Source organism: Riemerella columbina (genome assembly GCF_030517065.1).
Taxonomy (GTDB): Bacteria; Bacteroidota; Bacteroidia; order Flavobacteriales; family Weeksellaceae; genus Riemerella; species Riemerella columbina_A.
Genome location: NZ_CP103950.1, coordinates 288,358 through 403,700, shown reverse-complemented (window position 1 = coordinate 403,700; position 115,343 = coordinate 288,358). Strand labels below are relative to the sequence as shown.

108 protein-coding genes, 3 tRNA genes and 1 pseudogene (2 of these 112 only partly in view) are annotated in these 115,343 nt (G+C 41.7%); 44 read left to right on the top strand and 68 right to left on the bottom strand.

Annotation, left to right across the window (positions count from 1 at the left end; genetic code table 11):
* Window positions 1–687, top strand: partial view of a citrulline utilization hydrolase CtlX gene (gene ctlX, locus NYR17_RS01840; protein ID WP_302505995.1) — the 3' portion only. The gene continues 234 nt to the left of window position 1, outside the view; the window shows 687 of its 921 coding nt (coding positions 235–921); its start codon lies beyond the left edge, outside the window; its stop codon occupies window positions 685–687.
* A gap of 74 nt (window positions 688–761) precedes the next feature.
* Here ctlX and NYR17_RS01835 read toward each other — a convergent pair whose 3' ends face one another.
* The 3 genes from NYR17_RS01835 to NYR17_RS01825 form a co-directional block, all read right to left on the bottom strand.
* A complete protein-coding gene (locus NYR17_RS01835; RefSeq protein ID WP_367997959.1) occupies window positions 762–1,457 on the bottom strand; it encodes a response regulator transcription factor in 696 nt (231 codons plus the stop codon).
* On the bottom strand, window positions 1,454–2,365 hold the full coding sequence (locus tag NYR17_RS01830) for a sensor histidine kinase (protein ID WP_302505994.1): 912 nt from the start codon (window positions 2,363–2,365) through the stop codon (window positions 1,454–1,456). The genes NYR17_RS01835 and NYR17_RS01830 overlap by 4 nt, the downstream gene beginning before the upstream one ends.
* Window positions 2,366–2,431: 66 nt before the next feature.
* Window positions 2,432–2,764: a hypothetical protein gene (locus tag NYR17_RS01825; RefSeq protein WP_302505993.1), complete on the bottom strand. Its 333-nt coding sequence runs from the start codon at window positions 2,762–2,764 to the stop codon at window positions 2,432–2,434.
* Between the two features lie 115 nt (window positions 2,765–2,879).
* Here NYR17_RS01825 and NYR17_RS01820 point away from each other — a divergent pair, with 115 nt between their 5' ends.
* Entirely contained in the window at window positions 2,880–4,847 is a 1,968-nt protein-coding gene (locus tag NYR17_RS01820) for an outer membrane beta-barrel family protein (protein WP_302505992.1), read from the top strand.
* Between the two features lie 314 nt (window positions 4,848–5,161).
* Window positions 5,162–6,439 carry an ectonucleotide pyrophosphatase/phosphodiesterase gene (locus tag NYR17_RS01815; RefSeq protein ID WP_302505991.1) on the top strand — a complete coding sequence of 426 codons (1,278 nt, stop codon included), beginning with the start codon at window positions 5,162–5,164 and terminating at the stop codon, window positions 6,437–6,439.
* Window positions 6,440–6,442: 3 nt separating this feature from the next.
* Here NYR17_RS01815 and NYR17_RS01810 read toward each other — a convergent pair whose 3' ends face one another.
* The gene (locus NYR17_RS01810) at window positions 6,443–7,204 is read right to left on the bottom strand and encodes an amidohydrolase (RefSeq protein ID WP_302505990.1); all 762 of its coding nucleotides are present in this window, start codon (window positions 7,202–7,204) and stop codon (window positions 6,443–6,445) included.
* An 83-nt stretch (window positions 7,205–7,287) separates the two neighbouring features.
* Between NYR17_RS01810 and NYR17_RS01805 the strand changes: the two genes are divergently transcribed.
* The 3 genes from NYR17_RS01805 to NYR17_RS01795 all read left to right on the top strand — a co-directional run bounded on the left by NYR17_RS01805 (window position 7,288) and on the right by NYR17_RS01795 (window position 9,301).
* Window positions 7,288–7,716 (top strand): DUF6646 family protein, encoded by a 429-nt coding sequence (locus tag NYR17_RS01805; RefSeq protein WP_302505989.1) that lies wholly within the window; start codon window positions 7,288–7,290, stop codon window positions 7,714–7,716.
* A gap of 109 nt (window positions 7,717–7,825) precedes the next feature.
* Window positions 7,826–9,157, top strand: coding sequence for an RIP metalloprotease RseP (gene rseP / locus NYR17_RS01800; protein WP_302505988.1), 1,332 nt, complete (start codon window positions 7,826–7,828; stop codon window positions 9,155–9,157).
* Between the two features lie 70 nt (window positions 9,158–9,227).
* A tRNA-Asn gene (locus tag NYR17_RS01795) sits at window positions 9,228–9,301 on the top strand.
* A gap of 128 nt (window positions 9,302–9,429) precedes the next feature.
* On the opposite strand, the gene NYR17_RS01790 is transcribed toward NYR17_RS01795, so the two are convergent.
* Window positions 9,430–10,155, bottom strand: a complete 726-nt coding sequence (locus NYR17_RS01790; RefSeq protein ID WP_302505987.1) for a CPBP family intramembrane glutamic endopeptidase — start codon at window positions 10,153–10,155, stop codon at window positions 9,430–9,432.
* A gap of 418 nt (window positions 10,156–10,573) precedes the next feature.
* Window positions 10,574–11,803, bottom strand: a complete 1,230-nt coding sequence (locus NYR17_RS01785) for a low temperature requirement protein A (RefSeq protein ID WP_302505986.1) — start codon at window positions 11,801–11,803, stop codon at window positions 10,574–10,576.
* A gap of 245 nt (window positions 11,804–12,048) precedes the next feature.
* On the opposite strand from NYR17_RS01785, the gene NYR17_RS01780 reads away from it, so the two are divergent.
* Genes NYR17_RS01780 through NYR17_RS01765 form a run of 4 tightly spaced genes read left to right on the top strand, consistent with a single transcriptional unit; the run spans window position 12,049 to window position 15,413 of the window.
* Complete coding sequence (locus NYR17_RS01780) at window positions 12,049–12,765, top strand: polyprenol monophosphomannose synthase (RefSeq protein WP_302505985.1); 717 nt, start codon at window positions 12,049–12,051, stop codon at window positions 12,763–12,765.
* Entirely contained in the window at window positions 12,762–13,160 is a 399-nt protein-coding gene (locus NYR17_RS01775; RefSeq protein ID WP_302505984.1) for a DUF4296 domain-containing protein, read from the top strand. The genes NYR17_RS01780 and NYR17_RS01775 overlap by 4 nt, the downstream gene beginning before the upstream one ends.
* A 6-nt stretch (window positions 13,161–13,166) precedes the next feature.
* Window positions 13,167–14,300, top strand: coding sequence for a tRNA guanosine(34) transglycosylase Tgt (tgt, locus tag NYR17_RS01770; RefSeq protein ID WP_302505983.1), 1,134 nt, complete (start codon window positions 13,167–13,169; stop codon window positions 14,298–14,300).
* An 18-nt stretch (window positions 14,301–14,318) separates the two neighbouring features.
* Window positions 14,319–15,413, top strand: a complete 1,095-nt coding sequence (locus NYR17_RS01765; RefSeq protein ID WP_302505982.1) for an LptF/LptG family permease — start codon at window positions 14,319–14,321, stop codon at window positions 15,411–15,413.
* A 6-nt stretch (window positions 15,414–15,419) separates the two neighbouring features.
* On the opposite strand, the gene NYR17_RS01760 is transcribed toward NYR17_RS01765, so the two are convergent.
* Both NYR17_RS01760 and NYR17_RS01755 read right to left on the bottom strand, forming a co-directional pair.
* Window positions 15,420–15,821, bottom strand: a complete 402-nt coding sequence (locus NYR17_RS01760; RefSeq protein WP_302505981.1) for a thiol-disulfide oxidoreductase DCC family protein — start codon at window positions 15,819–15,821, stop codon at window positions 15,420–15,422.
* A complete protein-coding gene (locus NYR17_RS01755; RefSeq protein ID WP_302505980.1) occupies window positions 15,821–16,303 on the bottom strand; it encodes a heme-binding domain-containing protein in 483 nt (160 codons plus the stop codon). The genes NYR17_RS01760 and NYR17_RS01755 overlap by 1 nt, the downstream gene beginning before the upstream one ends.
* 196 nt (window positions 16,304–16,499) lie before the next feature.
* On the opposite strand from NYR17_RS01755, the gene pth reads away from it, so the two are divergent.
* The gene (pth, locus tag NYR17_RS01750; RefSeq protein WP_302505979.1) at window positions 16,500–17,063 is read left to right on the top strand and encodes an aminoacyl-tRNA hydrolase; all 564 of its coding nucleotides are present in this window, start codon (window positions 16,500–16,502) and stop codon (window positions 17,061–17,063) included.
* Between the two features lie 2 nt (window positions 17,064–17,065).
* Here the strand turns inward: pth and NYR17_RS01745 are convergent, their stop codons facing one another.
* The 6 genes from NYR17_RS01745 to NYR17_RS01720 form a co-directional block, all read right to left on the bottom strand.
* Window positions 17,066–17,419, bottom strand: a complete 354-nt coding sequence (locus tag NYR17_RS01745) for a hypothetical protein (RefSeq protein WP_302505978.1) — start codon at window positions 17,417–17,419, stop codon at window positions 17,066–17,068.
* Window positions 17,413–18,201, bottom strand: coding sequence for a hypothetical protein (locus NYR17_RS01740; RefSeq protein ID WP_302505977.1), 789 nt, complete (start codon window positions 18,199–18,201; stop codon window positions 17,413–17,415). The genes NYR17_RS01745 and NYR17_RS01740 overlap by 7 nt, the downstream gene beginning before the upstream one ends.
* On the bottom strand, window positions 18,191–19,045 hold the full coding sequence (locus NYR17_RS01735; protein WP_302505976.1) for a phosphatase PAP2 family protein: 855 nt from the start codon (window positions 19,043–19,045) through the stop codon (window positions 18,191–18,193). Before NYR17_RS01735 ends, NYR17_RS01740 begins: the two co-directional genes overlap by 11 nt.
* Window positions 19,046–19,222: 177 nt before the next feature.
* A complete protein-coding gene (locus NYR17_RS01730; protein ID WP_302505975.1) occupies window positions 19,223–19,912 on the bottom strand; it encodes a response regulator transcription factor in 690 nt (229 codons plus the stop codon).
* Between the two features lie 13 nt (window positions 19,913–19,925).
* Window positions 19,926–21,440 (bottom strand): sensor histidine kinase, encoded by a 1,515-nt coding sequence (locus tag NYR17_RS01725; protein ID WP_302505974.1) that lies wholly within the window; start codon window positions 21,438–21,440, stop codon window positions 19,926–19,928.
* Window positions 21,441–21,662: 222 nt separating this feature from the next.
* Complete coding sequence (locus NYR17_RS01720; RefSeq protein WP_302505973.1) at window positions 21,663–22,010, bottom strand: hypothetical protein; 348 nt, start codon at window positions 22,008–22,010, stop codon at window positions 21,663–21,665.
* A gap of 129 nt (window positions 22,011–22,139) precedes the next feature.
* Between NYR17_RS01720 and NYR17_RS01715 the strand changes: the two genes are divergently transcribed.
* Together NYR17_RS01715 and NYR17_RS01710 are read left to right on the top strand one after the other, a co-directional pair.
* Window positions 22,140–24,002 (top strand): M1 family metallopeptidase, encoded by a 1,863-nt coding sequence (locus NYR17_RS01715; RefSeq protein WP_302505972.1) that lies wholly within the window; start codon window positions 22,140–22,142, stop codon window positions 24,000–24,002.
* Between the two features lie 33 nt (window positions 24,003–24,035).
* Window positions 24,036–24,800, top strand: a complete 765-nt coding sequence (locus NYR17_RS01710; protein WP_302505971.1) for a type III pantothenate kinase — start codon at window positions 24,036–24,038, stop codon at window positions 24,798–24,800.
* 52 nt (window positions 24,801–24,852) lie between these two features.
* Here NYR17_RS01710 and murB read toward each other — a convergent pair whose 3' ends face one another.
* A complete protein-coding gene (gene murB, locus NYR17_RS01705; RefSeq protein ID WP_302505970.1) occupies window positions 24,853–25,878 on the bottom strand; it encodes a UDP-N-acetylmuramate dehydrogenase in 1,026 nt (341 codons plus the stop codon).
* A 33-nt stretch (window positions 25,879–25,911) separates the two neighbouring features.
* Entirely contained in the window at window positions 25,912–27,108 is a 1,197-nt protein-coding gene (locus tag NYR17_RS01700; RefSeq protein WP_302505969.1) for a pyridoxal phosphate-dependent aminotransferase, read from the bottom strand.
* A gap of 228 nt (window positions 27,109–27,336) precedes the next feature.
* Between NYR17_RS01700 and NYR17_RS01695 the strand changes: the two genes are divergently transcribed.
* Window positions 27,337–27,831, top strand: a complete 495-nt coding sequence (locus NYR17_RS01695) for a hypothetical protein (protein ID WP_302505968.1) — start codon at window positions 27,337–27,339, stop codon at window positions 27,829–27,831.
* A gap of 269 nt (window positions 27,832–28,100) precedes the next feature.
* Here the strand turns inward: NYR17_RS01695 and der are convergent, their stop codons facing one another.
* The 16 genes from der to rsfS all read right to left on the bottom strand — a co-directional run bounded on the left by der (window position 28,101) and on the right by rsfS (window position 47,697).
* Entirely contained in the window at window positions 28,101–29,408 is a 1,308-nt protein-coding gene (der, locus tag NYR17_RS01690; RefSeq protein ID WP_302505967.1) for a ribosome biogenesis GTPase Der, read from the bottom strand.
* Between the two features lie 144 nt (window positions 29,409–29,552).
* Window positions 29,553–34,070 carry a T9SS type B sorting domain-containing protein gene (locus tag NYR17_RS01685; RefSeq protein WP_302505966.1) on the bottom strand — a complete coding sequence of 1,506 codons (4,518 nt, stop codon included), beginning with the start codon at window positions 34,068–34,070 and terminating at the stop codon, window positions 29,553–29,555.
* A 68-nt stretch (window positions 34,071–34,138) separates the two neighbouring features.
* Window positions 34,139–34,813: a hypothetical protein gene (locus tag NYR17_RS01680; RefSeq protein ID WP_302505965.1), complete on the bottom strand. Its 675-nt coding sequence runs from the start codon at window positions 34,811–34,813 to the stop codon at window positions 34,139–34,141.
* Window positions 34,806–35,663 (bottom strand): dTDP-4-dehydrorhamnose reductase, encoded by an 858-nt coding sequence (gene rfbD, locus NYR17_RS01675; RefSeq protein ID WP_302505964.1) that lies wholly within the window; start codon window positions 35,661–35,663, stop codon window positions 34,806–34,808. The genes NYR17_RS01680 and rfbD overlap by 8 nt, the downstream gene beginning before the upstream one ends.
* 12 nt (window positions 35,664–35,675) lie before the next feature.
* Window positions 35,676–36,158: an acyl-CoA thioesterase gene (locus NYR17_RS01670; RefSeq protein ID WP_302505963.1), complete on the bottom strand. Its 483-nt coding sequence runs from the start codon at window positions 36,156–36,158 to the stop codon at window positions 35,676–35,678.
* 76 nt (window positions 36,159–36,234) lie between these two features.
* The gene (locus tag NYR17_RS01665; RefSeq protein WP_302505962.1) at window positions 36,235–36,735 is read right to left on the bottom strand and encodes an OmpH family outer membrane protein; all 501 of its coding nucleotides are present in this window, start codon (window positions 36,733–36,735) and stop codon (window positions 36,235–36,237) included.
* 55 nt (window positions 36,736–36,790) lie between these two features.
* The gene (locus NYR17_RS01660) at window positions 36,791–37,318 is read right to left on the bottom strand and encodes an OmpH family outer membrane protein (RefSeq protein WP_302505961.1); all 528 of its coding nucleotides are present in this window, start codon (window positions 37,316–37,318) and stop codon (window positions 36,791–36,793) included.
* Window positions 37,319–37,342: 24 nt separating this feature from the next.
* Complete coding sequence (gene bamA, locus NYR17_RS01655) at window positions 37,343–39,889, bottom strand: outer membrane protein assembly factor BamA (protein ID WP_302505960.1); 2,547 nt, start codon at window positions 39,887–39,889, stop codon at window positions 37,343–37,345.
* A gap of 20 nt (window positions 39,890–39,909) precedes the next feature.
* Entirely contained in the window at window positions 39,910–40,656 is a 747-nt protein-coding gene (locus NYR17_RS01650) for an isoprenyl transferase (RefSeq protein ID WP_302505959.1), read from the bottom strand.
* A gap of 7 nt (window positions 40,657–40,663) precedes the next feature.
* Window positions 40,664–41,542, bottom strand: a complete 879-nt coding sequence (locus NYR17_RS01645) for a DUF6089 family protein (RefSeq protein ID WP_302505958.1) — start codon at window positions 41,540–41,542, stop codon at window positions 40,664–40,666.
* 98 nt (window positions 41,543–41,640) lie between these two features.
* On the bottom strand, window positions 41,641–42,948 hold the full coding sequence (locus tag NYR17_RS01640) for a TIGR00341 family protein (protein ID WP_302505957.1): 1,308 nt from the start codon (window positions 42,946–42,948) through the stop codon (window positions 41,641–41,643).
* Window positions 42,949–42,952: 4 nt separating this feature from the next.
* Window positions 42,953–43,606 carry a phosphatidylserine decarboxylase family protein gene (locus NYR17_RS01635; protein WP_302505956.1) on the bottom strand — a complete coding sequence of 218 codons (654 nt, stop codon included), beginning with the start codon at window positions 43,604–43,606 and terminating at the stop codon, window positions 42,953–42,955.
* A gap of 48 nt (window positions 43,607–43,654) precedes the next feature.
* Window positions 43,655–44,533, bottom strand: a complete 879-nt coding sequence (locus NYR17_RS01630) for a phosphatidate cytidylyltransferase (RefSeq protein WP_302505955.1) — start codon at window positions 44,531–44,533, stop codon at window positions 43,655–43,657.
* 11 nt (window positions 44,534–44,544) lie between these two features.
* Window positions 44,545–45,141, bottom strand: coding sequence for an LUD domain-containing protein (locus NYR17_RS01625; protein WP_302505954.1), 597 nt, complete (start codon window positions 45,139–45,141; stop codon window positions 44,545–44,547).
* A 131-nt stretch (window positions 45,142–45,272) separates the two neighbouring features.
* Window positions 45,273–47,303, bottom strand: a complete 2,031-nt coding sequence (gene ftsH, locus NYR17_RS01620) for an ATP-dependent zinc metalloprotease FtsH (protein ID WP_302505953.1) — start codon at window positions 47,301–47,303, stop codon at window positions 45,273–45,275.
* Window positions 47,304–47,331: 28 nt separating this feature from the next.
* Window positions 47,332–47,697 (bottom strand): ribosome silencing factor, encoded by a 366-nt coding sequence (gene rsfS, locus NYR17_RS01615; RefSeq protein WP_302505952.1) that lies wholly within the window; start codon window positions 47,695–47,697, stop codon window positions 47,332–47,334.
* Between the two features lie 78 nt (window positions 47,698–47,775).
* Between rsfS and NYR17_RS01610 the strand changes: the two genes are divergently transcribed.
* The 6 genes from NYR17_RS01610 to NYR17_RS01585 all read left to right on the top strand — a co-directional run bounded on the left by NYR17_RS01610 (window position 47,776) and on the right by NYR17_RS01585 (window position 52,933).
* Window positions 47,776–48,489, top strand: a complete 714-nt coding sequence (locus NYR17_RS01610; RefSeq protein ID WP_302505951.1) for a biotin--[acetyl-CoA-carboxylase] ligase — start codon at window positions 47,776–47,778, stop codon at window positions 48,487–48,489.
* Between the two features lie 106 nt (window positions 48,490–48,595).
* Window positions 48,596–49,228 (top strand): DUF4290 domain-containing protein, encoded by a 633-nt coding sequence (locus NYR17_RS01605; protein WP_302505950.1) that lies wholly within the window; start codon window positions 48,596–48,598, stop codon window positions 49,226–49,228.
* 3 nt (window positions 49,229–49,231) lie between these two features.
* Window positions 49,232–50,539, top strand: coding sequence for a UDP-N-acetylglucosamine 1-carboxyvinyltransferase (gene murA / locus NYR17_RS01600; protein WP_302505949.1), 1,308 nt, complete (start codon window positions 49,232–49,234; stop codon window positions 50,537–50,539).
* A gap of 1 nt (window position 50,540) precedes the next feature.
* Window positions 50,541–51,452 carry a cation diffusion facilitator family transporter gene (locus NYR17_RS01595; RefSeq protein WP_302505948.1) on the top strand — a complete coding sequence of 304 codons (912 nt, stop codon included), beginning with the start codon at window positions 50,541–50,543 and terminating at the stop codon, window positions 51,450–51,452.
* A 9-nt stretch (window positions 51,453–51,461) separates the two neighbouring features.
* Window positions 51,462–52,367 (top strand): tRNA (adenosine(37)-N6)-dimethylallyltransferase MiaA, encoded by a 906-nt coding sequence (miaA, locus tag NYR17_RS01590; RefSeq protein ID WP_302505947.1) that lies wholly within the window; start codon window positions 51,462–51,464, stop codon window positions 52,365–52,367.
* A 2-nt stretch (window positions 52,368–52,369) separates the two neighbouring features.
* Entirely contained in the window at window positions 52,370–52,933 is a 564-nt protein-coding gene (locus NYR17_RS01585; protein WP_302505946.1) for a thioredoxin family protein, read from the top strand.
* A gap of 96 nt (window positions 52,934–53,029) precedes the next feature.
* Here NYR17_RS01585 and NYR17_RS01580 read toward each other — a convergent pair whose 3' ends face one another.
* Window positions 53,030–53,671 carry an MBL fold metallo-hydrolase gene (locus NYR17_RS01580; protein WP_302505945.1) on the bottom strand — a complete coding sequence of 214 codons (642 nt, stop codon included), beginning with the start codon at window positions 53,669–53,671 and terminating at the stop codon, window positions 53,030–53,032.
* Window positions 53,672–53,819: 148 nt separating this feature from the next.
* Here NYR17_RS01580 and NYR17_RS01575 point away from each other — a divergent pair, with 148 nt between their 5' ends.
* Entirely contained in the window at window positions 53,820–56,009 is a 2,190-nt protein-coding gene (locus NYR17_RS01575) for a TonB-dependent siderophore receptor (RefSeq protein WP_302505944.1), read from the top strand.
* A 183-nt stretch (window positions 56,010–56,192) separates the two neighbouring features.
* Here NYR17_RS01575 and NYR17_RS01570 read toward each other — a convergent pair whose 3' ends face one another.
* From NYR17_RS01570 to bcp, 4 genes are all read right to left on the bottom strand, one after another.
* Entirely contained in the window at window positions 56,193–57,911 is a 1,719-nt protein-coding gene (locus NYR17_RS01570) for a hypothetical protein (protein ID WP_302505943.1), read from the bottom strand.
* 12 nt (window positions 57,912–57,923) lie between these two features.
* Window positions 57,924–59,090: an ATP-binding cassette domain-containing protein gene (locus NYR17_RS01565; protein WP_302505942.1), complete on the bottom strand. Its 1,167-nt coding sequence runs from the start codon at window positions 59,088–59,090 to the stop codon at window positions 57,924–57,926.
* Between the two features lie 229 nt (window positions 59,091–59,319).
* Window positions 59,320–61,434 carry a prolyl oligopeptidase family serine peptidase gene (locus NYR17_RS01560; RefSeq protein WP_302505941.1) on the bottom strand — a complete coding sequence of 705 codons (2,115 nt, stop codon included), beginning with the start codon at window positions 61,432–61,434 and terminating at the stop codon, window positions 59,320–59,322.
* An 8-nt stretch (window positions 61,435–61,442) separates the two neighbouring features.
* Window positions 61,443–61,901: a thioredoxin-dependent thiol peroxidase gene (gene bcp, locus NYR17_RS01555; RefSeq protein WP_302505940.1), complete on the bottom strand. Its 459-nt coding sequence runs from the start codon at window positions 61,899–61,901 to the stop codon at window positions 61,443–61,445.
* A gap of 31 nt (window positions 61,902–61,932) precedes the next feature.
* Here bcp and nth point away from each other — a divergent pair, with 31 nt between their 5' ends.
* Window positions 61,933–62,553, top strand: a complete 621-nt coding sequence (nth, locus tag NYR17_RS01550) for an endonuclease III (protein ID WP_302505939.1) — start codon at window positions 61,933–61,935, stop codon at window positions 62,551–62,553.
* Window positions 62,554–62,761: 208 nt separating this feature from the next.
* On the opposite strand, the pseudogene NYR17_RS01545 reads toward nth, so the two are convergent.
* From NYR17_RS01545 to NYR17_RS01520, 6 genes and pseudogenes are all read right to left on the bottom strand, one after another.
* Window positions 62,762–64,182: pseudogene (locus NYR17_RS01545) on the bottom strand (Gfo/Idh/MocA family protein).
* 495 nt (window positions 64,183–64,677) lie between these two features.
* Window positions 64,678–64,752: transfer RNA gene (locus NYR17_RS01540), tRNA-Val, on the bottom strand.
* 5 nt (window positions 64,753–64,757) lie between these two features.
* Window positions 64,758–64,835, bottom strand: a tRNA-Val gene (locus NYR17_RS01535).
* 37 nt (window positions 64,836–64,872) lie between these two features.
* Window positions 64,873–66,120: a bifunctional folylpolyglutamate synthase/dihydrofolate synthase gene (locus NYR17_RS01530; protein WP_302506964.1), complete on the bottom strand. Its 1,248-nt coding sequence runs from the start codon at window positions 66,118–66,120 to the stop codon at window positions 64,873–64,875.
* Between the two features lie 13 nt (window positions 66,121–66,133).
* On the bottom strand, window positions 66,134–66,484 hold the full coding sequence (locus NYR17_RS01525; protein WP_302505938.1) for a DUF4870 domain-containing protein: 351 nt from the start codon (window positions 66,482–66,484) through the stop codon (window positions 66,134–66,136).
* Window positions 66,485–66,518: 34 nt separating this feature from the next.
* Window positions 66,519–66,947 carry a hypothetical protein gene (locus tag NYR17_RS01520; protein WP_302505937.1) on the bottom strand — a complete coding sequence of 143 codons (429 nt, stop codon included), beginning with the start codon at window positions 66,945–66,947 and terminating at the stop codon, window positions 66,519–66,521.
* A 138-nt stretch (window positions 66,948–67,085) separates the two neighbouring features.
* Between NYR17_RS01520 and NYR17_RS01515 the strand changes: the two genes are divergently transcribed.
* From NYR17_RS01515 to NYR17_RS01500, 4 genes are all read left to right on the top strand, one after another.
* Window positions 67,086–69,218 (top strand): S46 family peptidase, encoded by a 2,133-nt coding sequence (locus NYR17_RS01515; RefSeq protein WP_302505936.1) that lies wholly within the window; start codon window positions 67,086–67,088, stop codon window positions 69,216–69,218.
* Window positions 69,219–69,412: 194 nt separating this feature from the next.
* Window positions 69,413–71,536 carry a SurA N-terminal domain-containing protein gene (locus NYR17_RS01510; protein WP_302505935.1) on the top strand — a complete coding sequence of 708 codons (2,124 nt, stop codon included), beginning with the start codon at window positions 69,413–69,415 and terminating at the stop codon, window positions 71,534–71,536.
* A gap of 105 nt (window positions 71,537–71,641) precedes the next feature.
* Window positions 71,642–72,580: an MlaD family protein gene (locus tag NYR17_RS01505; RefSeq protein ID WP_302505934.1), complete on the top strand. Its 939-nt coding sequence runs from the start codon at window positions 71,642–71,644 to the stop codon at window positions 72,578–72,580.
* A 19-nt stretch (window positions 72,581–72,599) separates the two neighbouring features.
* Window positions 72,600–73,937 carry a (Fe-S)-binding protein gene (locus tag NYR17_RS01500; protein ID WP_302505933.1) on the top strand — a complete coding sequence of 446 codons (1,338 nt, stop codon included), beginning with the start codon at window positions 72,600–72,602 and terminating at the stop codon, window positions 73,935–73,937.
* 45 nt (window positions 73,938–73,982) lie between these two features.
* On the opposite strand, the gene NYR17_RS01495 is transcribed toward NYR17_RS01500, so the two are convergent.
* Window positions 73,983–74,810: a GLPGLI family protein gene (locus tag NYR17_RS01495; protein ID WP_302505932.1), complete on the bottom strand. Its 828-nt coding sequence runs from the start codon at window positions 74,808–74,810 to the stop codon at window positions 73,983–73,985.
* Window positions 74,811–74,923: 113 nt separating this feature from the next.
* Here NYR17_RS01495 and NYR17_RS01490 point away from each other — a divergent pair, with 113 nt between their 5' ends.
* From NYR17_RS01490 to serS, 6 genes are read left to right on the top strand one after another with little or no spacing between them, the layout of a single operon-like run.
* Complete coding sequence (locus tag NYR17_RS01490; RefSeq protein ID WP_302505931.1) at window positions 74,924–75,703, top strand: (Fe-S)-binding protein; 780 nt, start codon at window positions 74,924–74,926, stop codon at window positions 75,701–75,703.
* A gap of 41 nt (window positions 75,704–75,744) precedes the next feature.
* A complete protein-coding gene (locus NYR17_RS01485; RefSeq protein WP_302505930.1) occupies window positions 75,745–76,236 on the top strand; it encodes a hypothetical protein in 492 nt (163 codons plus the stop codon).
* A gap of 18 nt (window positions 76,237–76,254) precedes the next feature.
* A complete protein-coding gene (locus NYR17_RS01480) occupies window positions 76,255–77,391 on the top strand; it encodes a glycosyltransferase (protein WP_302505929.1) in 1,137 nt (378 codons plus the stop codon).
* Window positions 77,388–78,614 (top strand): oligosaccharide flippase family protein, encoded by a 1,227-nt coding sequence (locus tag NYR17_RS01475; protein ID WP_302505928.1) that lies wholly within the window; start codon window positions 77,388–77,390, stop codon window positions 78,612–78,614. Before NYR17_RS01480 ends, NYR17_RS01475 begins: the two co-directional genes overlap by 4 nt.
* 14 nt (window positions 78,615–78,628) lie before the next feature.
* Window positions 78,629–79,132 (top strand): hypothetical protein, encoded by a 504-nt coding sequence (locus NYR17_RS01470; protein ID WP_302505927.1) that lies wholly within the window; start codon window positions 78,629–78,631, stop codon window positions 79,130–79,132.
* A 40-nt stretch (window positions 79,133–79,172) separates the two neighbouring features.
* Entirely contained in the window at window positions 79,173–80,444 is a 1,272-nt protein-coding gene (gene serS / locus NYR17_RS01465; RefSeq protein WP_302505926.1) for a serine--tRNA ligase, read from the top strand.
* A gap of 85 nt (window positions 80,445–80,529) precedes the next feature.
* Here the strand turns inward: serS and NYR17_RS01460 are convergent, their stop codons facing one another.
* The 5 genes from NYR17_RS01460 to NYR17_RS01440 form a co-directional block, all read right to left on the bottom strand.
* The gene (locus NYR17_RS01460; protein WP_302505925.1) at window positions 80,530–82,278 is read right to left on the bottom strand and encodes an outer membrane beta-barrel protein; all 1,749 of its coding nucleotides are present in this window, start codon (window positions 82,276–82,278) and stop codon (window positions 80,530–80,532) included.
* A 334-nt stretch (window positions 82,279–82,612) separates the two neighbouring features.
* Window positions 82,613–83,542: a helix-turn-helix transcriptional regulator gene (locus NYR17_RS01455; protein ID WP_302505924.1), complete on the bottom strand. Its 930-nt coding sequence runs from the start codon at window positions 83,540–83,542 to the stop codon at window positions 82,613–82,615.
* A 175-nt stretch (window positions 83,543–83,717) separates the two neighbouring features.
* On the bottom strand, window positions 83,718–84,056 hold the full coding sequence (locus NYR17_RS01450; RefSeq protein WP_302505923.1) for a cyclic-phosphate processing receiver domain-containing protein: 339 nt from the start codon (window positions 84,054–84,056) through the stop codon (window positions 83,718–83,720).
* Window positions 84,053–84,772: an RNA ligase family protein gene (locus NYR17_RS01445; protein ID WP_302505922.1), complete on the bottom strand. Its 720-nt coding sequence runs from the start codon at window positions 84,770–84,772 to the stop codon at window positions 84,053–84,055. Before NYR17_RS01445 ends, NYR17_RS01450 begins: the two co-directional genes overlap by 4 nt.
* A 24-nt stretch (window positions 84,773–84,796) precedes the next feature.
* The gene (locus tag NYR17_RS01440; protein WP_302505921.1) at window positions 84,797–85,285 is read right to left on the bottom strand and encodes an RNA methyltransferase; all 489 of its coding nucleotides are present in this window, start codon (window positions 85,283–85,285) and stop codon (window positions 84,797–84,799) included.
* Between the two features lie 110 nt (window positions 85,286–85,395).
* On the opposite strand from NYR17_RS01440, the gene NYR17_RS01435 reads away from it, so the two are divergent.
* On the top strand, window positions 85,396–86,022 hold the full coding sequence (locus NYR17_RS01435; protein WP_302505920.1) for a uracil-DNA glycosylase: 627 nt from the start codon (window positions 85,396–85,398) through the stop codon (window positions 86,020–86,022).
* Window positions 86,023–86,127: 105 nt separating this feature from the next.
* On the opposite strand, the gene NYR17_RS01430 is transcribed toward NYR17_RS01435, so the two are convergent.
* From NYR17_RS01430 to NYR17_RS01420, 3 genes are read right to left on the bottom strand one after another with little or no spacing between them, the layout of a single operon-like run.
* Window positions 86,128–87,582, bottom strand: coding sequence for a GTPase domain-containing protein (locus tag NYR17_RS01430; protein ID WP_302505919.1), 1,455 nt, complete (start codon window positions 87,580–87,582; stop codon window positions 86,128–86,130).
* Entirely contained in the window at window positions 87,560–88,681 is a 1,122-nt protein-coding gene (locus tag NYR17_RS01425) for a GTPase (protein WP_302505918.1), read from the bottom strand. Before NYR17_RS01425 ends, NYR17_RS01430 begins: the two co-directional genes overlap by 23 nt.
* A 25-nt stretch (window positions 88,682–88,706) precedes the next feature.
* Window positions 88,707–88,919 carry a peptidase gene (locus tag NYR17_RS01420; protein ID WP_302505917.1) on the bottom strand — a complete coding sequence of 71 codons (213 nt, stop codon included), beginning with the start codon at window positions 88,917–88,919 and terminating at the stop codon, window positions 88,707–88,709.
* Window positions 88,920–89,457: 538 nt separating this feature from the next.
* Here NYR17_RS01420 and miaB point away from each other — a divergent pair.
* The 5 genes from miaB to NYR17_RS01395 are packed head-to-tail and all read left to right on the top strand — an operon-like array spanning window position 89,458 to window position 94,948.
* Window positions 89,458–90,891, top strand: coding sequence for a tRNA (N6-isopentenyl adenosine(37)-C2)-methylthiotransferase MiaB (miaB, locus tag NYR17_RS01415; protein WP_302505916.1), 1,434 nt, complete (start codon window positions 89,458–89,460; stop codon window positions 90,889–90,891).
* A gap of 44 nt (window positions 90,892–90,935) precedes the next feature.
* The gene (locus NYR17_RS01410; RefSeq protein WP_302505915.1) at window positions 90,936–92,210 is read left to right on the top strand and encodes a sigma-54 interaction domain-containing protein; all 1,275 of its coding nucleotides are present in this window, start codon (window positions 90,936–90,938) and stop codon (window positions 92,208–92,210) included.
* 25 nt (window positions 92,211–92,235) lie between these two features.
* The gene (locus NYR17_RS01405; RefSeq protein WP_302505914.1) at window positions 92,236–92,889 is read left to right on the top strand and encodes a hypothetical protein; all 654 of its coding nucleotides are present in this window, start codon (window positions 92,236–92,238) and stop codon (window positions 92,887–92,889) included.
* Between the two features lie 10 nt (window positions 92,890–92,899).
* Window positions 92,900–93,427, top strand: coding sequence for an LptE family protein (gene lptE, locus NYR17_RS01400; protein WP_302505913.1), 528 nt, complete (start codon window positions 92,900–92,902; stop codon window positions 93,425–93,427).
* Between the two features lie 3 nt (window positions 93,428–93,430).
* Complete coding sequence (locus tag NYR17_RS01395; RefSeq protein WP_302505912.1) at window positions 93,431–94,948, top strand: hypothetical protein; 1,518 nt, start codon at window positions 93,431–93,433, stop codon at window positions 94,946–94,948.
* A 1-nt stretch (window position 94,949) separates the two neighbouring features.
* On the opposite strand, the gene rnpA is transcribed toward NYR17_RS01395, so the two are convergent.
* Genes rnpA through NYR17_RS01375 form a run of 4 tightly spaced genes read right to left on the bottom strand, consistent with a single transcriptional unit; the run spans window position 94,950 to window position 97,778 of the window.
* The gene (gene rnpA, locus NYR17_RS01390) at window positions 94,950–95,303 is read right to left on the bottom strand and encodes a ribonuclease P protein component (RefSeq protein ID WP_302505911.1); all 354 of its coding nucleotides are present in this window, start codon (window positions 95,301–95,303) and stop codon (window positions 94,950–94,952) included.
* Window positions 95,303–96,025, bottom strand: a complete 723-nt coding sequence (locus tag NYR17_RS01385) for a tRNA threonylcarbamoyladenosine dehydratase (RefSeq protein WP_302505910.1) — start codon at window positions 96,023–96,025, stop codon at window positions 95,303–95,305. The genes rnpA and NYR17_RS01385 overlap by 1 nt, the downstream gene beginning before the upstream one ends.
* Window positions 96,022–96,648 carry a TatD family hydrolase gene (locus tag NYR17_RS01380; protein WP_302505909.1) on the bottom strand — a complete coding sequence of 209 codons (627 nt, stop codon included), beginning with the start codon at window positions 96,646–96,648 and terminating at the stop codon, window positions 96,022–96,024. The genes NYR17_RS01385 and NYR17_RS01380 overlap by 4 nt, the downstream gene beginning before the upstream one ends.
* The gene (locus NYR17_RS01375) at window positions 96,645–97,778 is read right to left on the bottom strand and encodes a DUF3078 domain-containing protein (RefSeq protein ID WP_302505908.1); all 1,134 of its coding nucleotides are present in this window, start codon (window positions 97,776–97,778) and stop codon (window positions 96,645–96,647) included. The genes NYR17_RS01380 and NYR17_RS01375 overlap by 4 nt, the downstream gene beginning before the upstream one ends.
* A 166-nt stretch (window positions 97,779–97,944) precedes the next feature.
* Here NYR17_RS01375 and NYR17_RS01370 point away from each other — a divergent pair, with 166 nt between their 5' ends.
* On the top strand, window positions 97,945–98,667 hold the full coding sequence (locus tag NYR17_RS01370) for a rhomboid family intramembrane serine protease (protein ID WP_438826605.1): 723 nt from the start codon (window positions 97,945–97,947) through the stop codon (window positions 98,665–98,667).
* A gap of 80 nt (window positions 98,668–98,747) precedes the next feature.
* Here NYR17_RS01370 and NYR17_RS01365 read toward each other — a convergent pair whose 3' ends face one another.
* The 5 genes from NYR17_RS01365 to mnmA all read right to left on the bottom strand — a co-directional run bounded on the left by NYR17_RS01365 (window position 98,748) and on the right by mnmA (window position 103,351).
* On the bottom strand, window positions 98,748–99,218 hold the full coding sequence (locus NYR17_RS01365) for a YdeI/OmpD-associated family protein (RefSeq protein ID WP_302505907.1): 471 nt from the start codon (window positions 99,216–99,218) through the stop codon (window positions 98,748–98,750).
* Window positions 99,199–99,933, bottom strand: a complete 735-nt coding sequence (locus NYR17_RS01360) for a DNA alkylation repair protein (protein ID WP_302505906.1) — start codon at window positions 99,931–99,933, stop codon at window positions 99,199–99,201. Before NYR17_RS01360 ends, NYR17_RS01365 begins: the two co-directional genes overlap by 20 nt.
* 43 nt (window positions 99,934–99,976) lie before the next feature.
* A complete protein-coding gene (locus NYR17_RS01355; RefSeq protein WP_302505905.1) occupies window positions 99,977–100,798 on the bottom strand; it encodes a GLPGLI family protein in 822 nt (273 codons plus the stop codon).
* A gap of 57 nt (window positions 100,799–100,855) precedes the next feature.
* Window positions 100,856–102,070, bottom strand: a complete 1,215-nt coding sequence (gene hflX / locus NYR17_RS01350) for a GTPase HflX (protein ID WP_302505904.1) — start codon at window positions 102,068–102,070, stop codon at window positions 100,856–100,858.
* Between the two features lie 93 nt (window positions 102,071–102,163).
* Window positions 102,164–103,351, bottom strand: a complete 1,188-nt coding sequence (gene mnmA, locus NYR17_RS01345) for a tRNA 2-thiouridine(34) synthase MnmA (protein WP_302505903.1) — start codon at window positions 103,349–103,351, stop codon at window positions 102,164–102,166.
* Window positions 103,352–103,474: 123 nt separating this feature from the next.
* Here mnmA and NYR17_RS01340 point away from each other — a divergent pair, with 123 nt between their 5' ends.
* From NYR17_RS01340 to feoB, 5 genes are all read left to right on the top strand, one after another.
* The gene (locus NYR17_RS01340) at window positions 103,475–103,987 is read left to right on the top strand and encodes a hypothetical protein (RefSeq protein ID WP_302505902.1); all 513 of its coding nucleotides are present in this window, start codon (window positions 103,475–103,477) and stop codon (window positions 103,985–103,987) included.
* A 241-nt stretch (window positions 103,988–104,228) separates the two neighbouring features.
* Entirely contained in the window at window positions 104,229–104,729 is a 501-nt protein-coding gene (locus NYR17_RS01335) for a hypothetical protein (protein WP_302505901.1), read from the top strand.
* A 555-nt stretch (window positions 104,730–105,284) separates the two neighbouring features.
* The gene (locus NYR17_RS01330; protein WP_302505900.1) at window positions 105,285–105,797 is read left to right on the top strand and encodes a hypothetical protein; all 513 of its coding nucleotides are present in this window, start codon (window positions 105,285–105,287) and stop codon (window positions 105,795–105,797) included.
* Between the two features lie 158 nt (window positions 105,798–105,955).
* Window positions 105,956–106,249: a FeoA family protein gene (locus NYR17_RS01325; protein ID WP_302505899.1), complete on the top strand. Its 294-nt coding sequence runs from the start codon at window positions 105,956–105,958 to the stop codon at window positions 106,247–106,249.
* Window positions 106,246–108,285: a ferrous iron transport protein B gene (gene feoB / locus NYR17_RS01320; protein WP_302505898.1), complete on the top strand. Its 2,040-nt coding sequence runs from the start codon at window positions 106,246–106,248 to the stop codon at window positions 108,283–108,285. Before NYR17_RS01325 ends, feoB begins: the two co-directional genes overlap by 4 nt.
* Window positions 108,286–108,493: 208 nt before the next feature.
* Here feoB and lysA read toward each other — a convergent pair whose 3' ends face one another.
* The 7 genes from lysA to NYR17_RS01285 all read right to left on the bottom strand — a co-directional run.
* Entirely contained in the window at window positions 108,494–109,693 is a 1,200-nt protein-coding gene (lysA, locus tag NYR17_RS01315; protein WP_302505897.1) for a diaminopimelate decarboxylase, read from the bottom strand.
* Between the two features lie 52 nt (window positions 109,694–109,745).
* Window positions 109,746–110,648, bottom strand: coding sequence for a DUF4835 family protein (locus tag NYR17_RS01310; RefSeq protein WP_302505896.1), 903 nt, complete (start codon window positions 110,646–110,648; stop codon window positions 109,746–109,748).
* Between the two features lie 54 nt (window positions 110,649–110,702).
* Window positions 110,703–111,119 (bottom strand): RapZ C-terminal domain-containing protein, encoded by a 417-nt coding sequence (locus NYR17_RS01305; RefSeq protein WP_302506961.1) that lies wholly within the window; start codon window positions 111,117–111,119, stop codon window positions 110,703–110,705.
* A gap of 13 nt (window positions 111,120–111,132) precedes the next feature.
* The gene (gene prfA, locus NYR17_RS01300; protein ID WP_302505895.1) at window positions 111,133–112,218 is read right to left on the bottom strand and encodes a peptide chain release factor 1; all 1,086 of its coding nucleotides are present in this window, start codon (window positions 112,216–112,218) and stop codon (window positions 111,133–111,135) included.
* 152 nt (window positions 112,219–112,370) lie between these two features.
* Window positions 112,371–114,632 carry an inorganic phosphate transporter gene (locus NYR17_RS01295; RefSeq protein WP_302505894.1) on the bottom strand — a complete coding sequence of 754 codons (2,262 nt, stop codon included), beginning with the start codon at window positions 114,630–114,632 and terminating at the stop codon, window positions 112,371–112,373.
* A 183-nt stretch (window positions 114,633–114,815) separates the two neighbouring features.
* Window positions 114,816–115,088 (bottom strand): hypothetical protein, encoded by a 273-nt coding sequence (locus NYR17_RS01290; RefSeq protein ID WP_302505893.1) that lies wholly within the window; start codon window positions 115,086–115,088, stop codon window positions 114,816–114,818.
* A 99-nt stretch (window positions 115,089–115,187) separates the two neighbouring features.
* Window positions 115,188–115,343: the end of a fumarate hydratase gene (locus NYR17_RS01285; protein WP_302505892.1), read on the bottom strand. The gene runs 1,452 nt beyond the window's last position; the window shows 156 of its 1,608 coding nt (coding positions 1,453–1,608); its start codon lies beyond the right edge, outside the window; it ends in the stop codon at window positions 115,188–115,190.

Sequence of the window (115,343 nt, the reverse complement as noted above, 5' to 3'; positions counted from 1 at the left end):
GTTAGTTTTGGGGCTGATGGTACCGTGGTGCTCTACCCTATGTATGCTCCTAACCGCCGTGATGAACGCCGAATGGACATCATAGAAGATTTAAAAAATCAAGGCTTCCAAGTGAAGGAATTGGTTGACCTTACCGCTGCCGAGCAAGACCAAAAGTTTTTAGAAGGTACAGGCAGTATGATTTTTGACCACGAGCATCGCATAGCTTATGGTTCCTTATCTTTAAGATTAGATGAAGGACTTTTCCGTGAATTTTGCGAGAAATTCAACTATACGCCAGTGGTTTTCCACTCCTTCCAAACTGCAGGAAACGAAAGGTTGCCTATCTACCATACCAATGTGATGATGTGCGTAGCCGACCGCTTTGCTGTGATTTGTTTAGATTGTATTGATGATGTTCAAGATCGTCAAAATGTGGTGGAAAGCCTCAAAAATACAGGAAAAGACATCATAGAAATTTCCGAATCGCAGATGCAAAATTTTGCAGGCAATATGCTCCAGGTGCGCAACCAAGAGGGCAAAACTTTCTTGGTGATGAGCCAAAGTGCATACCAATCACTCACCGCTGAGCAAATTGCACGCATAGAGCAATATTCCGAAATTCTCTATGCCGACCTCCATACCATAGAAACCAATGGCGGCGGCAGTGCCAGATGTATGCTGGCAGAGGTCTTTTTGCCAAGATAAAAGGAAATAGAAATAAAAGAACCTCCTCTGGCGCAGCACTTCGTGCTGCGCCAGAGTTTTTTTACTCCAACTTTTCACCCCACCTCATCCAGAGGAAAATCCACCTGATAGCCTACCCCACGCACAGAGCGAATCTCCACGGTGGGTTCTTCGTGGAAATATTTACGCAACCGACTGATGAACACATCTAAACTCCGTGCCGAGAAATAATCTACCTCATCCCAAAACTGCGCTAAAATACTCTCCTTCGTGACCAAAGTATGGTTATGCCGCAGCAAAAACATCAAAATTTCTAACTCCTTTTGGGTGAGCCGTTGCACTTGGTTAGCGCTTTTGAGTTGGTGGCTTTCTCTGCAAAGTTCATAGCGCCCTATACGAACAGAAGACATCGGCAGGCGCTGCGTTCTTTTTAGAATATTTTTTAACCTTAGCACCAGCTCTTCGGGTTCGCAGGGCTTGGCGAGGTAGTCTTCGGCGCCTATTTTCAACCCTGTTAGGCGGTCTATTTTCTGATTTTTAGCCGTAAGGAACAAAAAAGGAAAATCGGGAAAGCGCTCAAGAATATTTTTTGCCAAACTAAACCCATCGAGGTCGGGCATCATCACATCTAAAATGCCAATATCAAACTGCCAATTGGCAAAATAATTTGCCACCAGCGTGGGCTGCGGTACCCAAACGACCTCAAAGCCGCTCAACTCCAAATATTGTTTGAGAATCATTCCAAAATCCTCATCATCTTCCACTAAAAGAATTCTGTTACACATCATCATAGGTTGATTTTAAATGTGGTACCAACTTTCGGAACGCTCTCTACCACCACGCTTCCGCCGTACTTTTCTACGATTTGTTTCACAATATAAAGCCCTACGCCTAAACCTTTGGTGACGTGCAAATTTCCCGTAGAAATACGATAAAATTTATCAAATATCTTGGCTTGCTCGTGAGGCGCTATACCGATGCCATCATCTTTTATTTTGATATTTAAAGCATTTTTCGCTGTGGTTTTCAGTTGCACCTCTATATGCTGACCGCCGTATTTTAGGGCATTATCCAAAATATTGGAGAGCAAAGTTTCCACTTCATTTTGCGTGATTGCAGGCAGATGAGTAACCGCAATATCCCAATGCAACGCCAGCGATGTATGGGCTTTTTTAAAGTCTTCCAACCAAAGCGTGGTCGCCACCACCGAAAATGGCTGTTGTGCGCTTTCCTCCTCGTGGAGCTGATGGAGTAAGGTTTCCAGCCTGCCCACTTGCCGATAGAGCAAATCTAAATTGGTGGTATTTTCTGGGTTGGTATTCATCAAATTTTTAATACCAAATTTAAGCGTAGCCACAGGGGTTTTAAACTCGTGGGAGATGGTATCCACTTGGTCGTGGAGCGCGGCGGCTTCTTCGGCTTGGCGTTCTAAATTTTTGATTGTAAGATAAAAAACGAGCAACACCGCCACCAATATCAGCAAGGAAACCGTCAAAAGCGGCAACATCTTAAAGAGCAAAACATCATTCAAATTAAATATTTGATATTCTATTTTGGTACGGGCAATGATGTGGAGGTTGTAATCCTCATGAGGTTGCTCATCATTAGTAGAGGTCTGGTTGATATTCCACACCCCTGAGGATAGTTCACGCCCTGCCGTTACGGGTCTTTGGGTTTCATAAAATACCAATAGAGGCATTGGCACCGCTTGCTCCCGCTCTGGTCATTCTAAGGTATAGGTTTTCTTAACACCTACTTCTATCCCTTAGTTTTCAAATACTTTCTTAAGCCACGCCTCCAATGCTGGGCGAATGCTGTTTTTCTGAGTTTCAAAATACCGCATAAACGCTGAAAAGTCTATGCGCTCCTCTGGTTTTTGGTTTTTATGAATGAACAATTCCACCATTTCATTACTATTGAAATTGAGCCCAAAAATCCCAGAATCTCGCTCCATATTTTTAAGCAGTTGTGCCACTTCTCTCTGGGTTTCGGATTTCTTAAGTTGCCACACATGGTAAATCAGATAGCCCTGCACCGAAATGAGCGCGCCAAACAATAGCGCAAACCAAATGAAATAAAGTCTATACCGAGGTTTCATATCAGCAAAGATAAGGCTTCGGTTTTACATCTTTGATAGATTAACCCTTCATTAACCTTTCATTAACCCAAATCCCGAAGCTCACCGCCTACCTTTGTCTCAAAATAAAAGCCTTATGATCTTAAGAATTTCAACCTTATGTTTCTTCATTTTCGCCTTAGGACGAGCGCAACAAAAGGATAGCATCATCAAAACCGACAGTATTGCTCAGGTGGTCTTCACCAAGAAAAGCCCTGTGCTCAAAAGAAAAATAGACCGCTTAGAATTTAAAGTAGAAAACTCTAACCTTTCGGCGCTTAATGCGTGGGAGATTTTAAAGAAAACCCCGAGTGTGAGCATTCTTGGGCAGAGTATCCGCATTAAAGGCAGCACCAGCCACATCATCACCATTAATGATAAAAAAGTAACGATGAGCGATGATGAACTCCAAACTTTTTTAGAAAATATCCAAGGCGATGACCTTAAAGCGATAGAAATCATCACCAATCCCCCAGCGCGCTACGAGGCTTCTGGCACTACCGTGATCAATTTTAAAATCAAAACAGTGACTTCTCTTGGCTACCGCGGCAGGCTCAATGCCCAATACACGCAAGCGACTTATGGCAGAGGCAACTTTGGCGGCTATCAACAATGGAAAAATAAGCAATGGACGCTGCAAAGTGGCTATCAGTTCTCCGCTGGGCACTACTACCGAGAGAATTTAGATGTGGTCCATTATACAGAAAATAACGAAACTTGGGAAAGCGTGATGAACCGCAAAGAGACCAATGCTGGTCAGCATTCTTTTTTCCTCAATACAGATTATGCCAAAGACAGCCTCACCAGTTTTAGTCTAAATTACCGCTATCTTACCAGCCTCCGCAGCTATGGGGTGTACGATGTGCCGACTTCTATTTATCAAAATGGGCAACTCGCCTCTTCTTACAGAACGGTGAACACCCACGAAAAAAAGTACCAAAGCCATAATCTTAGCACTCAGATGGAGCATCAGTTCAAAAATGGTTGGCGCCTGTCTTGGCTAAATTATTGGAGCAGCAAGCACAGCCAACCGTGGAGCCACATCTATACGGAACTCAATTTTAAAAACCAACCGCCTGCCGAAACGGAATTTCGCACCCAAGACAACGCCCGCATTAACCTCTATGCCACGCAAATAGATACTGAACTAAAAACAGGAAAATGGCAGATAGAAACTGGGAGCAAATACAGCTATATTACCGCCCATATGCAGTTAGATTTTTGGGAGAAACAACAGAATGATCTCCAAATTTCGGCGGATAAAAGCAATGATTTTAAATACCACGAACACAACTTTGCTGCCTATATTTCTGCCACTCACGATTGGGAGCAATGGCAAATTAAAACAGGACTTCGTGCGGAATATACGGGCATCAATAGTTGGTCTATGCCCCAGCAACGGAATCATCAAAACCAATACTGGAGCTTGTTTCCGACCTTTTATATCCAATATACCACCGCTGGTAACCATCAGTTAGGATTGTCCTACGGCAAGAGGATTGAGCGGCCACCTTATCAATACCTCAACCCTGCGAAATCTTACTACAACTTGTTTTCTTATTTTCAAGGCGACCCTAACCTCAAAGCAATGCTGGCACACCAACTGAGCCTTACCTATACGCATAAAAATTGGAATGTAGAAGCCTACTACCGCAAGAAAACATCACCTTTTATGGAAATCGCTTTTCAAATTCCAGCATCTAAAATGATGGTCTACCGCTATATGAACATTGAAAAAGAGCAAGCGGCGGGCATAGACCTGAGTAAAAGTTGGCAAGTGGCTTCCTTTTGGGACCTCAACCTCTACACTTCTGGCGAATATGTGGAAAATCATTTCTTCGGGTTAGACCAACAGATTTACCTTAATAAAGGGTTCTATGTTTTCGCACAGATGTCGCACGCCTTCAAGTTAGACCGCACAACCGACTGGAATTTGGAAGTGGGTGGGCACTATATTTCTGGCGGTATTCAAGGTAGTTTTTCCTTTTCGCCATCTGCCAATGTCTACCTGTTGATGAGTCGTAAATTTCGGAACAAAAAAACTGGAAATCAGCCTCTTCTGTGATGATCTCTTCCGAACCAACAAAAACAAACTCAGCACCCAATATGCCAACCAAAATAATTATTTCTGGGACTATCAAGACACGCAAAAACTCACCCTAAAACTCATCTACAACTTCGGAAACACCCAACTAAAATCTGCGAAAAAGATTAAGGATACAGAAGAAAAAGAGCGAATGTAAGAGGAAATTAGTTATCACCATTAAGGCTAATAATGATCATTCTCAAAAAAGGAAATACCGTTGAAATATCATATGATAAAAACGGCTTACTCTTCTTATTTTTCTTATTTTTGTTGGCTCAATCTATGATGTTTTTATGATGAAAAGATATTTTTTAATTCTCGTTAGCTTTTTGGTGGTGTTTTCTTGTGAAAGTCGCCACAATAATCAAAACACAGCCACCAACACGCCCCCGCCAAAGGAATCTGCCTATGTGGTTCTTGTTTCTTTCGATGGATTTAGGTATGATTATGCGCAGAAGTACCAACTCAAAAATTTCCTCGCTATGGCGAAAGAAGGCACCTCTGCAACGGCGATGCTCCCCAGCTTTCCGAGTAAAACTTTTCCCAACCATTATAGCATTGTCACGGGGATGTACCCTGGTCACCACGGCTTGGTGGACAATCGGTTTTATGACCGCCAACGCGATGCTTACTATAGCATCAGCGACCGTCCCAAAGTAGAAGATCCTTACTATTACGGTGGCACACCACTTTGGCAATTGTTAGAAAAGCAAGGCATCAAAACCGCTTCTTATTTTTTTGTAGGCTCAGAAACGCCAATCCAAGGGATATTGCCCTCTTATTATTATAAATACAATGAAAAAATCCCCAATGAAAACCGAATAGAGCGCGTAGTCCAGTGGTTAAATTTCCCAGAAAAAGACAGACCGAAATTCATCTCGCTTTATTTCTCATTGGTAGATACGGAAGGGCATCACTCGGGACCGAACTCACCAGCACTTGAAAAAACGGTAAAAGAAGCCGATAGACTTTTAGGGTTGCTCAACGAAAAACTCAAAGCCATCCCATTGCCCATCACCACTATCGTAGTTTCTGACCACGGTATGGCGGAGATGGATTCTCAGCCCGAACACCTGATTTTCATTGATGATAAATTGGCGTCTATTAAAGATAAAATCCGCTATGTGAACAACGGAATGCATACGCATATTTACCTTAAAGACAGTACCAACAAGGCTCAAATTGCGCAATATCTCAACCAAAGTTTTAAAAATACGCCCGTTCAAGTTTATAAAAAAGAGGATACGCCCGAGCAATGGCACTACCGAAACAGCCCAAGAATTGGCGATATTTTATTGGTGACCCAAGCGCCTTATTATATGTTGCCGAGCGCTAATCATCCCGTAGCAAAGAAAACCCAGCCTTGGGGCACACACGGCTACGACCCTTATACCACGCCAGATATGGGCGCTATATTCTACGCAACAGGACCTCGCATCAAAGTGAATTATCAAATTCCAGCGTTTGAAAATGTGAATGTCTATCCGTTCATTTGTTACCTTTTAGGGGTAGAGCCGCCAAGCACCATTGATGGCAAAGCGAGCGTGCTCCAACCGATATTAAAAAAGTAACTTTTATATTTTAAGGGTAAACGCATCGGCATCTCCCAAGAAAGGAAACTGCGCTCTATGCCGCTGTAGAATAGCCTTATCGATAGAAGCTGAAACCAAGGTTCCATTTTGCTCCGAAACCAAACGCCCATCAGGCGCATAGGCATAAGTGCTTTCTGGGTAATGCAGTCCATTACCATCAGTGCCAATTCTATTCACGCCAAAAACATAGGCTTGGTTTTCTATGGCTCTGGCTTTAAGGAGGTGTTGCCACGCTTCTATCCTTTGCCGAGGCCAATTGGAGAGGTACAAGGCGACATCATAATCATTTTGGTTTCGGCTAAAAACAGGAAACCGAAGGTCGTAGCAAATTTGCAACAAAAACCGAACGCCCTGATAATCCACCACCACACGCTCTTTGCCAGCGGTATAAATTTGATCTTCGCCAGAGTAAGAAAACAAATGCCGTTTGTCGTACTGCACATAACGGCGGTCGGGCATCACAAAAAAACATCGGTTATAAAATTGATGATTTTCCTTTATCGACACACTTCCGCAAAGCGCCGCTTGCTTCGCTTCTGCCCAATTTTGCATCCATTGGAGCGTTTCGTTATGAGAGTCCGCAATAGCCTCTGCATCCATACAAAACCCCGTGGTAAACATTTCTGGCAATAGGTATAAATCGGCAGTGGTCTCTTGCAAAAGCGCCTCTATTTGCTGTCGGTTGGCGTGGGGATTTTTCCACTGTATATCAAGGTTTAAAGCCAAAATTTTAAAATCAAGCATAATTTTTAATCTTCAATAGCGTTAATTATCAAATAAAGCCCTTATCTTTGAGGCTTAATTTTAAACAAAAATAAAGAAATATCATGAAAAAAACGATTTTAGTAATGGCGATGGTGCTTTTAGCACAGTTGAGTTTTGCACAAGCTTGGAACGGCAAGGGCGACCAAAAAGTACAGATAGGACTCTCCGCATGGGGCTATGGCTCAGGGCTTTCTGGCACTTATGACTATGGCGTTTCTAATGCTATTTCCATAGGCGCTGGGGCTCATTTTTACTTCTCTAAGAACCAAAATGAAGGCTTTTTCCTCTTCGGGCGTGGTAATTACCACTTGCAAGATGTTCTTAATTTGCCTGATGAGTGGGACATTTATCCAGGGTTAGATTTGGGGGTTTTGGGCAATACTTTCGGCTTGGGTGCTCATATTGGGGTAAGGTATTTCTTCACACCGAAAATTGGGGCTTTTGCAGAGATTGGCAACAATGGTGGCATTGGGCTGTCCATCAATTTATAAAAAATGATCATATCATCTATATTAAGGCTTCATTTTTACGAAGCCTTTTTTATTGCATTTCATTTTAGTTTCTTACCTTTGCATCAATTTTTATTTAATTTTATAATAAATGATACTATTTAATCAGATATTTCAGTTTGTACTCTGCATTTCTTTTTTAGTTATATTGCACGAATTGGGGCACTTTATCCCCGCTAAACTCTTCAAAACCAAAGTAGAAAAATTTTACCTTTTCTTTGATCCGTGGTTCTCTTTGGTAAAGAAAAAAATTGGCGAAACCGAATACGGCATCGGTTGGTTACCCTTTGGGGGCTATGTGAAAATTGCAGGTATGGTGGACGAAAGTATGGACACCGAGCAACTCAAAAAGCCTGCTCAGCCTTGGGAATTTCGCGCTAAACCAGCGTGGCAAAGGCTAATCATTATGTTGGGCGGTGTAACGGTTAACTTCTTTTTGGCGTGGCTGATTTACTCTGGGCTCAGTTTTTTTAATGGCGAAACTTACCACGACAACGCCAAGTTTGAAAACGGCATCTACGCCACCAGCGCTGCACAAAAAATGGGGCTTAAAACGGGCGACAAAATCATTGCGATAGATGGTCAACCTGCCGAACGCATGGAGAACACGCTCATCAACCTACTTTTTGCCAACCAAGCCACAGTCATTCGTGATGGCAAAGAGGTAACCTTTCCAATTCAAGAAGATGGCGTTGCCGAAGTTATCAAATCCAACGAGGCGAATATCTACTTTTCGCCACGCTATACGCCCGTGGTAGATGAGGTTTTACCCAAATCAGAAGCGCAGGCGGCAGGACTTCAGAAAGGTGATAATATCATCGCGGTTAATCAGCATAAAATCAATGCCGTAGATGAATTTATTTCTATTCTTTCTCAAAATAAAAACCAAAATATCACCATAGACATCACCAGAAATGGCACGCCTATGAGCCTTAATGCCCATGTGAATGCGGAGGGCAAATTAGGGTTTTCCTTCTCTCCTCAAAATTTAATCAAGGCACTTGATGAGTCTTTGGTAACGAAGCATTACAGCTTTCTACAAGCCATTCCGAGAGGTTTTGAGCGTACCATCAATGCTTTGGTTATGCAGGTGAAGCAGTTTAAAATCATCTTCAACCAAAAAACACAAGGCTACAAAAAAGTATCTGGACCAATTGGAATTATTAAAATGATGCCAGAGCAAATCAACTGGGAAGCGCTTTTGAGCTTTACAGCGATGTTTTCGGTATGGTTGGCATTCCTCAACCTATTGCCTATCCCAGGGTTAGATGGCGGGCATGTGATGTTCACGCTTTGGGAGATGATTACGGGCAAGCCTGTACCTCAAAAAGTCTTAGAAAATGCCCAGATGATTGGGGTGATTTTCCTTATGGGACTGATGCTACTCATCATTGGTGGGGATATTTTCAAACTTTTTAAATAATTTTTCTCAAAAAATTTGGTTGGTATTAAAAAAAGTTTCTATATTTGCACCACGAAAAACGAAGGAACCTTCCTCCTTAGCTCAGTTGGTTAGAGCATCTGACTGTTAATCAGAGGGTCGCTGGTTCGAGCCCAGCAGGAGGAGCAAAAAACGACTTACAGCAATGTAGGTCTTTTTTTATTTTAGAGGATACGATAACAGACTTTTGGAAGTCTTATTTTTTTGGACATTTCGTTTTGGAAAAATGGATATTTCGTTTTGGGGATTATACCTCACTTCATCATCATCAAAAGAGTGCCCAGAAAATTGCTCAGATTATGAGAGGCGATGGCGAGGAGCAAACTTCGGCTTTTCACCGTAACCCAACCCCAAAGATAGCCTGCAAATGCGGTTTGCAGAAAATAAATAGCATTAAAATCCACCTTGTACGAACTTTTAAGCGTTAAGCCGTGCATCAACCCGAAAAGAACCGCCGCCAGCATCACGCTGGGGTTTCCTAAAAAAGAAATTTTATCCTTCAGCGAGCTCATCAGTAGCCTCAACAAAATCCCTCGGAAGAGCATTTCTTCATCAAGCCCTGGCAATAAGAACTGAAATGCCAAGGTTTCCGCATCAAAATCCGAAGATCCGAGGAGAAACCAAACCACCGCAGAGAGCACCACTACCGCTGTGGCGACCATTAGAGCGGGTTTAAAGTTCTTTTGATCTTGGCGCCAAGTGAAAAAATCATTCGTGCGAAAGTATTTTCTCAGCCCAAAATACAACAAAACGCAACAACCTATGCCCCAAATCTTGCCGTCCCAATTCCAACGGCTTTTTACAAAATCAAAATTGGGATGAAGTTTAGGCAACACCAAAGCCACCTGATACAGCACATAACTCAGCGCCACCCACCCTATCCGCTGCAAATTCAATCGGTTCTTTTCTTTCAGGAAAAAGTACGCCAACAGCACAATCACCACCACTTGCAACAAGGCTTCCAGTATATATTTTGTCATATTTTTGAGGGTTTAGTTTGTCTTCGCAAGATACTAATATCTTCATAAAATAGTTGGTTTTTAGGGGAAATTTCAAATAAAATCAGAGAATCAATTCATTTTTGATTAAAATTATCTTAAGGATATAAATTTTTATGTGGGGGAAATAATTTTCTATCTTGAAAAAACAATTTTATACATCAAAAACATAATTTTCTATCTTGGAGAAATAATTTTCTATCTTGAAAAAACGATTTTCCATCTCAAAAAAGTCATTTTCTATATAGAAAAAACCACTTTTCATATGCAAATGGCTTCCCTCTAACGGAATGAGCCTCCCTCCTATCTGAACGACTTTATTTATCTCCACGAAAAAACGCCACCTCATCTTTGATCAGGTGGCGTTTTGTATTTTCAATACTGATGACAAGCAAGGAAATTAGCGTTTCTTAATCGTGCGTTCGCAGCTTTCCCAGTTGCAGAGCTGGATATAGGCGATGATGCCCAGTACGGTGATGCCCAAGGAGACCATCATCGGCAAACGGAAATACACCAAGACCGCAGGCAAGGCACTTACCAAGAGTCCGAGCCAAAGTGCCATTCGGTTGGTTTGGGAATTCTCGGTCGTCGTGATTTTTAATAGGCTGATGCTCACTAAATAAACGCCCAAGGTGATGGACAAAACGACCATCGCAAAAAGGCGGGAGACAGGATGCTCTATGTGCGTGCTACTGGGCAGATAGTATTGCTGTGCAGCATCGGCAACCAGCTCCAACGCACTGCCCACCGCTGCCAACGAGGCAAACACGAAATAATGCGCATACCCAAAGAGGAAACCCACGCGACGGGTGCGGTTTCGCTCCAAAATCTTCGCCCAAGGAATGTCAAAATAAATCCACCAAAGGGCAAAAATCAAGCCCGATGCGCTCACGCCAAGTGGCAGAATCACCTTGCCCCAGCTCACTTCATCGCTGATGAGATTGCCAATGGTATTCGCCGTGCCTAATAAGCCCTCGCCCAGTACGATGATGGTGAGGAGACCGTAGCGTTCGGCAATGTGGTGGGGGTGCCAAGTGGTGCTTAGGCGATTTCCTTCGGCGATGACAGGCACGGACATTTCCGCCAAGATTAGTAGCGGTATCATCCAAGATTTGTCATCATATGCCATCGGCAGGAGGTACCACAGCGTCCAGCCCACCTGTGCCAAGCCCACACCCCACGCATAGCGGTAGTTTACTTTCTTATCCACCGCCGACTCTCGTGCTGCCCGCAGCCAGTGAATGACCATCGCCACCCGCATAATGATATAGCCAATGATGCCCGCCGTAAAGCTGGGATTGGTGGCAAACATCTGCTTAATGCCCACGGCAAAGACCAGTGCCCCAAACATTTGGAGGAAGGTGGTCAGCCGGAACGGCGTATCGTCGGTATCATAAGCGGAGGCGAACCAAGTGAAGTTCATCCACGCCCACCAAATGTAGAAAAACATCTGCACATACAGCACCGCCCCTTCCCAAAAGTGGTGCGAAGCCAAGTAATGATGCAGTCCGCTCGCTGCCGAAGCGATGGCGATCACGAATATCAAATCAAAAAAGAGTTCCAGCGGGGTGGCAGCCCTGTGTTTCTCGTCCACTGCCCGCCCAATCATCGGGATTTTATAGATTTTCATAAATGTATATTAACTTTAATCATTGTTGTTTTGCAAAAAATAACCCACCTGAATGGGCTGACCTAAAATCCGCCGTATCATCGTTTATTTGTTAGCAAAAAGCCTACAAAGATATTTTTTTTATCGCTTATGAGCAAATGCCTGAGCAGCACCCTGATACCGCCACAAGTGCTATAAAATCCACGAAAGCCCGATTCCTTTTAGTACAATCAAAAAAAAGTTTAACTTTGCACTTTATTATTTTAATGAAAAAATTAGTTATCATCCCTACTTATAACGAGAAAGAAAACATCCGCGCGATTATTAAAGCTGTGATGGATTTAGAGCAGGGATTTCATATTTTAGTGGTTGATGATTCCTCACCAGATGGTACCGCCACGATTGTAGAACAACTACAAAGCACCTATCCTGAAAGCCTCCACCTGACCATACGGAAGAAAAAAGAAGGCTTAGGCAAGGCGTATATTCACGGATTCCAGTGGGCATTGGCACAACAATATGATTACATTTTTGAAATGGATGCTGATTTTTCTCACAACCCCAAAGATTTGCCACGCCTCTATGAAGCCTGCCTGAATGCCGATATGGCAGTGGGCTCGCGGTATTCGCAGGGGGTTAATGTGGTCAATTGGCCTATGGGCAGGGTTTTGTTGTCTTATTTTGCTTCTAAATATGTGCGGTTTATCCTCCGCCTTCCCGTGCACGATACTACGGCGGGCTTCGTTTGTTTTAAAAAGGAAACCCTATTGGCTATTGGCTTAGACCGTGTAAAACTGAAAGGCTATGGCTTCCAAGTTGAGATGAAATACCGTGCCTTCAAGAAGAATTTAAAAATTGTGGAAGTGCCCATCATCTTCACCGATAGAACGCAAGGCGAGTCTAAAATGAGTGGCGGCATCATCAAAGAAGCTGTGGTAGGCGTTTTAAACTTAAGATGGAAATCTATAATTGGAAAATTATGATCAAACGGTGGCTTTTTTTCGGACTGATGCTTGGGCTGTGCATTGCGTGTAGACCGCCAGCACAGAAACCTTCGGAATTGCTTTCTAAACAAGAGATGGCACAAATTATTGCGGACTATGCTCTGTATAGCCAATCGCCGAACATTAACCGACAAACCGATGTGGAGAGCATCAACCACTTTGTCCTCCAAAAAAATAAAACCAAAGCCAAAACCTTTACCGAAAGTTTTAATTATTACTTGGTAAAACCATCGGATATTGATGATATTTATGATGAAGCCCAAGCGCTATTGCTCAAGAAAAACCCAGCATTAGAGCAATATATAAAAGAAAAAATAGAAAAACAGAAAAATACGGATCAAGAGTCTCTTGAACCTTTAAAAATTGAAAAATAAAACACAATGCAACCTTTTTTTACAATAGATAAGACCTCAACATCCAAAGCGCGTGCTGGCGTACTCCACACCGCTCATGGCGATATCCAAACCCCTATTTTTATGCCCGTGGGCACTGTAGCCTCCGTGAAAACCGTGCACCAGAGGGAGCTCAAAGAAGATATAAAAGCGCAGATTATTTTAGGCAATACCTACCATTTGTACCTTCGCCCTGGTATGGAGGTGATGGAACAAGCGGGCGGACTTCACCGTTTTATGAACTGGGATCGCCCTATTTTAACGGATTCTGGAGGCTACCAAGTTTTCTCACTCTCTAAAAGTAGAAAAATGTCCGAAGAAGGGGTGAAATTCAAATCTCATATTGATGGGAGTTATCACTTTATTTCGCCTGAAAAATCTATGGAAATCCAGCGAAAAATTGGGGCTGATATTTTTATGGCGTTTGATGAATGCACCCCTTTCCCTTGCGAATATCAACAGGCTAAAACCTCTATGGAACTAACGCACCGCTGGCTAAAAAGATGTATAGAATGGACCAAAAATAACCCTGAACTCTACGGACACCAGCAGCGGCTATTCCCTATTGTGCAGGGCTCCACTTACTCAGATTTAAGGAAAATTTCCGCAGAAGTAATTTCCGAAGCTGGCGCCGAAGGTAATGCCATTGGGGGGCTATCCGTAGGCGAACCCGAAGAAGAAATGTACCGCATAACCAATGAGGTGACCGATATTCTTCCAAAAGATAAACCGCGCTATCTGATGGGCGTGGGCACGCCTTGGAATATTTTAGAAAGCATTGGTTTAGGTGTAGATATGATGGACTGCGTAATGCCGACCAGAAATGCCAGAAATGGAATGCTCTTCACTTGGCAAGGCGTTATCAACATTAAAAACCATAAGTGGAGAGATGATTTTTCACCACTTGATGAAACGGGCACCAGCTTTGTAGATCAAGAGTATTCTAAAGCCTATGTAAGGCATTTATTCGTAGCGAAGGAATATTTGGGCAAACAGATTGCCTCTATTCATAATTTGGCGTTTTATTTGGATTTGGTCAGAGTGGCGAGAGCCCACATCTTAGCGGGCGATTTTTATGAATGGAAAGACCAAATCATTCCTATATTAAAAACCAGGCTGTAACCTCGTTCTATCCGCATTATGAAAATTTTAGACGGCTATATCATCAAGAAATTTCTCGGCACATTGGTCTTTATGTTGCTGTTGCTTTCTATCATCGTTATTGTGGTAGATGTGCAAGCCAAAGCACCCAATATTGAGAAAAGTGGCTATTCTATTGGCTATTTTCTCATTCATTTTTATCCATTTTGGATGATTTACTTAGTGCTGACTTTTATGTCCATCTTGGTGTTTATCTCCGTGATTTATTTTACCTCTCGGATGGCAGATAATACCGAAGTGGTAGCGATTGTGAGTAGTGGCGCGAGTTTTCATCGGTTTGCGAGACCGTATTTTTTAGTTTCCACGGGTATTGCTGTTTTTATGCTGTGGCTCAATCACTTGGTGTTGCCGTGGGCTAATGTTCAAAAGAATGAACTTATGGTGTTCACGGAGAGCCAAACACGCCAACAAGAGCGCAAACAAAGCGTTGCCATAGCCTCGCAAATGTCGCCAACGGAATACGTCTTTATCGATTCTTATAATCGGCAGGAGCGCAGAGGTTCTGGCTATCTCTATCAGAAATTTGACAAAAACAACCGCCTTATTCATCAAATTAAAGGCGCTTATATCGCTTGGGATGAGAAAAAACAAGCCTTCTCCATCTCCTCTTTTTATGAGAGAAAAGCCTCAAAAAACGATACGGAAATTTTGAGCAATGGCAACCAAAAATTCCAAAGCTTTGGCTATCCTCCAGAGGAATTATTCCCAGATGAATTGTTGGGCGAGAACAAAACTACGCCAGACCTCATCAAATTTATCCGCAGAGAGAAAGAAAAAGGCAATGGCAATATCAACGCCTATCTCAACGAACTCTACGCCCGAACTTCTATGCCTGTTTCTATTTTAATATTAACGATGTTGGCTTTGGCATTGGCATCGGAGAAGAAAAGGGGTGGCATTGGGGTTAATTTAGCCATTGGAATTGCCTTGGCTTTTGTTTTCATTTTCTCTTTTGAAGCGCTAAAAGTGGTTTCCACCAGCCGCATACTGCCACCACTCGTCGCGATGTGGATGCCTAATATGGTCTTTGCGCCGTTGGCTCTTTACCTTTATTTTAAGCGCGCTAACCAATAGTTGAATTTATAAAAATTTATGCCTTTCTGCCGCCGTAGGGAGCAAGCAAGTGGGCTTAGCTAAACGAAAACGCGCCTTTGCCACGGCATCATAAACCCAATGACGCACCACGCGAGGTACCACTTTTCCAGCATACAACAGCCAAAACTGCCCACCCAACTGCCGTGCAATTTCTAACACCGCATCTGATTTTTCAAGGTAGAAATCGTTGGGTTTCCAAAGGTAAAGGGTATTAAAATCTTTGGTTGGAAGTTGGCGTTCTCTCAAAAATTTTTGCCCAAAATCTGACTGCAAGGCAGCAAATCTAAATTGGTCTTTTTTATCATATTTAAGCACCCATTGCACCCAACGATTACAAAGTCCGCAATCGCCGTCATAGAAGAGGTAATATAGATTTTCACGCCGCATTACTTAGGAGTCACCACATCAAATATTGCGTTGATTAGGCGCGTATTTTTAGCTTCTTTTCTGAAATAATTGATGAGTTCTTGCTTTTGCTCTTCGGTCAGTTTTGCCTCTTGGTGCATCAACAGATACGACTCCAAAGGCATTCCTCCTTTTTCCAATTCCTCCACACATTCATCTAATTTATGCGCTTGGCGCTTGGCTTCATAAGTGGCAAAAGTAGAGAAATTAAGGTGTTTTCTACCCTCTTCTATATGGTCTTTTACAAACCAACCCACAGGCTGTATTTTGGTATACCAAGGGTATCGGCTCTCGTTAGAGTGGCAATCATAGCACGCGTTTCTAATCAGTTGAGCGGTAGATTCTGGCGTTCTTTTAATGGTTAAAAAATCCATTCCTTTGTTCACTTCTGGGTTGGTTCTGTCAATCGGAAAAAACTGAATCATCACGCCAGCCACCAATAATATCAATAATATTTTTTTCATTATTTCTCGGTTTTAAAGTGTAAAGATAATCATTTTTTATAATTTCCGTGCTGTTCCTTGGCGAAAATCAATTGTATTTTAATGCTATGCTCAGACACCACATCATCATTTCAAGAGAAAACAAAACGCCCTTAGCACTGAAAAATCTGAATATCACGCTTTTTTTATACTTTTGTAGCCACGAAAAAACGATGCGATGAAATACCTTATTGTAGGATTAGGAAATAAAGGCGAGGAATACGCCAACACACGCCACAATATCGGCTTCAAGGTGGTAGAAAAAATAGCCGAGACCATAGAGGCGCCCTTCAAAACGAATCATTTCGGTTGGCTGGCAGAGGGCAAATACAAAGGGCGAAAAGTACTTTTGCTAAAACCCGATACTTATATGAATCTCAGTGGTAATGCCGTGAAGTTTTGGCTCAAAAAAGAGAATATCCCCTTAGAAAATGTGCTCATCATCACCGATGATTTGGCACTGCCTTTCGGTACGCTGCGTATGAAAATGAAAGGTTCCCACGCAGGACACAACGGGCTTAAAAATATCCAAGAACAATTGCAAACGCCCAACTATCCTCGGTTGAGATTCGGAATTTCTGCCGACTTCAGCGAAGGCAAGCAAGTGGACTATGTGCTGGGCACTTGGACAGAAGAGGAACAACAAAAACTCCCCGAAAGAATCACGCAGTTTGCCAATGCCAGCCTTAGTTTTGTGTTTGCAGGCATCCAGAACGCAATGACGGGCTTCAACGGCAAATAAACTTAGCCGAATTTTTTCTCGTAAATGGTGTATTCTTTATACATCCTGTGCTGTGGTAGCCGCTCTATTTCCGCTCGCATTTTATAATTTTCTCGCATAATCAGGTGGCTGTCCACCGACTGAAAGCCAATTTCCAACGCGGTTTTAAAGAGGAAAGTCGCCAGCACGGCATCTAAACCTTTATTCTGATGCTGTGGTGCTATACCGCCCAAAAGAAGCACCAACCTTTTGGAGCGCTTAGCCGCTTTCAAAATAGAATACCAACCCAGTGGCAATAGCCTTCCACGGGCTTTTTTTGATCCCTTCGCTGAGGTCTGCCATCGCAATAACGAACGCCACCACTTGGTCGTTAGCATCGGTTACAATTTTGATCAGTTTGGGATTGAGCAACGGCAAAAAAGCGCTGAGCAAACTCCTGCATCTCCTCCTCAGAAACGGAAGTAAAGCCATAAATCTCTTGGTAAGTGGCGTTAATAAGCTCAAAAACAGGGCGTACAAACGGCTTAACTTGCTTGGTTTTGGTAAATTCGTGAACCTTAACCGCACCTCTGTTGAGCAAACGCTGGGTAAAAGCCTCGTAGCGCTTGGTAATTTGGGAAGACAACGGCACATCATACTGGCATAATTCTACAAAAGGGGCATAGCGGCGCTTGAGAATCATCTCTTTCATATACGGAAAACTGGCGTTGGTAATCATCATCGTAGGTTCTTCGTAACCTTTGGTAAGGAAACCTTGGGGCTCTTTGTCCGAAAATCCCATAGGCCCAATGAGGCTCTCGCAACCTTTATTTTTTGCCCAATTTTCCACCGCTGAAATCAATGCTGTAAATACCTCCTCATCTGGAAAACATTCAAAATAACTGAAACGCGCCGTGTACTGTCCTTGTTTTTTATTATACTCGTGAGGAATGATGCCCATGATGCGACCCACCGCTTTATCGCCTCGATAAGCCAATAACAGCAAAGTATCATTATGCTGAAACGCAGGGTTTCGCTTGGGGTTGAAGAATTTTTCCTCATCTATATAAAGCGGCGGCAACCATTGCTGATGCTCGGCATGGATTTCCTCTGGGAGGTAGATAAAAGTCCGCCACTCGGTTTTGGTTTTAACTTCTTTGATTGTGAGATTAGATTTCATAGTTTTTGTTTTTAAAATGGTTATAAAATAGGGCGATAAAAACATAAATGCAAGCCCCTGAAACCAGTCCTGCCAGCACATCTATCGCATAATGGGCTTTGATGTAAACCGTTGAAAAAAACAGCAATATACTCAACGGCAAAATGCCATAAAATAAGCGTTTATATCTTGGATAAAGCCACAAAAGCACCACCACACTCACGCCCACATGGGAACTCGGGAAGGCTGCCGTAGGGGCTTCGCCCATCGCTTGGATTTGCTTTACTAAGAACGAAAAAAGTCCGCGCTGTGGAATGGTATTTTCTGGATCAGGGAAGTAAAATTGCGGTCCCACAGCAGGTAGCACAATAAAAATGCTGTAATAAATCACAAAAGCGGTGATAAGCATCGTGCCAAATTCTGCAATGACTTGTGGTGCCCTTTGATACAGCGTAAAAAGGACGACCAACGGCATCAGATAGTAGAAAAAGTAACTGAAAAACATCAGCTCGCTAAACCAAGTGGCATTCATCACTTCTGAAAATTTTAACGCAGGTTGGAAGCCCCACATTAGGACATCCGCTTGCATTAAAAATGGGTCTATTTTATCAAAAAATAATTGATTGAGTACCGCCGTATCTTTATAAATGAGTCCTAAAAAGGCGTATGCCAGCAAAAAATTCAATGCGATTTTATTCTTCGCCGAAGTTTTAAGTTTCCACCACAATAGCATCGCCAAAGCGTAACAAAGCACAAACCATAGCCTAACGCTCAGAATTTCTTTCAAAAAGGAGACCTCAAAATGCCCAAACGCCCAACAGAAAGCTGCCAGCACTGCCGTGCCGAGCATATAAAACCACAGCACGCGCCAATACAGCGGTGTTGCCAGCCAGAGTGTTTTGAAAAAAGAATGTCTGTTAATAGTGGTATTTTTTAAGATTGCAAACTTAATAAAAAGTTAACAAATCGTATGGGTAAAGTCCTGCGACCTATCGCGATGAAAAAAAAGAGTGCTCGGCGGCACTCTTGGTCTTTGTTTAAATTAATTCTTTACCAACAGCCTGAACCCTTCGCCATGAACATTGATGATTTCTAAGCCTTCATCTTCTTTGAGTAATTTTCTCAGCTTTGCGATGTACACATCCATACTGCGCGCGGTAAAATAGTTTTCCTTTTTCCAAATCTTTCTCAGTGCTAAGTCCCTCGGCATAAAGTCATTGCGGTGCAGGCAAAGGAGCTTGAGGAGTTCATTTTCTTTTGGCGAAAGTTTATATTGCTTGTCGTGCACTTTCAGCTGTCTCAGCATAGAGTCAAACTCCATATGGCTGATACTGAATTGCTCTTGCACGGTCTCTTCCTCCAACGCGGCGCTTCGGGAAAGAATCGCCTTGATTTTGTAAAGCAACAGCTCGGTATCAAACGGCTTGGTAATATAATCATCTGCGCCCAGTTGATAACCTCTGAGGATGTCCTCGCGCAGGTTTCTGGCGGTAAGGAAGATAATCGGTACATTTTTTTCCAATTTTTTAACCTCCTCGGCTAAGGTAAAGCCGTCTTTTTTAGGCATCATCACATCGAAAATGCAAATATCAAAATCTTGGTCTGTAAATTCTTTGAGCCCTACCTCACCATCTGTGGCTAAGGTCACCTCAAAATTATTGATGGTCAGGTAGTCTTTAAGCACCGCGCCAAAGCTCTGGTCGTCTTCTACTAATAATATTTTATTGCTCATAATTGTGTATTTTTTATTTTACGGATTTGCTCATCGGCAGTTTAATGATAAAGGTGCTGCCCACGCCTTTTTGGCTCTCCACGCTGATGCTCCCTTTGTGGAGTTCTACAATTTTTTTAACATAAGAAAGCCCTAAGCCTTGTCCTTTTACATTGTGTATATTGCCCGTTTCTTCTCGGAAGAATTTTTCAAATATTTTCTGTTTATTCTGCGGCTCCATTCCCATTCCTTGGTCAGAAATTGCGATAACATAATAATTGCCTTCGTTTCTGGTGGTGATTTTAATCTGCGGTGCCTCTGGCGAGTATTTATTGGCATTATCCAAGAGGTTGATGAGCGTATTAGAAAGGTGGAACTCATCGACTTTAACCCAATAGCGCTCGGCTTGGAAGTCCTCCGTGAGCGTGCCGCCTCGTTCATTAACAATCAACCGCACCGAGTTAGCGATATTGGTAATGAGCTCTCGCAGGTTGGTTTCTTTAAGGAAAAGCTTCATCTCGTTGCGTTCCAGTTTGGACATATTGAGGACATTTTCCACCTGTTTTTTCATCCTCAAATTCTCTTGTTTGATCAGCCCTGAATAATATTTAACCTTGGTAGGGTCTGTAGCGATTTTGTCATTCGCCAGAGAGTCTGTAGCCACGGAAATGGTTGCCAGCGGCGTTTTGAACTCGTGAGACATATTGTTGAGGAAGTCTGTTTTGATCTCTGCAATTTTCTTCTGCCTTAGCATATAATTGATGGAAATAATGTAAATAAACAAGATGGTCAGCAATGAAAGCACCGTTCCCAAGAGCATCGGCAGGTTGGTTCTGATGAGGGAGTAATTTTTATTCGGGAAGACCAAAGACAGCGAGTAAAGCGGCTGGTCTTCATTATCCCGAAATAACGGATAGCTGTATGTGGTCTTGGTTTTATCATTCAAATAGGTTTCATTAACCACGGAAGTCAGCTTGTGGTTTTTATCAAAAATGCCGTAGCCAAAATCGGTGTGGATGTTATTTTCCTCCAAGGCTTTCTTCACCACAGAATCGATGACTTTGCCATTAACCCGTTGCTGGATGGGGATGTTGTTAGCATTGAGCTTAGCAAAATCTTTAAAGGAATAGGTGTTGTCGTTCAAATCTTTGCTGAGCTGCGTAGTCAGGAGCTCTGTGCTGTTATTTTTGATGCGATAAATGCCCTCATCGGTATAGACTTTAAACCGCTCCAAAGTATCGCCCTTAGTGGAAACAGGGATTTTCTGCGGCTCTATAATGCTTCGGCTAAACGAGATGAGTTTTTTATCGGCAGAGTCTGTAATTTGCTTGATGATATTCAGCGTGGGCTGAGATTGGTTGGCTTTAACCGAAGTGAGCAAATCCTCGTACTGATGCACCATTTTGTTCACTTCAATTTCTGACAATTGCTCCGTAGACCGCTCCAGCACTTGCTCTACCTTAGATGAAAACTCTTGCTCCAGAGAGGCGTAATACTCTTTAAGCCAGTAGAATTGAAAACTGACAAAAATGATGAGCGAAACCGTCATCAGAATGGATATAATGGGTATGAACTTATTGCGCACCTTAGATATTATTTTTGAAGTGTTAAAATTACAACTATTTTGGTTATTGAAAAATTATTTAACTTATTTTTTAAACCATAAAAGTTAAAAACGATAATTTTAACAAAATATTATGAATTTACCCTGTTTTATTTTCCTCTCTTGATGATTGAACTGGCTGCCCCACACTCAACCAGAGTTTTGAATTTAAGAAATCAAGCCTTCATCTAAAAAATATTGGATAATCGCCTTTTTCATCAATAGAGTTTGCTCATTGGGTTTGAGTTCTGGTAAAGGTTCCAAGACTTCATAATGCGGCCAACCATCGGCATCAAAAGACTGAAAGCGATAAAAACCAAAAGGCTCCAACAGCCTACAAACCGCGATGTGGATTAAATTCACCTTATCATCTTTGCTGTATTTTTGTTTACCACCGCCAAGCTCCTGCACGCCAATTAGAAAGAGCATTGTTTCAACCGGCAAGTGAGGTTCCGCCTGAAAATGCGTTTCAAAAAAAGCCTCCACCTGCTGCCAGTGTTGTTGTTCTTGTGTCATTTTTTGATATTAAAAATAAAACTACAAAGGTATTACTTTTCGCTTAAAAATAACCGATGAAAAGTCACAGCCTCCCCGCCACTCTTATATAATTTTATTATCTTTGGCGCTTAATTTTAACCTTTGAAGATGAAAAAAGCCTTTCTATTCGCTTTAGTTTTTAATCTATTCAGCTGGGGTTGGGCACAGAAAAAGCCCTACTATCAACAGCACGCCAGCTACCAAATGGACATCCAAGTAGATGCGCAAAATTACACCTACCAAGGCGAGCAAACCATTACCTACACCAACAACTCTCCTGATGAACTTCACGAGGTTTATTTTAATCTATATTGGAATGCCTTTAAGCCTAATTCTTTAATGGATCAGCGCGTGCAGCAACAAGGCAACCACGCAGACAGACGCCTTGCCGAGAAAAATAAACACGGAAAAATGGTCTCTCGCCTCATCCAAATTCCACAAGGAGAGGAGGGCGCCCAGAACATCCATTGGATTAAACAAAACGGACAAAATTTAGAGTTTGAAATCCAAGAAACCATTATGAAAGTCAAACTCCACACGCCTATAAAACCAAACTCTACCACTACTTTCACGATGGCTTGGGATGCCAACATTCCGTATCAAATCCGCCGTGCAGGGCGCCAAAATAAAGAAGGCATAGAGATGACCATGACCCAGTGGTATCCTAAAATTGCGGAGTACGACTACGATGGTTGGGCTACTTTTGATTATGTGGGCAGGGAGTTCCACGCGCCGTTTTCGGATTATGATGTTCGCATCCATATTGACCCGCAATATATCATCGGGGCAGGGGGCATTTTAAAAAATCCTGAAGCGGTGAAAGGCTACCAAACCGATGCCGACATTAAAACCGATGCTTGGGGCAAAGCCGTTTGGCACTGGACTGCTAAAAATATTCTGGATTTCGCTTGGGCGGCAGACCCTGATTACACCGTGGAATCCTTCATCGTTCCTGATGGACCTAAGGTTTACTTCGTTTATCAACCGTCCGAAAAAACAAAATATTGGAGCCAAGCTCAGCCTTATGTTACGCAATTTTTCCAACTGATGAATGCCAACTTTGGGCGCTATGTTTATCCGACTTATGCCTTTATCCAAGGGGGAGATGGCGGTATGGAATACGGGATGTGCACAATGATTTTGGGCGAAGCCAAGTCTTTAGAATCTTTAATTGGTCTGATGGCTCACGAGGGCGGACATTCTTGGTACCAACAAATGCTCGCCACCAATGAAAGCGTGCGACCGTGGATGGATGAAGGCTTTACCAGCTATGCCGAAGATTTTGTGATGTACCAATTATTCCCACCGCAACAGCCGCTGCCTAATCCTTTCGTTGGGGCGCTGGAGGGCTATCGTAAAATGGTAAAATCTGGAAAAGAAGAGCCTGCCGTTTGGTTGGGTGACCACCACGATGATGCCTCGGCGTATTCTGTCGCCAGCTATACCAAAGGCGAGTTATTTTTGGTAGAATTGGGCTACATTATGGGGGAGGAAACCTTAAAATCTGCCCTCAAAAATTATTATGATGAATGGGTGCTCCACCACCCTACTGACCGAGATTTCCTGCATATTGCTCAACAAAAATCTGGAATGGACTTAAAGTGGTTTCAGCACTATTGGATCAACACCACCAAGACGATAGACTATGCCATAAAAGAGGTTAAATATCTGAAAGACAAAACCCAAATTACCTTAATCAACAAAGGGGAAATCCCGATGCCGATAGACTTTGGGGTGCTGACTAAAAATAAAGATATCAAAATCTATCATATCCCCTCTAATCTGATGCGCCAGCCTAAAACTTCGGATTATTTTGGGGCATTTACCACGCTGCCTTATTGGTATTGGACCACGCAAGAATACACCTTTGAAATCCCTTACACCAAAGCCGAAATTGAGGTTTTAGGCATAGATTTTTCTCAGCGCTTAGCCGATATCAACCCTGAAAATAATTTTGTAGAAGTAAAGTAAACCATCGCTCATTCTCATTTAATTATCAATTCTATGAACACCATTGTTATCAATATCGGGAATACCAATATCCGTTTTGGGCTGTTTGAGGGGGAGAATTGTAGCCTCTCTTGGGTGCTCAATACCAAACCTTATAGAACTAAAGATGAGCTTTTTATACAGTTCCAGATGATGTATCAATCCTATGGGATAGCGCTGGGCAGTATTTCTAAGGTGATTATCGGTTCTGTGGTGCCGCAGATGACCCACGATATTGTAAAAGCGATAGAGAAAATACACCAGCAAGTGCCTATTTTAGTGGATAGAAATACGCCCTCGGCGGTGCAACCGAAGTCCAAACAAATGGGCACGGATATTTACGCCAATCTGGTTGCAGCGCACCACCTCTACCCACAGAAGAAGAAAATCATCATTGATTTTGGCACTGCTCTTACCGCCAGCTGTTTGGCAGAGAATGGCGAGACCCTCGGCGTGATCATCGCTCCTGGGATTATCACCTCGCTGAATTCCTTAGTGGGACAGACCGCACAACTGCCAGAAATAGAACTCAAAAAGCCCAAAACAGTGCTGGGATTGGATACCGTAACTTGTATGCAAAGCGGAATGATGTACGGCTTTCTGGGGATGGTAGAAGGCTTTATCGATAGAATTAACGAAGAGGTGGAAGACCAATGCTTGGTGATTGCTACAGGTGGCGTGTCTCACATCTATAAGCCACTAACAGATAAAATCCACATTGCCGACCGCCTCCATACGCTCAAAGGTTTGTATTTATTAGGACAAATGGCAGCTTCGTGAGAAGACTGCCATTCTTTTTTTACCTAAAATATCTCTGTTTTTTTCCCTTGCTTTAAATCACATTAACCTCTCGTTCTAAGGTAATGCCGAACTGCCGCTGGACAGCTTGGATGATCTGCGTGGAGAAATCAAAAATCTCTTGCCCTGATGCCTTGCCCGTGGCATTGATAATCACTAAGGCTTGGTGCTGGTGCGTGGCCACCTCGCCGATGGACTTTGCTTTCCATCCCGCTTTTTCTATGAGCCAACCCGCTGGCACTTTAACCCCTTGGGAGCCCTCATAGCCTGGTATTTCTGGGTATTCTTGTTTGAGTTTTGCGTATTGTTCTGTGCTAATGGTCGGGTTTTTAAAAAAACTCCCTGCATTCCCTATTTCCTTTGGATTGGGAAGTTTGGAAGTCCTGATGGCGATCACCGCCTGAGAGACTGCGCTAATGGTCGGCTCCGCTATGCCCATTTTGTGGAGTTCAGCTTGTATAGCGCCATAATCGGTTCTGATGCGGTGGTGCTGGCGCGTGAGCCTAAATGTAACCGAAAGAATGATATACTGCCCCTTGGCTTCCTGTTTAAAGATGGAATCTCGGTAGCCAAATCGGCACTTTGTGCGGTCCCAAGTTTCCACTTCCAAAGTGGCTAAGTTGAGCACCTCGCAAGACTCAAAATAGTCTTTAATCTCCACGCCATAAGCCCCGATGTTTTGTATCGGCGAGGTGCCTACATTCCCTGGGATGAGGGATAAATTCTCCAATCCGCCGTAGTTCCTCTCAATGTTATAGCACACAAACTGATGCCAATTTTCACCTGCCTGCGCCGTTACCAGCACCTCATCATCATTCACCAGAGTTTCTGTGATGCCCTTCATCTGGAGCGCCACCACCAAGCCTTCAAAATCTTGGGTCAGCAACAGATTGCTCCCACCGCCCAAAAAGAGCTTAGGCAAAGGCTTGAACTCTGGATTTTGGAGTAGCGTTTTTAGTGCTTCCACCGTATGGACTTCTGCAAAATAACGCGCCGAAGCCTCTACCCCAAAGGTATTGTACGGCTTTAGCGATTGGTTGGTTTTAATGGCACTCATCATCAAAGGGTATAAAAATGGGTTAGAGAGGTGGGACTATTGGCGGTTATACTTTTCTAAAGCATCTTTAAGAATCTCGGCACTGCGTTTGAGGTCTGCCTCGTTGAGGACATACGCCATCCGCACTTGCTTTTTCCCTAATTCTGGATTAGAATAAAAGCCGCCCGCAGGAGCCACCATAATGGTTTCTTTGTTGTGTTCATAAGATTCTAAAAGCCACTGCGCAAATTTCTCCGCATCATCCACAGGCAGCTCCACCATACAGTAGAAAGCCCCCTTCGGCATTGGGCAGTACACCCCAGGGATTTCGTTAAGGAGTTTTACTAATAGATTTCTGCGCTTGGTGTATTCTTCTCGAACTTCGGAGATGTAGGCGTGGTCGTTCTGGTGGGCTTTGGTAGCGATAATTTGCCCTATCAGCACAGGACTGAGGCGCGCTTGTGCGAACTTCATCGCGGCATCTTTAATCGTTTTTGAACGGGTGACCATACAGCCGATGCGCACCCCACACATAGAATAGCGCTTAGATTCCGAATCGATGATGATACAATGCTCCTTCAGCTCTGGGAATGCCAGCATAGAGGTTTGCTTCTCACCGTCATAAACATACTCACGGTAGACCTCATCAGAGATGATCACCACATCGTGTTTTAGGGCTATCTGTGCCAGTTGTGCCAGCTCTTCTTTGGTGTAGAGGTAGCCTGTAGGATTGCCCGGGTTACAGATCAAGATGGCTTTAGTTCTATCGGTTATTTTTTCTTCAAAAGCCTCTATACTTGGGAGGGCAAAGCCGTTTTCTATGGAAGAAGGCACTGCCACTACTTTGACTTTGATGTGGTTAGAAAATCCGTTGTAGTTGGCGTAATAAGGCTCTGGGATGATGATTTCATCGCCCTCATCACAGAGGGTAGAGAGGGCAAAGTTAAGCGCCTCGGAGCCACCATTGGTCACGATGAAGTGCTCTGTGGTAATATCCGAAAAGCCTAAGCTTTGGTAATAAGTTGCCAGTGCCTCGCGGTAGTCTAAATTACCTTCGGAGAGGGCATATTCTAAGACTTTGAGGTGGATGTTTTTCAGCTCTTCTAATGCCGCCTCTGGGGTGTTAATATCGGGCTGACCGATGTTCAGGTGGTAGACTTTAACGCCCTTTTGTTTCGCTGCTAAGGCATAAGGGACTAACTTTCTGATAGGCGATGCAGGCATATGAGCCGCTCTTTGAGATATTTTTGGCATTGTTCTATGGTTTTTTAACGACTACAAAAATACATTTTTTTTATCACCCCCACGCCCGAAACCTCCAAATAAAGCCTATTTTTTATTTTCTTTAAAAATCATTTGGTAGTTATACAGAAAATGTGATATTTTTAAACAGTCTTTAGGAAGGGGTGTCGTATTGACACACAAACCCCGAATAAGGCATTTGATATTCATTAAAGTTTAACATTTTAAAACAATTGAAAAATGAGTAATGAGAACACGATTTCTGTCAGCTTCAGTCCTGAGGAAATCAACCAAGTGAAAACCGCCATCAGCACCATTGCTGGTGTGCTTAGTGGAAAAGTGAAAAGCCTAACGCCTACACAGCGCAAGGGCTTCGGTAGGGTAAAGTATGAGAAGGAGGTATGGATAGACCGCGTAAAACTACAGATGGATGCCAACCCCAGCAAAATCCCGACCTATGTGGACAAAACCGAGTTTGACCAAGACTATACGGCGCACAAACAACTGAATGAGCTGATTAACCTCTTGGACCAACAACTACAACTGATGAAGGACACCAATATGCTCTTAGGTTATGATTTAGATGGTACCGCCCTGATGTTTTACCGTGCTATGAAGGTGGCTGCCACCAATAACGACCCTGGCGCTGGCAGCATCTTCGCCGACCTGAAACAGCAATACCCTGCCAGTAGGAGTAGGAAGCCCACACCCCCTACCCCCGAAAGTGAACAATAGTCCACCGACCAACAGCCCCTTCGGAAGGGGGCAAAAGAGGCAAAACATTAACTAAAATACTAATTCTATGATGTTTTATTGCTAAAATGATAATTCCTTCCTTTTTCTGATGAAGCTAAGTTTTAGCCTGAGAATAGATTTCGCCGTGCCACCTATGGAGGTCATTAGGCTATGGAGGATATAAAATCATCAGTAGCGCTATACCATTAAAGGAAGTCTCCACGCCCTGCAAGCCATAAAAAAAGCCCAGCATCAACTGGGCTTTTCGTTTATTTTTGTCGGAAGTAGACCTCTATGGGTACGCCCTGAAAGCCGAAGGCTTTGCGGAGTTGGTTTTCTGTAAAGCGTTTGTAGGGCTCCTTAACATACTGCGGCAGGTTACAGAAAAATACAAACTGCGGCGATGGCGTAGGCAACTGCACACAGTACTTTATTTTAATGTATTTCCCTTTGGTGGCTGGCGGTGGTGTTTGCTCAAAGATTGGGAGCATCACCTCATTGAGTTTAGAGGTTTTGATTTTCTTTTTACGGTTTTCATAAACCTCCATCGCTACTTCTACGGCTTTGAGAATCCGCTGTTTGGTTAGGGCAGAGATGAACAGAATAGGGATATCATTAAACTGCCCTATGCGTTCTTTTATGGCGTTTTCAAAATCTCGCATCGTGTTGGTTTCCTTCTCTACTAAATCCCATTTATTCACCAAAATCACAATGCCCTTGCGGTTTTTCTTAGCGATGCCGAAGATGTTCATATCCTGCGACTCCCAGCCTTGGGTGGCATCTACCATAATCACCACCACATCTGAGTTTTCTATCGCCCGCACGGAGCGCATCACGGAGTAGAATTCTAAATTCTCACTGACTTTAGATTTTTTGCGCATCCCTGCGGTATCTACCAGCACAAACTCGTGTCCAAACTTGTTGTACAGCGTCTCTATGCTGTCTCGCGTGGTGCCTGCAACATCGGTCACGATATTTCTTTTATTGTCTAATAGGGCATTGGTCAGCGTGGATTTGCCGACATTAGGGCGCCCCACAATCGTAATTTTAGGTAAGCCCTCAAAGGGGTCCTTATACTCCGTGGTTGGGAAGCCTGCCACCACATCATCCAACAAATCTCCAGTGCCAGAGCCTGTTGCGGAGGATAGGGTGTAATATTTGTCTATCCCCAGTTGGTAGAACTCGGTAGCGGGAAGTTCTTCTTTGGCTGAATCAACCTTATTTACCACGATGTAGATAGGTTTATTAGAGCGCCTTAGCATTTCGTAGATTTCTCTATCGGTATCGGTCAGCCCTTCTTCTACATTGAGCATAAAAATGATGGAGGTGGCCTCCTCTACCGCCAGCTGAACTTGGTGGCGTATTTCTTCTTCAAAGACATCATCAGAGCCTACATCATACCCCCCTGTATCGATCACGGTAAATTCTACACCGTTCCAATCGGATTTTCCGTAATGGCGGTCTCTGGTCACGCCCGCCGTGGAATCTACTATGGCTTCTCTCCTTTCCAGAAGCCTGTTAAATAATGTGGACTTGCCTACATTAGGGCGTCCTACAATTGCCACGATATTTGACATAATTTCTATTTAAAAAATCATAAAATGGGTTACTCCAACTCTTGGAGCCCAATCAGTGAGCAAAGATAAGGCTTTTTTTGAGATGAGCGGTTTGAGGTTAGTACCCTGAAACCTTCTCTCTATTATTTTTGCTCAAGGTTTTCTCTATTTATTGCGTAATAAAATCCAACCCGAAAGCACTCTACCATCTGGCAAAGTTAGCTGATACCAATAGGTAGACTCTGGGAGCACCCGACCTTCAAAATAGCCGTTCCAAACAATGCTCTCGTTAGAAGATTGATTGAATACCGTTCTGTTGTATCTATCTATAATAATGAGCTGCACCTTCTGCCCTCCAAATACTTGGAGGTTATCCAAAGTCCAAATATCGTTCTTGCCATCACCATTAGGGGTAATAACATTGGTTTTATGCAATACCAAAGTGGCGTATGGCAGGCTATTACAGTCTATACCATCATTTCTTGCATAGAATGTGGCTACCCCATAAGGCACTTGGTGAAAAACAGGAGATTCCTGCCACTCGCCTAATCCTTCATAAGTGTATAACAGAGTTTTATCTGGCTCTGGTGTATCTACTACAACGGTTACAGTATTCCCATCCACCATCAAACGATCTATGGTAGGAATATCATAAGGGGTAACTATAAAGCTTTTGGAAACTTGGCATCCATTATTGGCTTTAACGGTTAACTGATATTGTCCGACCTCTGTGATTTTAAGTTGTGTTTCTGGATAATTTTTGATCACCTGACTACCATCTGGCAACTCCCATATCAATAATTCTGGTGTGAGCCCCACGGCTGCTGTTTGAGATAAGTCTGGCGCTACCTCTATCCCTGGTGCGGTTGGGCATATAAAAAACTCTGGTTCAATGGAGAATTCTGGTGCAGGCTTTAATCTCAACTTAATTTTCGCTTTTTGAGGACATGGTGCATTGCTATCTATAATTTTCACGATGATTTCATCAATGCCTTCTTCATATTGATAGCTTTCGGGGGTCTCTATAGCGTTTTTATCCTGAATTAAATCTTCTTGGTTTCTATAAAATGTTAATTCTGAATTAGGGTTAATTCTTGAATCTTGCTTTACAAAGGTGAGGTCTATGGTATCTTCTCTACATATCTCTGGAGATTGAATTTCTATAAATGCAGTATCTGCAAAGCTAAAAGTTATTTTAGCAATTTGGAAACAGTCTTCGTCATCTGCCCTAGCTTTTATATAAATATATGGATAATGCTGGGCGTCTGGCTGAAAATGGTGTTCTTCATCTAAAGTTAAAGCGACCGCCATTGCATTAGCTACTGGATTTTCTAAATAGAAATTATATTCAGCACTCAATGTGGCTTCATAATCATTTAGGAAGCTGTTGCCTTCTTCACTATTTTCTATCTGTTGGTCAAGCCACGCTCTTAAATCAATCTTAAATGCGCCACTAAATTGGTACTCACAAAGGTGAACTTCCATTTCTTCATTAGAGAATTTTAAATCTGTGGCATTCACTACCTTAATAATGAAAGAAACAACCGAGTAGCAACCTTCTGTAGACTCAAACCTTACCCAAAATATCTTTTTAACATCACTCGTATTAAGGGTATAGTTTTGATAACCACTGATAGCATTTAGCCCTTGGTTGGCGTCTGCTTCAGTTTCGTAGAATGTTACATTGGTAATAAAAGTATCATAATCTAAATTAGAATCATCATATACCTTTGGGATAATTTTTTCCAAATTAAATTTCACTTCGTAGGTATAACCTGTACACTTAATCAGTCCTTTATGAGCTTTAAGTACTATTGGGCGCTTTGTTATATTAACTTTAAAATCTGCCTGCGCTACAGAAAAACATGGTGTACCTGGCAATGAAAAACTATAGTATATGCTCTGCTCTCCTGATGCATCAATTTCAAAATTTTGAGCTTGCTCTGCAGAAATCTCTCCACTTAGCCTATTGGTGTTTCTATCATAACTACGGTAGTATTTTATCTCATATTGGCTAGAATTGCTAACAAATCCATCATTAAGATCAGTTAGATTAAATCTGGTAACTCCATCATTATTATTATCGCATTCTATTAATATAGATTGTTGGTTCTGGTCCAAAACTGGATTCTGAACCATTCTAAATTGGTATTCTGTAGGTTCAGACTGGCAACTTGGATTATAGCCCGAAGTAACCACCGTCCAAACGCTTTTAGGTTGATTATATTCTGTTAATGTTAAATTATCGATTGGCGCGCCGCTAGCTGCCGCATTATCATAATATAAAATGGTGGGCTGTGGTAACTCTCTCCACATATTTCCTAATATAGCTCTATCATAATCTTTTAACTGAACCGTTTCGTTCTGTGTACTAGAGCAAATAGGAAATATCGTTCCCGCAGCTTTAATAGGAAAATCAATAATATTATAATTTAATGGCACCACTACATAGCAACCTGGGTCATCAGGAGAGGTGAGTGTCCCATCATCTATTTTATATCTTATATAATAGGTTTTATTCTGGTTAGCCGGAATTGTTTGTTGGTCAGAAATGCCTACTTGGTCTAAATTATCAGCATCTCTATAGCTTTCGTGGAATGTTCTTTTGATGTTATTTCCCGTGGTAATGAGCTTGATCACCTGATCTGCATCTGCCGATATATCTACTGTTCTGGTGGCTTGGTCTGTTTTACACAAATAGATGTCCGCACTTTCATCATCAAATACCTCTGGGTCGTCTGGAGCTCTATCTTCATCCGCATCTTCTACATTGATTATAATTTTATCAAAAATCACTTTTATAGATAACTGAACAATACTGAAACAAGGCGCATCGCAATCATCAGTGCTTGCCGTGGTCACCATCGGTTGTACGCGCACCCAAACATCATAGGTATAATCACCATTGCCTTTTTTCTCCAATATATAACTCATTGGGTTTTGATTGTTCTTAGCCTCTTTCTCTGTCGCGTGCACTGTAATATTGACATCCGGTTCTTGAGTAATCACAATGTTGCTGTCTTCAAAAAACTGAACCCAATTAAAATTAGTCTCTTTTAAAGTAGGGTTGCCTTGGGTCACAATATCGCATAAGTTGATCAAGATAGGCTGTGGTATATCTTCTATAGGCGGCCCTGGCGAAAAATTAACGCTTATTGGTCCATAAGTCACTTCCCCACAAGAAGGGATGGTCACCTTAAGGTAGATTTTCGTATTGTTTTCTAAATCAGCTTCTCTTACCTCTTCTGAGTTTGGTGAGTTAATAAAAAACCGTGGCGACTGATATTCTAACCCCGAATCTAATAGCTGACAGAGTAGTTTGCTGAGTTTAAAACCTTTCTTATCATCTTCACAGACCCGAACTGTATTGGTTTTCTGTGCGGCTTGGGCATCCCCTACCTTTAAAGATGCAACAGAAAAACAAGAAGGGTTATTTTTATTTTCCACCCTTACATAATAAACTTCATTCGCGGTAATTGGCTGTGCTGGATTCAAATAATCGGCGTCTCCATTTCTGGCTTTTTCCTCGGTAGGATAATATTTAAAATTAAAATTAGCAACTGGGTTAGGTGTTATTTTAGCATTATATTCTGACTGGTAGAGCGTTCTTGAAGCGCCGCAAAAAACCTCAACATAGTTTTTTGAAAATGGATAATACGAATCAAAACCTACCTCTATACTCTTATCCGTTTCTAAGACAAAGCCAAATTTAGTTTCATATTGAGCCTTCGCTTTATATTTTTGTGATAAATTCTGTGGACATACTTTGACAGTCGTACGGTTATTATACGCACCACTGTTGAGGTGCTGCCCATCCTCAAACCAGAATATGGTTTTCTTCATTTCTTCCCCTGCGCCTCTAAAGAGCCAGCCGTCCTTTGTTGCTGCCCAGTTCCCTGTATTTCTTCTCGGTGCCGCTATGCCGCTATTGGCATCATCCGTTAGTCCAATTACGGCATCTTTACTCTTTGCCCGTCCTGTGATTATAGGTCTATTCTCTACATAAACTTCCACATCACTAGACAGTTCATTAAGAATAATTTGAGATGACACCAAATGATTGGTCTCTGCTATTTTTCCTTTATAGAAGCTGATGATAAGTTTTCTACACGGCGCTACACCTTCCACTTTTACTTTAATATCCCCTACCCCTTTATCAAATTCCAAACTCTGGAATACACCAAATATGGATAACTTTGGGAGATATTGTGACGGTATTTGTGCCCCCGAAATATAAGGACTACTAAAATCTCCTACTTCTAAAAGGTCATTAAAGGTGATAAAACCATTACTACTAATCAAAAATGAAGAATAGACCTTGCCAAAATAGGAAAACTTAAACGGATGCGCACCAAAAATAGAGGCATCAGAAAAGCTAATTTTCTTAACATAAGCATCTTTTACTTTAGTTTCATTTTGGTACATCCCAATAGAAGTGCCATCATCCAATGCCTTACTCTGGGAAAAAGACCGTGACTGAACTTGGTAAACCTCCGTACCCTTAAGCACTGGAAAATCAGCGACTAAATTAACACAAGAGTTGGCACTATTAGAACAATTGATTAACACCTTATCCTCCTCCCCAGATTCACTCTTTAATCTAGGGCAATTTTGAGCTTTAATATAAATGGACTGAAAGGATAATAATAAACCAAAGAAAAAAAGTAAATGATGTTTTTTCATCTGTATTTTTTTAAAGTTCAAAATTATTACTTTTTATTGATATAAACAGAAAAAACATCATTTACTATTTAATTCTCACTCACTTTCTCATAAAATAACATTAAAAACTGGGCTAAAGAATCATCTAAGCGCTCTATATCTCCTGTCTTAAATTGGAGGCTGCCCTCCTGACCTTTGAGGCGAGAAGCACCAATGGAAAAATAAAGCGGCGGCTGTGGCGCATTTTCCTTTTCTTGAAGCCGCACTTTGGAACCTAAAAAACCACCGACTGCCACCTCTGTGATGGTTGGCGTGAGTGGCACTTCCACATAATGTCTACTCGGAATTTCCACTTTTTTACCATTGATTTTGATGCGGTTATCCTGATTTAAATTGAAAAAATAGGCTATATTTTGCTCAAAACTTTCGGTGGAGAACGGGTAGTAATAAAGCAAAACCTCGTAGTTGTGGTGTTTTTTTCTCGGGTGGTCTTCCATATCGTTCGGGAAATGCAAGCGGTAAGCATTAGCGCCCGTTAGTTTGGCTTTTTTATAAATCGGTTCAAAATTCTGCACCTCATCTGCCGCCGCTTGGGTTACTTCTATTTTCCCTAAATATTGGGCTTTTTGCTGCGCCTCGGCAGAGAGTGGATAGAAAAAGGCATCTGTATTTTCGTGGCGGCCTTTGGCTTCCACCAAGTGATAAGTTTGCGCCCAGCCGAGGGTACCCCACAGCAAGCACATCATTTTGATGATCTTAATCATGGTTCAAAATTTTAATACAATCTTCTAAACTATTTTCCCAATGCTGAATTTCTACGCCATAATCTTGCTCTATTTTATCTAAACAAAAAGTGCTTCGCTGTGGGCGTTGCGCTGGCGTAGGATATTCCGTCGTCGTGATGGGGTTTAGGCCTATCTTAGCCCCCGAAAATGCTTTAATTTTCTCCGCAAACAGAAACCATGTGGTCTCTGGATAATTGGAAAAATGGTAAATTCCTGAGATTTTAGGCTCTGTAGCGATGATTTTCATCACAGCTTCTGCCAAGTCATTGGCGTTGGTAGGTTGTCCAAACTGGTCATTCACAATGCCGAGTTCTTCCTTTTGAGCAAACAGCTGAAGCATCGTTTTCACAAAATTCTTGTTGAACTCAGAATAGAGCCACGAGGTTCTGATGATGATGCTCTCTGGTGCTGCCTCCAAAACCGCCTCTTCGCCTGCCAATTTGGAAGCGCCATATACGCCCAAAGGCGCCGTGAAATCGTCTTCGGTATAGGACAATTCTGTATCGCCATCAAAGACATAATCCGTGGAGATATGGATTAAACACACCTTCATTTCGTAGCAAATTTCGGCTAAATTCTGTGCGCCATCTCTGTTCACGGCAAAGGCTTTTTCGGCTTCCTTTTCGGCTAAATCTACTGCGGTATAGGCTGCCGTATTGATGCAATATTGTGGTTTTTCTTCCTCAAAAACGGCTTCCACCTCCGACTTATCGGTAATATCCAACTCCTCCGAAGTTTTAAATATCAATTCGTATGATGGATATTGCGGTTCCAACTTTCTAAAACATTGTGCCAACTGCCCTCCGCCACCTGTGATTAAAATTTTCATTGTTCGTTTGGTTTAATGCTCACGGTTTTTCTTTCTCAACGCCAATACTCTTTCTTGAAAAGAAGTCTCTGGAATTTCCACTAAAAAATGTCCAAACTGTTCCAAGATTTCCTTAGGTTGTAGCTCTGATTTTCGGGTTTTGAGGTTGAAATAAATCACCTTAATCCAGAGGACAGCGTGGAGTTTTTTCTGTTGTTCATCTTTCATCAAAAGCTCTACTGTAGCCGTTCTGTCATCTATCGCGATGGTTTTACTCGTGATGTGGACTTTCTGGTTGGCTCTCACCTCTTTAAGGTAGGCTATTTGGTTTTCTATGGCAATCCAAGTGCAGCCGTGCTCGCGGGCGTAGGCTTCGTAAGTGAAGCCATAGTGCTCTTCCACATGGTCTTCCCGAGCGTTGAGCATATATTCCAAATACTTCACATTATTGAGGTGCCCCAAAGGGTCGCAATCCGAAAATCTTATTTTTACCAGTGATGAAAATTCTTTGAGCATAAGTGGATTTTTAAAGGTTGATGATTAAAAAAACCACCCGATAAGAGTGGTTTTAAAGTAGGTTTTCTAAAAAAGATTAAAGTCCTAATTCTTTTTTAACAGCTGCAGTAGCGTCTGCGCCATTTTTGTAGATAAGCCCCACGGTGTTGGCATCAAAGATGAAATCCCAACCGTTCGCTTTAGCGGCTTTCTCAGTAGCGTCCATTAATTTTTTGTCGATAGGCGCATAAGCGGCTTGTTGCTTTTCAGCATAATCTTTCTGTGCTTGCTCTGATAATTGCTGCAAGTTCTGTTGTTTCTTTTGGAGTTCTTGCTCTTTTGCAGATCTCTGAGCTTCTGTCATCGCTGCAGCGCCTTTTTGGTAAGCGGCTACTTCGTCTTGCCAAGCTTTGGCTTGTTTTTCTATTTCGGCTTGCTTTACTTTAAAAGTAGATAGAAGTTGCTCATCGGCTTTTTTCTTTTCTGGCATCGCATTGATGATTCCCGCTAAATCCATAGTGGCAATCTTTTGTGCTTTAGCGTTACCGAAAGTGAACATCATAGCTACTGCTGCAAATAATACGCTTAATTTTTTCATAATGATTGTTTAAATTTTAATTTTTTATTGTTTTCTATTTAAGTTGCAATTATACTTATTTTTTCTGATTTTTCAGTAATACATCTAACACTTTATCTGTATAATCGTATTTTTTATCAAGAAAAAGAACACTTGCGGCGTTACCTTTATCAAGAACTATGCCCAAGCTGCTTTTTTCGCTAACGGTTTTTATGGCATTCCAAATCTGATCTTGGAAGGGCTTAACCAAAGAAACCCGAAGCTGATTGATTTCGCCATCGGTGCCAAATCTTTTGGTAATCAAGGTTTTTAGGCTTTGTTCTAAATCCGCAACCTCTTTTTCCCTTTGTTTAAGTTGCTCCCCAATGAGGAGGACTTTTTCATTCTCCAAGGCGGCTTTTTTAGTTTCGTACTCGCTTTGGAGTTGGCTAATTTCGGTCTCCCAAGTTTTCACCTGAGCACTTAGCCGAGACTCTGCGGCTTTGTATTGTGGTAATTTTTCAAGGATATATTGGGTATCCACCACACCGATTTTCTGGGCTGAAGCCACGCCAAAGTAGCCTAAAAATAAAACCAGCCCAATGATATGTTTAATGTATTTCATTTTTAATCTTTTTAATTCGTTTTATTATAATGATTGGTTCATTAGGAAGTGGGTTTTCCATCCTGATGGCTGTTGGTTGCCCAATGTGCTATCAAAGCCATAAGCAAAATCAAAACCGATAAGCCCAAAGGCTCCCATATAAACTCTAATCCCTAAACCTACGGAACGCTTCAACTGGAACGGATTGTAAGATGAAAAGCCATTCCAAGTGTTACCACCTTCTGCAAAGGTTAAAGCATAGATTTTCGCCGTTTGGTTCATAGAGATTGGATATCTTAGCTCCACCGCAAAACGGTTGTAGAGCGTACCTCCGCCCACTGGCGTTACATCTTCGGAAAGCCCTCCGTAAGTAGAGGCGTTCTCATAACCACGCAACGGAATGAGTTCTCTACCATCATATCTACCTCCGAAAAGTCCCGTTCCACCTAAGTAAAATCTTTCAAATGGTGGTGCGCCCAATACTTTGTTATAACCGTCCATAAAACCCATTTCTGCCGTAGAACGCAGCACGAGCTTGCCAATAACCGTGTTATAAGTATCCGCTTTTAACTTGATTTTGTAGAACTCTAACCACTTGTATTTTTCTGCCGAAGATAGATTGGCGTAATCCTTATTATTAAAGGCAGAATATGGCGGTGTAAACTTCAAAGATGCTTCTATATTAGACCCTTGGGTAGGGAAAATAGGGTCGTATCCTGCGGAATTTCGGCTTAATGAAATATTAAAACTGAAATTGTTCGCCGTACCATTATTCACCTGCTCTGTACCGAACTGGAATGGATAGTTCTGGAAATCATAACCTTGGTAAGAAACGCCAGTATATAGTGAGAAATATTGATCTGGCCATAATAACCTTCTATTTAAACCTACGCTGGCAGAAAAGATATTGAGTTTCTGTGCGGCGCCATCATAATCTGTATATTTCACTCTGGAATGGTTAAGCCCCACCGAAAGCGCTGTAGGACGGCTTCCGAATAGCCAAGGCTCTGTGAAGGCAATGCTATAATTTTGGAAATATTGCCCAGCTTGCGCTTGTAACGAAAGCACCTGCCCATCACCCTGAGGTACTGGCTTAAAGTCCTTACCTCTCAAGAAATTTTTTAGTGAGAAGTTGTTAAATGTTAAACCTAAAGTCCCGATGAAGGAATTTCCCCCATAGCCCGCCTGCAACTGCACTTGTGATGAGCCTTTTTCTACCAAACTCCAGTTGATATCTACCGTGTTATTGGTTGGGTCAGGTTTAATATCTTGTTTAATTTGTTGTGGATCAAAGAATTGCATTCCCGCTAAATCAAACATAGTCCCTCTGAGGTCTCGTTTGGAGAACAAATCCCCAGGGCGGGTTTGTAATGAGCGGAGAATCACATGGTCGTGCGTGGTGGTATTGCCACTCCAAGTGACTCTATCCCAAGTGGCTTTTTCGCCTTCTTTAATGCGGATTTCCAAGTCTATGGTGTCGCCTTTTACCGCTTTTTCCACTGGGGTAACTTGCGAGAAGAGATAACCATTATTAAGATAAACGGAGCGGATGTCAGAATCATCTTCTTTACCGCCGTCTTCGCCTACTTTCTTGTTAAAGCCCACAGCATCGTAGATGTCGCCTTTTTTATAGCCCAAAACTTTTTGTAAAAACTCTGTAGTATAAGCGGTATTCCCCACGAAACTAATATCGCCGATGTAGTATTTTTTACCTTCGTTCAGTTTGACTTTAATTTCGTAATTGTTGTTCTTGTTGCGCCATACAGAATCCGCAACAATGGTGGCATCTCTATACCCTAACGAGTTGTAATAATTAACCAAATTTTTCTTGTCTTCTTCGTACTTCTCTTTAATGAAGCGTGATGGTTTGAAAATTCCTAACAAGAAGCGTTTTTGCTTGGTTTCTTTGAAGGCTTTTTTTCTCAATTTAGCATCGCTCACATTATCATTGCCTTCAAACTCTATATGGTCTATCTTGATCCGTTTGCCGCGCTGCACCTCTATGGTCCAATCCATCATATTGGTATCTTTGGGATTGGGTTGGTTTTTAATAGCGACTTTGGCATCGGCAAAGCCTTTGTCCACATATTGTTTCGCAACATTATGCTTAACGGAAGAAATGAGGTCATTGGTGATTTTAATGCCTGGTTTCAGGTGGTTATCTTTGATGATTTTTTCCGCCTTAGACTTACTGACTTTCTTATCTACCCCAACCACTTTTACCTCGCCGAGGTCTTTAAGGTCTTCTAAAAGAAATCTGAGCACAATATTCTGCCCTTCTATGCTCTGCACATAAACTTCTACCTCAGAGAAATACTCCGAGTTCCAAAGTTTTTTAATGGCTTCACTGATTTTTTGTCCTGGCACTTCCACCATTTCGCCTTTCCGCAGTCCTGTGAATCTGAGGACTTGATCGGCACTGTATTTTTTAGCCCCATCGATCACGATGTCCTTCAGAATATAAGGACCATCTGTGGCAGGCAGTTGCGCTGTAGTTTCCGTAGATACGGTCTGCGGCACTTCTGGGGTGTTCTGTCCATACAAATAGGCTGTAGCTGCAAAAAATAGGACGGGTAAAAATTTATATCTCATGATAAAATGGATTCTTTATTTTAAGGGTTTATCTGTTCACTGGTTTTGCCGTAGCGCCTTTCTTTGGCTTGATAATCTACGATGCATTGGAAAAAATCATCTTTTGTAAAATCTGGCCACAAGATGTCTAAAAATTGCAACTCGGCGTAGGCTATTTGCCAAAGCAAGAAATTACTAATGCGCACCTCGCCGCTGGTTCTGATGAGCAAATCTACATCTGGAATCTCTTTGGTATAAAGGTGCTGAGCTATGGTATCCTCGGTAATTTCTTCTGGTGCTATCTCGCCATTTTTTGCTTGCTTCGCTATCTGTTGTACGGCTTTCAAGATTTCGTGTCTGGAGCCGTAGCTCAGTGCCAATACTAAATTACCATTGGTATTCTCTTTGGTCAGCTCTACCACATTCATCAACTGGTCTCTAACCATAGCTGGGAGGCGGTCTATATCCCCAATCACATGCATTCTCAAGCCTTTAGAAAAAATCTCTTCTGCTTCTTGGAGCAAAGTTTCGGAGAGGAGGCTCATCAGAGTATCTACCTCATCAGATGGGCGCCCCCAATTTTCTGTGGAGAAGGTGTAGAGGGTGAGGTAAGGCACCCCAATTTCGTTGCACGCATTGATGGCATTACGAACGGCTTTTATGGCACTTTTATGCCCAAAAGTTCTATGCTCGCCTCTGGATTTTGCCCAGCGCCCATTGCCATCCATAATAATGGCAACATGCTGCGGCAACTGCGCTCTATTGATTTTGTTTTTTATTTCTGACATCTCTATTTTAATCACAATAACACGGTGGACGCCCAAAGGAATAAGAAATCCCTAAGGTAATGCTATTTGCCCAATCTTTGGACTGCAAGTTGCCCACGCGGTTGGCTTCTAAATAAGGGGTTATCAATTGATTAATTTCATCTTTGGTAAGGTATTTCTTAGCCCCTCTTATGGCGGCTACGGCTTCTTTATCATAGATGATTTTCACTTGTTTTTCTGATAAATGGCTATAATCCAAATTGTCGGAGAATGTAGGGCGGAAGGTAAACTCGCCGAAAATCGTCCAATTGTAATTGAATTTATACTTCAAACCAACACCAAAGGGCACTGCAACCGTTAGACTGTTGTTCATCTTTTTTTTGATGTCTGGGGTATCTGTTGGTGGTACAAAATCCCCCGAAGCATCTACCATTGGGGTATTGCCATAGTCTAAAGTGTGTTGCGTAGTGGAATACATCATCCCGCCTATACCTGCGAACAAATAAGGGCTGAACATCGGTGTTTTTTGCTCATTATTGATGGGAAGAAAGTTGTATTCAAACAAAGCTTCCGCCATATATAAACTATTGGCACCGTAGTTATGCCTTTGGTTTCGGTAGTTTTCTTGTGCTAATTGGTCGTTAAACTGAATATTGACATAGCCTAAATTAAATCTTAGCGTTTGGTATGGGTTAAAATTCATTCGGTATAAAGCACCGAAATAAAAAGGAACTCCGAATTCTGATATATGAGTAAGCGACATCGGTTTTTGTAAGACATAATTGGTGCGCCCTATATCCCCCACCAGATTGGTGGCACCTATTTGCAAGCCCAACTCATGCCTTTGTCCAAAAGACATAACAAAGGTGCTAATGAGGCATAAAACGCTAAGAATTCTTGTTCTCATAAAAATAATTGTTTCATTAACAGATAATAAACAATGTGCAAATATAAAATTTTTAAATATAGCCTTGTCTTAAAAAAGCGTTAAAAAACACATTTCGGCTATTCTGTATAATAAATAATCCGCACCTTGTCATCATTCACTCTGATTTTAAGCCATCTGTCCAACTGTTTTCTTTCCTCCTCTCGCAGTGGTTTATCCGTACCGATGACCATCACATTTTTCTTGATTATGGTGGTGTCTTTGGCTTCATCCATTTTGCTAAAAGCCACTTCTTTAATATTGATATTCTGAACTTTAAGCTCTCTATACAATTGTTTAACTTGCTGGGCTTGTGCCTTCAAACTGTCGCTGCGCATTACGAGCATTTTTTTGAGTTGTTGCTCAGCATCATTATTGGCAGGAACCGCATTAGCCGCACCATTCGACGGGATAAAATTAAACCCTTGTTTAATAATGATTTTCACACCATCTAAACCGTAATTGAGGGCTTTTTCCTCCAACATTTTTTTGCTTTTTTCATCTAATTTCTCCCCGCCATAGGTCAGTTCTAAAGCCTTATCTTCGTAATTGATTTTCTTATTCAAAAGGAAGTTGTTCGGGAAAATGGCTTCGGTATTGATGAAACGAGAGGCATCTTGCTCAAATTTATTTTTATTCACCATAACATACCCAAAATAGGTACTCGGGATGAGGGTTAAAATCACCAATGCCCACATAATTTTCTGGGAGCGCTTTTCTATTTTTTCATCTTTGAAATGGTACTGCGGAAAGCCCAATATTTTCTGAATGATAAAGGTAGCCACCGCAATATAAACCGTATTGATCAGGTAAAGATAAAGCGCCCCAAAGAAGAAGCTGAACTCGCCTGTCGCCAAGCCGAAGCCTGCAGTACAGAGTGGCGGCATGAGCGCTGTGGCAATAGCCACCCCAGGGATCACATTCCCTTTGAGTTTACTACAAGTTGCCACAAAACCTGCCGCGCCGCCAAAAAAGGCAATCAGCACATCATAAATATTCGGCGAGGTACGGGCTAAAATTTCAGAATAGGCATCATCAATCGGAGAGATGAGGAAGTAAATGGTAGAGGTCACCAAGCCCACGCCTGTGGCAAAGGCATAATTTTTAATGGCATCTCTAAGCATCCACGGGTCGTTAATGCCCACAGAAAAACCGATGCCCATAATAGGTCCCATCAGTGGGGAAATTAACATCGCACCGATAATCACCGCAGTAGAGTTCATATTAAGCCCTAAGCACGCAATGAAAATAGCAAAAATCAAAATCCACAAATTGGTCCCCTTAAAAGGAATGCTTGCCGCTACATTTTCTTTTACGGTATCAAAGGTTTCCTTTTGTGATATTAAGCTAAATACCTCTATTAGCTTCTGCAACCGCTCTCTCACCATTGTTTTATATTTTTAATTTGGCGATAACATCTAATCCACCTTTGGTTTTATCACCTATTTTACAGTAAATTTCAGTATCTAAAGGCAAAAAGACATCCATCCTTGAGCCAAATTTTATAAAGCCAAATTCGTGCCCAGCTTTAGCCTCGTCGCCTTCGTTACAATAGAACACAATACGGCGTGCCACATAGCCTGCAATCTGTCGGAAAAGCACTTTGTGCTGGGTTGCCGTTTCTATCGCCACCGAGGTGCGCTCGTTATCCGTAGATGACTTTTCGTGCCACGCCACCAAATATTTCCCTGGGTGGTATTTTTTATAAATGACCTTGCCACTCACGGGATAGCGACAAATATGAACATTGAGCGGCGACATAAAAATAGAAATTTGGAGGCACTTTTCTTTTAGAAATTCATTTTCTTCCACCTCTTTAATCATTACCACCTTGCCATCTACAGGAGCAATTACATTTTCTTTATGCTCTAAAATTGTTCGGTTCGGCACTCTAAAAAACCAAAGGATAAGCCCTAAAATGACAAACATCGGAATAATCACCACCAACGACCATAGCGCCAAATACCTGATGGCTAACACACTCAATACCGCAATGCTGATTCCTGCCACCAATAAGGTTCCTTTAGATTCTCTGTGTAATTTCATTATCGTTTTTTATTTCTTAATATTTTTTATTAAAGTGATGAAAATCAATTAAAAAAGTGATGATAGCGCAAAATACAAATACACCACTGGCGCACAGACCATAAAACTATCCAAACGGTCCAAAACGCCGCCATGCCCAGGTATGATATTGCCGCTGTCTTTTATGCCAAAAGTTCTTTTCAACTGACTTTCTAACAGATCTCCCAACGGTGCAAATAGCGCTACTAAACCGCCCACCACTATCCAATTGCCTTTTAAATCTGGCATATTGATTTCAATAATATAACCCAAAATAAGAGTACAAACCAACCCACCGATGTAGCCTTCCCAAGTTTTTTTAGGACTGATTTTCGGTGCCATTTTGTGTTTTCCTAACCACCTTCCAAAAATATACGCGAAGGAATCACTACTCCAAATGAGCACAAATAGCCAAAACACTTCGGTAGAGAAAGTTTCTGGAATCCCCGAAATAAAATGAGGCAGCCCCAAAGCAAAACTAAAAGGAATGGCGGTATAAACCACCGTAAAAATGAATTTTCCATTTTCATAATAAAGCTCCTTAGGATAGCGGAAGAGCGTAACCGCCGCAATCGGCAATAGTGAAAGCCCTAAAATTTCCGAAAGTTTGATTTGTGCATAAAAACCGCTATAAAAATATTTATGGGCAAAGCGGTAATACACCACCAGCACTGCGGGCAGCACCAGCCATTTCCAAAACGAGGCATCAAACTTCATTATCCTAACGCACTCCCAAACACCCACAAAAAGGAAAAAACTCATCAGCCCAAAATAAAGATATTCTGGAAAAACCACCTGCGTTCCCGCAATATTATTGATCACTTGAGCGCCATATGGCGTAGTACAAGCCGTAATAACCAAGGCATATACTAATCCGAAAATGATACGCTGTATTAAATTTTTATCCAAAATAAAATGATTTAAGAGGGTTCTTGGTCTTCTAATAAAAGTAAGAAAAGTTTGGTATTGCCTTTGGCTAAGCCATCTAAATCCGCACCACTGCCACTAATGGAAGTCAGGTTTTTAAGGGCGGCTTTTTTCCTTTTGATTTTCATCATCGCCTCGGCTAAGTTGGTAACAATCTGAGATACAGTAGCCATAATGATAATCTTATTCGGTAATTTGGCAGAGCTGTAATGTTTAATATTTTGATGAGAGAGCATCACCTTACCATCATATGCAATGAGATACTCACAAGTGATAAAAGCGGCATCATTAAACAGTTCTAAATCTTCGGTATAAGGCGTTTTAATAACATTAAGGAAGTTTTTTAAATCTTCATCCCAACAGAAAATAGATTTCAAATCTTCCACTTTTATAATGCTTGCCAGCACTTGCAGCGCTTCTGCCTCGTTTTCACAATAATTAAACACCCCACCTGCGTGCGTAAACAATTGGGCAAATTTATAGTCTAAATCTGCCGAACTCAATTGGTTCCCTAAGCCAATAACATCTGGCTTAGAGGGTTCCGTTTCTGGGTTAAAAAATTTATTAACTATGTTTTTAATCCAACTCAACGCATTGGGTTTTAATAAACAACAAAAATAATAAATATTTATTATATACAAAGCATAAAAAAATAAATCCCGAAAAATATCGGGATTTATTATCGTATAGGCTTCAGCATTCCTAAAGCCGATTATTAAATCTATCCTGTTACATTCTGATTATCAGTTACATTTCCTTCTTCTGGCGTATCCACCTGAGGGGTTTCGTTTGAGGAAGCGGGCACTTCTTCTTGGTTCAATTGCCCTTCTACCACATTGGTCACAGGCGCTTCTGTCAACTCTGGATCCCACGCTCTTTTCCCAAAAATAGCCTCCAAGTCTTCTCTGAAAATCACTTCTTTCTCCAAAAGTTTTTCTGCCAAAGCATCTAACTTATCTCTGTTATTCCTAAGGATTTCCACCGCTCTTTGGTATTGCTTTTCTATAATTTCCGAGATTTCCTCATCTATCATCTTTGCTGTTTCCTCAGAATAAGGCTTACCGAAACTGTATTCTTGCTGCCCTGAGCTATCATAATAAGAGATGTTCCCCACTTTTTTGCTCAATCCGTAGATGGTTACCATGGCTTGCGCTTGCTTAGTTACACGCTCTAAATCGGACAGGGCACCTGTAGAAATGGTACCGAAGACCACTTCTTCCGCCGCTCTACCACCCAAAGTCGCACACATTTCATCCAACATTTGCTCGGTAGTGGTCAGTTGTCGCTCTTCTGGCAAGTACCAAGCCGCCCCTAACGAGCGCCCTCTCGGTACAATGGTCACTTTGAGCAATGGTGCAGCGTGCTCTAACAGCCAACTTACACTGGCGTGGCCTGCCTCGTGGAACGCCACCCTTTTCTTTTCCGATGGTTTTATAGCTTTATTTTTCTTTTCCAAACCTCCGATAATTCTATCTACAGCATCTAAGAAATCTTGTTTCTCTACCGCTTCATGGCCATTTCTTGCTGCAACCAGCGCCGCTTCATTACACACATTGGCAATGTCTGCCCCGCTAAACCCTGGTGTTTGTTTGGCTAAAAATTCCACATCTACCGATGAGTCTAATTTAATCTTAGCCAAGTGAACATTGAAAATTTGCTTTCTCTCGTGCAGTTCTGGCAAGTCCACATAAATAGAGCGGTCAAAACGCCCAGCACGCATTAAAGCTTTATCTAAAATATCGGCGCGATTGGTGGCTGCCATCACAATCACATTGGTATCAGTCCCGAAACCATCCATCTCGGTCAAGAGTTGGTTGAGGGTATTTTCGCGTTCATCATTTCCACCAGTAATAGCGCCTCTACCCCTGGCTCTACCAATGGCATCAATCTCATCAATGAAGATGATGGCTGGTGACTTGGCTTTGGCTTGCGCAAATAAATCTCGCACCCGTGAGGCACCTACGCCCACAAACATTTCCACAAAATCTGAACCCGACAATGAGAAAAATGGCACCTTAGCCTCGCCCGCTACGGCTTTTGCCAATAGGGTTTTCCCTGTTCCTGGAGGCCCTACTAAAAGTACCCCTTTCGGAATTTTACCACCTAATTTGGTGTATTTTTCAGAATTTTTAAGAAAATCTACCACTTCTTGCACCTCTTCTTTGGCGCCTTCTAAACCTGCCACATCTTTAAAAGTCACTTGTACTTTATCATTCTCATCAAACAATTTGGCTCTTGATTTTCCGATGTTAAAAATCTGGCTTCCGCCGCCGCTTCCGCCCATCATTTTTCTAAAAATAACGAAATAGAAGAGCGACATTAGCGCTAACCAGAATATGGCTTGCACTAAAAAGCCTTGCATTGGAGAGTCTGAATTGTCAAAATCTATTGCGGTGGTAATTTGCGGATTTTCCTTTTTTACCTCGCTAAACCGTTGCTGGAAGTACTGCAAATCCCCATACTTAAACTGATAGTCTGGTGCGGGCTGCAGTGCCATCAACGGATTTTCTGATGATTTGGTTGTGGTTTTAGAGGCGGCTTTGGCTTCTTTGGTTAAGAAAACCTCGCCCTCTTGGGTGTCTTTCATCAGCACCAAAGTTTCTACTTTTCCTTCTTTCATCATCTGGAAAAAGGCGTCTTCATTGATGCTTTTGGTGTTCGTTGATGAGAAGAGCTTAGGCAAAAATAATGCGCCCAAGGCTGCTAATACCAACAGATAAAACCAATTAAACCCTTTATTTTCTTTTTTCATTGTTCAATTTTAATTATATCAATTATTCTTAATCTTCAATTTTGGTCACTTCGGCATCGCCCCAAAGTTCTTCTATCTCATAATAATCTCTGATGTGCTTTTGGAACACATGCACCACCACAGACACATAGTCCACCAGAACCCATAGTGCATTTTCCGTACCTTCCGTATGCCAAGGGCGTTCTTTGAGTTCGTTTCTCACGGTTTTTTCTATATTCCCAGCAATGGCGGCGACTTGCGTGTTCGAATTACCACTGCAAATAATGAAATAATCTGCGGCAGCATTTTCGATCTGGGTCAGGTTAAGGATTTGAATATCTTCGCCTTTCGTATCTTGTATAGCGCCTACGATGGTGTCTATCAGAAGTTGTTGCTTTTCGTTTGTATTATTCATTTAATTAAATGTATGGTCTGCAAAATTATTGTTTTTTCTTGAATTTTTGTCTATTTTAGTGGCTTTAATTTTTAACGAATGCCAAGACTCCTCCACATTCCCGAGTGTTCTTCTACAAATGATGAAATCATCCACTTGCTTAATCCTCCGCTAAGACAAGGCGAGATTTTAGCCCTCTACACCCTAAGGCAAAAACGCGGCAAAGGGCAGTATGGCAACACTTGGCAGAGCCAAGAAGACCAGAACATTGCGATGAGTTTTGCGGTTAATCCTCAAACTTTTAGCCACAACCTCTCTCTCATCAATTACTATACCGCTGTTATTTTAAGGGATTTTATTGCCAATTTGACTGATGTGCAACCCGATATTAAGTGGCCGAACGACATCATTTTGAAACATAAAAAAATCTGCGGCATCCTCTTAGAGCAAAAACATCAGCATTTGATTATCGGCATCGGCATCAATGTTTTACAAGATGATTTTCAAGATATTACCAAAGCGGGTTCTCTCTACACCCAAACCCAACAAAAGTACAATCCACATCAGTTGGCAACCGCTTTTTTTGAGTTTTTTAGCCGATGCATCAGTGAGACAACCTCTCAAGAGGCAATCTTGGCTGATTTTAATAAACATCTGTATAAAAAAGGGCAAGTAGCGGTATTTGAAAAAAACGGAATCAGACAAAATGGCATTATCCAACAAGCGGATGAAAACGGCTACCTTTGGATTCAATTAGAAAACGCCCCCGAGCTACAAGCTTTTTATCATAAAGAAATTTCGCTTTTGTATTGATGGATTGCCCGATGGGAAAGGCGCTCGCCCTCGTTTATCCTTAACTTCATTTTAATTAAAAAACCGAAACGCCTAACCTATTTTTAAATTTTCTATCTTTGCACCTATGGAATATAATACCGAAAGACCGCCTCTGTATATGCCAGAGTACGGCAGAATTATACAAGAACTGGTTGCCCACTGTAAACAACAGCCTACACGAGAGGCTCGCACAGCTATGGCTTATGAAATCATCAACTTTATGGGCGTGAGAAATCCGCACCTTAGAGATGAGGAAAACTATGTGCACAAACTCTGGGACCACCTCTATATTTTATCAGGTTATGATTTAGATGTAGAATCACCATACCCTTTCCCCACTTTGGAAGAACTCCACCAGAAGCCGAAAAAAATGGATTACCCCAAACTACAAGGCGACTATAAATTCTACGGAAAAAGCATCCTGCAGCTCATAGAACGGGCTTTAGAATTAGAAGAAGGCGATGAAAAAGATGCTCTGATAGAGGTCATTGCCAACAATATGAAAAAATCTTACAATGTCTATAATAAAGAGCATGTGGAAGATGCCGTGATTTTTCGCCACCTAAAAGAGCTGTCCGAAAATCGTTTAGACCTGACCAACATAGAAGCGCTGGAAAAAAGTAAAATCTATTACAATAACAACCACAATAGAAACCAGAAAAACAACAAACGAAGATACAACCATAACAACAACACCAAACATAAAAATAGAAAATAAGCAATGAGTGGCTCTTTTCAAATTAGAGGAGGAAAACAACTCCACGGCGAAATTACCCCACAAGGCGCCAAAAACGAAGCCTTACAAATCCTCTGTGCCGTACTTCTAACAGACCAAGAGGTAAGGATCAAAAACATCCCAGATATACAAGATGTTAATAAACTCATCGATATTCTAAGAGATTTAGGCGTTAAAGTCACCAAAAATGGCGCTGGAGATTTTACCTTCCAAGCCGACAAACTCAACTTTGATTACCTCAAATCCAAAGAATTTAAAAAAGAAGGCGCCAAACTCAGAGGCTCCATTATGCTCCTCGGTCCTATGTTGGCACGCTTCGGCGAGGCTTATATGCCAACCCCTGGCGGCGACAAAATAGGCAGACGGCGGTTAGATACCCACTTCCAAGGTTTTGTAGAACTCGGCGCCAGCTTTCAGTTTAATGAAGAAGAAAGCTTCTATAGCCTAACAGCCGCCTCTTTGCACGGCAAATTTATTTTGTTAGAAGAAGCCTCTGTAACGGGAACAGCAAATATCATTATGGCTGCCGTGCTGGCACAAGGCAAAACCCGAATTTACAACGCCGCCTGCGAGCCTTACCTACAACAGCTCTGCAAAATGCTCAACCGTATGGGGGCGCAGATTTCTGGCATCGGCTCTAACCTACTGACCATAGAGGGCGTGTCTCACCTCCACGGCACCGAGCACACGATGCTCCCTGATATGGTGGAAATAGGCTCGTGGATAGGTCTTGCCGCTATGACCAAGTCCGAAATCACCATTAAAGATGTACACTGGAACCAGTTGGGCGTTATCCCGAGTGTTTTCAGAAAATTAGGCATCCAATTAGAAAAAAGTGGAGATGACATTCTCATCCCTGCACAAGAGCATTACCGCGTACAAAAGTTTATTGATGGCTCCATCCTCACGGTGTCTGATGCGCCATGGCCAGGCTTCACGCCAGATTTACTTTCCATTATTTTGGTCGTGGCTACCCAAGCCAAAGGCAGCGTGCTCATTCATCAAAAAATGTTTGAATCAAGGTTATTTTTCGTGGATAAACTCATCGATATGGGAGCGCAGATCATCTTATGCGACCCGCACCGCGCCACCGTTATTGGGCTCAACCAAGAAACACCGCTTAGAGGCACCGTGATGACCTCACCAGACATCCGTGCGGGGAATGCTTTGCTCATCGCGGCGCTCTCTGCCGAGGGAAAATCCATCATTCATAATATAGAACAAATAGACCGAGGCTACGAAAATATTGATGGCAGACTAAAAGCCTTAGGTGCCGATATAGAACGCATATAATATGGGACACCAGCACCATCATCACACGCACACCGCCACGGTGGTCAATCGGGCTTTTATCATTGGGATTATCCTCAATATGGGCTTTGTGATCATCGAGGTGGCGGTGGGTTTCTACACCGATTCTCTGGCTCTGTTATCAGATGCTGGACATAACTTAAGCGATGTGGCAAGCTTGGCGCTGTCTCTATTGGCATTTAAATTAGCAAAGGTAAAATCTACGCCACGCTACTCTTACGGCTACCGAAAATCTACCATTTTAGCCTCTTTATTTAATGCGATTATTTTGCTTTTTGCCGTGGGCGGCATCATCTACGAAGCCATTATAAGGCTGAACACGCCGCAACCCATCGCAGGGAAAACCGTGGCCATTGTCGCCTTTATTGGAATTCTCATCAACAGCATTACTGCCTATTTATTTATGAGCAATAAAGACCAAGACCTTAATGTTAAAAGCGCTTATCTGCATTTGGTGGCAGATGCTTTGGTGTCTTTGGGCGTGGTTCTTGCGGGCATTTTGGTGATGTTCACGCACTGGTATTGGGTAGATGGGGTGGTCAGCATTATCATCGCTATTGTTGTGTTGGTCAGCACTTGGCAGTTGCTCAAATCCAGTTTTAGGCTGGCGATGGATGGCATTCCTGATGATATTGAGATTGAAAAAATCCAAACCACCATTAAAAACATAGACGGCGTGGCAGACTTTCGCCATATTCACATTTGGGCACTGAGCACCACAGAAAACGCTCTAACAGGGCATTTGGTGGTAAAAAACTATTTTTCTGATGAAGCTTTGCAAGCGTTAAAAAACCAAGTCAAGCACGAGTTGGAGCATTTCAACATCCAGCATAGCACCATCGAAATTGAAACGCCACCTTATCATTCTGACGACCATTGTTCGGCATCAAAATAAAATTGTATCGTGCAACAGAAAACGCTCATTTCTATCATTGGACCTACCGCCATTGGCAAAACCAAACTGGCGATTAAAATGGCTCAGCACTACCAAACCGAAATTATCTCTTGTGACTCTCGGCAGTTTTTTAGAGAAATGCCTATTGGTACGGCAGCACCCACAGCGGAAGAACTTTCCGAAGCACCGCATCATTTTATTGGGCACCGCTCTGTAGCGGAAAATTATTCCATCGGGCAATATGAAGTAGATGCTTTGGCAAAATTATCCGAACTTTTTGAAAGCCATTCCGTAGTGGTGATGGTAGGCGGCAGCGGGATGTATGAAAAAGCTGTAGTAGAAGGATTAAACACGCTCCCAGAAGCCAATGCAGAACATCAACACCGATTAGAGCATCTCTTAAAAACCGAAGGAATAGAAGCCTTACAAAATCTACTCAGCACCTTAGACCCTGCGTATTACCAAACTGTAGACTTTCACAATCCACGGCGGCTTTTGCGTGCGATAGACATCATCTGGCAAACGGGAGAACCTTATTCCAAAATCATAGCGAAAAAGCCATCACAGCGGGATTTCAAAACTTTTAGAGTTCAGATTTCTGCCCCTCGGGAGGTGGTCTATCAGCGCATTAACCAACGCGTGGAGCATATGATAACCCAAGGGCTTTTAGAAGAGGTACGAGCATTAGAGCCTCTACAACACCTCGTGGCGCTACAAACTGTGGGCTATAGAGAGTTGTTTCAATACCTTAACGGCACTTGGGATTGGGATTTTGCCATTTCCGAAATCAAGAAAAACTCTCGGCGCTACGCCAAACGCCAGCTGACTTGGAACCGCAAATTAGCGATAGATGCCGAGCTGCCCTACCTCTATTCTGATAAAAATTTATTATCTTTGCTCCAATCAATTCGATAAAAATGGCAAGAACACCCTCTAATATGCTCGCTTTAGGCACTAAAGCGCCTTTTTTTGAACTTCCTAACCCTGCAAAAAACAACGAAATACAGTCTTTAGAAGACCTGAAAGGGGAAAAAGGAACACTGGTAATTTTTATGTGCAACCACTGTCCTTTTGTGGTTCATGTGATAGACCAACTGGCAGAACTTTATGATGATTACAAAGCCAAAGGTATAGAATTTATCGCTATTAACTCCAACGATGTGCTCAACTACCCTGCCGATTCGCCAGAGTTGATGCCAGATTTTGCGGAGGAGCACGGCGTGCATTTCCCTTATCTTTATGATGAAAGCCAAGCCATTGCGAAAGCGTATGATGCCGCTTGTACTCCAGATTTTTATTTCTTTGATGATAAATTAGATTTGGTCTACCGCGGACAGATGGATGATGCTCGCCCTGGCAACCAAAATGAAGTCACTGGGGAGGACCTCATCATCGCGTTTGAAAATCTTTTGGCTGGTCAGCCTCAAGAGGACTTACAAAAGCCAAGTTTAGGCTGTAATATCAAATGGAAAGAAGCTTAACTTATCCTTTTTATATAGCTTTATTTTAAAGCAAAAAAACACCTCTTTTTTATTGGGGTGTTTTTTTGTTGATTTTATATTAAATGTGCAGCAATTCTAATCCACTAAGAATGGATTGTGCTCTTTTTCAAAACCAATGGTGGTCACTTCGCCGTGCCCAGAGAACACTTGTGTTTGTGGTGCTAAGTTGAGAAGTTTAGATTTAATGCTGTCTATCAATTGATGATAATCGCCTTTGTAAAGGTCGGTGCGCCCTATACTGCCTTGGAATAGCACATCGCCAGAAATAATCCAATGCGCCGCTGGATGATAAAAACCAATGCTCCCTGGCGAATGCCCTGGCAGGTGCAAAACTTCTAAAACCGCCTCTCTCAACTGAAGCTTGTCGCCTTCTTTCAAATAGTCTATTGCCACTTGTGGCACTGCCATCTGTCCGCCATATTTTTGCGCTGTTAATGAGCACATTTCCAAAATTTCTCGGTCGGCTTCGTGCATCAGTACTGGCACTTGGTAAGTATCATACGCCCACTGGAGTCCCATAATATGGTCTATATGCGCGTGGGTCAGTAGAATATACTTAATCTTTAAATGATGTTCTTCTATAAAATCCGATAGCTGCCGTGTTTCCTCTGGCGTTTGGTTCCCTGGGTCTATCAAAAAAGCCTCGCCTGATGCATTATAAACCACATAAGTATTTTCATAAAAAGGATTGAAGATAAACGGCTGTATAGCAAGCATAGCATCACGATTTTATATGCCCACAAAGGTAGTCTTTTTTTTCTATAAAGCCCTTTTTCTATCGTTAATTTAAAATTGATGATAATTATCATTTGTAAAATCTATTTGGAATGATTAAAAATTATATCTTTGCAGAAAAAATTTGATTATGAACAAGGTACACATTTGTGCATTATTGGTCTTAGGCTTTGGGATTGCGCAGGCTCAAACCGCCAAGGATACCATTAAAAACGGAAAAAATATAGAAGAAGTCCAACTCTTTGGAACCTCTAAAAAGCAACAAAAAGGCTTAGAAATCATCACAAGGCTGCCGCTCCAACCTCGTGACCAAATTCAAAGTATCTCCATTATTTCGGATAAAGCCATTTCAGAAATGGGAGCGCTAACCGTAACCGATGCCGCCAAAAATATCCCTGGTGTGGTGCTATTCAGTACTTATGGCGGCGGCGCAGAGAGTATGTCTATCCGTGGTTATAGAGGAACACCCGTTCTTAAAAATGGGGTATTAATGAACTCGGATTTCCGCACCAGCTCTATGCTCACCGATATGCAAGGTGTGGAGAGCATCCAAGTGATTAGAGGTTCTGCAGCCATTACTCAAGGTATTGGGAGTGCGCTGGGTGCCGCTGGTGGCGTGATCAACCTCGTGACCAAAACCCCACGGTTCTATAATGCTTCTAACATTGGTTTCCGCTATGGCAGCTGGGAGATGTACCGCCCAACGGTGGACATCCAGCGTGTGTTAGATGCTAATGAAAAAGTAGCCATCCGCTTTAATGCCGCTTATCAAAACAACCACTCTTTTGCCGATTTTGTGAAAGGCGAAAGAATTTACATCAACCCTTCCGCGGCTTTTCGCCCTGATGATAAAACCAATATTGTGGTGCAAATGGACTACCTTGATGATGTAAGAACGCCCAACAGAGGCACAGTGAACCTCGCTGATGATGATACTTATGCCATTTATGATTTGCCTAAAAATAAATTCTTAGGTTTTGCCACAGATGAAGCCAAAGTAAAATCAATGAATTTCTACACTGCTATTGATAGGAAATTGGGCGATTTCTTAAAGGTGCGCGCAGCTTATATGGCTTCTGACAATTATAGCAATAGCCACGCCTCTGGGCGCCTCGCTCCTGTAAAAGGTCAAGCGTACAATCTGCGCCAGCGGAGCGTTTCCATATCCGACGGTTCTGACCATAGCAAGGTCTTCCAAGTGGATTTAATTGGGCAAGACATCCAAACTGGAATTTTGAAACACACTTTCCAATTGGGCTTTGACTGGAAAGAGTCTTACACCACCTCTAAACAATACAGCACCAATAATAACCCGAGAAATAACTTCATCAATGTAGATATTATCGATGTTACGCAAACGGTAAACAACCACCTTCCTCAAAATTTTGATTGGTCTCAACTGAAACAAATTGGTGAAACCAGTAGTCCAAAATCGCCGATTATTGGGGCTACAGCGCAAGAGGTGATACATATCGGTAAGTATGTAAAAGCCATTATGGGCGTTAGATACAGCCAATATCTTGGGAACAATCAAGCGGGACAAAAACATGCTTGGGATCCTTCGTTAGGGTTAATGCTATCGCCGATGGAAAACATCAATTTTTATGCTTCTTACACCACCATTACCAGCCTAAGAGGCAACGACCGCCTATTGGAAAATGGCAACACAGTGGGAGCTTCTACCACCCAACAATGGGAAGGCGGTTTTAAATCCGATTGGTTGGATGAAAAATTAAGGTTTAACCTCAACCTCTATTATATGAAGATGGACAACCTGTCTTATAATGTGGTGGATAATAGCGGTAACCCGATTAAAAATCTCTATGCCTTAGCTGGGAACCGCACGAGAAAAGGGGTAGAAATAGACCTCATCGGGAAAATCCTTCCAGAGCTGGAGGTGATGGCTGGATATGCCTACCTTGATGCGCAATACCACGACAGCCCCGCTTATGTTAATGGCTCCAGACCGATGATGGCTGCCAAACATACCGCCAATGGCTGGCTTAACTATACCGTGAGAGAGGGCTTTTTGAGAGGGCTTAACTTCGGAGGTGGCGTTTATTATGTGGGCGAAAGACCTGTGAATGAATACACACAAAAGCCAATCATCCACAATACCGTCCCTGATAAAGAGCCTTTTATGCTGAAAGCCTACACCACGCTCAATGCCCAAATAGGCTATACTTATAAAAATATGGGGGTTAAAATTTTCGCGAACAACCTAACGGACGCTATCGGCTATAATGCCTACTACCGAGGCGGTTATATCAACAGAAACGACCCAAGAAATTTTGCGGTACAGCTCAATTATCAGTTTTAAAAAACACTAAAAATAAGTTTTTCATTTTACTTTTTATTTTTTCAAAGTCAGGGCAACCCTCTTTTCGGAGCGTTGCTCTGGCGTTTTATAGAAGCATAAAAAACCGCCCCAATTTAGGCGGTTTTTAGTTGATTTTAAAATTTATTGAAAAGCCATAAATTACAGCTCAGTAGCCGATGGTTCTCACTCCTTCGCTTGTTGCCATTTGAAGAGGATGGGGATATAGAGGCGCATCAGCACGAAAGAGAGCACCAGTATCAGTAGGGAAATATGCTCTGGTGATAGAGATTTTATAAATAAAAAGAGATCTCTATCGTAAGGGCGGGTATCGGGTTTTGGATACAAAGCATCTTTAATTAAATCGTGGAGCTGCATCCCATTGAGGATCATCAGTGGGAAGGCGTTTAGCGTAATGGCAATCGCAACGGAATTGAGCTTTTTGGAGCCATCAATACGGCTCAGCACTGGGAATAAAGCCAAGATGCTCCAAGTAATGAACGCGGTAAATACTATCGAAGTGCCACTAAAGGACACCAAGGCAAAAAGTCCATTCACGATGCTCAGCACCCCTGAGGTAACGATCCCTAAGAGAATAGCTCGGAAATTCAGCACTCGGTAAGTGAAAAATAGCGTGGAAAAACCAAACGCAATCCACAACAGCACAATCCCTAAGATCGTCCAAATACCCTCACTTTTTATATCCGAAACGACATTCATCAAATCCCGCAATTGCGATAATTCATACCAACTATTTTTAGATAAAAGCTGATTGGAATAGCGATCTCCCCCATCTTCAATAAGCGCTACAAGCTCATCATCATCTGTTTTGGATATGGCTGTAGGCGTTACATTGGACACATCCAACTTCTCTCCAATAATGGTTTTCACCTCAAAATTATCGGGGTGATATACCATTTTTAGCCACGCTTCTGCCGATAATTTATGGTCTATTTTAAGCTCTTTGGACAGATCAAGGAAGTCTTGTAATACTTTCTGAATCTCTTTCGGGTCATTACGATCCAATAACGCATTGATTTTCTGATTCATCGCCGCAGAAGGCTCCCTATACCGATAATAGAGCCAACCCGACTTGTTATTTTTGGGGCTAATCAACTCTGTAGAATAATTTCGGTATGAGGGTTTTGCGGTTTTCACATAAGCATCCATATCCACCACTTTGTCCACCACATAGGCACTGCCATTTCGCCGAATGATATTATTATGGATTGACTTAGGCTGATCGGGAGCCTCATCGTCCTCCTCTTCGATAGGCTCAGGTTTATGGGTTCTTTTTACCTTTTTTAAAGTTACAAATTGGTAATAACGATCCGCAAATTGGTAATATTTTTCAGTTTTGATGATGTCCTCTGGGGTAGTAATGCATTCGATTTCCTCAAAAATTTTAGAATAGCGGCGTTGGTCCAATTCATAGAGCGTAAGATCATCGCCCAAAAATGCCCCCCCAAGGTTAATCGTTTCTGTCATTTTCGCCATTTTTTCATCGGAAAATCGGTATTCTACCACCGTTTTTTTGCCCAAATAAAAACTATAATAAAAGGAAACCGACACGAAAAACATCAGAAAGACCATCAAAAATTGCCCATACAACTGCCTGTGTTTCATCGGGTAATAATTTTTGAACGCATTATTCTTCACGACACGGCTAATCCACAGTACCAGTAGCACGATGGAGGCAATGCCATTGATCATCGCAAGGGAACTATCAAACTCACTGAAATAAATACCTCCATTCTGTAACAGCTTGTTGTCTTGGGCATAGAGCATTCCTAATATGAAATTCAATAGATTGATTAACAAAGCGATAGGCAGGAACGGAAAGAGTTTATAATTCCAAATATTCGGGTATCTTTTTAAGAGCCATTGGTTGTATTTTGCAAACATAAAGTGAGTTTTTTAGTTGATAAAAAATCTTCTGGTAGAGCGAGAAATATCCCGCACATACACGATGGATAGAGTACTGGACGCCAGTTTTGCCAACAATTGGTGGAAGGTGGTGCCATCTTCTATCTCCAGCACGAACATACCTCCGTTATCGGTAATTTTCATCGCAGGCATATCGGCAAAGGTGCGGAGCAACGCTTCTTTGGTGTTGTTCACCTCCAATTCTACCACCAGCGCAGGCGGAATCTCTGCCTCGTTTGGCGTATCCGAGCGAGGGTTGAGGTCTTGATAACGACCTTTTTTCAGGAAAATCACTTGGTTGGAAATTTTCTCCACCTCGTAGAGCTGTTGCGATGAGAAAATAAGCGCAGCAGGCTGCGTGAGCGACTGCACTATGGATTTCAAATCCTCCAAAATGATTTGCTGTGCCAGAATATCCAAATTCGCCAAAGGTTCATCTAAAAGCAATAATTCTGGCTTGCGGAGGAGGGTTCGTGCGAGTTCAAAGCGCATTTTGTAGCCCGAAGAAAGGGCATTCCATTCCAAATGTTTGTATTGCCAAAGCCCCAAGCGCGCCACCATCATCAGCACCCGAGGTTCTATTTCCTGCGGCGGCGTGCCATAGTTGGCGAGGACAAAGCGGAGGTTATCCAGCAAACTGCCGTACCATTTTTGCGTGCGCTGCGGAATGTACGCCAACTTCGTTCTCAGCTCATATTCCGAAGTGGGTTCCTGCTCAAACCGATAGCGGATGCTGCCCGCATCATACGAGAGTTCCTGTGCCAAAATCCGCAACAGCGTGGTTTTTCCGTTGCCATTTTCGCCCACCAATCCATAGACTTCGCCTTTTTTTATTGAGAGCGAAACAGGCCCCATAGAAAAGGCTTTCAGTCCATAACTTTTGATGATGTTCTTGGCTTCTATCACGGGGTTTTCGGTAGAAACGGCTTTTACAGGGCATTGGGCAATGGTCTCCAACAGCTGAAACGCTTGGTTGCAGATGCCCTCGGTATCGTCTTCGTGTTGAGATTTCCAGTCGGTAAATGCGATGCACTGTTGGTAGATGTCCATATTTTGGGTATCCATCGCCACATCTAACAACCGCCGAAACCCAATGGCAATATCCCCATTCTGAAAATGCCCCCGCACCTCCTCTATCCTTGCTTGGTGTTTGTTCATTGTTTTAAATTTTGGCAAATATACGAGGAATAAACCGAAAAATCTGATAAAAAACCAACAGATTCGAGGTTTATTTTAAATTAAAAGCAAAATATAAAATCCTATGGCGCATACCACTGCCAGTTGTATTTTTGATGAAATTTAAAGCGTCTTCATTGGTCTGCCAAAAAGTTAGCTCCGACCGCTTAAGCGGTCGGAGCTAACTCTGTATCAACGCCTTAAATAAGGTTTATTTCTGCAATTGGCGAATCCCCATTTCATATAAAGCAAAGCTCAGCAAATCGGCATTTTCGCCAATCACTTGCTCTGTGGAGCGCCCTGCTCCGTGCCCTGCATTAGTCTCGATACGGATCAAAATAGGACGCGCACAAGATTGTTTCTCTTGCAACTCAGCCCCGAATTTAAAGGAATGCGCTGGCACCACACGGTCATCGTGGTCACTGGTGATAATCATAGTGGAAGGATAGCACACGCCCTTTTTTACATTATGCACCGGCGAGTAAGATTTGAGATACTCAAACATCTCTCGGCTGTCTTGCGAGGTGCCATAATCGTACGCCCAGCCCGCACCAGCGGTAAAGGTGTGGTATCTCAACATATCCAACACGCCAACCCCAGGGAATGCCACACGCGCCAAATCAGGACGCATCGTCATCGTAGCGCCGACTAAAAGTCCGCCGTTAGAACGTCCAGAAAGCGCCATAAACTCTGGCGAGGTATAGCCTCGGTTTTGGAGGTACTCCCCTGCGGCTATAAAATCATTAAAGACATTTTTCTTTTGCATTTTGGTGCCTGCATCGTGCCACGCCTTGCCATATTCGCCACCGCCACGAATATTCGGCACCGCGTAGATGCCACCGTTTTCCATCCAAATGGCATTAACTACGGAAAAAGCAGGCTTTAAACTGATGTTAAATCCACCGTAAGAATAGAGTATCGTTGGGTTTTTGCCGTCCAACTTCAAACCTTTTTTATAGTTGATGGTCATCGGAATGCGGGTGCCATCTTGACTGGTGTAGAAAATTTGCTCCGAAACAAAATCATCAGGGTTGAATTTTAAATTCGGTTTTTGGTATAATTTGGAAGCGCCCTGTGCCACATCAAACTGATAAATGGTATTGGGCGTAATGTAGTTGGTAAAGGAGTAATAGAGCACTTTTTCCTCATCTTTACCGTAGAAACCGCCTGCTGTTCCTTTGCCTGGTAGGTTAATCTCTCGGATTTTCTTGCCTTGGTAGTCCAATTGCTGAATTTGCGTGATGGCATCTTTCATATAATGTGCGAAAAGATAGCCACCGCCCTTAGATACGCTGAGGACATTCTCCGTTTCTGGAATCACCTCTTCCCAAACTGTTGGCTTTTGGATGTTGAATTTAACCAACCTCATATTAGGGGCGTTTTTATCGGTAAGGGCATAAATCACATCGCCTTTGGTGTCTATAATATCGGTGTTATACTCATAGCCCGTTTGAATTGGGATAAAATCTGAATTTTGTTTTAAATCTTTAATATAGAGCTCATTACCATTGGTGGCATTGGCTGCCGAAATAATCAAAAAACGCTGATCTTCCGACACCGAAGCGCTGATGTATCTTCGTTTAAAATTCTCGCCACCGATAATCAACTGGTCTTGAGATTGTGGGGTCCCCAATTGATGAAAATAGACTTTGTGCATATCTGTTTTGGCGGAAAGCACGCTGCCATCGGGTCTATCATAGCTGGAATAGAAAAAACCTTGGTCGCCAAGCCACGCAATACCGCTGAACTTTACATCTACCAGAGTTTGGTCTATTGGCTGTTTGGTTTCGGCATTTAGGATGATGATTTTATTCCAATCGCTGCCGCCTTCGGAGATTTTGTAAGCCACCAAATTACCTTTCTTATTAAAAGCAATGCCCGCTAAAGAGGTGGTGCCATCTTTGGAGAATTGATTAGGGTCTAAAAAGACTTCCGTTTTGCCGTTTTTGTCCTTTCTATACAGCACCGACTGCGCCTGCAAGCCATCATTTTTATAGAAATAAGTATAGTCGCCCTCCTGAAAAGGCGCCGATATTTTCTCGTAATTCCAAATCTCACGGAGTTGGTTTCTGAGGTTTTCACGGAACGGAATTTTAGCTAAATAGTCTTGTGTAAACGCTACCTCGCGCTTTACCCAATCTTTGGTGTCCTCGGCTCTATCATCTTCTAACCAGCGGTAAGGGTCTGCGATTTTGGTTCCGAAATAAACCTCCTCTTGGTTGATTTTCTTGGTTTCTGGATACATAGTTTTGGTTAGCTTCTGTTGGGTACTGCACGCACTTAGCGCCAGCGCTGCCGTACCTATACAAAGGGTTTTGATCTTCATAATATGGATTATTTGGTTTCGTTTTCTAAAATTTGTGCCGCGTGGTCTTTGGTCTTTACTTTATCGATAATTCTGATGCAAGTGCCATTTTCATCAAAGATAAAAGTAGTCCGCACGATGCCCATAAACTCTCGCCCCATAAATTTTTTAAGCTGCCACACGCCAAATTGCTCTATGATAGCCCTACTTTCATCAGCGATTAAATCATAAGGAAAGTGGAACTTATCATGGAATTTTTTCTGCCGCTCCACCGAGTCTGCACTAATGCCCAACAAGGCGTAACCTTGCTTCTTAAGCTCAGTATAATGGTCGCTCAGGTTGCATGCCTCGGCAGTACAGCCAGGGGTATTGGCTTTCGGATAAAAGAAAATGATGAGTTTTTGTCCTTTAAAATCTGATGATTTTACGAGCTCGCCCTCTTGGTTAAGCCCTTGGAAAGTCGGAAGCTGATCGCCTATGTGAATCATAATGTTTATTTTTGTCCAAATTTAGTTTAAAATGACCAAAAAACAAAAAGCTGAAATTATCATCCGAGAATTGGAGCGCCTCTACCCTGAAACGCCTATCCCACTGGATCATCAAGATCCTTATACTCTATTAGTTGCCGTTGCACTTTCGGCACAGACTACGGATAAAAAAGTGAACGAAGTCACACCCCAACTCTTCGCCGTGGCAGATACGCCTTTTAAAATGAAGGATTTAGAGGTGGCAGAAATTAAGGAACTCATCAAAGAAATAGGGCTCTCTAACACCAAAGCCAAAAACCTAAAAGCGATGGCAGAGCTCTTAGTAGAGCGGCATAATGGCGTGGTTCCACAGACTTTTGAGGAGCTGGAAGCCCTCCCTGGCGTGGGGCACAAAACGGCTTCCGTGGTGATGAGCCAAGCTTTCGGCGTGCCTGCATTTCCCGTGGATACCCACATCCACCGACTGATGACCCAATGGAAAATGACTTCTGGAAAAAATGTGGTACAAACGGAAAAAGATGCTAAAAAGTGGTTCCCCAAAGAGAAATGGAATACCCTCCACCTTCAAATCATTTTCTACGGCAGAGAATATTCCCCTGCCAGAGGCAACGGCGACAAAGATTTCCTAACGAAACTATTGCTCTCCTCTTAGGTTTTGCCTCGTTTGGCTTTCTCTATAAAATAACCTACAAATCTTATAAACCGATAGTATTTTTTTTAGTTACAATCTATTGAAACAAAACTTAATAAATCCTCAATATTATCTATAATAAATTCCGACCAATGATGTCGAGCTATCTATCAACAAAAAATCCCAAGCGTACACACTTGGGATTTTCTTTTAAAAATGGATTAAATCTTTATTTATTTTCTAAGGTGGCATGCTGATACCCTTTTACTTTGTTCCAACTTCCTCGTGTGAAATCAGGGACTTCCACTGGGACAGAACCGTTTTCCAAAGAAATTGCGGAAAGTGGCGCCAAGCAAGACCATTCAGCCAAATCATACACATCCATATCCAAAGGAAGTCCGTTTCGTAGGCAATAGATCAGGCGGTAATCCATAATGAAATCCATCCCTCCGTGGCCGCCAACCTTCTTGGCTTGCTCTTCCAATTCTATTTGAATAGGGTGTTTATAACGCTTCATCAAAGCCTTTTTGGTTTCTTCTGAAACGGCACGGTGCGCATTCAAATCCTCGTGGTTAGGCACTTCATCACTCCCCACTTGCGAAGGGCGAAGAGCATACTGTTCAATAGGGTATTTGTTGGCAAAACCATCCGTTCCCACCAACTGATACATACGGCTATAAGGGCGAGGCGTCATTACATTGTGTTGAATTAACATCGTTTTTCCTTGCTCTGTGCGGATGAGAGTGGTAGTTTGGTCACCATTTTTAAAATCGGTAACCACTTTTCCTGTTTTCTCCTTAATATAGGCAGGACCGTTCACCGCTTTGGTATCCATTGACACCAATACATTCATTTTGTCCCCTCGGTGAATGTTAAGTGCTTGGCAGGCAGGTCCCATACCGTGCGTAGGGTACACATCGCCTCGGTGGGCTTGGTTGTAGTCCAAACGCCAATTGTCGTGATAAGCACCCCAAAAGTCTTCCAAATTGTGGATATAAGCCCCCCTCGGCGTGCAAAATCTCACCAAATACGCCTTTTTGAGCCATATTCAAGGTGGTCAATTCAAAGAAGTCATACACGCAATTTTCCAACATCATACAATGCTTTCGGGGTCTTTTCGGAAGTGTTGATCAACGCCCAAATATCATCCAAAGTCATCGCTCCTGGCACTTCGATGGCGACATGTTTTCCTTTTTCCATGGCGTAAACTCCCATTTCTGCGTGAGTCTTCCAGTCGGTTACGATATATACCAAATCTACATCATCTCGGTCGCAAAGCTGTTTCCAAGCGTCTTGAGAGCCCGAATAGGCTGCAGCACGAGGCTGACCCGCTTTTTCTATAATTTTCTGAGTTTTTTCCACTCTCGAAGCTTCAATATCACAAAGCGCAACGACCTTAGCTCCAGGGATATGCATAAAACGCTCCACCGCTCCTGGTCCTCGCATTCCTAAACCGATCACCCCAATACGCACGGTTTCGAGTTTGGGCGTTACCAAATTAATGACATCTTGTTGCCCTGCAGGGCGTTGAGGAATGGTTGTTTTGATCGGCATTTTAGAGGCATTCGCTTGTTGCACAGTGGTTTGAGTGGTTTGGCAAGCGGTAAACATCATTACTGATACAAGTAAAAATAAAATTTTCTTCATAATTAAATCGTTTTGGTTATTAAAGCATTGTAAAAATATGATTTTCTTTGGAAATAACAATTTTTTTTTACTTGTAATAAAATACAGATTTAACCCTAAATGTAATTTTATAAAATGAATTTTAATCGCCTTCAATATTTAATGCCAATCGTGGTCTTTGATTTATTTTTATAGATCAATTTCATCATCATACGAAACTTTTACACCTTACAAAAAACAGCCCCCAGAAAACCGCTATCCCAAGGGTGTTCATTTTCCTCCCTAACGGAAATTTTACGCGATGCTGATGGAAGAATTTTTCCATCGGCATCCAAATTTTCTTCGATGCCGACGGAAAAAAATTTTCTCCCCGTTAGAAATTTAAGGCAAGACCGTAGGAGTTTTTTAGAGTGTTTAATGCTTATGAAATTTTTTTGAGGAGAAATAGGGAAATAGTCGCCTTCCGCGAGAATAGAAGCAAATAAAAAAAGCGCTCAGCACTTGTGCTGAGCGCTTTTGTGGGCTCTGAGGGATTCGAACCCCCGACCCTCTGGGTGTAAACCAGATGCTCTGAACCAACTGAGCTAAGAGCCCTACTCTGGTGGGCGGTGAGGGATTCGAACCCCCGACCCTCTGGGTGTAAACCAGATGCTCTGAACCAACTGAGCTAACCGCCCTCAATGTTTTCACATTTGAGTGGTGCAAATATACGAGTTATTTATAAACTGACAAATTTTTTTCTAAAAATTCTCCTACCACAAAGTTACTACCGCCTATAAAAATCATCTCATCTGCCTTGCAGTGGGACTTTGCCGACTGATAGCCTTCTTCTACAGAATCAAAAATTTTATACCGAAGTCCTGATTTTTTTAGGCTTTCTTCGTAGTTTTTTGGTGATTGTCCCCTCTCAATTTGGGGCTTCACAAAGTAATAATCTGCCGATTGAGGCAAAAACGCTATGATAGACTCTATTTTTTTATCCTTCACAAAGCCTAAAACGATGTGTTTATTTTCTTCATAGCGAGAAAGTTGCACCAACACCGCTTCCAACCCCGCTTGGTTGTGTCCTGTATCGCAAATGGTCAATGGCGCATCCGAAAACTGAAACCAACGCCCTAAAAAGCCTGTATTCCGCTGTACATGGGACAAACCACGCGCTATATGCTCTTCGGAAATGGTAAAACCTTGCCGCTTTAATTCCGCCACCGCCGCCAAAACCACTTTGATATTTTTCCGCTGATAATCCCCTTGTAAATCTGATGAAAAATGAATGGTATCAATCTGAGTGGCATCAATAAAAGGGGCTTGCAACGCCTCCGCCTTGGTTTTAAAAATGGTTTTGATGTCTGCTTGCTCCTCGCCAGAAATTATGGGAATATGAGGCTTGATGATGCCCGCTTTCTCCACCGCAATCGCCTCTATGGTCTCGCCTAAAATATCTTGATGATCCAAGGCGACATTGGTCAGCGCCGTGAGCACTGGCTGAATGATGTTCGTGGCATCTAAACGCCCACCCAAACCGACTTCAATCATCGCTATATCCACTTGTTGGCGTTTAAAATACTCAAAAGCCATAACTGTTGTGAATTCAAAAAAGGAAGGTTTAATCTCCGAGGGCAGGTGTTTCAATCGCTCTATAAAATCAAGCACAAAGGCGGGGTCTGCCTCCACACCATTGATTTTTATGCGTTCCGTAAAATTCACCAAATGCGGCGAATTATACAACCCCACACGATAACCCGCCTCCTGCAACACCGAAGCGAGCATATTGCTGGTAGAGCCTTTGCCATTAGTTCCGCCGATGTGCACCATTGGAATACCCTCTTGCGGATTTCCAAAAAAATCACAGAGTTTTTTAATATTTTCTAACCCTGGTTTATAGGCTTTTTTGCCGTTGATTTGATAGTTAGGCATCTGTGCGTAGAGCCATTCCAAAGCCTGTTGATAGCGCTTTTCCATCATCACCGTAGAAAAATCAAGATAAAAATCTAATGGTAAAAGGATAACGCACGGGGCGACCTTCTTTGGCATTGAAAGCTTGGATAATCGGTACAATAATCATAATCAGCCCAACAATTGGCAATAAAATCATTCCAATAAAAACCAAACACAGCACACTTGATACCAACAAAGCAATAAACATCGTGATTTGAAAATTAAGGATTTCTTTGCCTTGCTCATCTACGCCTTTTATTTGGTCTTTTTTCATCAGCCAAATGATGAGTGGCACCACAAAACCGCCAATTCCTGAAATGAGCGACAACAACTGCGATAAGTGCATAAGAAACAATATGTTTCGGTCTTCTTGTTTAGATAACGTTTGCATTTTTTATTTTTTCGCTAATATAGTCAAATTTTCTTTAATCCCAATCGGCAGCGACAAATTTTATCACGCCACCTTGATTATCATATAAATACAAAAACTGACCTTTAATTTCGTATTTGACAAATTGGGGCAATTGAGCCAATAAAGCTGTGCCCAAATCCGTTGTAGAAAGCGCCGCATCATCGCCTAATTTTAAGATTTTAATACGCCCGTGATCCTTCATTTCAATATGAAAATAAAATTTCTGATTTGCGATGTATAGAGGATATTGGTGGGCTTTTGACATCGTGGGACTCATATCCAAATGGATTTTTTGTGCAACCATTTCTGCCTTAGAGAAATTGGAAAACCCAACCAATAGCCAATCCCGATGCTTCATCTGAAAAGTAGGCGCAGCACTATTACAACCCAAGCAACACAGGAGCGCCCAACCGATCCCTAATTTAAAAATCTTGGTAAGCATTATCTTTTATTTTAAAGTCTATTTTGTGGTAGAAACCGTTCAATTTTTATACCAAAAACCGATTTAGCACCTTTATATTTGGCGCATTAAGCATAAATGTTTAATTTAGCCCACTCAATATAATAATTGTTTAATTTTATGAAAAGAATATTTCTTGCACTCACTTTTTTGTTGAGTTTTGTACAAATGAGAGCCGATGAAGGGATGTGGCTTCTGATGCTCGTGAAAAGGTTAAACGGTGTAGATATGCAAAAAGAAGGGCTACACCTGACTCCTGAGGAAATTTATTCCGTAAACCATTCCAGTTTAAAAGATGCCATCGTGAGTTTTGGTGGCTTCTGTACGGGGGAAATCGTTTCTCCAGAAGGGATGATTTTTACCAACCACCACTGCGGCTATGGCGCTATCGCCGCTCTATCTACGCCTGAAAAAGACCACCTAACCAACGGGTTCTGGGCAATGAAAAAAAGCGAAGAACTCAACGCCAAAGGTCTCTATGTAAGATTTTTAGAAAGAATGGGCGATGCTACAGAACGCATCAACGCGAAACTTAATAACGATATGTCTGCCGAAGAACGCGAAGGCATCATCAAAGCGGAATACAAAGCCATCCAAGAGGAAAATTCTGAAAACGGAAAATACACCGTAGTGGTAAAGGATTTTTTCAACGGTAATGAGTTTTATTATTTCGTTTATAGAGACTACAAAGATGTGCGTTTGGTAGGTACTCCACCAGCTTCTTTGGGGAAATACGGAGGCGATACCGACAACTGGGAATGGCCACGACACACTGCTGATTTCAGTATCTTCCGTGTATATGCTGACCAAAATGGCGAGCCTTCTGAATACAATATGAACAATGTTCCTTTAAAGCCTAAACACTTCTTACCGATTTCTCTAAAAGGGGTAAAACCAGGGGATTTCGCAATGATTTTAGGTTATCCAGGAAGAACCAACCGTTACTTAACTTCTTACGGCATTTCGCAGTTGGTAGATAGAGACTATCCAGCTTGGGTAGAGGCTTCTAAAGCGGCGATGGATGTCATGAAAAAGTATATGAACCAAGACGATGCTACCAGATTAGGATATGCTTCTCAATACGCTTCTGTTGCCAACTATTGGAAAAACAGAGCAGGAACCATAGAAGCGGTTAATCAAAATGGAACCATTTCTGAAAAGCAAAAATTAGAGCAAAAGTTTATGAGCTGGGCGCTACAACCTGCCAATGAAAAAACTTACAGCCCTGTTTTAGATAACATTAAAGCTTATTATGAGCAAGTTTCTGACAGAAATGTTGAGAGAAACTATAACGCGATTTTACAAAGAAACGCCAAATACATTTCTGTAGCGTTCCATTTGGGTAGTTTATTCAAGTCTTACGCGGCACAAGATGCTGCAGGGCAAGTTAAAATGAAGTCTGAAGTAGAAAAAGCCATTGAGGGTTATTACGAGCATTTTAACACCGCTTTGGAGGGTGAGATGCTATCCACACTCACTTCTCTTTACCAAGCAAGAGTGGCTAAAAGTGCGCAAATAGAAGCCATCGCAAAGGCTAACCCTGCCGACTTGGCGACTCAAGCGTTTAGTTCTGTATTCGCGAACAAGCAAGCTGCCCTTAATTTCTTAAGCCAGCCTGATGCTCAGAAATTAGCCGCTGATCCGCTTTACACTTGGGTAAACACTTATGTGACAGAGCAACAAAATCAAGGGAAGAAATACAGCAAAGTAGATGAATTTTTTGCAAAGAATACCCGATTATTCTTAAATGGATTGATCAAATCTCAGCCAGAGAAAAAATTCTATCCAGATGCCAATTCTACTATGCGTTTAACTTACGGTACTGTGGACACTCTACCTATCCGCTCAGATAGAAATTATTACGGTGTAACCAACAACTACTACACCACTATGGAAGGCTTAATTGGCAAATACAAAAAAGGCGATGAAGAATTTGACCTCCCACAGCGCGTGCTAAAACTCTACAAAGAGAAAGATTTCGGAATGTATGCAGACAAAGCAGGTTATATGCCAATCAACTTCTTATCTAACAATGATATCACTGGTGGAAACTCTGGTTCTCCAGTAATCAATGCAGATGGACACCTGATCGGCTTGGCTTTTGATGGCAACAGCGAGGCGCTAAGCGGTGATATCGTTTTTGAACCTAAACTACAGAAAACCATCAATTTAGATGTTAGATTCTTGCTTTGGGTTGTAGATAAATACGCTGGGGCTCACAACTTAATTCAAGAATTAAAATTAGTCAAATAAACCACAATTGGTTTTGATTTTAATACCACCAACCACCTCCTCACCGAGGTGGTTTTTCTATGCCTCAAAATAGAATCAACACCTTGTTTTCTAAACCTTACCAAAACAGAAGCGCTATAAAAAATAAAAATATTATTTCATATTATTCTAAAAATGTGTATTTTCGCAAATTGATTTTAAAAACGATTTAATAAATGGCAGTTTTAGGAGAAATTAGAAAAAGACCTTGGATTTTAATAGGGTTTATAGCCATTGCGCTATTAGCATTTTTAGTTAATCCAGATAGTTTAGATAAAGTATTTGGCAAAGACCCTAACATTTTAGGCAAGGTGAACGGTGAAGATATTACCCGTGATGAATTTAACGAGCAACTTTTAATTATGCGCAACCAAGCGGAGAGCCAAGGGCAGCCTACTACAGGCTTAGAAGAGCAAGCGTGGCAGACTCTGGTGCAGTCTAAACTCATCAAACAACAGTTTGAAAAAATGGGCTTAGAGATGAATGATGAATTTTTCTGGAACCAGTTGCAGTACGACCCTATGTTCGCTCAAAATCCAGAAGCGTTTGATGCCAAGGGCAACTTTAAAGCGGAGGAAGTCAAAAAGCAAATTGAAAGTTTAAGAGAAAGCGGCAAAGCACAAGAGTACAACCAATGGCTTAACCTTAAAAAGACCATTGAGTACAGAATGATGGCGCGCCAGTTGTTCGGCAACATCAGCAATGGGCTTACCGTGAATAAAAAAGAAGCCACAGAACTCATCAAAAATAGAGACCAAGTGGCGGATATTGATTTCGTAAAAATTGACTATAACGAATACGATAAAAAGCACCCTGTAAAGGTCACTACGCAAGATTTAGCGGATTTCATCAAAAAACACCCTATTGCGTTCAAAACCGAAGCCACCAGAAATTTAGGCGTGGTGCTCTTCCCTGCGCAGCCAAGTGCCAATGATGATAGTTTAGCATTGAAGGAACTCAACAAACTCTACAAAGAAAATGCAGAGAACTTCCTCAACACACCAAACGACTCTATGTATGTGGAAATCAACTCCGAAGCACCGATAAAATACGGTATGGTTTCTGAACAAGAATTGCCACAAGAAGCGCAAGCTTTCATCAAATCTGCCTCCATCGGTCAAGTTTTTGGACCTTATAAATCTGACAACAAATACTATGTCACCAAGTTAGAGGGCAAGTCTGAAGCCACGCTGCCTAAGCATATTTTAATTTCTTTCGCGGGAACAGATGTGGCTAAGCAAGACCCTACCATTAAAAGAACAAAGGAAGAAGCTAAAAAATTAGCCGATAGCATTGCCACACAAGTCAGAGCTGATGCCTCTAAATTCAACCAGTTTGTGAACCTTTCTTCTGATGCCAACTCGGCGCGCCAAGGCGGGGTTCTCGGTTGGGTACTTCCAGGGCAAAGCGGTTTCGTAAAGCCTTTTGCAGATTGGGTAGACAGCCATCCTAAGGGCGATGTAGGCGTGGTAGAAACGCCTTTCGGTTACCACATCATCGTGAATGAAAACAAAATGCCTGTTTATAAAATTGCCAATTTAGCGAAGGATATCCGCGCTTCTAAGGAAACCCAAAATAAAGTGTATACGCAAGCCAACACTTTCATTCAGCAAATTCAAGGGAAATCCTTTAACGATTTTGCGAACATCGCGAAGAAAGGCCAATTCCAATTTGCGAACCCTAAAACCGTACAGCGTTTCCAAGGGCAAATCCAAGGTTTAGGCACGGATAAAGATGAAGATGTATTAGCGTGGGCGTTCAACAAAAAAACAGAAAAAGGCGACACCAACATCTTTACCACCAGCAACGGCGATTATATCGTGGCGTACCTTAACGGTAAGCAAGACGCTGGTTTAGCCGACCCAGAATCCGTGAGAGAACAGATAGAACCTTTGGTGAAAAATCAACTTATCGCGAAGGAAATAGCTAAAAAAATCCAGCCTTCAGCATCGTTAGATGCCATTGCGAAACAGTTCGGCACCACTAAAGTATCAGCGCAAATCAATATGCTATCACCCAACCTCAATATGGCAATGGAGCCTAAGGTGGCTGGAGCGGCATTTGGTGTAGTCGCCAACAAAGTTTCTCAACCGATAGAAGGCAACACAGGCGTTTATGTGGTGGTTAAGAAAAAAATCACCGAAAACAAGCAACCTGGTGACATCAACCAAGTGCTGCAAATGATGCAGCAACAAAACGCTCAAATCTTTACCCAAAGCTTGATGCGTAGCCTACAAAACAACGCTGATATTAAAGACTATAGAATAGAAGTGTATAACAAAACCGCTTCTCAGGATTAGTAATTTAGAATCAGTATAAATTCAAAATAAAAGCGGCTTTATGGTCGCTTTTTTGATGTTAAAAATTAAAAACACTATCTTTGTCGTTATCATTAAGAATTTAAAATGAAGTTTTCAAAAGAATTAAAAGCGGGGCTCATTGCCCTATTGGCTATCGTTGGATTTATCTTCCTCTACCAGTTTATGAAGGGGAAAAACATATTTTCTACAGATGATATTTATTATGTAAAATATGATAATGTACAAGGTTTAGCCGCCTCCAGTCCTGTGTCTATCAATGGTTTAAAGGTAGGACAAGTGGAGGAAATCAACCCGATAAAAAACGCCCAAGGGCACATTTCTTTTTTAGTTAAAATTTCGGTAGATGATGAATTTCAGTTCTCTAAGAAAACCACCGTTGAAATTTTTGAACCGGGGCTAATGTCTGGTAAAGAAGCCAAACTCAACTTGGTGTATGATGGACCTATGGCAACCAACGGCGATACCCTTTCGGGGACATTAGAGACTTCTCTATTCAGCAGCCTTTCTTCGGAAGTTAAGCCTGTAAAAGACCAGCTCTCCACCGTGCTTAGCCGTTTAGATTCTACCCTCATCAGCACCAATAAAATCGTAGATGAGCAGAACCGAAAAGAGATTGCGGCGCTCCTCAACAACCTTAATCAAACCGTGAGCTCGTTTAGAGAAACCTCTCTACAAACCAACCGACTTTTAGCCAATAACGATCCTAAAATTCAACAAATGTTGGATAATGCCAACTTGGCAACCATAAGTGCTAAAACTGCGTTGGACAAATACGGCAATGTAGCGGAACAGATTGATGTGAACCAGCTGAATGCCACCATTTCTAAACTCAGCACTACCTCGGATAAACTAAATCAAATTATTTCTGGCATAGAGAAAGGCGAAGGCTCGTTAGGGAAACTCACAAAAGATGAGCAACTGTATCAGAACCTCAACCAGACCTCTGCCAATCTTAATAGCTTGATTGAAGACATCAAAAATAATCCTAAAAAATACCTCAACATCTCAGTGTTTGGGAAATAACTAAAAACCTCGGAAAGCTATGCAGTACCTTGTTCATTTTATTTTTCTCGCATTTTTAATCGTTGGCTTTGGATTATTCGCAAAAAGCCTTAGAGAGATTTATAGAAATATTAAATTAGGGCGACCTATTGATAGAACAGACCACCCTAAACAGCGCTGGGCACTAATGGCCAATGTAGCCCTCGGGCAAAGCAAAATGACCAAACGCCCCATTGCTGGCTTTCTGCATATTTTGGTTTATGTGGGCTTCATTATCATCAATTTAGAGATGATAGAAATCATCGTAGATGGACTGTTTGGCTCCCACCGATTTTTAGCCAGCGTTTTAGGAGACACCCTATACAAAAGCTTTACCGCCACTTTGGAAGTGATGGCGCTTTTGGTGAGCATCGCCGTGGTGGCATTTTTTATTCGGAGAAATGCGATGCACATTAAGCGGTTTGATATGAAGGAAATGTTCGGCTGGCCAAAAGAAGATGCCAACTGGATTTTGGTGATAGAATTTGTCTTGATGATGGCATTCTTCACGATGAACACTTCGGATTTCATCCTCCAAAGTCGTGGCGCCGAGGGCTATCATCTCCATGGCTATTTCCCTATTAGCGAGGCTCTTTTTGCCCCTATCGTTAATGTTTTCAGCTTTGATACTGGCTTTTTAGTCTTCTTAGAAAGAGGCGCTTGGTGGCTGCATATTTTGGGTGTTTTATTCTTTATGAATTACCTCTATTACTCCAAACATTTGCATATTTTATTAGCCTTTCCAAATACTTGGTTCGCCAATTTAAAACCCAAAGGCGAGTTCAACAACCTCGCTTCTGTGACCCAAGAAATCAAGCTGATGATGGATCCCAATGCTGACCCTTACGCTGCACCTGCCGAAAATGCAGAGCCGCCAGCCAAATTCGGGGCAGAAGATGTGTTTGATTTAAACCAAGTGCAGTTGCTCAATGCCTATACTTGCACAGAATGTGGGCGCTGTACAGCCAACTGCCCAGCCAATATTACAGGGAAAAAATTATCCCCACGCCGCATTATGATGGCGACCAGAGACCGTTTGGAAGAAGTGGGCAGAAATATCAACAAAAATGGAAAATTTGTAGATGATGGCAAGAAACTCTTAGATGATTACATCTCCCGCGAGGAACTTTGGGCGTGTACCACTTGTAACGCCTGCGTGGAGGCTTGTCCTGTGCTGATAGACCCGTTATCCATCATTTTTGAGATGAGAAGATTTTTGGTAATGGAGCAATCATCCGCCCCTCAAGAACTCAACCTGATGATGACCAATGTAGAAAACAACGGCGCGCCGTGGCAATACAACCAAGCCGACCGCCTCAATTGGGCTAACGAAAACTAATAAAAAGCCCTTCTTATCGTGAAAGAAGAGCATCTTATTATTTGACTACAATCTATCAGTATCTATCAATTCTATGGGGTTGTTTTTCCTTTTCGCTCTCTCTTGAACTTTCTTTATAGCATCTGAGCCAATAAAAATACCAGAATTTCTAAGTTCTTCTCCTAAATTATTTAGATAATTTCTCTTAGCGTTTAAGTATTCTTTCTTTGTTACATTTTTACTATTGATTTGCTTAGTGTCTAAATCAATCGTTTCATTATACATAGACCTATCTTTAATACTTACAATTTCAAAATTATAGTACCCTTTTGTATCTACAATTTTAATGATAAGCCCAGGTAATCCATTAAATTTGTAAGGTCCTTCTGACAAAGGAATGTCTATGGCATACCAAGCTTTGTATTTTCTTCCCGCAAAACTTGTATAGGCTACACCGCAATTTATATCAGAAATTTGATCTTTTTCATCAGAAATCTTCCATATCAGATTAGGGCGTTCAGTATAATTTACAGAAAGTTTAGCTGAAATATCATCATAAAATATAATATCACGATTAGAAAAATCTTTTAGAATTTTATAAGAAAATGCTGTTTTAGGAAATTTTGCTAAATCCAACATTCCCATATTATTAGATTGTTCAATAAATGAATTTTTTATAGAATCTCTCTTATATTTATTCTTACTTATGTAAAGAGATTGATCTTTACCGATGAATAGTAAAAACATTTCATTCTTTCTACTATAAGTATCCGTAGAATCAATTTGATAGCTTAGTGAATATTCACACTGTATCTTTAAACTATCAATGGGGATCATCTGGGCATTAAAAAAATTTAAACCCATTAAAGTGAGTATTAAAAAAATATATTTCATATTGAATTTTAAAAAATTGATGTCTCAAATATAATAAAAAATCAGGTTCCATTTTAGAATAATTTTATTCAAAAAAGTTTTATATATTTGTGCTTACGAATAATGCAAATAGTATGGAAATAAAAACAATGGCAGAGTATGCCGCCGAAGGTAAAGCACCAGAAGTTTTATTCTGGGTAGGCTGTGCTGGAAGCTTTGATGATAGAGCCAAGAAAATCACTCGTGCTTTTTGTAAAATCCTCAACCAAATTGGGGTAGAATTTGCAGTATTAGGGCAAGAAGAAAGCTGCACTGGCGACCCTGCCAAGCGCGCTGGCAACGAGTTTGTCTTCCAAATGATGGCACTCACCAATATTGAAATCCTCAACGCTTACGAAGTCAAAAAAATTGTAACGGCTTGTCCCCATTGTTTTAATACCCTCAAAAATGAATATCCAGAATTGGGCGGCAAGTATGAAGTTCTCCATCATACTCAGTTTTTAAAACATCTGTTAGAAACAGGAAGGCTCAAAGTAGAAGGCGGCAAGTTTGAAGGCAAAAAAATCACCTTCCACGACCCGTGCTACCTCGGCAGAGCCAATGATGAATACGAAGCACCACGCCAAATCCTTGAAAAGCTGGATGCCGAACTGGTAGAAATGAAACGCTGCAAACAAAACGGGCTTTGCTGCGGTGCTGGCGGCGCCCAGATGTTTAAAGAACCCGAAAAAGGTAAAAAAGACATCAACATTGAAAGAACCGAAGAGGCACTATCTACGCACCCAGAAATCATCGCTACAGGCTGCCCATTCTGCAACACTATGATGACCGATGGCGTAAAACACTTCAACAAAAACACCGAAGTAGCGGTAAAAGACATCGTAGAGCTTTTAGCCGAAGCCGATGATTTGTAGCCTTAAATTTTCTATCAAGACAAGCCTTAAAAAACTATCCTATGAAAATAGAATCTTCAGAAGTTGTAGAAACCAACGATTATAGAGTGCTGATTTACCCAGCCTCACGACCGTTTACGGCTAAGGAAAGCAAAGCCATTACCGAGCAATTATTTGATTTTCTTTCCACTTGGGCAGCACACGGCAAGCCGCTATCTTCATCGTTTAAAATTGATAAAAACCAGTTTATCATCATCACCGTAGATGAGGAAAAAGAAACCGCTTCGGGCTGTTCCATAGATGCGCTGAATGGGGTAATGCGTAAAATTGATGCCAACTACCAACTCGGATTGTTTGACCGAATGAAAGCTTGCTTTATAGAAAATAGCGAGGTTAAAACCATGAAACTCCAAGACTTCCGCCAAGCCTTAAAAAACGGTACCCTCTCCGAAGATATTGAAGTTTTTGATTTCTCAAAATCTACTTATGTGGCTTATCTTTCGGATTTTCTGTTGCCTCTTAAAAGAAGTTGGGCAGGGCTTTATGTGGGTTAAAACATCATAAACCCCACTATGGAGCGCCGTAAAATTTTGTTTCTATCCTCGTGGTTCCCCTCTCAGGAAGAACCTACGAATGGTAATTTTGTACAACGCCACGCCGAAGCGGTGGCATGCCTCCACCAAGTGGAAGTGCTCTATGCCGTGGGCAGGGCTCAGCAAGCGACAACTTATACCATTCAAGAAGAGACCACGAACGGCGTACGCACCGTGCTGGTGTATTACCAAAAATCAAAATATGCGTGGCTCAATCCGTTGCGGCGCTTTCGGGCTTACCTTAAAGGCCTAAAGCACATCAGCCGCCCAGACCTCATCCACGCCCACATTATGCAAAAGCCGATGCTCTTTGCGGTCTATCTTAAAAAACGCTGGCGGGTGCCGATGCTCTTGACCGAACATTGGTCAGGATTTTTAAAAGAAAACCAAGTGCAGTTGAGCCTATTCCAGCGCTGGACCGCCCAAATCATAGCCCAGCACGCCGCACTCATCAGCCCTGTAAGCCATCGGCTCAAAAGGGATTTGGAAAAATTATTACCCCCAAAAAAGATGCAAGTGGTGCCCAATGTGGTGGATACGCAACTATTCTGCCCTTCTGAAAGAAATAATGCGCAGCCCTTCATCTTTTTGCATATTTCCAATTTAATTCCTCTAAAAAATACGGCGGGCATCATCAACGCTGCCCATAAACTTCACCAAGATTATCCTAATTTTGAGCTTCACATCGGTGGCGATGGTGATTTAGCGCCCATCCAGCAACGCATTGAAGAATGGGACGCTCAACATTACATTAAAACTTTTGGTACTCTAAGCCACACCGAGGTTGCCGAGCGTATGAAAAACGCCGATGCCTTTATCCTCTTCAGCGATTACGAAAATCTGCCGTGCGTGCTTATTGAGGCGTTGTCTTGTGGGCTAAAAATCATTGCGACTGATGTGGGCGGCGTTTCGGAAATTATCAATCATCCAGATTGGGGAGTCCTCGTTCCACCACGAGATGAAGATGCCCTCCGCCAAGCTATGCAAGACCTCTTGCCAACGCCAAATTCACTCAGTGACAAGAAAAATAAACATCAAAATGCTGAAGCAAGATACTCGCAACAGGCGATAGCGCAGCAATTTCATCAACTTTATCAAACCCTACTCCACCGATGAAAAAGTTCCTCAGCTACTTTGTTCAGAATAATGGCTTGTGGGTGTTTTTGGCACAAGGACTTTCTAAAGCGTTCTTCTTCTTGATGAACTTATGGGCCATCCGTATGCTTTCTAAAAGCGATTATGGCACGGTAATGTTGGCGCTCAATTTTCTTGGTTTTTTCTTAGCATTGGTGGGAATGGGTAACTATCAAGCCGTGTTAAGATTTGGAGCCTTGGAACCCTATACCAGTAGAAAAATGCTTTTTAACTACCTGTTTTCCATAGGCTTAGTTCGGCAGGGACTCGTGAATATTCTGATGTTGGCACTCGCCTTGGTGTTTTATTGGAATCATATTGAGGTGTTTTGGCTCATTCTATTGCTCAGTAGTCGGTTTTTAGGATTTTATTTTTTAGAGTTCTCCAAAGCCCGCCGCAGAGCCTTATTAGACAATAAAACCTTTGCGTGGTACGATATTATTTTTGCTACGCTTTCTCTCCTGTTGAGCATTATTTTCACTTATTTTTGGGGCGTTTATGGCTTCGTTTTAGCCCTGTGTATTGCGCCGTTTTTCATTTTATTTTTAGACCGATACCAATGCCAATGGGCGCTCCCCAACAAGACAAAACAAGAACGCCGAGATTTATGGCAATTTTCGTGGACCACCGCTCTAACTTCCCAAGTTTCGGGTTGGATTTTTATGATAGACCTCTTGATGATTGGCTGGTACCTCACTTCCGCCGATGTTGCCAATTATAGGGTAGCTTCTATTCTGCCCTTCAATTTGTTATTTATTGGACATATTTTTTTACAAACCGATTACGCTAAACTTTGCAAATCCTCAAAAAACAAGCAGCATTTTCAGCAATATTTAAAAAATTATTGGCAGGTGATCGCCTTGTTCTCGGTGCTGATTCTTGGCATTGGTTTTTGGCAATCTCAACTGATTTTATCCTTATTTGGAGAAGATTATCGCGTGGTGCCTATTTTTAGAATCTTACTGATTTCCACTATTTTAGGCTTAATGCTGAGGATGCCTTTTGGCTATCTTTTGGCGGCATTAGGTCAATCCCATTGGAATTTAAAAATCGCAATATTCATTAACACCCTGACTTTCTTAGGGTTATACTTCATCATCCCTCAATACGGTATTGAGGGCGTCGCGTATTTCACTTTATTTAATATTGCACTTTCGGGCTTGCTGACCGCAATGGCCTACCGCGTAGAAATTCAAAAACTTTAACCTATCTTTGCTCTATGAAAATGATTTTTTTATTTATCGTACTTGGTTTAGGCTTGATTTCTTGCCGAAAAAATGATGCCGAGCCGCAACAGATCGACCAAATTTTAAATATTTACATCAAGGATTCTTTGCACCGAGATTTGCTCAACCCCAAGCATCCACAGTCGATTTCCAGCGTTAGCCTCTCGGATTTGGGTGGCCGTTATTCCAATACCAATTTATCAGGATTCCGGACTTTGGTTGATGCAGATTCGTTGTATTTTATACAATATATCTCAGGAGCAACAAGAAATATTATGGATTCCATCAATCCAGAGCTTAAATATTATCAATCCGACATTGCCCTAACTTATCAACAGAAAATCAATGATTCTACCCATATTACCACAGTAGACACCCTGCAAATCAATTATTTATGGACGCCTACTTTATTTCAAATCAAAAATATATGGCTGAACCAAGCGCTTATTTTTTCCAAGCAAAATGATGCGCCCAATACTGTGGAAATCCTAAAATAATTCTTAATTTTGTCAGAAATTTAATTTTTAACCTAAAGATATGCTACAAGTTCAATTTTTAAAAGATGAAAAAAACCGCGTGCTACAAGGCCTTGAAAAAAGGAACTTTAAAGCGCTACACTTGATAGAAGACGCCATCAATACTGATGATGAGCGAAAAAAAATACAGTTTGAGTTAGATGAAAATTTGGCTCAGATGAATAAAATTTCTAAAGCCATTGGAGGGCTGATGAAAGAAGGTAAAAAAGAAGAAGCCGAGGCTGCAAAAGCTGAAACCAGCATTTATAAACAGAAATCTCAAGAGCTACAACAAGCGCTAAAAGAGAAAGAGGAACAGCTTTTACAAATTCTTTATCAAATCCCCAACATTCCTCATCATTCCGTAAAATCAGGCGTTTCCGCGGAAGACAACGAGGTGGTTTATCAATCTCAAAACGAGTTTGAAATGGACAGCAACGCTCTGCCCCACTGGGAGTTAGCCAAAAAATACCGCTTAATCGATTTTGAGTTGGGCGTTAAAATTGCTGGCGCTGGCTTTCCTGTTTATTTAGGCAAAGGTGCGAGGCTACAGCGGGCATTGGTTCAGTTTTTTTTAGACCGAAATACCGACGCTGGCTATTTAGAAATCAACCCGCCACAGGTGGTCAACGAGGCTTCTGGATACGGCACAGGGCAACTGCCAGACAAAGAAGGACAGATGTATTACATTAACGAAGATCAACTTTATCTGATCCCAACGGCGGAAGTGCCCGTGACCAACATCTACCGAGATACCATTTTAGATGAAAAGGAATTGCCGATTAAAAATACGGCTTTTTCGCAGTGTTTCCGCAGGGAGGCAGGGAGCTATGGCGCCCATGTGAGAGGACTCAACCGATTGCATCAGTTTGAGAAAGTGGAAATTGTAAGATTAGAAAAGCCTGAGCATTCTTATGATGCTTTGGAGGAAATGGTGGCTCATGTACAGTCTATTTTGGAAGATTTAGAGTTGCCATTTAGAATATTAAGGCTCTGCGGTGGCGATATGGGCTTCACTTCTGCCCTTACCTACGATTTTGAGGTATGGAGCGCAGCGCAACAAAAATGGTTAGAAGTATCTTCGGTTTCTAATTTTGAAAATTTCCAAGCCAACCGTTTGAAGTGCCGCTACAAAGCTGGCGACCAAAAGCCACAATTGGTACACACCCTCAACGGCTCTGCTATGGCTCTACCACGAATTATGGCTGCACTATTAGAGAATAACCAAACGGAAAACGGCATCCGTATTCCTGAAAAATTGCGGACTTATACGCGTTTTGATGAAATTGTATAAGCATCAGATTTTGTATATTATAACAACATCGGGCGGGGGTTTACCCCGCCCGATGTTGTTTCACGCCGAATAGTTTTATCTATACTTAGTTGGGTAACAAGTCATTATTTATCTTGTTGATATTTTTTGTTTGAGAATTAAAGTTCTTGCCAAAATTATATGATAAAGTCAACAATATCAACCTTGAATTCATATAAGTGGTATTTTTTAACTTCATACTTGATTGATCTTCAAATGTAAACTCTTGCGTAGCATCGTTATCTAAAATATTCCGAACCGCTAAAGAGGCATATATTAAGTTTTTAAAAAAGTTTCTTGATATAGAAAAAGAAATATCTGGTTTTAGCGCTCTATAATAATTCACATCATAAATTTTATTTCTATAATCTGTATTGACATAAAAATTATAATTCTTCAGTTTACCCCTCAAAGACACCCCTAATCTATAATAATCCCCCGAATAAACTTGATTTTGATATTCTCTATTGCTATATTGATACCCATAGTAGGTATTCAAATCTAATGTTTTTAATAATGGAATAGATAATGAAATTAAAGGTCCAAATTCTTCCCTATCCGCATTAACCATCTGGTTGATCACCGCGCCTTGCTCTACCCTTCCTAAGATAGAAAGATGATTTTTAATTTTCTCATAAGAACCTGATAATGAGATATTAACTTTATTCCACTGATGAGAAAAAGAAGTTTCGTAATAGTGAGAAGTCTGAAAACTCAATAAAGGATTGGTGAGCGTGGTGATCCCATTGGTTTCTTTATAAACCCCGCCAGATAGAGTATAAATATTAGGGCGGTAGATTTTCTTATGGTACGCCAATCCTATTTCTGTTTTATCACCTATTCCTTGTAATATTTTAATATATGGCAAAAATGTTTCGTTTTTAGTATAAGCATCTTGATAAGCTTGATATCTTATATTGGCTGTAGCCGAGAGTTTTTTAGTAATATCATAATTGGCTTTTAGCACTATATTGAATAATGATTGATTAAAAGAATGAGGTTGTGATTGCCCATTCATCAAATTTTGAACATCAAAGTGTCTATCTGTATAAATTATACCCAAATCCACGGTTCCTTTTTCTAATTTACGAGAAAGGAAAGGGCTAATTGCAAATTCTTTAAAATTCTGGTGAGAAGTATAGCGCTCCAAAGGGCTCTTATTTTCATAATCTTGATTATTCAATATGTAGTCAGAATTAAGTTTAAATACATATTTCCCAAAAGACCAGTCATATAAAAAATTAACGCCGTAGTAGTTCAGGTTCATCTCTTTTTTCAACGGATGATTATTGTCTAGTGCTTCCCCCTGTTCATTAATCCCAGAGTATAGAAATTTTAAATTTAACGACTGATTATCAGACAAATGATGATTAACCGACAACATACCAAATGGCTGATATAGGTTTCTTTTCATTTTATAATCCACCGCTTGATTTAGGTACCTTTGCACCGTTTCCCCTTCGTTAGAATTCCATAGATTAGAGTGCATCAACCTCACGATGGTATTCCTACTTTTAACCGAAACACTGGTGCCACCATAAAAAAATTCTTGCAAAACACCTGGTGAAAAATCTAAATAGCCCTTAACCCCTGGTTTGAACTTCGTCTTTACATTGAGTGCCAATTCCGTTTCTCCATTAGAGGTATTGATGTAAGCATGCAACAGCTCTACACTGGCTATTTCTTCTATCGGAATGGATTTAAACTCTTCCATAGAAGCTTTGATATCGTTAATGAGTATGGTCTGGATAGCGTTGCCTTTATAGTGGACCACATTATTATTTCCTACAGAAATATGAGGAATACTGGATATCACCTCTAATATTTTAGTATTTTTTATAAATTTATCTTTTTTAATCGTAAAAGTAGATTTATAAGCGCTTTTGGTATTTTGTTTTATAAAAATACTATCTATATTTTTCACCCTTGCCGAATCTTTTATCTGAGCATACCCACGCCCCACAAGCGCAAAACACAATAAGAAAGCCAGTAATCTATTGAACCCCACCATAAGTTAATTTATTTAAATTTGCATGATATAAAAGTTAAAAGATAATAAAAAACCGCTTTTTATTGCTATTTTAAAACCCTTTATACTGTTACAAGTTTACAAAATAAAAAATTAACTAAAAAATATTTTCTATACTTTTTCACGCCGAATAGTTTTCCAGCATTTTTTCTATTTCCTTTCTCATTCTGGTTTTTAGGGATTCTGGGGCGAGGATTTTCACGCGACTGCCCATAGAGAGGAGTTCACGCTCAAAATCATAAGTGGGCACCAACTTCAGGGTGATGATGGTTTCCGTTGGCGTTTCGGTGACTACTTTCTGCGTGGCGTGGAGCGGTAATTTTTTGACATAACTGCCCTGTTGTCGATCAAAAGCCAGCACGATATCTTCTGGCTGCGCTCCATTCGGTGCCACAATGCCAAAAGAATATTCGTAAAGGTGGGCGAAGTCTATTTTTTCTGGGGTAAATTTGGAGTTTGAAAATTCCAGATCTCTAATCCGATCTAAGCCGTAGGCTCTCATTTCCGAAGGCTCACCACCCGCTTTGAAAGGCTTGGCTAAAAGATACCAACGGTGTCGAAACTCCTTGAGCGCATAGGGTTGCACGGTTTTTCGGCTGGCTTTCGCCTCACTATCCCACAAACTCTGGTGCTGAAAGCTGAGGAGCCGTTTGTTGATAATGGCGTGGAGAATGCCCGTCAAATTTTCGTTTAAAGCCAGCGAGGTTCTATTTTCAAAAAACATCACCTCCGCATTTTTCTTGGAGCTGCGGTAGGCATCCAGCAAGATGGCGCTTTCAAGGGCTTTTTCCTGATGGAGGTCTAACTCTTCACGGCTGATAAAGTGGACTTTTCGCTTTCGGCTGTAGCTAATTTCTAACCCTAAAGCCTCCTGAATCAGGATTTTATCTCGTTGAAAAGTCCTTTTATCATAACTCAACAGCATATCTCGCTGGGTAAATTTTTCATCTAAATGGTCTTGGATTTCCTCAAACGAAGCGCCTCTATCTCCACGCTCTCGCAAAAATTCTCCTATATATTGAATTCTTAAAATATGTTCTAAAACTGCCATTTTTTTATAATTATTGGTTTATTTTTTTATTTAATATCATTTGATTTGGACTATGCACCCTCGCATTTTCTTTTGCATCATTGGTAGAATTATCTTGTCCAAACCTCATCTCACTGCACCATAGCGGCACTGACTCAATCGGATTCTTCATTTTTAATCTACCGAAATATCCGCTTTATTTTTGATTTAAAAATGCGATATAATTGTTCAGCAAACCTCTAATCTGTTCCGCCGCCACGGGATTGGCAGAGTGAACAAAAAACTGAAGTTGGCTTAAATCACAGCCTGATTCGTACACGAGCCACTTAGCCGCCGCCAAACCATCTGGCGCTATATTGCCTGCCTCATCGGTGCCCAAATCATTATCAAAACTGATGAAATCTGGCAATCCATTGTTTTGGATATATGCCACAAACGCCTTGTAGGAGCGCACTATATGGAAATTTGCCACCTCGGTAGGCGGATACACCATCTCCACCGTACGGATATCGTCTAAAAATAATTTCTTTTTCATCGTTCAGTCAGCGTAGCGGGAGGCACATTCCAAACGAAATCGGCTTCCGCTACATTTTTAATGTATTGTCCATTCTTAAAATCCGAGCGTACCCACTTGGCGAGAGTATCCACTTTGCCGCACCGCTCCACCCTGTACACCATCCCTTCGGGCATTTCTACGCTCTCTATTTCTGGTGTTTTTTGGTTCAGAATGGGGATTAAATCTTCTGGCGGAATGGCATCGCCTTCGTGGAGTTTCCGTGGGGTGTTGAGACCGTGGGGCTTCACTTTGGCGAGGAAATCTTGCTGTAGATAGCGCTCATTTTCAGGGCTAAAATAATCAAAAAAAACGATAGGCTCCGTGCTGATTTTATAGCGTATGCCGTGTGCCTGCGCCATCCACTCGCCCACCAAACGCTCGCCTTCGGCTAAAATTTCGGCGAAGAGACGCTCGCGCTGTGCAACCCAATGGGCAAAGAGCCTGTGCTGTAGAAAGCGGCTATTTTTTGCCAACAACCCCGAGCGTGTGAGTGCCAAAATTTGGTTTTGATGTTTGATGATGCCCACATTAGAGCCGTCGTACTTTTCGTGAACCCAAATGGTGTCCCAGTGGTCTCTTTTCTGCTGGGTAAAAATCCGAATGTGCCCTGCGCTAATGTGGTGGTCGCCCTCGCCTAACTTAGAGTTGGGGAAGTGCCCAATAGCATCGTAATTTTTGATATTTAGGGGTTTCATCTGAGATTTTTTTGAATGAAACATTTATTTTTGATACTCTGGCAAGGCTTTCATCAGCCTGTCATACATCACCAAAGAGGCCGCCACGGAAACATTGAGCGAGAGCGTCCCTGGGAGCTGAACAATATGATCGCAGTAACCTTTAGCCTCATCGGATAAGCCGTAAAACTCGGAGCCCATAAGGTAAAGCGCGCGCTTAGGATGTTTAAAATCTACAATTGGAACGCTTCGTTCGTCTAATTCTACGCCAATCAGCTGGCTCTCCATCGGCATAGCGCGGTAGAATTCCTCCAAAGTATCGTAATGGAAAAGGGGCAACTGCCGATACGCCGCAATGGTGTCCGTACGCATCCGCTTGTAACTTTCGCCGATAACGAAGATGAAGTTGGCGCCCATAATGTAGGCGGAACGCCATATGGTACCGATGTTTTTTGTGGAGCGTACATTCTCAATTCCAATTCCCCAGAAACCTTTTGTTTTAGGGTAAGGGTAAGCATTAGGATAATCTAACATAATTTTTGTTTTTTAAATTCTGGGACAAAATTAGGGTGGTATAGCGACAAACTATGTCCGTTAAAAAATTTTTACAACGACACCTTTTGTCCGAAGCAAGTCTTATTTTTGTGGAAATTATAATTGGATACGATATGGATTTCCCTGTTACTTTTGAGCCTTATGTGGGCTCGCAATTTCATCAACAAGCGTTTAAAATTTTAGTCTTGGGCGAGAGCCATTATTTTGGCACTGAGGATTGGCAGACTTTTAATAGCGGTAACCTCGCTGCCTTGGCTGGCGTTACTCAAAAAGTGGTGCACGAGTTTTTAGCCTACAAACGAGGGCAAGGTGCTGGCGCCGCATGGATGCGCACTTTTACTAAATTTTCTAACTTACTGAAAGGTGAAAAGCTGTCTAACGCAGATCTGGGCGCGCTGTGGGAGACTTTGGCTTTTTATAACTTTGTGCAAACGCCTATGGGAGGTCCTCGCCAAGCTCCTACCGCCGCCGATTTTACCCAAAGCGAAGCGGCTTTTAAAACGGTTTTAAAACAGCTCTCCCCCAACCTCATCATCTTCTGGGGACACCGCCTCTGGAACCATTTTCCTAAAGATGCCTACCATAATAACAACGGGATCCACACCCTGTCTTACGACCGTGATTATGCTCTTTTTGTGGTGCCACACCCGAGTAGCCTCACGAAAAATGCCCAAGCAGCATACCAAGAACTCCGGCTGTATATGGGGCGGGTGTAGGGACAAGAACCTCCGCCACCGCTGCTTGCAGCGGTGGCGTTTTTTTAGAGGTTCATTGCTTTTTTTACTTGTTGCTCTATCTCTGCGGCTTGCGCTTCTGGAAGCTCATAAGTTATTCTCTTTTGCCCTAAAAACCTCCTCTATTATATAGTTGTCTTCTAAAGCATTCCTGACTTTCTTAGCGTATTTCTCTTCTGCAGAAAGATTGAGCCCCGTTTTAGGTTCATGAAAAGCCTCATCTAAATTAACCTGCAATAAAAGAGTTCCAAATTGTTTGAGTTCTGTTATGCAGGTATTCTCATACTTTTCAATTAATTTTATTAATTTTACGAAAGCTTCATCTGATGATCGAACCGCATCTTTATACCAATCTCTTATCTTATCTTTATCAGATCCTGAAAGTCCAAAAAAGCCATCTCCTTCCTCTTTAACTTTCTCAAGAGAATCACTTACTTTAGTTAGATATTCCACATGTGTAGAGGGGAATTCCTGCGTTAGAAATTCGATTATTTGATTTATCCCTTTTTTGGTCTCTTTAATTACCAATTGGTGTTTAAAAGATTCCCCCATAATATTGGCATAAAAGTCTATTAAACTTTGTGCTGTTGTAATAAGCTTTGCAAAATATTGCTCCGCATTATCTTTTATTCTTTCATTATACTGTTCTGAGGTTAATAATTCAATATGCCCATTTAATATGGCCTGTAGACTATTTCTTTCGTTTTGTTTTAATTTTTCTACTCCTAAATCTGGTAAATGAGGAAGATCAAACAACTGGTAATAGTCAACCGATTTTTCTTCATGATATTCACTACTTAAAAAATCCCATTTTTTCTCATAATATTTTCTATAATTTGAAATACAATAATCTGCTATTTCCCTCCTTTCTAATTTTATCGGAATTTTAGGGAGGTTCAATATTATTGCATACATATCTTTTTCTGGATAGATATTGCAAAAAGTTTCCCAAAGACCTACAAAGCTATAATTCAACACCTCTTCTCGTCCAAATGGCTTAGAAGATCCTTTACGCGTTTTTTTCTCTTCATTGCAAACTTTTATAATTTTTATATCTGCATTTTTGTCATCAACAGAGGCTTTTAACTCGGTATTAAGGACATGGCAAAACTCTTCTAATTCTTTATCTCCCACCAGATCACTTTTGGTTAGAATAATCACCACATTGATGATTTTCTTCATCTTATTTATAAAATCTATCTCAAAAGTCTCTAAGCGTTTGCTACTCGCTGCAATACAGTAATACAGCGTATGCAAGTGCTCAAAAAAATCATCAAACTCTTGAGTTTCTTTTATTTTTTCTTCAAAGGCTTTTTCAAACTCTTCGGTGGTATCGGGTTCTATACCTTTGGTATCATAGAGGTGATAGCGTATTTTGGTTTTAGGATCTCTATAAGTGTGAATATCAAAATATTCTTGGGTAACAGGCATTCCTATCCCTGTTTCAAAAACTTTTTTACCCACCAGATAGTTAAGGAGGGAGCTTTTCCCAACTCCCGATTTTCCTGCAACTACGATATTAAGATTTTTTCTTGCTGTCATTATATGATTTTATTAATGATTCAAAAGTTCCGTTGGTCAATAGCTCTTTAACTGCGCTTTCATTGAAAGTACCTTCTAATTGTTCATTGACAATTTTCTCAGAAATTTTAATCAAGGCATACCCTATAGAATAAGTAATGGTACTTGCTACCGTCGCATTTATCAAAGCTCCTGCAATACTTCCTACTAATGGAATCAATTTGAGTAAATTCCCCGCTAAAGTTTTCCCTATCATAGAGACCACTTGGTTTCCTATTACATTTTTCACCACATCAGAAATTCCATAATTAAGCCCATAGATACTAAAAATCCGCATTGCCATAGTGGTTTGCACTCCTAAAAGCAAAGGAGCATCAGAGATTGGTATCGGAGAAGCGGCTACGGCTATGGCAGCAGCTGCCGCTAATTTAATTGCATTATCGGCTTTTTTTCTTTTAAGTTTTAGGTTGGCTTTTTGAGCAACGATAAAGCCTAATTTTACATTTTCATCGCTTATATTATCTTCAGACCATTCTATTAACTGGTCTAATTCTAATTTCTTGTTTAATTCTGGATCATTGCTTACCTCAAAGCATCTAAGATTTGGAAAATGTTGTTTTACAACTTGTTTTAGGGCTTTGGCATCACTCCCTTCTTCGTCATCATTATCACATTGTGTAAACACAACAGCGGTAGGTATTTTTTTGTTTTCTATTAAAAATTTAATATTCTCAATATCAAACGGGAGAATTCTTCCGTTGGCAAGGCTGATGCAATACCACGCAATATGAATTTGATCTTCTATATTAGAAAAATTTTCATCAATATACTTGTTTAAGGCCGTTTCAAAATTAGAAGTTTTTTCTAATTCATAGCCCTCACTATCAATAATATTAACTGGTTCTTTATCTGAAGAGTATCTGTAAAAACCTCTGGTTTTTGGTTTTGTATGCGATATAGCTGCCAGATCTTTTCCAAAAATGGTGTTAATAAGGCTACTTTTTCCTACACCTGTTTGCCCTAAAACTAAAACATTAGGGCTTTTAATGTTTTTTTTAAGCTCTTCAAATTCTCTTTGAAATTGTTTGCTTAATTCTTTTTCATTGGTATTAATGTTCATAGTTTATTTTTTTTTAATTTTATTCTCATTTCACTTCAACCATTTCAAAATATATTGTGGAGCTCACGGGCATACCATTATACGCGATGCCAGCGCCATATTTGGCATCAAAAGCGGCAATCACCTCTTTTTGATTGGGTTTTCTACTGGTGTTTCTAACGATCACCTCTACGGACATTCCCTTAACCACTTGGTTCATATTTCTCTTTGCGGTAACCCGCCATAAATGTGTGGACATAGTTTTATTTTTTTTATTTGTTAATATTTGTTTTTGATTCTCAAACATCTACAAAAAAAAGGACACAGCACTTGCTTTTGTCCATATTATTCGGTTGGGCTCTGGTAAAGCCTGAGATGAAAATAGGAAAAAACAGCCTGCGTCCCTTGGAAAAGGGAGCAACCATGCTTTCGCCCATTACTCTTCATCTCTTAGTTGAATTTACCAGATTTAACCAAATGAAATAATGGTCTGCATTTTATGCTCTATATGTTACTTTTATTGTCTTATATCTTCATTAAATTTTAATTTTCACAAAGATAATATAAAAACCACAAATAACCCATAGCGCAGGCTGTATTTTTTTAATCCTTATTAGTCTTTGCAAAAATAAACCCTGACCCCGACAAAATAAGTCGTTGTATTTTTTTCTTTACAATTTATTTTATTCTGCCATTTTGACCTAATTTTTATTATCTTTGCATACAAAACCAAAAATAAACCCCACAGGCACAGCACCAAGCCGAGCCTACTGGGGACAACCATAAAAGAAAACACAGTGCAAGAAAAATATATAGACGAAACCAAACAAGGCGAGGCATACGCCATTGCCGAGAAACCCAAAAATCATAAAAAACTCTTCTTAGAGAGCTATGGCTGCCAGATGAATTTTTCGGATAGCGAAATTGTGGCTTCTATCCTCAGCGAGCAAGGCTACAACACCACGCTAAAAGCCGAGGAAGCCGATTTAATCCTCCTCAACACCTGTTCTATTAGAGAGAAAGCCGAGCAAACCGTAAGAATGCGCCTCTCACAGTTTAAAAACCTCAAAAGCGAGAAGCCCAGCCTTACCGTAGGCGTTTTAGGCTGTATGGCAGAGCGCCTCAAAACCAAGTTTTTAGAAGAAGAACACTTGGTAGATTTAGTGGTGGGCCCAGATGCCTACCGAGATTTGCCCAACCTCCTCAAAGAAACTGAAGGCGGCAAAGACGCCATCAATGTAATCCTCTCCAAAGAAGAAACCTATGCTGACATCAGCCCTGTGCGCTTGGGAGGCAACGGCGTGACCGCTTTTGTGACCATTACCCGCGGCTGTGATAATATGTGCACCTTCTGCGTGGTTCCCTTTACCCGAGGCAGAGAGCGCAGCCGAGACCCCCACTCCATCATTGAAGAATGCAAGGAACTTTGGAACAACGGCTACAAAGAAATTACACTCCTCGGGCAGAATGTAGATTCTTACCTTTGGTACGGTGGCGGTCCTAAAAAAGACTTTGACAAAGCCTCCGAGATGCAGAAAGCCACAGCCATTCGCTTTGCACAATTGTTAGAAATGGTGGCGCAAGAACTACCGAAAATGAGAATTCGCTTTGCCACTTCTAACCCTCAGGATATGAGCATAGAAGTCTTCAAAATGATGGCAAAATATCCCAACATCTGCAAATATGTGCACCTGCCTGTACAAAGCGGAAGCAATGCCATCCTCAAAGCGATGAACCGCCAGCACACACGCGAGGAATATTTAGACCTCATTAAACAAGCCAAAGCCATTGTGCCAGACATCGCCTTTTCCCAAGATATGATTGCAGGCTTCTGTGGCGAAACCGAGCAAGACCACCAAGACACTTTATCTTTGATGAAAGAGGTGGAATACGACTATGGCTATATGTTCGCGTACTCGGAAAGACCTGGCACGCCTGCCCATAAAAAAATGGAAGATGATGTGCCTGCCGAGGTTAAAAAACGCCGACTGCAAGAGATCATAGACCTACAAGGAGAACTCTCCAGAAAGCGGATGAAATCTTATGTAGGGCGCACCCACGAAGTCCTCATAGAGGGAGAAAGCAAGAAAGATAAAAACCAATGGAAAGGCAGAAATTCCCAAAATGCAGTAGTGGTTTTTGACAAAGCCGAAGGACAAAACATCGGCGATTTAGTAGAGGTTTTCGTGTATGACAACACCCAAGGAACGCTCTTGGGAAGAATAAACTAAACGTGCCACAGTGCGCCATTAACCTTTAAAATTAAGGAAAAACGATGACAGAACTTCAAAACATAAAAAATAGATTTGGGATTATCGGGAACTACCCTGCCCTCAACCGAGCCATAGAAAAAGCCATACAAGTGGCACCCACAGACATTTCGGTTTTGGTGATTGGCGAAAGCGGCGTGGGGAAAGAGCACATCCCCAAAATCATCCACGCAGAATCTCGGCGCAAGCACCAACCTTATATTGTGGTCAACTGCGGCGCCATCCCCGAAGGGACCATAGATTCCGAATTGTTTGGACACGAAAAAGGCGCTTTCACAGGAGCGACTTCCACGCGGAAAGGTTATTTTGAAGTGGCTGATGGTGGCACTATTTTCCTCGATGAAGTGGGAGAGCTACCCCTACAAACCCAAGTGCGCTTGCTTAGAGTTTTAGAAAGCGGCGAGTTTATGAAAGTGGGCTCTTCTCAAATCCAAAAAACCAATGTGAGAATAGTGGCTGCCACCAATGTTAATATGATGAATGCCATACAAGATGGGCGTTTTCGGGAAGATTTATACTACCGCCTCAATACTGTCCAGATTGATATGCCGCCGCTCCGTGAGCGCAAGGGCGACATCCACCTTCTTTTTAGAAAATTTGCGATAGACTTTGCGGAAAAATACAGAATGCCCGAAATCCACCTTACCGAAGATGGCATCCGCTATTTGGAAAACTATCCGTTCCCTGGGAACATCCGCCAGCTGAGAAATTTGGTGGAGCAACTAACGGTGGTGGAGCACAATAGAGAAATTAGCGCAACCAGATTAGCGGAATACATCCCAATGCAAGCCAACCTCCCTGCCGTGGTTCAGAAGGGCGGCAGTGGGGTTTCCAGCTCAGAGTTTAACACCGAAAGAGAGATTATGTATAAGATCCTCTTTGATATGCGCAATGATATTAACGACCTGAAAGCCCTTACCTCAGAGCTGATTAAAAACCGTGGCAATGGGGATTTTAGCCTCCAAGAAAAGAGCCTGATCAACCGAATTTATACCCCAGAGCAACCGCCCGTTAGCAACAACTCGCTCCTTTATTTTGAAACGCCTACGCACCACGCAGAGCCCAGCATTGTAGAGCCTGTGCACGAGCATATAGAGGCAGAAGATATAGAAGCGGAAGAGGCGCCCGCCACCTCATTATCGTTACAAAACAACGAGAAAGAGCTGATTATAAAGGCTTTAGAAAAGTACAAAGGGCGCAGAAATAAGGCGGCAGAAGAGCTGGGAATTTCGCAGAGAACTTTGTATAGAAAAATTAAACAATATCATTTAGAAGATTAACATAAACCATTAAAAATTATTTATTATGAGTACACATTCTTTTACTCCAGCCCCTGTAAAGTTCAAATTAGGAGAATATTTGAACCAAGGTTTTGAATTATTTAAAAACCATATGTCCACCATCATCTTGGCATTTTTAGCGCTGATCGTGATGAGCATTATCCCTCTCTGTGGTATAATGGCGCTGGGCAATTTTATTAAACTATGCCGCAAGCTCAACCGTGGCGAAAACGCTTCTGCAGGCGATATTTTTGACTTCTCTGACTTTAGGCACTTTTTAAAATTAAGCCTTATTGTTTGGGGGTTTTCTTTACTGATTCAAATTCCATTAACTATCCTTACTGATGCCAATCAAGAGCCTACCCCATTATTTAGTCTTTATATTTTAGCCATGTATCTGGTGGCGATTTATTTCCTGATTAAAGGTTACTATGTGGTAGCTCTGATGGAGTTAGAAAGACATTCGCTAATGGACAGCTGGAAACTCTCTAAACAGATGAGCAAAGGCAATGGACTCAATATTATCGGTTTTGCCATCATTGTTTCATTGATAAGTGCTGCTGGTTTTATCCTATTCTGTATTGGAATTATTTTATCAATCCCTTTAGTTTATGCTATACAATACGCTTCTTATGAAGATGGCATCCAGCAAACGAAAACAAAAGCAACTATTTTTTAGAATATAAATTATGCTCAGACCTTCCCTTTCCATCTGCGGTATATTCGGCGCGCTGTGGCTCTTGGTTTCTTGTTATAGCTTTACAGGAAACTCACTAACGCCAGAGATGCGCACCATACAGATTAAAAACTTCCCGAATAATGCCGCTTTGGTTAATCCCGACTTAAGCCAACAGTTCACCATAGAATTACAAAACCGCTTTCTACAAAGAACCACGCTTAAAGGCACCAACCAAAATCCAGATTTGCTGATCGAAGGGGAAATCACAGACTACCGCCTTAACGAGCCTACCACCATCACTTCTGGAGTGGAGGCTCAGGGCGGCATTGTACAAGCGGCACAGAACAAATTGGTGATTACCGTAAAAGTCCACTACGAAAACGCCATAGACCCCAAACTTAACTTTGATAGAACCTATACCGATGAAGCCACCTACAGTAGTGAGTTAGACATCACACAAATAGAAGCCTCACAGGTAAAACTCGTTAATGAAAGGATTATCAATAAAATTTTTAATGATATTGTTGCTAACTGGTAAATTATGAAGACACGAATTTTAGAATTGATAAAACAGCCCCAAAACCTCCAACAAGAAGATTTAGACCTCTTGCAAAAGGAGCTGGATCATTATCCCTATCTGCAGTCCCTGCGGGCGCTCAAACTGATTGGTGTTCACCAGTTTCAGCCAGAACTCTATCAACCTATGCTTTCCGAAACGGCAGCTTACACCACAGACAAAAAAATCCTATACCAACTGATTGTAGGGCGCCACAAAAAAAACGAACCTTCCATTAAACCACAGCTTGAAAATACCGCTGTAACCGCTCCTGAGGCCGTTTCATCAGAAGTTGCCACGCCGCTAACTGCCAAGCCACAAGAAGAAGCAACAGGCATTATCGTAGAGGAAGAAGAACTCCAAGTGAACAACCTTGATGATGCTCTGCCACAACACGATGAAAACCTTGCGCAACCGCCTATTGATGAGGTTTTGCCTCAACCAATAGAAACGCAAGAAATAGAAAATAAAGTAAAAAATACAGACCACAAAACCGAAGAAAATTCAACTTCGGAAGAAGTCACAGAAATCAATACCTCGGCAACCGAAAATATTTCGGATATTTCCAGTCCAACCGTTGATTTTAACCCAATAGAAACAACGCCAAAACCAGAAACCACGCAACCTCAAACCGAAGAAATTCCAACTTCGGAAGAAGTAGCAAATACAGAAACCGAGGCTTCAGAAAATGAAGAAATAGAGCTCAGTTTTCAGCAAATGGAGGCTTTTCTCCCTCACATTAAATTTAAAACACCAACCCCACCGCAGCCAGAAATCACCGAGGCTTTACCTCAAACCAACGAAACGGAAATCATGGTGGATAATCACGCAAAAGAAACCCCTACCGCAGTAGAAGAACACGAAAACACAACCGCTGACACTCCTACCGCGTGGAAACCGATGCAGGTTGAAATCCAAACGCCTGATGCCCTTATCGGCAAAAAAACAGCGCCTTCGGCAAAGCCTGCACCACCAAAAATAGAAGAACCCCAACCTCAAAAAATAGAGGAGCGCCAAGTGATTGATGTCTCCTTCTTCAGCCCTCATTTGGGTAAATTAGAGGAAACCACCGAAACGCCAAAATCAGAGGATACCTCAACCAATTTATCCGATGTCCAACCTAAGGAAAGCAATGTTTCTTCATTTATTGATACTTGGCAAAATTGGCTCAAAATCGATAGAGAAGAAGACAAAGCCACCAATACCGAAGAGACAGAGAATAAAAAAGCCCAAATTATTGAGAAATTTATAGAAACCAATCCTACCATTTCTAAAAACGAAAAAAACAGCGTAAAGGAAGAAAAAGAATTCGTTATTAAGGACAAAGGCGATGACATTTCGCACCTGATGACAGAAACCCTTGCCAACCTCTATGTAGAGCAACACCTCTTTAGCAAAGGGATAGAGGCCTATGAAATTTTAAAGGAGAAACACCCTGAAAAAACGGCTTATTTTGAGGAGAAAATACAAGAAGTAAAAGCGCTTCGCGCTGGCAAAGCTTAAATTATTCCGAGCAAAGTTTTAGAAAAGTACGCTCCATTTCTTGGTAATTTTGAGGCATCTCATACGAAGTCCAGAAGAGCATCGTGTGAGCGTGGTGTCCAAATTGGTCTCGGTATGCCGCTTTGTGTCGGCGGTAGCATTCTCTCAACAAACGCTTAATGCGGTTTCTATCCACGGCTCTTTTAAAATATTTTTTAGAAACCGAAACGCCTACTTTCGGTTGTTCTCCCTCATCAACAGCGCGCGCAATCACACGGAGGTTGCCACAAGAAGTCCACTGCCCTTGTTCAAAAAGCAACCGAATTTGTGTCTTAGATTTGAGTTTTTCTTGAGGATAAAATTTTTGGTTGAGCATCAAGGTTTTGTTAAATAGTTAATGACCGTAGCCGCAGCATAGAGCCCAAATAGTGCTGGCATAAAACTCACCGTTCCATAAAACGAGCGTTTATAATGCGTGCCATCAGTCAGTTTTAGGCTGTCTTCTTTTTGGAGTTCTGTGGAAAATACGCACTTCACCCCTTTATTGATGTGGTCTTTTCTCAATCTTTTTCGTACTTGCTTAGCTAAAAAGCAATTTTTGGTTTTGCTAATATCCCGCACCACCACTTGGGCAGGATCTGTTTTTCCGCCAGCCCCCATAGCACTGATAATCTTTACTTTATGACGCTTTGCCGCTTTGATTAGCGCAATCTTAGGCGAAACACTGTCTATACAATCCAAAATATAGTGGAAAGGCTGCGCCGTGATGATTTCCTCCATGCGTTCTGGCGTTAAAAATTCGTTGATGGCAGTCAACTGAAGCTGAGGGTTGATATCCAACAATCGGGCTGCCACCACCTCTACTTTGGGCTGTCCCACCGTGGAGCGCAATGCGGGCAACTGCCGATTAACATTGGTGATATCCACCTCATCTCCGTCAATAATGGTGAGATGCCCCACGCCAGCACGCGCCAAAAATTCCGCCGCAAAAGAGCCCACGCCACCCAAGCCAACCACCAATACCGAAGCAGCTTCCAAACGCTCTACGCCCTCGGTTTTTAAAAGCAATTCTGTTCTCTCTTGCCAGTGTTCTATCATAAATTCAGATTAAAAACAGTGTTCACATTAGCCAAAATCTGCCGCTCCAGCCCTGTCACGCTCATTTGCTTTAAAGTCGCTGCGGTATAATAAATTTCTGACAAGTCCACTTTGGCAGCATCGGTTTCTAAAAACAGACGCTCTATGGGCGTTTTCTTAAAAGTTTCCTGCAATGTTTCCGTATTCAGTAGTGCCTTGCCAAACGACAAATAATAGCCTTTTTCTAAAAGCATCTCGGCAATGGTTTCATTTTTATTAAAACCGTGGAAAACAACAGGCACTTTAAGGTTTTCGCAGAGTTTAGCCACCTCGTAATAGCGCTTTACACAATGGATTATCAGTGGTTTTTGCAACTGTTCAGCTATGGCTATTTGGGCTTTAAAAGCCTCCTCTTGAAGTGCCTCCGGTACCTCCACTAAACCATCTAACCCACACTCACCAATGGCTACACATTCTGGGAATTCGGCTAACTCCAAAAGTTGAGGTAAGGCTTTGGCGTAGTCTGTCGTGACCTTTGCTGGGTGCAAGCCTATGGAGTAATAAGACGGTAATACTTCCGTCCGCAATGGGAGGTTATAAATCCCCAACGCTCCTAAATCGTGGTGGTGAGCATTAAACATCATAAGACTTCTATCGGTTTTAAAATGAAAGGTTTGAGTTTATTTTTTTTCTTCGGGGCTTTTTTCTTTTCATCTACCCCAAAATTATACAAAAACCCAACACCAAGGGTTTGCTTGAGCTGTACGCGCTGGATTTGGTCATGGTCGTAGAGCAGGTTGATATTAAAAGTTGTGGAAATGAATTGGTTAAACTTAAGGTCTATGGTGCCGTTATAATTCACATCCACGCGCTCCATATGCTCCAAATAGTTGGTAAAAAGCCCCAATCGGCTGGTGAACAAAATATCTTTATACAGTTGTATTCTATACAAAAGCGTGAGCATCGCCCCCAACTCTGCCCTTAAACTTTGCCCATCTCGCTCCAAACCATAGCGGTCTTTGCGCTGGAGGTCTTTATCTAAAACAAAGGTCAGCTTGGCATTGGCAGGTCGGAATATCGCTTGGAAATTTTTATTAGGATTGTAGGAAATACCCACCCCTGCATTAAAATACCCTGGTGCCATAAATTTAGAAATGCGATCTGCATAAGAAGGATCAGGCGTAGCGCTGTAATTATACCCCGGCATAAACTGAGTTAAAAGTTGAATGCCCGTGGAGAGATAATAATTCTTGCCAATCTCATAGCCGTAGTTGCTCATAATGTTAAGGTAATCCTCGGTTTTCCTTGATGATTGCCCTTGGGTGGAGTTAAAACCATAACCCATTTTGATGATGTTCTCCCAATAATGCTCGTTTTTCTTATACGAAATATTGTAATCCAACTTGGCAATAATGCCGATGCTGTTGTTCCCGCCCGCATTCCAATTCGAAAAGCTGGATTGGTTAAATTCAATATTATTCTGTCCCCAGAAGAACCATTTTTGGGGTGTTTTCATTTTGAGGAAATGGTAAGGCGTAACGGGAGGCTCTTCTTTGATCACTTCTATCATCCCCTCGTTGGGGGGCATCAGCGTATCAACAGCCTTGGTTTTTAAAGGATGCAAAGTCAAGCGGCTGAGGCTGTCTATACTCAAAGTTTGTTGCTCCCACCGCTGTTGGGCTATGGAATCTATGAACTTTTTCGAGGGCAAGCGCTGTGCCTGCACCAGCGTACCCAACAAGCAAGAGAACAATAAAAGTAAATATGGATTCATCTGAGAGGCATCGTTTAAATCAACTGCAAAAATAGGACAGAATTTCTACTTTTGAAAATAAACCGACATTATTTACAAGCTTTTGGTCTTGGCAAAGCATTTGTGGGGATTGAAACTTATGATATTTAAATCGATACATATCCGCGCAATACTGATGCCCACCGTAATGCTATTAGCCATATGGGGCACTTTTCTATTACAATCCTTCGGTTTTTTTAGCAATTGCCAAGGCGCTCTCATCCCGCTAACACCACAAGGACTGAAAGGCATTTTCTTCTCGCCATTTTTACACGATGGCTTAGATCATATTTGGGGCAACTCGGTTCCCTTAGCCGTTCTGATGTTTTTACTGTATCAGTTTTACCCTAAAATAGCCTCCACCATCTTTGCCTTAGGCTGGTTCTCCACCGAATTTTTGGTCTGGCTGATGCCTCAAATAGACCTCTACACTGGCGAAACGGTTTATTCCTGCATCATTGGAGCGAGTGGCTTGGTATATATGCTGGCATTTTTCCTGTTTTTTAGTGGTGTTTTCCGCTGGGATGTCAAGTTGCTCATCATCTCGCTATTGGTGGCGTTCTATTATGGCAGTTTAATTTGGGGCATCTTCCCTGAAGAACTTTTTTCAACTTTAGAAGAACCGAGCCGCGTTTCTTGGCAATCGCATCTGATGGGTGCCGCCGTAGGAACCGCCTTAGCACTGATGTACCGCAAACAAGGCGATAAAAAACAAAAATTCATCTGGCAATATCCCAACTATTACAGTGAGAGAGATGATAAAATCTGGCAACAATACAAAGCCGAACACCCTGAAGATTTTCAAGAATTGCCGCAACTCAAAAAAACGGATATTTGGGAGCATTTAGATGAGATTAGAAGAAATTCGTAACCTCATTTTTAGCGATGGAAAGGCTTAATTTCATCCTGATTTTCGCTTTCGTGGAGGCGGATATTTCTCAAAAACTAACGCTAAACACCTTTCTTTCCTGATAAAATCAAATCGATAAGTTGGGCTTTTCGGCGCTCGCGGGTTTCGGGCTTTTTTGCTGAAGTAATCCATCGCATAAATTCTTTGCGGTGGGTATAAGAAAGGGCATCATACATCGTGCGGGCTTGGGGTGCAGCATCAAAAAGCGGCTGTACATCTTCTGGAATTTCCACCACACGCTCTTCCAAATCTTGCACCAGTACCACAGAAACCTCATCTCCAAAGGTTTTTCCCAAAGCCGCTCTGACCTCTTGCGTTAGCCCTAATCTATGGCAAGTTCCGCCCATTTTGGCTAAGCTCCCACGGTAATCCACTCGGTTATCAAAGGTGGCTTTGATCTTCACTTGACCTTTCTTCCCAAAGATTTCTTCCACAGAAAACGGAAAATCTACATAGGCGGCGTTTTGGTTTTGGTGTTGCTTGATTTCGGCTTTAAATACGATCGGTTCCATAGGTCGGTTTCTTTAAAAAAGTTTGTCTTAAGAGTTCATCTAATTTTTCTATGGCATACCTCAGCGTGGTGCGAGGCATTTGCTGGTGGTGTTTTTCTAAAAACTGAACCAAAGTTTTTTCATCTTTTTTGCCTATCTCGCGGAGCATCCAGCCGTTGGCTTTTTGCATTAAGTCGTGGGAATGTTGGAGGTTTTTTAGGATTATCCTCAACGGCAAATCAAAACTTTGTTTTTTGATGTAATGGAGCGTTGCCACCACCGCAATACGCTGTCGCCATAAATGGTCTATACCTGCCAAAGCCTCTATTGATGAGGGATTTTGAGTTTCAAAACAATGTCGACCTAAAATTTTGTATGCCGTGCTATCCACCAAATCCCAATTGTTAACGGGTTCTAAATTGTCCAAATAAAATTGCACCAACTCGGCTTTTTCTTCTGGATTTTTGGTCTTTTCGTATTTCTGTACCAACATCAATAAAGCGGTCAGCCGATATTCGTGAATGGGCGCATAGAGCAATGCCTTCAATTCTGGCAGACTGATGGCTTTTCCATAGGCTTTTGCCACTTGGCGTTGGTCTGGTACAGTAACCCCAATGAACTGGTCGCCCTCGGCGTATTCGCCTTTGCCGGTCTTAAAGAAACGCGGAAAGAATGCCGCTTTTTCTGGTTGCGCTAAATCGTTTAGCGCTTGAATGATGTCTTCGTTAAGTCCCATTTTTTTTCGGTTGATATTTTCATCACCACAGAAAAACACAGCCTTAGTCTGCGGTGGTGAGCTGATATTCTTTTTCTATCGGATTATTTTTTCTTTTGAGTTCCTGCCGAATTTGGTCAGCCAAAGCTCTATAATCTTGCTCCTGATAGGCGGTACCATCGAATTTGTAGAGCTTCCATTGGTTGAGTTTATAATTCGCCAGAGGGTTTTCATAATAACTTTGGATGATGCGATGCCAATGGTCTTCATTGAGTCTATCCAATTGCCCATCCATCACCGCTTGAGGCTCTACCCATCGGATTTCAGGCTGTTGCTCTATGGAGATGAGCTGATATTTAAAATAGCCCTCTTGGTCGGCAATAGCGAGAATCAGCCCTGGTAAGCCTCTAAACACATACGGCCCCGAGTGAATCGGAATTCCATCAGAAAACCACGCTTCCCAATGTCTGCCTCCATAATCCACAGTTGCCCTTTGACACTGATAGCTTAAAATTTCTTTTTTCTCTTGATGAATTTGCCACTGGAGGTCTATGGTTTTCGGAAATTCATAAATAAAGCCATCAAGTGCTTTGTAAAATAGAGATTTTTGCGGTTCGGCGGTATTTTTGACAATGTCGGCATAGCGTGGCGTTATATATTGTTTCTGCTTTGGATTTTGGCGGTTCAGCGAGTCTATGGTCACATATTTCTGATTCAAAAACTCCGATTCTTGCCCTTGCTGTAGCAATGCCATATACTCCCGAATGCCCTCGTGCTGTGGGTTATACTTCATATCAAAGGCATACACCATTTTATAATTTTGCCCAAAGCCATACGCCGCCGCAAAAAGAAAACCCCAAATGATGATTTTTAGTGCTGGTTTCATAGTCTATTATCATGCTGAAATCATTCCGCCCAACCTTGAAATCGCCATCAAGCCGCCTTACGCTTCCTCATCGTTATCGTAATATTGAAATAAGAAATCATTGTACGGAAATCTGGAAATGTGGATATCGTGCACGGTATCATAGATGAGTTTTTTCATCTCTGGAAAATTCTCCTTGGTAAGCGCCGATATAAACACTGTAGGGTGTTTGGATTTAGCCATCCATGTTTTTTTCCATTCTTCCAGCGAGATATTTTTCTTGGTGCTTGGGGTCAGGTCGTCTTCATCTTTTTTCTCGTAGGTAAAGTCATCGATTTTGTTAAAAATCATAATCGTTGGCTTTTGGTTCGCCTCTATTTCCTGCAAAATCTGATTAACCGAGGCGATGTGGTCTTCAAAACTTTCGTGCGAAATATCCACCACATGAATGAGCAAATCCGCCTCTCTTACCTCATCCAGCGTAGATTTAAAGCTCTCCACCAACTGTGTAGGCAGCTTGCGAATGAATCCCACCGTATCTGTCAACAAAAATGGCAAATTGCCAATAACCACCTTTCGCACCGTGGTATCCAGCGTAGCGAAGAGTTTATTTTCGGCAAAAACCTCGGATTTAGAAATGGCGTTCATCAGCGTAGATTTACCCACATTGGTATAGCCCACCAACGCTGCTCGCACCATTTTGCCACGGTTGTTGCGCTGGGTTGCCATCTGTTTATCTATGGTTTTCAGCTTGTCTTTAAGCAATGAAATTCTATCGCGGATGATTCTTCGGTCGGTTTCAATCTCGGTTTCCCCTGGACCTCTCATCCCGATTCCCCCACGCTGGCGCTCTAAGTGCGTCCACATCCTTGTGAGGCGTGGCAGTAGGTATTCATATTGAGCCAACTCCACCTGCGTTCTGGCATAGGAAGTCTGCGCCCGCTGTGCAAAGATGTCCAAAATAAGGTTGGTACGGTCTAAAATTTTGATCTCCATCTCTCGCTCCAAATTTTTCAACTGTGAGGGCGAAAGTTCATCATCAAAGATCAGGGTACCGATTTCGTGTTCTTTTACGAAATCCCTAATTTCCTCCATCTTACCCTTGCCCACAAAAGTTCTGGAATCTGGCTGGGAGAGCTTCTGCGTGAAGCGCTTCTCCACGGTAGCCCCTGCGGTATAAGCCAAGAACTCCAACTCATCTAAATATTCGGTGAGTTTGTCCTCATCTTGGTCTTTGGTGATTAAGCCCACCAAAACGGCTTTTTCATATAAATGTTCTTTTTTTTCTAACATAAATGCTTTTTTAAAGTGCTGAGATATACAAATTAAAGACCATTTCCGCAACAAGAGCGGTAGTGACTCAACTCGTTGTTCTCGGTTTTAGATTTAACTCATCACCCCACTGCCTATCAGTTCATCACCGATATACCAAGCGGCAAATTGTCCTTCGGCTACAGCAGACTGTGGGTGTTGAAATTCAAGATACAACCCATCTTCGTATTGGTGGATGGTGGCTTTTTCTAAGGCTTGGCGGTAGCGAATTCTCGCCATAACCTCCATCGTTTCGCCGTGGTTGAGTTTTAAATCTTCTCGTACCCAATGGATATCCGCAGGTTGTATCTTAACCACCTTTTGGAAGAGCCCTGGGAACTGTCTGCCCTCACCAACGAAAATCAGGTTCTCCTCCACATCTCTACTGATGATAAAGCAACTCTCTTTATGCCCACCAATGCCCAAGCCTTTGCTCTGCCCAATGGTAAAAAACTGAGCGCCTTGGTGCTTGCCAATCACTTTGCCATCGGTTTTTTGATATTTGATTTTTCGGGATAGATATTGCAATTCCTCGTGTTTGTTGTTGAATGCTGGTAGGGGTTGGTGGTAAGCCTCAAAATCTTTGAATATCTCCACAATATCGCCTTCTTTGAGTTTTAATTGTTGCTGTAAAAACTGTGGCAAGCTGACTTTACCAATGAAACAAAGCCCCTGTGAATCTTTCTTATCTGCCGTAACCAAACCGATAGACTTTGCGATCTCTCGGACTTCGGGTTTGGTGAGCTCCCCTATTGGGAATAAGGATTTAGACAACTGCTCTTGGCTCAGCTGACAGAGGAAATAGCTTTGGTCTTTGTGGTGGTCCTTCCCTGCCAAGAGATGATATTGCGGCGCGCCCTCTTCGGTAGTGGTGGTCTGCAATCTGGCATAATGCCCCGTTGCCACCTTATCTGCACCGAGAGAAAGGGCTGTTTTCATAAAAACATCAAACTTGACCTCGCGGTTGCAGAGTACATCTGGATTGGGTGTGCGCCCCTTTTCGTACTCGCTGAACATATAATCTACAATGCGTTCTTTGTACAGCTCGCTCATATCAATCACTTGAAAGGGAATGCCTAACTTCTGCGCGACCAACAAGGCATCATTACTGTCTTCTACCCACGGGCACTCATCTTCCAAAGTTACGGAAGCATCATTCCAATTCCTCATAAATAGGGCGATGACCTCGTGCCCCTGCTGCTGTAGAAGGTAAGCCGCCACGCTGCTATCCACGCCTCCTGATAATCCAACCACTACTTTCATAATCTTTATTTAAAGGCACTACGGTGCCAAATGATAGGCAAATTTACAACTTTTATTTGGGGTTCAAATAATTTTTATATTTTGGCGCCATTGATTAAATCTTAAAAAAACAATAACTTATCTATGAAAAAATTAACATTTTTATTAGGTTTAGCCTCTACCCTTTGTTTTGGGCAAGAGGACAAAGTAGCCGCCCACACTTATAATGCAGAAATCGGTTTTGTGGGGGCTTGGGTCAATACAGAAATAGGCTTATCAGACCAATGGGCTGTACGCGCCGAAATAGGAACGCTGCCTAAATGGTATGCTGGTGTGGGTACAGGTTGGTTTTTAGACGCCTCCTTAGAGCCAAGATACTACTATAACATTAAACGCAGAGCTGAGCAAGGCAAAAATACTACGGCTAATGCTGCCAACTTTCTCACTGTGGGCATATCCTATAGACCCGAAAAGTCCTTTGGTGGTCAATATACAGACTACCAAAGCATTTCTATAGTACCTAAATGGGGCATTAGACGAAATTTAGGCGATCATTTTCATTACGAAGTAGGTGCAGGTTTTGGTTTCCGCCACCAGTTTAATGACCTTAATTATGGAGAAATAGACCTCCACTTAAGAATTGGTTATCATTTTTAACCCGCCATCCCTCGCCTTGATTAGGTGAGGGATTTTTTATAACACCTCAAAAGACTTCTGATGATTGTACTTTCAGCGAAAAAGGCAAAATGTTTTCTATTCAATTTGAAGTGAAAATTAAATCATCATAAAAACACCCTATTGGGTTTTCAAATAATTTTTATATATTTACAACCAGTTCCATTATCTTTAATAGATAGAACTATCACTTAATTTATTAACCCTAAAAAATCTAATTATTATGGCAATTGACAATTTAATTTCCGTAGAGTTTTCAGCCCAAGAACTGCAAACCATTGATGAAGCGATTAACACTATTTTTAATGTTATAAGACCTAAAGCGATTAACCTAAGCCCTGATGAACGGCGACAATATGGGCGTATAGCTGATAAAAACAAGGTCTTGGTAGACAAATGCAAGTTCTATATGGAGCAAGAACCCAGCACTGTGCCACCTACCATAGACAAGGCAGAGTTTGATATGGATTATTCAGCCAGAACACAGTTAGAATCACCGCTAAAGAAGCTCAACAGAGTTATTGAGATGATGACCGATACTAAGACCCTTTTAGATTATGATAATTACACGGCATCCATTTCTTACTATCGGTATATCAAGTTTTTGGCTTCTCAAAACGAAGCGGGTACTACCAGCATATACAAAGACCTGAGTAGTTACTACCAGTCCCGAGGTGCCACCAATAGCACCTCCGAGGCGCCAGAAGAAACGCTAAAGGACTAAACCTTAATTCAATAAGGTTTCAAGAAACAACCCACAATTGAATTTTATAACCCCATAGATTTCTAAAGAAAGCCTATGGGGCTTTTTTTACTCCCTATAGTCATTAAATCAATACCTAATAGGATGTAATTTTGAGCCTGCAACCATTAAATCAATACCTAATGGGGTGTAATTTTGAGCCTGCAACCATTAAATCAATACCTAATGGGGTGTAATTTTGAGCCTGCAACCATTAAATCAATACCTAATGGGGTGTAATTTTGAGCCTGCAACCATTAAATCAATACCTAATGGGGTGTAATTTTGAGCCTGCAACCATTAAATCAATACCTAATGGGGTGTAATTTTGAGCCTGCAACCATTAAATCAATACCTAATGGGGTGTAATTTTGAGCCTGCAACCATTAAATCAATACCTAATGGGGGTAATTTTGAGCCTATCACTTCTTCAATTGAAAGAATAAAGCCTCAAAAAACAGCGTACAGAACAATAGAGAACTGCTATGAGGATTAAAATAAATATAGTACATTTGTATTCCTTTAAAATGAGATATAATGATAAGAAAAATAGGAATACTAACTGCCCTTTTAAGTTTTGCTTGGGGCTTTTCTCAACTTGAAGAACCTCAGCCAATGCCCTCTCGGTGGGTGTTTGGTGGTTATGCTGGTTTTGGTGGTGGCTCTGGGGGCACTTCTATCTACCTCTCGCCGAGGTTGGGCTATCGGGCGGCACAAGATTTAGAACTGGGTGTGGCTGGGGATTATACTTACCGCGATGGTAGGCATTATAACTCCTCTATGCTCGGCATTGGCCCCTATGCGACTTATTATGTGGGGCAGAATTTCTTCTTGCACTCTATGCTGCAACAGTATTTTATCCGCATCAAAGCTTATGAAAACATCAATGCGCAAGAGACAGCGCTCTATTTGGGTGGCGGCTATCGCTATCGGTTAGGGGCTAATGCCTCTATGCAATTCGGGTTCTCTTATAATGTGCTCTACCAACCGAATAAGAGTCATTTTGGCAGCGGCTTTGTGCCTTATACTGGGGTGGTGTTTGGGTTGTAGGGGCTTCATTCGTATTTTTTGACTTGGGGAGTATGATGGATTGAAAAACCGATACTCCCAACTGACTTTTACACCAGTTCGGTGATTTTCTGGAGGCTTTTCTATTTAGATTAGTTTTAAATAATTATATTTGCAGTCTGATAAAGACCCAATACACAATGGCATTAGAAGCAAAACATAATGAAAAACTATGCTGTTTTCCGCAAGGGCAGCTCGGCGAAATTATAGGCTATGATGATGATGCCTTAGAGATGCCCACCAAAATTATAGAAATGGGATTGTTGCCCAATACTGCATTCCGCATTCTTTACCAAGCCCCTTTCCGTGGACCTTTGTATATAGAATTTGGCGAAGAAAAAAGTAGAATAGCCCTGCGCGAAGAAGAAGCCGAATTCATCCTCGTGAAGCCTTTATCCTCATCAACACCCCCTATAAACGGTAATACGCTATGATGCCCAACACTCAAACGCCTAAACAAATTCTGCTGGTGGGGAACCCTAATGTGGGGAAGTCCACCCTTTTTAACATCCTCTGCAATAGAACTCAAAAAACGGGGAACTATGCTGGCGTTACCGTTGCCAGCCTAAAAGGGGAATACCGCTATAAAAACGAAACCGTAGAAGTTACCGACCTTCCTGGGGCTTATAGCCTCTACCCTTCCTCCGAAGACGAGGCGGTGTTTAGCCAATACTTGATAGAAGAGCGCGCCCACTATACTGGGGTGGTGTACATTTTAGAAGCCATCAGCATTAAGCGTGGGCTACTGTTGTTGCAACAAATTATGGACTTGGGCATCCCTGTTATTCTGGTGGTTAATCAAATAGACCAAGCCGAAAAGCGTGGATTGAGCATAGACCTCGCTCAGTTAGAGCAACATTTGGGCGTGCCTGTCTTCGCAACGAATGCCAAAGCCAACATTGGCGTGGAGTCCCTAAGAGAAGCCATCTACAACAATGATTTTAAAACCCAGACCACACCCTTTTTTGAAATCCCAACCGCTCAGGCGGGTTTGGTTGAAAAGTTAAGCGCACAGCTCAACGAACCTCATCATTATAAAATCTGGACGCTCCTCTCCTCCGATATTCACTCTGGAGAAATTAAATCCATCCGTGATGAGTTAGCCAAGAAAGACCAAAATTGCGCCGTGCCCAAGCGGCTACAAGTCCAAGAAACCATCAGGCGCTATCAAAGCATAGACCGCATCATCGGAGATGTGATTACCAAAAAAGCCTTATTAAAAGAACGCCTAACCGAAAAGTTAGACCAAATTTTAGTGCATCGTTTTTGGGGGTACATCATCTTCGGATTTTTGTTGCTTTTAATTTTCCAAAGCGTATTCTTCTTAGCGGAATACCCTATGAACTGGATAGAAAGCGGTTTTAGTTGGCTCTCCGAAATGGCGGCAACCCACCTCCCAGAAGGACCGCTGAATAGTTTGGTTTCTAATGGCATTATCCCCGGCGTGGGCGGCATTATTGTCTTTGCGCCGCAGATTGGTATTTTGCTTTATTTTCTTTATTTATTAGAAGATTCTGGCTATATGGCGCGGGTGGTTTTCCTGATGGATAGGCTCCTCCGACCGTTTGGGCTCAATGGTAAAAGTATCGTGCCGCTGGTTTCTGGTACAGCGTGTGCCATCCCTGCCATTATGTCTACCCGAAATATTGAAAACATCAAGGAGCGGCTGATAACCATTCTGGTAACCCCTTTTATGACTTGCTCGGCACGACTGCCCATTTATAGCATCATCATCACTTTGGTCATTCCAGACCGTTATGCTTTTGGGATTGGCTATAGAGCTTTAGCCCTGATGGCGATGTATCTTTTGGGCTTTGCAATGGCTTTGGTCTCATCTTGGGTCTTAAAGAAGATCATCAAAACAAAAGAAAAATCTTTCCTCGTGATGGATTTGCCTACTTATAAAATGCCACTTTTCGGCTATGATTTTAAGTTGGTGTTGGGCAAAGTTTGGGAGTTCATCACAGGCGCTGGGCGCGTTATTTTTGCAGTGAGCATCATCTTATGGGCACTAAGTTATTTCGGTCCTAAGCAAAACAGTTCCGAGTGGATCAGCGCTGATGTGCCCCTAAAAAGCTCTTACCTCGCTAAAATTGGGAGAAGTATGGAGCCCGCCATTGCACCTTTAGGCTATGATTGGAAAATGGGCGTGGGCATCTTAACCAGCTTTGCCGCCCGAGAGGTTTTTGTGGGCACGATGTCCACGCTCTATAGTTTAGATGATGATGCACCAGAGGGGAAAATCATCTATAAAATGCAGCACGACACCAAACCTAATGGCGAAAAGGTGTTTAACCTTGCCACAGGGCTTTCCATCTTGATTTATTATGCCTTCGCGATGCAGTGTATCTCCACCATTGCGGTGGTTTACCGAGAAACCAAAAGTTTAAAATGGACGATGATCCAGCTGGTGGGAATGTCTGGATTGGCATATGTGGCAGCACTTATCGTTTATCAATTATTTAAGTAAAAAGGTCATGGATAGTAGTATTCAGTATATTTTAGTCACTTTGATTGTTGGCTTTGCGTGTTATTCTATTTTTAAAATTTTTAAGAAAAACTTTTCGCCTAAAAAGTTCAACAGCAAAAGAACCCACTGCGATAAAGACTGTGGATGTTCTTAAAAATCAAAGCAATAAAAAATGGGAGCCTCAAAAACTCCCACGCTATTTTTTTCTTTACAAAACTTCTATCTGATTGCGCAATAAATCTTCAAATTCATCGCGTTTTCTGATCAATTGGGCTTTGCCCTCTATCCATAAGACTTCTGCAGGTTTTAGGCGAGAGTTAAAATTAGAGCTCATCTCAAAGCCATAAGCCCCTGCATTTCTAAACACCAAAATATCGCCTTCCCTCACCTCGTTGAGTTTTCTATCCCACGCGAAGGTATCCGTTTCGCAGATATTCCCCACCACGGTGTAAATGCGCTCGGGTCCATTAGGGTTAGAGAGGTTTTCTATCTTGTGGTAAGAATCATAAAACATCGGGCGAATGAGATGGTTAAAGCCCGAATTAACCCCCACGAATACAGTAGCTGTGGTTTGTTTAATCACATTAGACTTCACTAAAAAATGCCCGCACTGCCCCACCAAAAATTTACCAGGTTCAAACCAAAGTTCTAAGGCTTTGCCGTGCGCTCGGTTGTACTCGGCTAAGGCGTGTTCTACCTTGGTGCCTAAGTTGGCAACATCGGTTTCCATATCGGTTTCTTGATACGGAATTTTGAAGCCGCTGCCCATATCAATGTATTTTAATTGAGGAAAATGCTCTGCCAACTCCAACATAATTTCTAAGCCTTGGAGAAAAACCTCAGGGTCTTTAATCTCGCTACCCGTGTGCATATGCAGCCCTTCTATATTCAGACCTGTGGTTTTAGCCACACGCTCAATATGGCGCAGCTGATGGATAGAAATCCCAAATTTGGAATCAATATGTCCTGTAGAAATTTTATAGTTGCCGCCAGCAAAAATATGCGGATTGATGCGCACAAAAATAGGATACGACCCACCAAATTTATTCCCAAATTGCTCCAAAATGGAGATATTATCAATATTGATATGCACGCCTAAATCCACTGCCTCTTCCACCTCTGCAATGTCCACAGAGTTGGGCGTGAAGAGGATTCTATCATTGGAAAAACCAGCACGAAGCCCTAATTTAACCTCGTTAATGGACACACAATCTAACGACGCTCCCAACTGTTCAATATATTTTAAAATATTGATGTTGGTCAGGGCTTTTGCAGCGTAAAAAAATCGGGTTTTCTCGGAAAAAGAAGAAGTAAGTTTTTCGTATTGCGCCTTAATAGAAGCGGCATCATACACATATACTGGTGTCCCAAATTCTTGGGCGATATTCAACAAATTTTGTGAATTCATAATAAAAAAATAAATTTTTAAGCGATAAAAATAGGAAAAAGAAATCCGAAGTCTACTTCCACTTGTTCCATTTGGTATCTATATCTTTCGGTGCGAAGAGCATCATCATTGTTTTGAGTTCTGCAATATTCACCGCAGCGTTATTCCCTTGGCTAAAAATATTGAAAATCTCGTCTTTTTTGGTGTCTATAAAGAGATTGAACGGATAATTCATCTGGAAGCTGTTCTCGTAATACTTCAGTTTCAGCAAAGCCTCTGCAATGCTGCGTTTGGCTTTGGGGCTATTCGTGTTGTATAAATTATCCAACCCGTTTCTGTGGTAAGTATAATAAACCTGCCGAAGTGTGTTGTTTTCGGTTTTAAGCAAATTGTCAATGAGAGCGCCACGCGTGCGGTTGCCCTCTATGAGCGACCAGCCTTTATAGTTCTGATTTTGAGAGTTTTGAGAAATCCGTTGGGCTTTTTCAAACCACGGCTGTCCCCCTTTATTTTGAAATGAATCGGCATCATAACCCAAAATCATATAAGTGTAAAAACTAATGACATCTATGAGGTTTTTGCCCGAAAATTGTCTTTCATTGAAGACTAAATTTTCATTTTCGGTGTATTCAAAGCTAAAATTGGTATCGTTGATATTAAGGAGCGGGCTTTCGTATTGGGTATTGAAAACAGGGCGTACCGCCTGCACCACCAAACTGCCTCTAAACGCATTATTTCCTGTTTTTTCAGAAATAATAATCGCAAAGTTACATTTGATTTTTTCAAAGTTTTTAAGCTTTTTGCCTGTCCAACTGGTATTATTGATAAAATCTCTAAGGTTTTTTTCTAAGGTTTTATAAACCTGCGTGTTACTCCCGCCAATCTGAGCATAGTTGACTTGCACATTGGCTTGAAGCTCTTGCCCAAAGCCCATAGAAGCATAAAACACCACGAGAATTAAAAGCCATTTTTTCATTATCTAAACTCTATTTATCATTTATAATACCAACGCTTATTTCTTTATAATATTTTAATTATTGAGATGGTGTTGCTCGTTATGTTGCAGAATAACCTCGGTTTGCGGGTATTTTGCTTTAATAAATTCTGCCGTTTTTATTGCCGCGTAAACCGAGCGGTGCTGCCCTCCTGTACAACCGAACGCCACTTGTAGGTTTTCAAAACCTCTATCCAAATAATCCTCTATGCTGATAGAAATGAGCGGATGTACCAAACTCAAAAACTGAGGCATCTGGGTTTTCTCTTCCAAATATTGCTGTACGGGAGCATCGGCGCCTGTTTGGGCTTTATATTCCTCCTGTCTTCCAGGGTTTAAGATGCCTCGGCAATCAAAGACAAAGCCACCGCCATTCTCTGTTTCATCTTTGGGAATACCGCCTTTTTTATACGAAAAACTATAAACTCTTATGGTCAATTGAGGTTGTTTCATCATTTTTTTAATTTTAAACGCTTTCTTCTTCGCCCTTCATTTTCTCTGCATTTTCTGCCATAATGAGGGCATCTAACATCTCCTGAATATCACCATTCATAAAGTTATCCAGATTATAAATAGACTTGTTGATTCTATGGTCTGTTACGCGCCCTTGCGGATAGTTGTAGGTTCTAATCTTTGCCGAGCGGTCCCCTGTGGACACCATTGTTTTACGCTGTGCCGCAATGTCGCCTTGCACTTTTTGAAGCTCTATATCGTAGAGTTTGGTTCTGAGCATTTCCATCGCTAACTCTCTGTTGGCCAGCTGCGAGCGCGCCTGTTGGCAGACCACCACAATACCTGTCGGTTTGTGGGTCAGTTGCACTTTGGTTTCCACTTTGTTCACATTCTGCCCACCAGCACCGCCTGACCGCGAGGTTTGCATTTCTATATCTGCAGGGTTGATTTCCACATCCACCTCTTCGGCTTCTGGCAAGACCGCTACCGTGATGGCAGAAGTATGCACACGCCCCTGAGACTCTGTTTCTGGAACACGCTGCACACGGTGCACGCCAGATTCAAATTTCATAATACCATAAACACCATCACCTTCCACCCTCATGATGAGCTCTTTATATCCTTTTGAAGCTTCATTAGCATCGGTAATTTCGTGTTTCCAGCCTTTGGTTTTAAAGTACATACTGTACATCCGATAGACATCTTCCACGAAAATTGCCGACTCATCTCCACCCGTTCCAGCGCGTAATTCTACCATTACATTTTTATCATCGGCAGGATCTTTAGGGATGAGTAGATACTTTAAATCCTCTTCTATCTGCGGAATTTTGTCTAAGGCTTCTTGCTTCTCTATTTTGGCTAAATCTACCAAATCTTTATCCGAACCATCGGCGATGATTTCATCAGCCTCCGAAATCACATTGAGCGTGGCGGTATAATCATCAAACACCTTCACGATTTTCCCTAAATCACTATATTCTTTATTGAGAGAAGAATAGCGCTTTTGGTCAGAGATCACATCGGGTTGTATAATCAGGTCTGCTACTTCGTTGTAGCGTTGTTTTATGGCTTCTAATTTAGGTATTAAACTTTTTGACATGTTTCTTGTACTCTAATAAAAAAGCAAAGATAAGGATTTTTTTTGAGGTTATCGTGTTGCCGCTATGAAGTAAAAACACGCCCTCCATCACTTATCTTTGCTTTAATTTTTAGCCTATGCTTTGCGAAACTGCCCAGCTTTATCACCTCAATCTACGAAGGTTGCGTGCTGGTAATTTTAGCATCATAGAGCTGAAGAAACATCTTAGAAATCCGCATCAGCACGGCTTGGATGTCTCTACTTTGGAGATAAACATTAGTCTGCAAAATCCCTTGTTTGGTGCTAGGTTTATTTTTGTTGATGGCCTGTATTTGCTCCTCTAACCTCTGATTGATAAAGGCTCTCACATCATTTCGCAGTTGTCTAATATCTTCTAAACTTTCGCTTTCAGGTTGCTCCAAAGACACCAGAATATGGTTAAAAAACTGATTCATCTTTTGGTCTAAAACCTCCAAATCTGTGATGAAATGAGGGTCGGTAATCTGATGTAGATTTTTGATATAAAACAAAGCTTCGTTGCTGAGCGACTTGGTAGACTGTGCCAAATCTTGGATAAAATCACTACTCAGCAAAAGCACCTCGGAGGTGTTAGGATCGCCAGAAGTGAGATTTTTAATGTATTTGATGCTTTTTGTTCTCACCTTATAGCCGTGTTCCTCTAACTCCAAAACCGCTTGGTGGGCTTTTTGCAATTTAGGAACATCACCCTCGCGGAGCCCATTCATCACATCGTTATAACTTTGGGCAATTTCAGAAATAACAGACCCTACCAAAGAGCGGTATTTTTCTATTAAATTTAAATCCTTCTGGTCAAGGACGCTCAGTCGGTCTGTCGCTGTTTTATTTTTCTTTTCTTTTTTATTAAATGAAACTTGGGAAACGATGATGAAAGTGAATACCAGCCCCACCAATATATAGGTGCCGACCTCTCCACCTTGATACAAAATAAAGGCAAAAAGCGCCGAAACGGTAAAAGCGATAAGCGCCGTAATAAACCAGCCTCCAATCACCGAAAGCACCCCTGCCACACGGTACACCGCCGACTCTCGCCCCCAAGCCTTGTCCGCCAAGGAAGACCCCATAGCCACCATAAAAGAAACATAAGTGGTAGAGAGTGGCAACTTGAGCGAGGTTGCCCACGCAATTAGAATAGATGCCACCACCAGATTGGTTGCAGCACGCACCAAATCAAACGCTGGCGGTTCCTGCACCACGGTAGCCTCTTGGAGTTTACTTTTTTCAAAACTATTATTGTACCGCTTAACCACCGAGGTCGGGATAATCACGCCCAAAATACGGCTCAGCACCAAGGAAGAATTGACAATATTCCGAGAAATCGCATTGGGTTTAAAACGCTCATCGCCTTCATCTTGTCGCCCTAAATTCACTTCCGTTTCGGTTACTTTTTTAGCTTTGGCACTGAGCCAAATGGTCAATCCCATAATAATCCCTGCGATAATCAGCATATAGTTGGGCACCACCACATCACTACTCGCCAGATAATTTTGGTAAAACTCGTGGGCGGGAACACCTGAAGCTTGCCAGTTTTTAAACGCCAAGAATCCTGTAATCGGCACCCCGATGAAGTTCACCAAGTCATTCCCCGCAAATGCCATCGCTAAAGAGAATGTCCCTGCCAACACGACCACTTTGAGCGGATTGACTTTGAACGATTTTTGCAACAAAAATAAAATAGCGGTAGCCACCAGAAAGATAATACCTAAAATCAGCACCGTATTATCATTGATAAAAGCCCTACTCTCTTTGCTGATGATTGTGGTTCCTTTTAAACCTTTGATGAGTAAGAAGTAAACAATCGAAGTGATGCCCACCCCAGAATAGAGCGCGCCATATCTTGCTAATTTGTTTTGGTACTGAAAGGTGAACAATAATCGGCATAAATACTGAATGACCACTCCCGCTGTAAAGGCAATCAAAATGGATAAAAAGATCCCTGAAACGATATTGGAGGTACTCTCAAAATTGATGTATTTGCCCACCTCGCTGAGTTTTTCGTCTTTGGCCATAGAGAATAAAATCCCACTGACCAACGAGGCACCCAGCAATTCAAACACAATAGAAACCGTGGTGGAAGTCGGTAGCCCCAAGCTGTTAAAAACATCCAACAAAATAATATCGGTCAGCATAACCGCCAAGAAGACAATCAGAATGATATCAAAAGTAAAATATTGCGGATAGAAAATGCCTTTTCTTGCGATTTCCATAATACCGCTGGAAAAGACGGAACCCAGCAAAATCCCCACAATAGCCGTGATGATAATAACTTTGTACGGTGCCGCCTTAGAGCCTATTGCGGAGTTGAGGAAGTTCACGGCATCATTACTCACACCGACTACTAAATCTGAAATTGCTAAAACAAATAGCAAAACCACTACAATAACAAAATATTCCATTTTTCTTTTTATTTTTTATTGAAGCAATTCTAAGACTTTTTTTAGAAATGATTACTATTGTTAAGAAAACTTAATATAAAAAATCATTCCTCCGAAAAATCGGAGGAATGATTGTAGTAAAATACTTGACTCGTTAAAGCCAATAAAAAATATTTATTATGAAAAACTTGTCCTTAGCCTTTTTTAGTGGTGTGCTGCAGCATTTTCTGTAGCCTCGCCTACAGGCCTTCTGTAGATCACCTCTACGCCTTCTTGCTCGTAGAGTCTTTTATATCTTACTTTCTCTGGATCAAAAGGTTTGGTTTTTCCAAAATATTCCGCTAAACCTTCTGTAAGCCATAGTGGCACAATGAAAGTCGCGAACATCATAATACACCAAAAACCTACCATCATCATTGTAAAAAAGTAGATGGTCCAAAGGAACTGATAAAATGGCCAAAATGCGGATAACATCATTACTAATTATTTTAATAAGGCAAAATTAACACAATTTTATTTTTCTACAAAAGAAAACCGTATTATTTTTTAATTTATTTTTAATCTAAAATACAAGGTTTAGTGGGCAATGCTCGCAAAGAAATCATTCCCCTTATCATCTGTGATAATAAACGCAGGGAAATTATCCACCTCTATTTTTCTCACGGCTTCCATTCCTAATTCTGGGAAATCCACCACCTCAACAGATTTAATATTTTCCTTCGCTAAAATAGC

Coding starts and splice junctions, on each gene's coding strand:
- NYR17_RS01820 (WP_302505992.1), top strand. CDS start 2,880: ATGATCTTAAGAATTTCAACCTTATGTTTCTTCATTTTCGCCTTAGGA.
- NYR17_RS01405 (WP_302505914.1), top strand. CDS start 92,236: ATGAGTACACATTCTTTTACTCCAGCCCCTGTAAAGTTCAAATTAGGA.
- NYR17_RS01500 (WP_302505933.1), top strand. CDS start 72,600: ATGCAGTACCTTGTTCATTTTATTTTTCTCGCATTTTTAATCGTTGGC.
- rseP (WP_302505988.1), top strand. CDS start 7,826: ATGATACTATTTAATCAGATATTTCAGTTTGTACTCTGCATTTCTTTT.
- NYR17_RS01725 (WP_302505974.1), bottom strand. CDS start 21,440: ATGACGGTTTCGCTCATCATTTTTGTCAGTTTTCAATTCTACTGGCTT.
- NYR17_RS01720 (WP_302505973.1), bottom strand. CDS start 22,010: ATGACACAAGAACAACAACACTGGCAGCAGGTGGAGGCTTTTTTTGAA.
- NYR17_RS01445 (WP_302505922.1), bottom strand. CDS start 84,772: ATGAAACCCCTAAATATCAAAAATTACGATGCTATTGGGCACTTCCCC.
- NYR17_RS01640 (WP_302505957.1), bottom strand. CDS start 42,948: ATGGTGAGAGAGCGGTTGCAGAAGCTAATAGAGGTATTTAGCTTAATA.
- NYR17_RS01420 (WP_302505917.1), bottom strand. CDS start 88,919: ATGTCCACACATTTATGGCGGGTTACCGCAAAGAGAAATATGAACCAA.
- NYR17_RS01470 (WP_302505927.1), top strand. CDS start 78,629: ATGAAAATGATTTTTTTATTTATCGTACTTGGTTTAGGCTTGATTTCT.
- NYR17_RS01475 (WP_302505928.1), top strand. CDS start 77,388: ATGAAAAAGTTCCTCAGCTACTTTGTTCAGAATAATGGCTTGTGGGTG.
- NYR17_RS01425 (WP_302505918.1), bottom strand. CDS start 88,681: ATGAACATTAATACCAATGAAAAAGAATTAAGCAAACAATTTCAAAGA.
- prfA (WP_302505895.1), bottom strand. CDS start 112,218: ATGTCAAAAAGTTTAATACCTAAATTAGAAGCCATAAAACAACGCTAC.
- NYR17_RS01650 (WP_302505959.1), bottom strand. CDS start 40,656: ATGTCAGAAATAAAAAACAAAATCAATAGAGCGCAGTTGCCGCAGCAT.
- NYR17_RS01680 (WP_302505965.1), bottom strand. CDS start 34,813: ATGATTAAGATCATCAAAATGATGTGCTTGCTGTGGGGTACCCTCGGC.
- rnpA (WP_302505911.1), bottom strand. CDS start 95,303: ATGCTCAACCAAAAATTTTATCCTCAAGAAAAACTCAAATCTAAGACA.
- hflX (WP_302505904.1), bottom strand. CDS start 102,070: ATGTTAGAAAAAAAAGAACATTTATATGAAAAAGCCGTTTTGGTGGGC.
- NYR17_RS01730 (WP_302505975.1), bottom strand. CDS start 19,912: ATGAGCAATAAAATATTATTAGTAGAAGACGACCAGAGCTTTGGCGCG.
- nth (WP_302505939.1), top strand. CDS start 61,933: ATGACCAAAAAACAAAAAGCTGAAATTATCATCCGAGAATTGGAGCGC.
- NYR17_RS01485 (WP_302505930.1), top strand. CDS start 75,745: ATGAAAATAGAATCTTCAGAAGTTGTAGAAACCAACGATTATAGAGTG.
- NYR17_RS01670 (WP_302505963.1), bottom strand. CDS start 36,158: ATGCTCAAAGAATTTTCATCACTGGTAAAAATAAGATTTTCGGATTGC.
- lptE (WP_302505913.1), top strand. CDS start 92,900: ATGCTCAGACCTTCCCTTTCCATCTGCGGTATATTCGGCGCGCTGTGG.
- NYR17_RS01695 (WP_302505968.1), top strand. CDS start 27,337: ATGAGTAATGAGAACACGATTTCTGTCAGCTTCAGTCCTGAGGAAATC.
- NYR17_RS01480 (WP_302505929.1), top strand. CDS start 76,255: ATGGAGCGCCGTAAAATTTTGTTTCTATCCTCGTGGTTCCCCTCTCAG.
- ftsH (WP_302505953.1), bottom strand. CDS start 47,303: ATGAAAAAAGAAAATAAAGGGTTTAATTGGTTTTATCTGTTGGTATTA.
- NYR17_RS01610 (WP_302505951.1), top strand. CDS start 47,776: ATGCCAAGACTCCTCCACATTCCCGAGTGTTCTTCTACAAATGATGAA.
- NYR17_RS01310 (WP_302505896.1), bottom strand. CDS start 110,648: ATGAAAAAATGGCTTTTAATTCTCGTGGTGTTTTATGCTTCTATGGGC.
- NYR17_RS01505 (WP_302505934.1), top strand. CDS start 71,642: ATGAAGTTTTCAAAAGAATTAAAAGCGGGGCTCATTGCCCTATTGGCT.
- NYR17_RS01765 (WP_302505982.1), top strand. CDS start 14,319: ATGAAAATTTTAGACGGCTATATCATCAAGAAATTTCTCGGCACATTG.
- NYR17_RS01780 (WP_302505985.1), top strand. CDS start 12,049: ATGAAAAAATTAGTTATCATCCCTACTTATAACGAGAAAGAAAACATC.
- NYR17_RS01760 (WP_302505981.1), bottom strand. CDS start 15,821: ATGCGGCGTGAAAATCTATATTACCTCTTCTATGACGGCGATTGCGGA.
- NYR17_RS01305 (WP_302506961.1), bottom strand. CDS start 111,119: ATGAAACAACCTCAATTGACCATAAGAGTTTATAGTTTTTCGTATAAA.
- NYR17_RS01745 (WP_302505978.1), bottom strand. CDS start 17,419: ATGCTAACGACCAAGTGGTGGCGTTCGTTATTGCGATGGCAGACCTCA.
- NYR17_RS01360 (WP_302505906.1), bottom strand. CDS start 99,933: ATGGGACTTAACGAAGACATCATTCAAGCGCTAAACGATTTAGCGCAA.
- der (WP_302505967.1), bottom strand. CDS start 29,408: ATGTCAAATATCGTGGCAATTGTAGGACGCCCTAATGTAGGCAAGTCC.
- NYR17_RS01580 (WP_302505945.1), bottom strand. CDS start 53,671: ATGCTTGCTATACAGCCGTTTATCTTCAATCCTTTTTATGAAAATACT.
- bcp (WP_302505940.1), bottom strand. CDS start 61,901: ATGATTCACATAGGCGATCAGCTTCCGACTTTCCAAGGGCTTAACCAA.
- NYR17_RS01785 (WP_302505986.1), bottom strand. CDS start 11,803: ATGAAAATCTATAAAATCCCGATGATTGGGCGGGCAGTGGACGAGAAA.
- pth (WP_302505979.1), top strand. CDS start 16,500: ATGAAATACCTTATTGTAGGATTAGGAAATAAAGGCGAGGAATACGCC.
- NYR17_RS01365 (WP_302505907.1), bottom strand. CDS start 99,218: ATGGAACCGATCGTATTTAAAGCCGAAATCAAGCAACACCAAAACCAA.
- NYR17_RS01395 (WP_302505912.1), top strand. CDS start 93,431: ATGAAGACACGAATTTTAGAATTGATAAAACAGCCCCAAAACCTCCAA.
- NYR17_RS01710 (WP_302505971.1), top strand. CDS start 24,036: ATGAACACCATTGTTATCAATATCGGGAATACCAATATCCGTTTTGGG.
- NYR17_RS01495 (WP_302505932.1), bottom strand. CDS start 74,810: ATGAAATATATTTTTTTAATACTCACTTTAATGGGTTTAAATTTTTTT.
- NYR17_RS01700 (WP_302505969.1), bottom strand. CDS start 27,108: ATGCCAAAAATATCTCAAAGAGCGGCTCATATGCCTGCATCGCCTATC.
- murB (WP_302505970.1), bottom strand. CDS start 25,878: ATGATGAGTGCCATTAAAACCAACCAATCGCTAAAGCCGTACAATACC.
- NYR17_RS01560 (WP_302505941.1), bottom strand. CDS start 61,434: ATGAAGATCAAAACCCTTTGTATAGGTACGGCAGCGCTGGCGCTAAGT.
- NYR17_RS01595 (WP_302505948.1), top strand. CDS start 50,541: ATGGGACACCAGCACCATCATCACACGCACACCGCCACGGTGGTCAAT.
- NYR17_RS01525 (WP_302505938.1), bottom strand. CDS start 66,484: ATGCAAACGTTATCTAAACAAGAAGACCGAAACATATTGTTTCTTATG.
- murA (WP_302505949.1), top strand. CDS start 49,232: ATGAGTGGCTCTTTTCAAATTAGAGGAGGAAAACAACTCCACGGCGAA.
- NYR17_RS01380 (WP_302505909.1), bottom strand. CDS start 96,648: ATGATGTTTAATGCTCACCACCACGATTTAGGAGCGTTGGGGATTTAT.
- NYR17_RS01340 (WP_302505902.1), top strand. CDS start 103,475: ATGAAAAAATTAACATTTTTATTAGGTTTAGCCTCTACCCTTTGTTTT.
- NYR17_RS01740 (WP_302505977.1), bottom strand. CDS start 18,201: ATGAAATCTAATCTCACAATCAAAGAAGTTAAAACCAAAACCGAGTGG.
- NYR17_RS01755 (WP_302505980.1), bottom strand. CDS start 16,303: ATGAAAAAAATATTATTGATATTATTGGTGGCTGGCGTGATGATTCAG.
- bamA (WP_302505960.1), bottom strand. CDS start 39,889: ATGAGATATAAATTTTTACCCGTCCTATTTTTTGCAGCTACAGCCTAT.
- NYR17_RS01605 (WP_302505950.1), top strand. CDS start 48,596: ATGGAATATAATACCGAAAGACCGCCTCTGTATATGCCAGAGTACGGC.
- NYR17_RS01570 (WP_302505943.1), bottom strand. CDS start 57,911: ATGTTTGCAAAATACAACCAATGGCTCTTAAAAAGATACCCGAATATT.
- NYR17_RS01430 (WP_302505919.1), bottom strand. CDS start 87,582: ATGACAGCAAGAAAAAATCTTAATATCGTAGTTGCAGGAAAATCGGGA.
- NYR17_RS01665 (WP_302505962.1), bottom strand. CDS start 36,735: ATGAAAAAATTAAGCGTATTATTTGCAGCAGTAGCTATGATGTTCACT.
- NYR17_RS01635 (WP_302505956.1), bottom strand. CDS start 43,606: ATGAAATTACACAGAGAATCTAAAGGAACCTTATTGGTGGCAGGAATC.
- NYR17_RS01490 (WP_302505931.1), top strand. CDS start 74,924: ATGGAAATAAAAACAATGGCAGAGTATGCCGCCGAAGGTAAAGCACCA.
- serS (WP_302505926.1), top strand. CDS start 79,173: ATGCTACAAGTTCAATTTTTAAAAGATGAAAAAAACCGCGTGCTACAA.
- lysA (WP_302505897.1), bottom strand. CDS start 109,693: ATGAATTCACAAAATTTGTTGAATATCGCCCAAGAATTTGGGACACCA.
- NYR17_RS01565 (WP_302505942.1), bottom strand. CDS start 59,090: ATGAACAAACACCAAGCAAGGATAGAGGAGGTGCGGGGGCATTTTCAG.
- NYR17_RS01440 (WP_302505921.1), bottom strand. CDS start 85,285: ATGTTAGATTATCCTAATGCTTACCCTTACCCTAAAACAAAAGGTTTC.
- NYR17_RS01455 (WP_302505924.1), bottom strand. CDS start 83,542: ATGGCAGTTTTAGAACATATTTTAAGAATTCAATATATAGGAGAATTT.
- NYR17_RS01530 (WP_302506964.1), bottom strand. CDS start 66,120: ATGATGGAAAAGCGCTATCAACAGGCTTTGGAATGGCTCTACGCACAG.
- NYR17_RS01375 (WP_302505908.1), bottom strand. CDS start 97,778: ATGAATCCATATTTACTTTTATTGTTCTCTTGCTTGTTGGGTACGCTG.
- NYR17_RS01645 (WP_302505958.1), bottom strand. CDS start 41,542: ATGAGAACAAGAATTCTTAGCGTTTTATGCCTCATTAGCACCTTTGTT.
- NYR17_RS01575 (WP_302505944.1), top strand. CDS start 53,820: ATGAACAAGGTACACATTTGTGCATTATTGGTCTTAGGCTTTGGGATT.
- NYR17_RS01510 (WP_302505935.1), top strand. CDS start 69,413: ATGGCAGTTTTAGGAGAAATTAGAAAAAGACCTTGGATTTTAATAGGG.
- NYR17_RS01835 (WP_367997959.1), bottom strand. CDS start 1,457: ATGATGATGTGTAACAGAATTCTTTTAGTGGAAGATGATGAGGATTTT.
- NYR17_RS01515 (WP_302505936.1), top strand. CDS start 67,086: ATGAAAAGAATATTTCTTGCACTCACTTTTTTGTTGAGTTTTGTACAA.
- NYR17_RS01775 (WP_302505984.1), top strand. CDS start 12,762: ATGATCAAACGGTGGCTTTTTTTCGGACTGATGCTTGGGCTGTGCATT.
- NYR17_RS01815 (WP_302505991.1), top strand. CDS start 5,162: ATGATGAAAAGATATTTTTTAATTCTCGTTAGCTTTTTGGTGGTGTTT.
- NYR17_RS01585 (WP_302505946.1), top strand. CDS start 52,370: ATGGCAAGAACACCCTCTAATATGCTCGCTTTAGGCACTAAAGCGCCT.
- NYR17_RS01685 (WP_302505966.1), bottom strand. CDS start 34,070: ATGAAAAAACATCATTTACTTTTTTTCTTTGGTTTATTATTATCCTTT.
- NYR17_RS01370 (WP_438826605.1), top strand. CDS start 97,945: ATGCTATTAGCCATATGGGGCACTTTTCTATTACAATCCTTCGGTTTT.
- tgt (WP_302505983.1), top strand. CDS start 13,167: ATGCAACCTTTTTTTACAATAGATAAGACCTCAACATCCAAAGCGCGT.
- NYR17_RS01660 (WP_302505961.1), bottom strand. CDS start 37,318: ATGAAATACATTAAACATATCATTGGGCTGGTTTTATTTTTAGGCTAC.
- NYR17_RS01715 (WP_302505972.1), top strand. CDS start 22,140: ATGAAAAAAGCCTTTCTATTCGCTTTAGTTTTTAATCTATTCAGCTGG.
- NYR17_RS01520 (WP_302505937.1), bottom strand. CDS start 66,947: ATGCTTACCAAGATTTTTAAATTAGGGATCGGTTGGGCGCTCCTGTGT.
- NYR17_RS01810 (WP_302505990.1), bottom strand. CDS start 7,204: ATGCTTGATTTTAAAATTTTGGCTTTAAACCTTGATATACAGTGGAAA.
- rfbD (WP_302505964.1), bottom strand. CDS start 35,663: ATGAAAATTTTAATCACAGGTGGCGGAGGGCAGTTGGCACAATGTTTT.
- NYR17_RS01450 (WP_302505923.1), bottom strand. CDS start 84,056: ATGAAAAAGAAATTATTTTTAGACGATATCCGTACGGTGGAGATGGTG.
- NYR17_RS01325 (WP_302505899.1), top strand. CDS start 105,956: ATGGCATTAGAAGCAAAACATAATGAAAAACTATGCTGTTTTCCGCAA.
- mnmA (WP_302505903.1), bottom strand. CDS start 103,351: ATGAAAGTAGTGGTTGGATTATCAGGAGGCGTGGATAGCAGCGTGGCG.
- NYR17_RS01355 (WP_302505905.1), bottom strand. CDS start 100,798: ATGAAACCAGCACTAAAAATCATCATTTGGGGTTTTCTTTTTGCGGCG.
- NYR17_RS01830 (WP_302505994.1), bottom strand. CDS start 2,365: ATGCCTCTATTGGTATTTTATGAAACCCAAAGACCCGTAACGGCAGGG.
- NYR17_RS01290 (WP_302505893.1), bottom strand. CDS start 115,088: ATGATGTTATCCGCATTTTGGCCATTTTATCAGTTCCTTTGGACCATC.
- rsfS (WP_302505952.1), bottom strand. CDS start 47,697: ATGAATAATACAAACGAAAAGCAACAACTTCTGATAGACACCATCGTA.
- NYR17_RS01790 (WP_302505987.1), bottom strand. CDS start 10,155: ATGACAAAATATATACTGGAAGCCTTGTTGCAAGTGGTGGTGATTGTG.
- NYR17_RS01335 (WP_302505901.1), top strand. CDS start 104,229: ATGGCAATTGACAATTTAATTTCCGTAGAGTTTTCAGCCCAAGAACTG.
- NYR17_RS01805 (WP_302505989.1), top strand. CDS start 7,288: ATGAAAAAAACGATTTTAGTAATGGCGATGGTGCTTTTAGCACAGTTG.
- NYR17_RS01330 (WP_302505900.1), top strand. CDS start 105,285: ATGATAAGAAAAATAGGAATACTAACTGCCCTTTTAAGTTTTGCTTGG.
- NYR17_RS01410 (WP_302505915.1), top strand. CDS start 90,936: ATGACAGAACTTCAAAACATAAAAAATAGATTTGGGATTATCGGGAAC.
- NYR17_RS01385 (WP_302505910.1), bottom strand. CDS start 96,025: ATGATAGAACACTGGCAAGAGAGAACAGAATTGCTTTTAAAAACCGAG.
- feoB (WP_302505898.1), top strand. CDS start 106,246: ATGATGCCCAACACTCAAACGCCTAAACAAATTCTGCTGGTGGGGAAC.
- NYR17_RS01295 (WP_302505894.1), bottom strand. CDS start 114,632: ATGGAATATTTTGTTATTGTAGTGGTTTTGCTATTTGTTTTAGCAATT.
- NYR17_RS01825 (WP_302505993.1), bottom strand. CDS start 2,764: ATGAAACCTCGGTATAGACTTTATTTCATTTGGTTTGCGCTATTGTTT.